At 56.4% G+C, this 115,343-nt stretch carries 83 protein-coding genes and 2 pseudogenes (2 of these 85 running past the window's edge); 36 read left to right on the top strand and 49 right to left on the bottom strand.

Going from position 1 to position 115,343, the window contains the following annotated elements:
• Window positions 1-655, bottom strand: partial view of an MFS transporter gene (locus AC1RAC_RS03795; RefSeq protein ID WP_492616271.1) — the 5' portion only. Its footprint begins 584 nt before the window's first position; the window shows 655 of its 1,239 coding nt (coding positions 1-655); it begins with the start codon at window positions 653-655; the stop codon falls past the left edge of the window.
• Between the two features lie 154 nt (window positions 656-809).
• Between AC1RAC_RS03795 and AC1RAC_RS03790 the strand changes: the two genes are divergently transcribed.
• Entirely contained in the window at window positions 810-1,622 is an 813-nt protein-coding gene (locus AC1RAC_RS03790; RefSeq protein ID WP_057977274.1) for a class I SAM-dependent methyltransferase, read from the top strand.
• A 318-nt stretch (window positions 1,623-1,940) separates the two neighbouring features.
• Here AC1RAC_RS03790 and AC1RAC_RS03785 read toward each other — a convergent pair whose 3' ends face one another.
• Window positions 1,941-2,327, bottom strand: coding sequence for a TIGR03067 domain-containing protein (locus tag AC1RAC_RS03785; protein ID WP_034127350.1), 387 nt, complete (start codon window positions 2,325-2,327; stop codon window positions 1,941-1,943).
• Window positions 2,328-2,667: 340 nt separating this feature from the next.
• Between AC1RAC_RS03785 and AC1RAC_RS03780 the strand changes: the two genes are divergently transcribed.
• The gene (locus AC1RAC_RS03780) at window positions 2,668-3,993 is read left to right on the top strand and encodes a Wzz/FepE/Etk N-terminal domain-containing protein (RefSeq protein WP_492616270.1); all 1,326 of its coding nucleotides are present in this window, start codon (window positions 2,668-2,670) and stop codon (window positions 3,991-3,993) included.
• A 264-nt stretch (window positions 3,994-4,257) separates the two neighbouring features.
• Entirely contained in the window at window positions 4,258-5,157 is a 900-nt protein-coding gene (gene lpxO, locus AC1RAC_RS03775) for a lipid A hydroxylase LpxO (protein ID WP_014718362.1), read from the top strand.
• An 18-nt stretch (window positions 5,158-5,175) separates the two neighbouring features.
• Here lpxO and ligD read toward each other — a convergent pair whose 3' ends face one another.
• Window positions 5,176-7,695 carry a DNA ligase D gene (gene ligD / locus AC1RAC_RS03770; RefSeq protein WP_492616269.1) on the bottom strand — a complete coding sequence of 840 codons (2,520 nt, stop codon included), beginning with the start codon at window positions 7,693-7,695 and terminating at the stop codon, window positions 5,176-5,178.
• Between the two features lie 24 nt (window positions 7,696-7,719).
• Window positions 7,720-8,559, bottom strand: a complete 840-nt coding sequence (ku, locus tag AC1RAC_RS03765) for a non-homologous end joining protein Ku (protein ID WP_034127353.1) — start codon at window positions 8,557-8,559, stop codon at window positions 7,720-7,722.
• 185 nt (window positions 8,560-8,744) lie between these two features.
• Here ku and AC1RAC_RS03760 point away from each other — a divergent pair, with 185 nt between their 5' ends.
• Window positions 8,745-9,053, top strand: a complete 309-nt coding sequence (locus tag AC1RAC_RS03760; RefSeq protein ID WP_294165758.1) for a hypothetical protein — start codon at window positions 8,745-8,747, stop codon at window positions 9,051-9,053.
• Between the two features lie 12 nt (window positions 9,054-9,065).
• Window positions 9,066-10,223: a PQQ-dependent sugar dehydrogenase gene (locus AC1RAC_RS03755; RefSeq protein ID WP_198715210.1), complete on the top strand. Its 1,158-nt coding sequence runs from the start codon at window positions 9,066-9,068 to the stop codon at window positions 10,221-10,223.
• A gap of 172 nt (window positions 10,224-10,395) precedes the next feature.
• On the opposite strand, the gene AC1RAC_RS03750 is transcribed toward AC1RAC_RS03755, so the two are convergent.
• Together AC1RAC_RS03750 and AC1RAC_RS03745 are read right to left on the bottom strand one after the other, a co-directional pair.
• Window positions 10,396-10,875 (bottom strand): nuclear transport factor 2 family protein, encoded by a 480-nt coding sequence (locus tag AC1RAC_RS03750; protein WP_236281522.1) that lies wholly within the window; start codon window positions 10,873-10,875, stop codon window positions 10,396-10,398.
• A 54-nt stretch (window positions 10,876-10,929) separates the two neighbouring features.
• A complete protein-coding gene (locus tag AC1RAC_RS03745) occupies window positions 10,930-11,493 on the bottom strand; it encodes a TetR/AcrR family transcriptional regulator (protein ID WP_492616268.1) in 564 nt (187 codons plus the stop codon).
• Window positions 11,494-11,617: 124 nt separating this feature from the next.
• Here AC1RAC_RS03745 and pssA point away from each other — a divergent pair, with 124 nt between their 5' ends.
• Together pssA and AC1RAC_RS03735 are read left to right on the top strand one after the other, a co-directional pair.
• Window positions 11,618-12,961: a CDP-diacylglycerol--serine O-phosphatidyltransferase gene (gene pssA / locus AC1RAC_RS03740; protein WP_072448600.1), complete on the top strand. Its 1,344-nt coding sequence runs from the start codon at window positions 11,618-11,620 to the stop codon at window positions 12,959-12,961.
• Between the two features lie 120 nt (window positions 12,962-13,081).
• Window positions 13,082-16,513 carry a hypothetical protein gene (locus AC1RAC_RS03735; RefSeq protein ID WP_492616267.1) on the top strand — a complete coding sequence of 1,144 codons (3,432 nt, stop codon included), beginning with the start codon at window positions 13,082-13,084 and terminating at the stop codon, window positions 16,511-16,513.
• A gap of 56 nt (window positions 16,514-16,569) precedes the next feature.
• On the opposite strand, the gene efeO (AC1RAC_RS03730) is transcribed toward AC1RAC_RS03735, so the two are convergent.
• The 4 genes from efeO (AC1RAC_RS03730) to efeU are packed head-to-tail and all read right to left on the bottom strand — an operon-like array spanning window position 16,570 to window position 20,782.
• Window positions 16,570-17,385 (bottom strand): iron uptake system protein EfeO, encoded by an 816-nt coding sequence (gene efeO, locus AC1RAC_RS03730; protein WP_034127360.1) that lies wholly within the window; start codon window positions 17,383-17,385, stop codon window positions 16,570-16,572.
• Window positions 17,386-17,410: 25 nt separating this feature from the next.
• A complete protein-coding gene (efeB, locus tag AC1RAC_RS03725) occupies window positions 17,411-18,709 on the bottom strand; it encodes an iron uptake transporter deferrochelatase/peroxidase subunit (RefSeq protein WP_314543789.1) in 1,299 nt (432 codons plus the stop codon).
• Window positions 18,710-18,723: 14 nt separating this feature from the next.
• Entirely contained in the window at window positions 18,724-19,926 is a 1,203-nt protein-coding gene (gene efeO / locus AC1RAC_RS03720) for an iron uptake system protein EfeO (protein ID WP_057977296.1), read from the bottom strand.
• Between the two features lie 10 nt (window positions 19,927-19,936).
• Window positions 19,937-20,782, bottom strand: a complete 846-nt coding sequence (gene efeU / locus AC1RAC_RS03715; RefSeq protein ID WP_034127362.1) for an iron uptake transporter permease EfeU — start codon at window positions 20,780-20,782, stop codon at window positions 19,937-19,939.
• 168 nt (window positions 20,783-20,950) lie between these two features.
• Between efeU and AC1RAC_RS03710 the strand changes: the two genes are divergently transcribed.
• On the top strand, window positions 20,951-21,964 hold the full coding sequence (locus AC1RAC_RS03710; protein ID WP_054895923.1) for an AraC family transcriptional regulator: 1,014 nt from the start codon (window positions 20,951-20,953) through the stop codon (window positions 21,962-21,964).
• 303 nt (window positions 21,965-22,267) lie between these two features.
• On the top strand, window positions 22,268-25,669 hold the full coding sequence (locus tag AC1RAC_RS03705) for a hypothetical protein (RefSeq protein WP_492616266.1): 3,402 nt from the start codon (window positions 22,268-22,270) through the stop codon (window positions 25,667-25,669).
• Between the two features lie 770 nt (window positions 25,670-26,439).
• On the opposite strand, the gene AC1RAC_RS03700 is transcribed toward AC1RAC_RS03705, so the two are convergent.
• The 5 genes from AC1RAC_RS03700 to AC1RAC_RS03680 all read right to left on the bottom strand — a co-directional run bounded on the left by AC1RAC_RS03700 (window position 26,440) and on the right by AC1RAC_RS03680 (window position 34,145).
• Window positions 26,440-26,964, bottom strand: a complete 525-nt coding sequence (locus AC1RAC_RS03700) for a hypothetical protein (protein WP_072448590.1) — start codon at window positions 26,962-26,964, stop codon at window positions 26,440-26,442.
• A 218-nt stretch (window positions 26,965-27,182) separates the two neighbouring features.
• Entirely contained in the window at window positions 27,183-28,598 is a 1,416-nt protein-coding gene (locus AC1RAC_RS03695) for an efflux transporter outer membrane subunit (protein ID WP_054921910.1), read from the bottom strand.
• Window positions 28,595-31,774 carry an efflux RND transporter permease subunit gene (locus AC1RAC_RS03690; RefSeq protein ID WP_034127367.1) on the bottom strand — a complete coding sequence of 1,060 codons (3,180 nt, stop codon included), beginning with the start codon at window positions 31,772-31,774 and terminating at the stop codon, window positions 28,595-28,597. The genes AC1RAC_RS03695 and AC1RAC_RS03690 overlap by 4 nt, the downstream gene beginning before the upstream one ends.
• Window positions 31,775-31,789: 15 nt before the next feature.
• Window positions 31,790-33,031, bottom strand: a complete 1,242-nt coding sequence (gene mexE, locus AC1RAC_RS03685) for a multidrug efflux RND transporter periplasmic adaptor subunit MexE (protein WP_038452140.1) — start codon at window positions 33,029-33,031, stop codon at window positions 31,790-31,792.
• Between the two features lie 217 nt (window positions 33,032-33,248).
• The gene (locus tag AC1RAC_RS03680; protein WP_054895919.1) at window positions 33,249-34,145 is read right to left on the bottom strand and encodes a LysR substrate-binding domain-containing protein; all 897 of its coding nucleotides are present in this window, start codon (window positions 34,143-34,145) and stop codon (window positions 33,249-33,251) included.
• Between the two features lie 103 nt (window positions 34,146-34,248).
• On the opposite strand from AC1RAC_RS03680, the gene AC1RAC_RS03675 reads away from it, so the two are divergent.
• Entirely contained in the window at window positions 34,249-35,526 is a 1,278-nt protein-coding gene (locus AC1RAC_RS03675; RefSeq protein ID WP_089041617.1) for a DUF2254 domain-containing protein, read from the top strand.
• A gap of 99 nt (window positions 35,527-35,625) precedes the next feature.
• On the opposite strand, the gene AC1RAC_RS03670 is transcribed toward AC1RAC_RS03675, so the two are convergent.
• The 8 genes from AC1RAC_RS03670 to oxdA all read right to left on the bottom strand — a co-directional run bounded on the left by AC1RAC_RS03670 (window position 35,626) and on the right by oxdA (window position 44,215).
• The gene (locus tag AC1RAC_RS03670; RefSeq protein ID WP_034127369.1) at window positions 35,626-36,207 is read right to left on the bottom strand and encodes a TetR/AcrR family transcriptional regulator; all 582 of its coding nucleotides are present in this window, start codon (window positions 36,205-36,207) and stop codon (window positions 35,626-35,628) included.
• The gene (locus tag AC1RAC_RS03665; RefSeq protein ID WP_492616265.1) at window positions 36,204-37,844 is read right to left on the bottom strand and encodes an AMP-binding protein; all 1,641 of its coding nucleotides are present in this window, start codon (window positions 37,842-37,844) and stop codon (window positions 36,204-36,206) included. The genes AC1RAC_RS03670 and AC1RAC_RS03665 overlap by 4 nt, the downstream gene beginning before the upstream one ends.
• A 70-nt stretch (window positions 37,845-37,914) precedes the next feature.
• On the bottom strand, window positions 37,915-39,159 hold the full coding sequence (locus AC1RAC_RS03660) for a GTP-binding protein (protein ID WP_259037857.1): 1,245 nt from the start codon (window positions 39,157-39,159) through the stop codon (window positions 37,915-37,917).
• Window positions 39,156-39,812 (bottom strand): nitrile hydratase subunit beta, encoded by a 657-nt coding sequence (gene nthB, locus AC1RAC_RS03655; RefSeq protein ID WP_096144579.1) that lies wholly within the window; start codon window positions 39,810-39,812, stop codon window positions 39,156-39,158. The genes AC1RAC_RS03660 and nthB overlap by 4 nt, the downstream gene beginning before the upstream one ends.
• A gap of 41 nt (window positions 39,813-39,853) precedes the next feature.
• Window positions 39,854-40,447 (bottom strand): nitrile hydratase subunit alpha, encoded by a 594-nt coding sequence (gene nthA, locus AC1RAC_RS03650; RefSeq protein ID WP_054895913.1) that lies wholly within the window; start codon window positions 40,445-40,447, stop codon window positions 39,854-39,856.
• Window positions 40,448-40,522: 75 nt separating this feature from the next.
• Complete coding sequence (locus tag AC1RAC_RS03645; protein ID WP_034127374.1) at window positions 40,523-42,037, bottom strand: amidase; 1,515 nt, start codon at window positions 42,035-42,037, stop codon at window positions 40,523-40,525.
• 170 nt (window positions 42,038-42,207) lie between these two features.
• A complete protein-coding gene (locus AC1RAC_RS03640; protein ID WP_054895911.1) occupies window positions 42,208-43,074 on the bottom strand; it encodes a transporter in 867 nt (288 codons plus the stop codon).
• A gap of 82 nt (window positions 43,075-43,156) precedes the next feature.
• Window positions 43,157-44,215 carry an aliphatic aldoxime dehydratase gene (oxdA, locus tag AC1RAC_RS03635; RefSeq protein ID WP_054895910.1) on the bottom strand — a complete coding sequence of 353 codons (1,059 nt, stop codon included), beginning with the start codon at window positions 44,213-44,215 and terminating at the stop codon, window positions 43,157-43,159.
• Window positions 44,216-44,801: 586 nt separating this feature from the next.
• Between oxdA and AC1RAC_RS03630 the strand changes: the two genes are divergently transcribed.
• The gene (locus AC1RAC_RS03630; RefSeq protein ID WP_003191111.1) at window positions 44,802-45,737 is read left to right on the top strand and encodes an AraC-like ligand-binding domain-containing protein; all 936 of its coding nucleotides are present in this window, start codon (window positions 44,802-44,804) and stop codon (window positions 45,735-45,737) included.
• Between the two features lie 529 nt (window positions 45,738-46,266).
• Window positions 46,267-47,172 carry a tetratricopeptide repeat protein gene (locus tag AC1RAC_RS03625; protein WP_169918805.1) on the top strand — a complete coding sequence of 302 codons (906 nt, stop codon included), beginning with the start codon at window positions 46,267-46,269 and terminating at the stop codon, window positions 47,170-47,172.
• 430 nt (window positions 47,173-47,602) lie between these two features.
• On the opposite strand, the gene AC1RAC_RS03620 is transcribed toward AC1RAC_RS03625, so the two are convergent.
• The 8 genes and pseudogenes from AC1RAC_RS03620 to AC1RAC_RS03585 all read right to left on the bottom strand — a co-directional run bounded on the left by AC1RAC_RS03620 (window position 47,603) and on the right by AC1RAC_RS03585 (window position 57,424).
• Window positions 47,603-47,977, bottom strand: coding sequence for a hypothetical protein (locus AC1RAC_RS03620; RefSeq protein WP_110175973.1), 375 nt, complete (start codon window positions 47,975-47,977; stop codon window positions 47,603-47,605).
• Between the two features lie 100 nt (window positions 47,978-48,077).
• Window positions 48,078-49,046, bottom strand: coding sequence for a toll/interleukin-1 receptor domain-containing protein (locus AC1RAC_RS03615; RefSeq protein ID WP_110175972.1), 969 nt, complete (start codon window positions 49,044-49,046; stop codon window positions 48,078-48,080).
• Window positions 49,047-50,367: 1,321 nt separating this feature from the next.
• Complete coding sequence (locus AC1RAC_RS03610) at window positions 50,368-52,143, bottom strand: SIR2 family protein (RefSeq protein WP_492616264.1); 1,776 nt, start codon at window positions 52,141-52,143, stop codon at window positions 50,368-50,370.
• 316 nt (window positions 52,144-52,459) lie between these two features.
• Window positions 52,460-53,068, bottom strand: a complete 609-nt coding sequence (gene hxsA, locus AC1RAC_RS03605; RefSeq protein WP_492616263.1) for a His-Xaa-Ser repeat protein HxsA — start codon at window positions 53,066-53,068, stop codon at window positions 52,460-52,462.
• Complete coding sequence (gene hxsC / locus AC1RAC_RS03600; protein WP_492616323.1) at window positions 53,065-54,300, bottom strand: His-Xaa-Ser system radical SAM maturase HxsC; 1,236 nt, start codon at window positions 54,298-54,300, stop codon at window positions 53,065-53,067. Before hxsC ends, hxsA begins: the two co-directional genes overlap by 4 nt.
• Window positions 54,300-54,470 (bottom strand): annotated as a pseudogene (locus AC1RAC_RS03595) (His-Xaa-Ser system radical SAM maturase HxsB); the annotation flags it as partial. The pseudogene AC1RAC_RS03595 and the gene hxsC, both read right to left, overlap by 1 nt.
• Before the next feature lie 778 nt (window positions 54,471-55,248).
• Window positions 55,249-56,217: a fimbrial protein gene (locus AC1RAC_RS03590; protein ID WP_492616262.1), complete on the bottom strand. Its 969-nt coding sequence runs from the start codon at window positions 56,215-56,217 to the stop codon at window positions 55,249-55,251.
• A 46-nt stretch (window positions 56,218-56,263) separates the two neighbouring features.
• Window positions 56,264-57,424, bottom strand: a complete 1,161-nt coding sequence (locus tag AC1RAC_RS03585; RefSeq protein ID WP_492616261.1) for an EAL domain-containing protein — start codon at window positions 57,422-57,424, stop codon at window positions 56,264-56,266.
• A 316-nt stretch (window positions 57,425-57,740) separates the two neighbouring features.
• On the opposite strand from AC1RAC_RS03585, the gene AC1RAC_RS03580 reads away from it, so the two are divergent.
• The 5 genes from AC1RAC_RS03580 (at window position 57,741) to AC1RAC_RS03560 (ending at window position 66,054) form a co-directional block, all read left to right on the top strand.
• Window positions 57,741-58,274, top strand: coding sequence for a fimbrial protein (locus tag AC1RAC_RS03580; protein ID WP_492616260.1), 534 nt, complete (start codon window positions 57,741-57,743; stop codon window positions 58,272-58,274).
• Between the two features lie 62 nt (window positions 58,275-58,336).
• Entirely contained in the window at window positions 58,337-59,074 is a 738-nt protein-coding gene (locus AC1RAC_RS03575) for a fimbrial biogenesis chaperone (RefSeq protein WP_492616259.1), read from the top strand.
• An 80-nt stretch (window positions 59,075-59,154) separates the two neighbouring features.
• On the top strand, window positions 59,155-61,761 hold the full coding sequence (locus tag AC1RAC_RS03570; RefSeq protein ID WP_492616258.1) for a fimbria/pilus outer membrane usher protein: 2,607 nt from the start codon (window positions 59,155-59,157) through the stop codon (window positions 61,759-61,761).
• Between the two features lie 219 nt (window positions 61,762-61,980).
• Window positions 61,981-62,643 carry a response regulator gene (locus AC1RAC_RS03565; RefSeq protein WP_492616257.1) on the top strand — a complete coding sequence of 221 codons (663 nt, stop codon included), beginning with the start codon at window positions 61,981-61,983 and terminating at the stop codon, window positions 62,641-62,643.
• A 15-nt stretch (window positions 62,644-62,658) separates the two neighbouring features.
• Window positions 62,659-66,054: an ATP-binding protein gene (locus AC1RAC_RS03560; RefSeq protein ID WP_492616256.1), complete on the top strand. Its 3,396-nt coding sequence runs from the start codon at window positions 62,659-62,661 to the stop codon at window positions 66,052-66,054.
• Window positions 66,055-67,014: 960 nt separating this feature from the next.
• Here the strand turns inward: AC1RAC_RS03560 and AC1RAC_RS03555 are convergent.
• A complete protein-coding gene (locus tag AC1RAC_RS03555; protein WP_492616255.1) occupies window positions 67,015-67,845 on the bottom strand; it encodes a hypothetical protein in 831 nt (276 codons plus the stop codon).
• A 261-nt stretch (window positions 67,846-68,106) separates the two neighbouring features.
• Here AC1RAC_RS03555 and AC1RAC_RS03550 point away from each other — a divergent pair, with 261 nt between their 5' ends.
• The 4 genes from AC1RAC_RS03550 to AC1RAC_RS03535 all read left to right on the top strand — a co-directional run bounded on the left by AC1RAC_RS03550 (window position 68,107) and on the right by AC1RAC_RS03535 (window position 72,592).
• A complete protein-coding gene (locus tag AC1RAC_RS03550; protein WP_492616254.1) occupies window positions 68,107-69,024 on the top strand; it encodes an ABC transporter ATP-binding protein in 918 nt (305 codons plus the stop codon).
• Between the two features lie 2 nt (window positions 69,025-69,026).
• Entirely contained in the window at window positions 69,027-69,761 is a 735-nt protein-coding gene (locus AC1RAC_RS03545; RefSeq protein ID WP_492616253.1) for a heme exporter protein CcmB, read from the top strand.
• A gap of 4 nt (window positions 69,762-69,765) precedes the next feature.
• Window positions 69,766-71,622 carry a GldG family protein gene (locus AC1RAC_RS03540; RefSeq protein WP_492616252.1) on the top strand — a complete coding sequence of 619 codons (1,857 nt, stop codon included), beginning with the start codon at window positions 69,766-69,768 and terminating at the stop codon, window positions 71,620-71,622.
• 220 nt (window positions 71,623-71,842) lie between these two features.
• On the top strand, window positions 71,843-72,592 hold the full coding sequence (locus tag AC1RAC_RS03535; protein ID WP_492616251.1) for an SDR family NAD(P)-dependent oxidoreductase: 750 nt from the start codon (window positions 71,843-71,845) through the stop codon (window positions 72,590-72,592).
• On the opposite strand, the pseudogene AC1RAC_RS03530 reads toward AC1RAC_RS03535, so the two are convergent.
• A pseudogene (locus AC1RAC_RS03530) lies at window positions 72,589-73,496 on the bottom strand (AraC family transcriptional regulator). The gene AC1RAC_RS03535 and the pseudogene AC1RAC_RS03530 sit on opposite strands and share 4 nt — an antisense overlap.
• Window positions 73,497-73,582: 86 nt before the next feature.
• Here AC1RAC_RS03530 and AC1RAC_RS03525 point away from each other — a divergent pair.
• From AC1RAC_RS03525 to AC1RAC_RS03500, 6 genes are all read left to right on the top strand, one after another.
• Entirely contained in the window at window positions 73,583-75,064 is a 1,482-nt protein-coding gene (locus AC1RAC_RS03525) for an aldehyde dehydrogenase family protein (RefSeq protein WP_492616250.1), read from the top strand.
• 544 nt (window positions 75,065-75,608) lie between these two features.
• Complete coding sequence (locus AC1RAC_RS03520; protein WP_492616249.1) at window positions 75,609-76,199, top strand: fimbrial protein; 591 nt, start codon at window positions 75,609-75,611, stop codon at window positions 76,197-76,199.
• A gap of 54 nt (window positions 76,200-76,253) precedes the next feature.
• A complete protein-coding gene (locus tag AC1RAC_RS03515) occupies window positions 76,254-76,973 on the top strand; it encodes a fimbrial biogenesis chaperone (RefSeq protein ID WP_492616248.1) in 720 nt (239 codons plus the stop codon).
• A gap of 82 nt (window positions 76,974-77,055) precedes the next feature.
• Window positions 77,056-79,557: a fimbria/pilus outer membrane usher protein gene (locus AC1RAC_RS03510; RefSeq protein WP_492616247.1), complete on the top strand. Its 2,502-nt coding sequence runs from the start codon at window positions 77,056-77,058 to the stop codon at window positions 79,555-79,557.
• Window positions 79,558-79,621: 64 nt separating this feature from the next.
• Complete coding sequence (locus tag AC1RAC_RS03505; protein WP_492616246.1) at window positions 79,622-80,623, top strand: fimbrial protein; 1,002 nt, start codon at window positions 79,622-79,624, stop codon at window positions 80,621-80,623.
• Between the two features lie 109 nt (window positions 80,624-80,732).
• Window positions 80,733-81,362: a response regulator gene (locus AC1RAC_RS03500; protein WP_492616245.1), complete on the top strand. Its 630-nt coding sequence runs from the start codon at window positions 80,733-80,735 to the stop codon at window positions 81,360-81,362.
• Between the two features lie 10 nt (window positions 81,363-81,372).
• Here the strand turns inward: AC1RAC_RS03500 and AC1RAC_RS03495 are convergent, their stop codons facing one another.
• Window positions 81,373-85,038 carry an ATP-binding protein gene (locus AC1RAC_RS03495; RefSeq protein WP_492616244.1) on the bottom strand — a complete coding sequence of 1,222 codons (3,666 nt, stop codon included), beginning with the start codon at window positions 85,036-85,038 and terminating at the stop codon, window positions 81,373-81,375.
• A 42-nt stretch (window positions 85,039-85,080) separates the two neighbouring features.
• Window positions 85,081-85,932, bottom strand: coding sequence for an EAL domain-containing protein (locus AC1RAC_RS03490; RefSeq protein ID WP_492616243.1), 852 nt, complete (start codon window positions 85,930-85,932; stop codon window positions 85,081-85,083).
• 192 nt (window positions 85,933-86,124) lie between these two features.
• On the opposite strand from AC1RAC_RS03490, the gene AC1RAC_RS03485 reads away from it, so the two are divergent.
• Window positions 86,125-89,379, top strand: coding sequence for a hybrid sensor histidine kinase/response regulator (locus AC1RAC_RS03485; RefSeq protein ID WP_492616242.1), 3,255 nt, complete (start codon window positions 86,125-86,127; stop codon window positions 89,377-89,379).
• Between the two features lie 32 nt (window positions 89,380-89,411).
• On the opposite strand, the gene AC1RAC_RS03480 is transcribed toward AC1RAC_RS03485, so the two are convergent.
• The 4 genes from AC1RAC_RS03480 to AC1RAC_RS03465 form a co-directional block, all read right to left on the bottom strand.
• Window positions 89,412-90,845, bottom strand: coding sequence for an efflux transporter outer membrane subunit (locus AC1RAC_RS03480; RefSeq protein WP_492616241.1), 1,434 nt, complete (start codon window positions 90,843-90,845; stop codon window positions 89,412-89,414).
• A 10-nt stretch (window positions 90,846-90,855) separates the two neighbouring features.
• Window positions 90,856-93,957, bottom strand: a complete 3,102-nt coding sequence (locus tag AC1RAC_RS03475) for a MexW/MexI family multidrug efflux RND transporter permease subunit (protein WP_492616240.1) — start codon at window positions 93,955-93,957, stop codon at window positions 90,856-90,858.
• A gap of 18 nt (window positions 93,958-93,975) precedes the next feature.
• On the bottom strand, window positions 93,976-95,091 hold the full coding sequence (locus AC1RAC_RS03470; protein ID WP_492616239.1) for an efflux RND transporter periplasmic adaptor subunit: 1,116 nt from the start codon (window positions 95,089-95,091) through the stop codon (window positions 93,976-93,978).
• A 62-nt stretch (window positions 95,092-95,153) separates the two neighbouring features.
• A complete protein-coding gene (locus AC1RAC_RS03465; protein ID WP_492616238.1) occupies window positions 95,154-96,371 on the bottom strand; it encodes an MFS transporter in 1,218 nt (405 codons plus the stop codon).
• A 320-nt stretch (window positions 96,372-96,691) separates the two neighbouring features.
• Here AC1RAC_RS03465 and AC1RAC_RS03460 point away from each other — a divergent pair, with 320 nt between their 5' ends.
• Window positions 96,692-97,441 carry an SDR family NAD(P)-dependent oxidoreductase gene (locus AC1RAC_RS03460; protein ID WP_492616237.1) on the top strand — a complete coding sequence of 250 codons (750 nt, stop codon included), beginning with the start codon at window positions 96,692-96,694 and terminating at the stop codon, window positions 97,439-97,441.
• On the opposite strand, the gene AC1RAC_RS03455 is transcribed toward AC1RAC_RS03460, so the two are convergent.
• Window positions 97,438-98,358, bottom strand: coding sequence for an AraC family transcriptional regulator (locus AC1RAC_RS03455; protein WP_492616236.1), 921 nt, complete (start codon window positions 98,356-98,358; stop codon window positions 97,438-97,440). The two genes, AC1RAC_RS03460 and AC1RAC_RS03455, sit on opposite strands and share 4 nt — an antisense overlap.
• A gap of 236 nt (window positions 98,359-98,594) precedes the next feature.
• Between AC1RAC_RS03455 and AC1RAC_RS03450 the strand changes: the two genes are divergently transcribed.
• Window positions 98,595-99,698: a DmpA family aminopeptidase gene (locus tag AC1RAC_RS03450; protein WP_492616235.1), complete on the top strand. Its 1,104-nt coding sequence runs from the start codon at window positions 98,595-98,597 to the stop codon at window positions 99,696-99,698.
• Window positions 99,699-99,702: 4 nt separating this feature from the next.
• On the opposite strand, the gene AC1RAC_RS03445 is transcribed toward AC1RAC_RS03450, so the two are convergent.
• On the bottom strand, window positions 99,703-100,485 hold the full coding sequence (locus tag AC1RAC_RS03445) for a helix-turn-helix transcriptional regulator (protein WP_492616234.1): 783 nt from the start codon (window positions 100,483-100,485) through the stop codon (window positions 99,703-99,705).
• Window positions 100,486-100,609: 124 nt separating this feature from the next.
• Between AC1RAC_RS03445 and AC1RAC_RS03440 the strand changes: the two genes are divergently transcribed.
• Both AC1RAC_RS03440 and AC1RAC_RS03435 read left to right on the top strand, forming a co-directional pair.
• Entirely contained in the window at window positions 100,610-101,425 is an 816-nt protein-coding gene (locus AC1RAC_RS03440) for a carbon-nitrogen hydrolase family protein (protein WP_492616233.1), read from the top strand.
• A gap of 39 nt (window positions 101,426-101,464) precedes the next feature.
• Window positions 101,465-102,565, top strand: coding sequence for a polyamine ABC transporter substrate-binding protein (locus AC1RAC_RS03435; protein WP_492616232.1), 1,101 nt, complete (start codon window positions 101,465-101,467; stop codon window positions 102,563-102,565).
• A gap of 61 nt (window positions 102,566-102,626) precedes the next feature.
• Here AC1RAC_RS03435 and AC1RAC_RS03430 read toward each other — a convergent pair whose 3' ends face one another.
• From AC1RAC_RS03430 to AC1RAC_RS03400, 7 genes are all read right to left on the bottom strand, one after another.
• On the bottom strand, window positions 102,627-103,739 hold the full coding sequence (locus AC1RAC_RS03430; protein ID WP_492616231.1) for a fimbrial protein: 1,113 nt from the start codon (window positions 103,737-103,739) through the stop codon (window positions 102,627-102,629).
• A gap of 685 nt (window positions 103,740-104,424) precedes the next feature.
• Window positions 104,425-104,781 carry a type II toxin-antitoxin system RelE/ParE family toxin gene (locus tag AC1RAC_RS03425; protein ID WP_046036275.1) on the bottom strand — a complete coding sequence of 119 codons (357 nt, stop codon included), beginning with the start codon at window positions 104,779-104,781 and terminating at the stop codon, window positions 104,425-104,427.
• Window positions 104,782-104,783: 2 nt separating this feature from the next.
• On the bottom strand, window positions 104,784-105,074 hold the full coding sequence (locus AC1RAC_RS03420) for a type II toxin-antitoxin system ParD family antitoxin (protein ID WP_046036276.1): 291 nt from the start codon (window positions 105,072-105,074) through the stop codon (window positions 104,784-104,786).
• Between the two features lie 201 nt (window positions 105,075-105,275).
• Complete coding sequence (locus AC1RAC_RS03415) at window positions 105,276-105,491, bottom strand: death domain-containing protein (RefSeq protein ID WP_046036385.1); 216 nt, start codon at window positions 105,489-105,491, stop codon at window positions 105,276-105,278.
• Between the two features lie 214 nt (window positions 105,492-105,705).
• Complete coding sequence (locus AC1RAC_RS03410; RefSeq protein WP_099548727.1) at window positions 105,706-106,566, bottom strand: SMP-30/gluconolactonase/LRE family protein; 861 nt, start codon at window positions 106,564-106,566, stop codon at window positions 105,706-105,708.
• A 39-nt stretch (window positions 106,567-106,605) separates the two neighbouring features.
• On the bottom strand, window positions 106,606-107,079 hold the full coding sequence (locus AC1RAC_RS03405; RefSeq protein WP_099548728.1) for a DMT family transporter: 474 nt from the start codon (window positions 107,077-107,079) through the stop codon (window positions 106,606-106,608).
• Window positions 107,080-107,090: 11 nt separating this feature from the next.
• Window positions 107,091-108,488, bottom strand: a complete 1,398-nt coding sequence (locus tag AC1RAC_RS03400; protein ID WP_492616230.1) for an amidohydrolase family protein — start codon at window positions 108,486-108,488, stop codon at window positions 107,091-107,093.
• A gap of 145 nt (window positions 108,489-108,633) precedes the next feature.
• Between AC1RAC_RS03400 and AC1RAC_RS03395 the strand changes: the two genes are divergently transcribed.
• Window positions 108,634-109,545, top strand: coding sequence for a LysR family transcriptional regulator (locus AC1RAC_RS03395; RefSeq protein WP_099548730.1), 912 nt, complete (start codon window positions 108,634-108,636; stop codon window positions 109,543-109,545).
• On the opposite strand, the gene AC1RAC_RS03390 is transcribed toward AC1RAC_RS03395, so the two are convergent.
• Window positions 109,458-110,705, bottom strand: coding sequence for an MFS transporter (locus tag AC1RAC_RS03390; RefSeq protein ID WP_169987268.1), 1,248 nt, complete (start codon window positions 110,703-110,705; stop codon window positions 109,458-109,460). The genes AC1RAC_RS03395 and AC1RAC_RS03390 overlap by 88 nt on opposite strands.
• A gap of 88 nt (window positions 110,706-110,793) precedes the next feature.
• On the opposite strand from AC1RAC_RS03390, the gene AC1RAC_RS03385 reads away from it, so the two are divergent.
• From AC1RAC_RS03385 to AC1RAC_RS03375, 3 genes are all read left to right on the top strand, one after another.
• Entirely contained in the window at window positions 110,794-111,588 is a 795-nt protein-coding gene (locus AC1RAC_RS03385; protein ID WP_099548731.1) for an AraC family transcriptional regulator, read from the top strand.
• A 644-nt stretch (window positions 111,589-112,232) separates the two neighbouring features.
• The gene (locus AC1RAC_RS03380; protein ID WP_492616229.1) at window positions 112,233-112,712 is read left to right on the top strand and encodes a hypothetical protein; all 480 of its coding nucleotides are present in this window, start codon (window positions 112,233-112,235) and stop codon (window positions 112,710-112,712) included.
• 275 nt (window positions 112,713-112,987) lie between these two features.
• On the top strand, window positions 112,988-115,343 hold the 5' portion of the coding sequence (locus AC1RAC_RS03375) for a hypothetical protein (RefSeq protein ID WP_492616228.1). The gene runs 290 nt beyond the window's last position; 2,356 of the gene's 2,646 nt are visible here — the first part of the coding sequence; its start codon is at window positions 112,988-112,990; its stop codon lies beyond the right edge, outside the window.

Raw genomic sequence — 115,343 nt, 5'->3', positions numbered from 1 at the left:
GTTGGTTGGTGAGCAGCGCGTTAAGCCCCGAGGGCTGTTCGTGGTCGGTGTGATGGGCCGGATCAAAACCACGGGCGACCTCATGGTCAATCGCCTTTGCCGGCACGCAACTGACCGCAATGACACTGGCGACGGCCATGAACGCCATCAGGTAGAACACCACCACCGGCCCGAACAGGTAGGCCAGCCCGCCGGCCAGCAATGCGGCCACGGCATTGCCGGCATGGTTGAAAGTCTCGTTGCGCCCGGTACGCCGGGTGAAGGCACGCGGCCCGGTGATCCCCAGCGAAATGGCGGAAATTGCCGGAGCAAAGACAGAGGCAGCTACGGCGCTGGCAGCTTGGGTCAGCGCCACCCAGCCAAATGAACTGACGAAGGGCAGCATCAGGCAACTGCCCGTCACCAATAGCGCGGCAATGGCAACCACCGCGCGTTTGCTGCGAGTGCGGTCGATCAGCGCACCCGCGGGGCCTTGGGTCAGCAAGGCAGCGATGCCTGCGAGGGTCATGACCACGCCAATGCTGGCCGGCTCCCATTGATGGACGGCCAACAGATAGATCGCCAGGTACGGTCCGAGACCGTCGCGCACATCGGCAAGAAAGAAGTTCAGGCTGTCCAGGGATAAAGCGATGCGCAGGTCTGAATGACGGGCCACGGTGCGACCTTCAAGAGCGGCGTTCAGGGGCTGAGCGCGCGTTGGGATAATGACCGGTGGGCTGGGCGATAAGTTTCGCGGTGGGCCAGGGTTTCCTCCTGCGCGCATTTAATTTACTTTCCGAAGCCCACTGGAATGAATTTCTGGAGAAGCAATGGACATGCCCTCAGCGCAAGAGGCGATTGCCAGCAATAGAAATGCCTGGGACGAATCCGCCGGGTTGCATAAAGACACCGCGACCTGGGCGGCACTGCTGGACTCGGTAGCCGAGCCTGATTTTTCCTGCCTTGACCCGACCATCACCACCTTGCTGCAAGAGGTCGGCGTGGTGGGCAAGGACGTGGTGCAATTGTGCTGCAACAACGGGCGCGAAAGCCTTTCGTTGTATGGCTTGGGCGCCCGTTCGGTGGTGGGGGTTGATCAATCCCGGGCGTTTCTTGAACAGGCGCGGGAGTTGGCCGAGGCCTCGCCACACAGCCCTGAGTTCATTGAGACCGATATCCACCATTTGCCCGAGCGTTTGCAGGCACGGTTCGATATTGCCCTGGTGACCATCGGCGTGCTGGGCTGGATGCCGGATGTAGCGTTGTTCATGCGCCAGGTTGCCAGTGTGCTGAAGCCCGGCGGTACGTTGGTCATGTACGAAACCCATCCCTTTCTTGAGATGTTTGACCCCTGTGGGGCCAAACCTATGCTGCCTGCCAGTTCTTACTTCCAGCGTGAACCCTTTGTGCTGCAGGAGGCAATTGTCTATGAAGGGAAGGATGAGCGGCCCGGGCCGACCTCCTATTGGTATGTACATACCCTGGGCAGTGTGGTCAGCGGGGCTATCGCAGCGCAGATGCAGATCGCTCATTTGCAGGAATACCCGCATTCCAACCGGGAAGAACTCTACGATCAATATGAGCATCAGGCCGCGCAACTGCCCCTGTGCTTTACCATGACAGCGATCAGGCGTAATGGCTAATCAAGGTTTGCGCACGCAAAAAAAGGCCCGCGAGGAGAGGGCGGGCCAAGTGATTCACTGGAGTAGGTAGGCCTGACCTTATAGGTCGAAAAGTGAAGGCCTTGTGAAAATGCCGTGATCAAATCGGATAGCCACGTCTTATATGTCCACCTGTGGCGAGGGAGCTTGCTCCCGTAACGGCCTGCCAGCCACCGCCTATCTGCCTGACGCCCCGCGTTCCAACATGTGGGAGCTGGCTTGCCTGCGATAGCGGTGTATCAGTGACAGATTAGTTGACTGACCCACTGCTATCGCAGGCAAGCCAGCTCCCACATTTGATCAAGACCGCCGCACAAAGGTGCGCATGGTTTGCCCCGGGCCGGTGCTGAACACGGTGGGCCTGGGCATGCCCTCATCCGCTGCGATAAACACGAAATCATCGCCGTCGAGCCGGTAACTGGCGGGGAGTTGCTTGCCTGCATCTTCGCCGATGGCGTCCGTCCAGGTGATGCTTTTGGGCGTGGTACTGGCGTCCAGCTCGAACCGACCCGCCAGCAATATTTCGCCACTGACCGTGGTCACTTCGAATCGATCCCCCGCAATTGTCGTCGTTGCTCCCGGCGCGCTGTGGGCATCCACGGGGTTGAGCACGCCACTGTCTTCAAGGGCTGTTTGTTCCCAAGTGCCTTGCAGTGCGCGAAAGTCCGAAGCGGAAAGGGGTGACATGCAAACTCCTTATTGCTGTTCAAAAAAATGTTCAATTGTAGTGAGGCTGACACTGTTCCACCTGTAGGCGAAATTTTTTTCTTTATAAGACAGGTATTTGACAGCTTTTTCATGTTGGATTGACTACGCTTGCAGACAGATCAGTCTGACATGGCTGTGTGATTTGGCTTACTCACCGAAATGAAACCGAAATAATCCCTAAGTTTGTGGGATATTTCAGGGGACTGAGTGGTCACATCGCCACTGGTCTGCCGTATCCAGGGCGTTGTCCCTGATTTTTGAAGTCATTCAGACTTCTGAGAATGATGGCCTTTTAGTATTATTTTAAGGTGTTCTTATTTTGAATCGTACTTCCCCGCTTCCGCCTTCCGCAGCGTCTGATGAAATTGATTTATTTGAATTGTTTCACGCCATCTGGCGACAAAAAAAGCTGGTGGTCGGGTGTACGCTTCTGGCCGGGGTATTAGGCGCAGGTTATGCCTTCCTGGCACCCAAGACCTATGAGGTCAGCAGTGTGTTACGGCCTGCGGCTATCAACGAGTTGGACGCCTTGAACCGTTCGGAAGTATATAAGTTGCCGCCTGCCGATGCGCTGCTCAAGGTGGGCGCGCAGTTGGATTCCTATGATGCGCGCCTGGGGTTCTTCAAGGATCATGAGGAGTTGTTCAAGGCGTTCAAGAAACCGGGGCAAACCCTTGAGCAGAGCTTTGAGGCGTTCAACCGCAATTCCGTCAATCTGATTTTGCCTGACCCCAAGAAGTCCGATTCGTTGAGCAGTTATATCCGTCTGGAGCTGCAATACCCGACCGACGTCGATGGTGTGGCGATCCTCAACGGTTTTGTGGATTACGCCATCGCCGCCGAGCGTCAGCAGGTGGGTGCGGACCTGAAGGTTATCGTCAATAACCGCTTGAGCGAGCTCAAGGGCAAGATCGACGCTGCCCGCGCCAATTACGATACCGATAAAGAATCGAAAATCGCCAAGCTGTTGGAAGCTGACCGGCTCAAGCGTGCCCAATTGCAGGACGAGCTCAGCGCTTTGCGCTTGCAAATGAAGATGGAGCGCACCAACCGCTTGGCCGAGTTGGCCGAAGCGATCAGCATTGCCAAGTCCATGGGCATTCGTACACCAACAACGCCGTCCTCTATGGCCGACTCCACCCGCACGGGTTCGAGCCAGGTCATGCGGACCGAGGTGAACAACCAGAAGATCCCGCTGTATTTCATGGGGACCGAGGCGCTGGAAGCCGAACGCGCTGCATTGCAGCAGCGTACCAGCGACGATTTCACCAACCCGCGCATTGCCGAGATCGGCAAAGACTTGCAACTGTTGGAAAGCAACCGCGAGGTTGAGGTACTGCGCAAGCGTGGCAATGAAGACATCTTCTTGCAGGACGTCGAGCCGCTTCGCGCTGAAGTCGCCAGGTTGCGTGGTTTGAATATCGATATGAGCAACCTCAAGCTGGTGACCATTGACCGTCGAGCCCAGGAGCCTCTGTCGCCGATCAAGCCGAAAAAGCCGCTGGTTATCGCGTTGAGCCTTGTCGGAGGTCTGCTGCTGGGCCTGATGATTGCGCTGATCCGCTACTTCGTTCGCAGCCGCACTCAGGCCTTGCCCTATACGGCATTAGGGGATCGCCGCGAGGGTAAAGATTCGCCGCTTTAACCCTTCAAACGCCCTCAAACAGGCAGGCTCAAGGGCCTGCCTGCTCCTACCCCCAGCACACTCAATAGACAGCTTTTCACAATTCTTAGTTAACCTTTGGTTACAAAGTGTGGCTAAATAACTGCCAATGGTCGCACGCAGGCGGTTATCCCGCCGGCCGTGTCACCTGTATGTGAATTGTGATTTCAGGTGCTGCTTATCCATCCTCGGCCGTTGTGGGCCCGCAGGAGCAGCCTGTTCTCTCCCTGACGTGTGACGAATCCCTTGAAACTCATCATTGTTGCTCTCTACGTTGCTTCCATTGCGTATGTACACCTGCGTGGTCGGGTGCGACACAAGCTGGGTCGCCAGCTTAGTGATCACTCGACGTTCCTGGCGCCGATCAACTGTTTCCTGTACCTGTTCTCCAAGCAGCCCAGCCGTCCCTACCTTTCGCCCAGCGACTTTCCAGACCTGAGCCCATTGCAGGAGCACTGGGAAGAGATCCGCGAAGAAGGCCAGAATCTGATGCGGGCGGGTGAGATCAAACGCTCGGAGCAATACAACGACGTAGGGTTCAACTCGTTTTTCAAGACCGGCTGGAAGCGTTTCTACCTCAAGTGGTACGGCGACAGTCACCCCTCGGCGATGAAGCTGTGCCCACGCACCACCGAGCTGGTGCAAAGCATCGGCTCGATCAAGGCCGCGATGTTCGCCGAGCTGCCACCGGGCTCCAAGCTGGTGCGTCACCGCGACCCGTATGCGGGCTCGTACCGCTATCACCTGGGGCTGGATACGCCTAACGATCCAGGCTGCTACATCAACGTGGACGGCGAAAGCTATTACTGGCGCGACGGCGAGCCGGTGATGTTCGACGAGACCTACATTCACTACGCGGAAAACACCACCCAACAGAACCGCATCATACTGTTCTGTGATATCGAACGGCCGATGAAGTACCGCTGGGCGGCTGCGTTCAATCGTTGGTTCAGCCGCAATGTGATGGCGGCCGCAGGTTCGCCCAACGATGAGGGTGACAAGACCGGCGGCCTCAACCGTGCCTTCACCCGGCTGTACAAGATTCGCCTGCGTGGCAAGGAGCTCAAAAAGCGCAACCGCACGCGCTACTACCTGGAAAAGTGGGCGATCTTTGCCGGTCTGGCGCTGATCTTCATTCTTATCTGACCTGGCTCAGGGCGCGGATCACCCAGGGGGTTGCGCGCCCAACTTGTCCCACATTTTTTTGCTGATCTTCTGCCGATTGGCATACCCCACCCACGGGTCGTCCTTCAAGGCCTGCAACCGTTGGTGCAGGTTCGCCACTGTCCACTGTTGGGCGCCGCGCAATCCTTTCAACTCCTCTCGACTCACCGGCACCGACACTGGCAAGCCCGGGCGTGCCCGCACTGAATACGCCGCCACGGTACTGGCGCCGCGGGCGTTACGCAGGTAATCGATAAAGATCTTGCCCACGCGGTTCTTGGGGCCACTGGTGGCGGTAAAGCGTTCGGGCAGTTGGCGGGTCATGAATTGGGCAATGGCTTTGGCGAATGCCTTGACGGTGTCCCAGTTATCGCGCCGGGCCAATGGCACGATCAAGTGCAGGCCCTTGCCGCCGCTGGTTTTGACGAAAGCCTGCAAGCCCAGCTCATCAAGTACCGACAGAGTCAGTTGGGCCGCTTCCAGCATGGCTTTCCAGGGCAAGGTCGGGTCCGGATCGAGATCGAGCACGAACAGGTCGGGCGTTTCAATCTTGTCTGCGGTAGCGCCCCAGGTGTGAAACTCGACCGTACCCATTTGCACCGCGCCGACCAGGGCTTCCACGCTGTCTATTTCCATCAGGCGCGCATGGCCTGGATCCAGCGCCGGGTCCAATTGCTTGATGTGGGGGATTGCCATGCGCTCTGAGTGTTTCTGGAAGAACTGCTCACCTTCGATCCCTTCCGGCGCGCGCAGCAGGGACACGGCACGTGCGCGCAGAAAGGGCAGGATCCATTCGCTGATATCGGTGTAGAACTGTGCCAATTGCTGTTTTTGCGTGCCGCTGTGCTTGTCGATAATGCGCTCGGGGTGAGTGATTTTCACGTTCTTCACCGTTGCCTGCGCTTTACCGGCTTTCGATGCCTGCGGTGCCTTGACCGACTTGGCCGCGCGCGGCTGTTCATGAATGATCTGCGAGGCTGGCTTGTCGGTGCGCAGGCTCACAAACGCGGCCTGGCGCACCACGCCTTCACGGGTCCATTCGGCAAATTGCACTTCGCCTACCAGGCTCGGCTCAACCCAATGCACGCCGCGGGCCTGGGCACTGGTCAATGGCTTTTGCAGTGGCGAGTCCTTGCGCTCGAGCGGCGTCAGCTTGGCATAGATGGTTTTCAGCGCCGCCTGATCAAAGCCCGTGCCCACGCGCCCGGCATAGACCAGGCCGGTGTCATCGTTGACCGCCAGCAGCAGCGCCCCAAAGCCGCTGCGCGAACCTTGGGGGCGGGTGTAGCCGACAATCACGAACTCCTGGCGCAGGCGGCATTTGAGCTTGATCCAGTCGGCACTGCGCCGCGACACGTAGGGGCTGCCGGCGCGCTTGCCGATCACGCCTTCGAGCGACAGGTCACAGGCGCTCTCGAAAATATCGCGCTGGCTGGCGGCAAAGGCTTCGGAGAAGCGCAGCAGTTTGCTTCGGCTGGCGGACAGTGCGGATTTAAGCGCAGCCCGACGCTCCTCGACCGGGTCTTCGCGCTGGTCGCGGCCATTCAAAAAGGGTGCATCGAACAGGTAATAGACGATGTCCAGGCTGCGGCCGATATCGAATGCGTTTTGCAGCGCCTGGAAATCCGGCAGCCCGTCGCCATTGAGGCTGACCACTTCGCCATCCAGCCAACTGTCTTTGAGCTTGAGCGCTTGCAAGGCTTTGCACTGACGCGGCAGGCGCTCGGTCCAGTCGTGGCCGTTGCGGGTGAACAGGCGCACTTCACCGTCGCGAATGCGCGCCATGATGCGGTAGCCGTCGAACTTGATTTCGTAGCGCCAATCACCCTCGGGGGCGCGGTCGACCAAGGTTGCCAGTTGGGGGGCAAACTCGTCAGGCAGCGCAGCGTTGCGCTTGGGCGCTTTGGCTTTTGGCGCGGCCTTGGGTTTGGCCTTGGCCTTGGCTTTTGGCTTGCCCACGACCGCGTCGCTGAGCACGCTGGCGGGCTCGGCCTCGACAATATCGAACTCAGAGGCCGGGCGCGCCTGCTGATCGTTTTCCTTGATCAACAGCCACTGCTCCTTGTCACCGCTGCCCTTGAGGCGGGTACGTACCAGCGCCCAATCACCGGAGAGTTTCTCACCCACCAAGGTGAATTTGAGTTTACCCGCCGCGTAGGCTTTGCGCGGGTCATCGTGGGGTTGCCAGATGCCTCGGTCCCACACGATTACATCCCCCGCACCGTATTGGCCGGTGGGGATACTGCCCTCGAAACTGCCATAGCTCAGTGGGTGGTCTTCAACATGCACCGCCAGGCGTTTCTGGCTCGGGTCCAGGCTTGGGCCCTTGGGCACCGCCCAGCTCAACAGCACGCCATCCAGTTCCAGGCGAAAGTCGTAATGCAGGTTGCGCGCATCATGCTTTTGAATCACAAAGCTCAGGGCCGAAGCGGTACGTTTGCTGGCGGGTGAGCTGCCTGCGGGTTCGGCGGTGATCTTGAAATCGCGCTTGCGGTTGTACTCGCTCAGGGGCTTTGCCATGTCGTTCTCCCGTCAATGGCAGGCTCAAGAGGCCTTGTTATTGGACTTTTTCGCGGCGCTCTTTTTCGCCGCAGGTTTACCCGCCAGGCTGCGTTTGAGCAGTTCCGTCAGGTCGATGACATCCGCGGATTTTCGCTCTTCGCCGCCTTCGGCCGTTTCCACATCTTCGATCTTGCCGGCCTTGGCCTTCTTCGCCACCAGCGCCCTGATCTTGTCCTGGAAGCTGTCACGGTACTCATCGGGCTGCCAATCGGCGCTCATGTCTTCCACCAGGCGCTTGGCCATGTCCAATTCACCTTTGGCCAGGGTCGGCTTTGTCACATCGCTGCCCAACTCCAACTCATCCAGGCTGCGCACTTCGGCGGGCCAGCGCAGCATGACCAGCACCAGCGCCGACTCCAGCGGCATCAACGCAGCCAGATGCTGCTTGGTGTGCAGCACCACATTGGCCAGGGCGACCTTGCCGGTTTTTTTCAGCGCTTCGCGCAGCAATGCATAGACCTTGCCGCCGCGTTTATCCGGGGCGAGAAAGTAGGGCGTGTCGATGTTTTGCAGGGGGATCTGGTCGCTGGCGACGAAGGCGATGATTTCGATGGTCTGGGTGGACTTGGGGTGTGCCGAGCGAATTTCGTCTTCGCTGAGCACCACATAGCGTCCTTTTTCAAAGGCCACGCCCTTGACGATATTGTCTTTGGTGACTTCCTTGCCGGTGGTTTTGTTGATGCGCTTATAGCCCACCGGGTCCATGCTGCGCTTGTCCAGCCAGTCGAAGTCGACGCCTTGTGAAGAGGTCGCCGAGACCAGCGATACCGGGATGTGAACCAAGCCGAAACTGATGGCGCCTTTCCAGATTGCCCGTGGCATAGGTGTTATTCCTCAACGAAGAGCCTGTGTGCTGGTGACTCGCAGAGCACGGCAAAAGTTTCGGCGGATAGATGCTCGGACAGATCGTGTTACACCTGATGAGAAACTATTTAGTGTCACAACGCGAACCCACGGCGTAGCGTGTTATCGAAAGCACGTAGTACTTGGCATAGAGAGGTTTGGCCATGAACCCTTGTGTACGTCATCTTGCAGCACTGGCGCTGGGCCTGGCCCTTGCGCCATTGGCCCAGGCGCAAAACCTGCCAGGGCGTAACGACTACGGCCCTATTCACCGGGCCAACCCCAATAGCATGCAGGGCACCCAGCCCAATACACCGGCGGTACGCAGTATCCAGCCTGTCCCGGCAAACCCGCGGCCGACGCTGGAAAACGGCGGCATCGGCAACCGCTACCCCAAGCAGGAGGCGGCCCCCAGCCCACCGGCCACCGCACCCAAAGCGCCCACCTATGATGCCAACGGCAATCGCCGCTAAGGATCTCGCCTTATGTTTGTACGTAAAACCCTGCTAGCCGCCCTGTGCGCCAGCGCGTTGCTACCGTTGAGCGCGGTGTATGCCGCCGATAGCCAACAGTTCCCCAGTGAGCAAGGCAGCATCACCGCCACGCCGGTTGCCAAGGGCCTTGACCATCCGTGGGCACTGGCATTTTTGCCGGACCAGCAAGGTTTCCTGGTGACTGAGCTGCCTGGAAACCTGCGTTTTGTGAGTCCGGACGGCAAGCTGTCTGCGCCCTTGAAGGGCGTGCCGCAGGTATGGGCCAAAGGGCAGGGTGGGTTGCTGGATGTGGTGCTGTCGCCAGACTTCAAGCAAGACCGCCTGGTTTACCTGTCGTACGCCGAAGGCGGCGGCGAGGGTGGAAAGGCCGGCACAGCCGTAGGGCGTGGGCGTTTGGCGGCCGACTTGAGCGGCTTGGAGGACTTCAAGGTGATACTGCGCCAGGAGCCCAAGCTGTCTACTGGCAACCACTTTGGCTCGCGCTTGGCCTTCGACCGTGATGGCTACCTGTTCGTGACTCTCGGGGAGAACAACGACCGCCCCACGGCCCAGGACCTGGACAAGCTGCAAGGTAAAGTGGTGCGCATCTACCCGGATGGGCGCGTGCCGGACGACAACCCTTTCGTCGGTCAACCCGGCGTGCGTCCGGAGATCTGGTCCTACGGGCAGCGTAACCCTCAGGGGCTGGCCCTGAACCCCTGGAGCGGCACGATCTGGGAACATGAACACGGGCCCCGTGGCGGCGACGAAGTCAATATCATCGAGCGCGGCAAGAACTACGGTTGGCCGTTGGCAACCCATGGCATCAACTATTCCCTGCTGCCGATTCCGGAAGCCAAGGGCAAAACGGCAGAGGGCACAGTGGCGCCCCATCATGTCTGGGAGAAATCGCCGGGCATCAGTGGCATGGCGTTCTACGACGCCGACCGATTCAAGGCATGGCAGCACAACCTGTTTATCGGCGCGCTGGCCAGCCAAGAGCTGATTCGGTTGCAGTTCGAGGGGGACAAGGTGATCCACGAAGAACGCTTGTTGGGCGAATTGAAAGCGCGAATTCGCGATGTGCGGCAGGGGCCGGATGGCTTTCTGTATGTGCTGACCGATGAGGATGACGGCGTGTTGTATCGGGTTGGGCTGAATCAGGACTAAACGTACGTGGGGCTGACAGCAGACGCTGATCCAATTGATGCCCTGCGATCCAAGTGTGGGAGCTGGCTTGCCTGCGAAGGCGGTGTTTCAGGCGCTGAATCTGTTACTGCACCACCGCTTTCTTAGGCAAGCCAGCTCCCACATTGGATCTCATTCGGTCTGCAGAGTGGGGTTATAGCCCCAGCTCTGACAGGCCGGGATGCTCATCCGGGCGCCGCCCCAGCGGCCAATGGAACTTGCGCTCGCTCTCTTTGATCGGCATATCGTTGATGCAGGCAAAGCGGTTGGCCATCAAGCCGTTCTCGTCGAACTCCCAGTTCTCATTGCCGTACGAGCGAAACCAGTTACCCGAATCATCGTGCCATTCATAGGCATAGCGCACGGCGATGCGGTTATCGGTGAAGGCCCACAATTCCTTGATCAGTCGATAATCCAGCTCCTTGGCCCATTTGCGGCTCAGGAACTGCTTGGCTTCTTCGCGGTTATGGGCAAATTCGGCGCGGTTGCGCCAGTTCGTATCCAGGGTGTAGGCCAGAGACACGCGTTGTGGGTCGCGGGAGTTCCAGCCGTCTTCCGCCAGGCGGACTTTTTCGATGGCCGAATCGCGGGTAAACGGCGGCAGGGGTGGACGGACGTCTTCTTGGGCTGACATGGGCGGCTCCTCAAAGTAATTAAGGTTGGGTCGAAAGTTGCCTGGTCTGTGAGTTCAAAGTTGCAGTAAGGTCCGCGCCATGCATTGCGCATTATCGGCAGCTGTTGAATCACCCATGACCAGGGCGACGGTAATGGCACCATCGATCAGGATCAGCAGTTGCGCGGCCTGCTGCTCCGGGTCGGGAATGCCATGTGCTTGGCACAGTTCAAGTGCGTACTTGAACAGTTTGCGTTTATGGGCTTTGGCCAACAGGCGCACCGGGTCTTGGGCGTCGCCGGTTTCACCGCTGGTGTTGATAAAGGCGCAGCCGCGAAAGTCCGCCGAGCCGAACCAGCGCTTGAGCGCGCTGAACAGCTCCAGCAGGCGCTGGCCGCTGTCGTCGCTGCGTTCCACTTCGCTGCGCAGCCACTGCATCCAGCGCTCGTCGCGGCGTTGAAGGGCAGCAATCACCAACTCATCCTTGTTGGCGAAGTAGCGGTAGATACTCTTTCTCGACACCCCGGCGGTTTTCACCAGTAAGTCCATGCCGGTGGCAGCAATGCCGTGGCGATAGATCAATTTTTCGGTGACGTCGAGGATGATGTCGCGGGTTTCATTCTGAGTGATATCGTTCATGTTTCGCACAGTAGAACGATCGTTCTTCATGGTCAACCGGTTTTTTGAATTGCCCACTGCGAGACCTGAGCAGCCTCATGGTGTAAGCTTTGGGCCTCTTCGGATTCGACCCATTGCGAGCCCTATGCCGTCGTTCTTCAAACGCTCCCTGTTGCCCAAGCTGCGCGGTTTCCCGTTGTCCAACGAGGCCATTGAAGTGCTGCCCAGCGCCGACGCCTACCGTCGCTGCTTGTTGGAGAAAATCGCCCAGGCCACGCGGCGTATCTACATCGTTGCCTTGTACTTGCAGCAGGATGAGGCGGGGCAGGAAATCTACGACGCGCTGCATGCCGCCAAGGCCGCACGGCCCGAACTGGACATCGTGGTGATGGTTGATTGGCTGCGTGCCCAGCGCGGGTTGATCGGCGCGGGCAAGCAACCGGGCAACAGCGCCTGGTACCAAGCGATGACTCAGCGCCACGCCACCGAAGTACCGGTGTACGGCGTGCCGGTGCAAACCCGCGAGCTGTTCGGCGTGTTGCACCTCAAGGGTTTCGTGATCGATGACAGCGTGCTGTACAGCGGCGCCAGCCTGAACAATGTGTACCTGCACAAGTTCGATAAATACCGCTTCGACCGTTACCATCTGATCCATAGCCAACCTTTGGCCGATTCGATGCAGCATCTGGTGGAACACGGCCTGGTGGCGTCCAAGGCCGTGCATCGCCTGGACCTGCCGAACCCGCCCACCACTCGCAGCCTGCGCAACGACATCGGCGACCTGCGCAGCCGTCTCAAGCATGCGGCCTACGACACCACGGCCGGCCAGTTTCCCAACGGTCATCTGTCGGTCAGCCCATTGCTGGGCGTCGGCAAGAACAACCCGTTGAGCCGGGTGATCCTCGAATTGATCGCCAGCGCCCAGCAGCAGCTGACTATTTGCACGCCGTATTTCAACCTCCCATTGCCGGTGACCCGTGAGATCAACCGCGCTCTGGCACGCGGTGTGAAGATCGACATCGTGGTGGGCGACAAGACCGCCAACGATTTCTACATTCCGCCCACCGAACCTTTCAAGGTGATTGCGGCGTTGCCGTACCTGTACGAGATCAGCCTGCGACGCTTTGCCAAGCGGCATCAGCCGATGATCAACAGCGGCCAGTTGAACCTGCACTTATGGCGCGACGGCGATAACACCTACCATCTAAAGGGCATGTGGGTGGATGAGCGCTACACCTTGCTCACCGGCAACAACCTCAACCCTCGGGCGTTTCGCCTCGATTTGGAAAACGGCTTGCTGATCGACGATCCACAAGGGCAGTGGCTAGCGCCGCGGCGTACCGAGTTGGCCCAGATCTTCCAGCACGTAACCCGTATCGAGGGCTACCAACAGTTGCAAACGCTGGTGGATTATCCACCCGCGGTGGGCAAGTTCCTGCGCCGGGTCAGTCGAGTGCGCATCGAGCGGTTGCTGTACCGTATTCTGTAGGACTGTTTTCACCGCCTTAGGAGTTTACCTACTCGCATAGCTTGTGTTGGTTGCTACGTTGTTTCTCGACGGTTCTTAGGGACGAGAACTCTGCCCTTGATTGGTTCAGAGGAAACAGACATGTCGAGTATCAGCCCTAGTCGCGACACCCTTGCGTTTACGCCGCCGCTACATTCTGTGAGCCCGGCGGCAAACGCCTTCCCCGACCCCGTTGTTCGCAGCAAGCGCGAAGCAGCCTCAAATCCTGCTGTAGATAGTCCCCGACGATGGACGCTGCAACCTGTGCCCTTGGCGTCGAGCGAGGGTGATCACCGCCTGCGTAACGAGCTGGCGACATCAGCCACGCGCCACGCGTGGGATTCCCTCGTCCAGATCCCCACCGACAGCACTTTCTACGCAGGCTTTGCCGCTTTGCGCAGTGCGTTCAATACTGATGAAGTCAAGGCGTGGATTATGAGCAAAGGCATGGCCCTGGACACCGTGGTGGTAAAACCGGATTCGATCACAGGGCTGGTCTTAAGCGGTCGCGTGGGAACGCGAAAGACGTTCACTCTGAACGACGATTCTGGCTGGTGGCAGGTCGGGGCCCGATTGCGCGCCGCTGCCACGGCGCTGGATAGGGCGGGTAATGGGGTGGCTTATGTGCCGGAACAGTCCGACCGGTTTTCTCGCAATGCTGTCTTGCAGTGGCATGACATCACCCCGCCAACGAATGCCGATGAGTTGGCGTTGGTGCGTGGACATCTGTTGGCGGAGGAATGGTCCGGTTGGTCAACCGAGACAAAAGGCCGGCTGCAGGGCAGCAGCCTTGCGGCAAGAAAAACCATCGACCGGCTGGACGAGCGTCAATACCTGGCAGGTTGCCTGGCTGATCTGGTTCGCAATCGACCCGACGACGAAGAGGTGTCGCTGGCCGATGCGCAGACGCCGATCGGCGCCACGTCGGTGCTTGCCACAGACGGTGCCGACAAGGCCGCCGTGCGTGATGTACTGATTTCTCACGGCTTCCTCGTACCCAAGACCGCGAAGGAAGTGCGCAATGTCATTCGCTGGTTGCAAGCTGCGGTGGCGCCTGCCCCCGCGCTGGGTAATTACGCGCAATTGCTTGCACGACCATGGGTACCGGGCATGTTGTCTGAAAATGACAAACGCTTGATAGCGCAACTCTTGAGCGACGATGCCATCGGTCGCAGCGAACCGAGTCTATTGCGCGCCTTGGATTTTCAAGGCGTACTCGATGAGCACACCCCGCAGGAGGTGCGTGCCAACGCCGACAAGATACTGGAGCGGATACTTGACCAACCGTTAGCTCTGGAATGGGGCAAGGCCGCTGCTCGCAGTCTGTATTTTCAGGGCACGTCCGGTACTTATGACTTATCAACCCTCGAAGCCAAGCAGTGGGAACTCACGGCGGTTCTGCTGCAGATCGACCCCGAGATGCCTCGGCGCCCTGGAAACGTTGCCGGTTATGACATCTATCAGCCCGCCAACAGTGGACGGACGATGGCATCGGTACGCGCTGAAATCGAGACCCAACTGGCTCAGAACACCTTGCTCGATCCAAAGACGGTACCGCTGGCCGCGCATCTGTTGTTGGCCAGTAGCGCGCCCGAGTTTCTGGTCCGGGATATCCCTTCCACGATGCGGATAGGCTCGGTGGAATGGGCCGACTTTCGCCTGGGGGTCACGTTTGCCGAGCGGCAAGGTGGGCCTGGTTGCTCGCGGCGCATGAGCTACACCGAAATTATGGGACTCAGCCGGCTGAGCACCAGTACGCCGGGCGAAGCGGCGGTATTGGATAATTATGGGATCGACGTGTTACTCGATTGGGGCTTGATGCGCGGGCTTTATGAAAAGCCAGTGGATGGCCGCTACACACAGCAGCACCATCTGCAGGCCATCACGGCTTTCAATGAGGAGTGCGAGCAACTCGTTTATGCGTTGGAGCAGTTCAACCTGCCGCTGCCTATACGAGAAGACTCGGCGATCAGGAACTTGCAGACAGTATTTCCAGGCCTGAGCGCGGAACAGTTGAAAGCCATGCGGGTATACATCGCAGACCCGGATGAACGCCGCAACATGAAGCTGTCCGAGCCGAGAACGCGTACGCTGATCGAGGCGTACATGACCGGCGACCTTACAAGGGACCGGTGGATGCTGCTGGCGCCCGGGGAGCAGCCGCCACAACCAGCCCGGCGCACCTCTCCATTTGTCATACCGCGGCTGAGCGCATCCGACCAGGCAGCCGTTGATGCCAACGTGCAAGCGTTGAACGCCAGGATCGCCCATTTACCGGATGTGCAGGCCCAGTTGCCTGGTGAAGTCGATGCCTACCTGGACAAACTCAAGCAGGGTTTGAGCATCGCCACAAGACGCATGATCGCCCAACTGCCGTTGGCTGATCGCCAAGCCTTGGAGTGGGGGGACGTGGACCTGTTTGCCTTGCGCGAGGCAACCGATAGCGTGCCTGAGATAGATGTAACACCGGAGCAGGTGGAGGAGCGCAGAGGGCGAAAGGGCACGCTGATACGCTGTAATTACAACGGGGTAATCAGCTACTTCGAGGTGTTCCCGGACAAGCTGTTGATCGTCAAGCGCGAAGACCTGCCGCGTGATTTGGCCCTCGGAGGGACCTTTCAAACGGTGCCGAAGACGTATGGGCCTTGGGCGGTGTCAGAGCTCCCCATGCGGCTGGGCGCGGTGGAACCATTTGATTTTGCCGCTTACAGCTCCAATGCCTTGCCCAGGCCCGGTGTGACCTCGCCAGGTGTCATTATTGATAAACTGGGCGAGACCCTGCACGCTACGCCGGTCTCTGTACAGGGCGAGGCATCCAACCAGGTGCCTAACAGTTTTTCGTCGCCCCGCACCCAGTCAATTGTCGATCGGATCATGCAGGGCAATTTTATCCATCATCGTGCCAGCGTGCTGAAGGTCGCGCATGGCATGTTGCCGCTGGAACAAAAGCGCGAAATATTGCGACGCAACGACAGTATTTTGTTGAGCATGATCCCGTTTGTCGGGGCCGTCATTGACCTGACCAAAGGCAACATCGTTGAAGGGATGCGCGGGCTGATCATCGACACCGCCGGGGCATTCGCAGGTGGGGCATTTGGAACCTTGAAACCGCTCGTCAAGTCCACAAAAGCTGTGGCTCCCTTCGGCGTCAAGGCGTTTCGCGTACTGGAAAAGGGGGTTGAGGTGGTCAGTGGCTTCTTGAACCCACTGGATGGCGCGGCAGATTTGATGGCCGCTGGAGGGAAAGGGCTCGTCGCGCTGCCTAAAGCGTTAGGCAGGGCATCGAACCCCTCAGTGCTTTTAAAGCTTGGCGTGGTGGAAGAAAAACTGCGCACTTGCCTGGGTGTATCAAACCAGTTGCAGGCGCCGCACAATGTCCAGGAGCAGGCGGTTCAGCCTGGTGCTCATAACGGACACAATCATTCGATACCGGTGTACGCGGTACAGACCGATGGACGTTGGTACGCGACCCATCCAAAGACCGGGTTGCCGACCGGCACGCCGCTGGATGGGTTTGAAGCACTGCCCGCATGACGACCTGAAACACTTCAGGCAGCGCCCTCGCCGTGACGTACGGGGGGCGCTTTCGATCAGTTGAGTCCCAACTTCCCACGCAAAGTGGACAAATCTTCCGCCAGTGTATTGACCGGGCCCACTAAAGCCTTACGGTCGTTTTCCTTGACTTTGTCGTAGGTCTCGAAGCCGCCATCCGAGGTCTTGTATTTGGCCAGGATCTTGTCCACGGCGGCGAAGTTTTTATCGACCTTGGCCAAAAATGCCTTGTCTTGGTGGTCGATCTGGCCACGGAACAGGTCGACGATTTTCTTTGCACCGTCGATGTTGCCTTGAAAGTCGTACAGGTCGGTATGGCTGTAGCGGTCTTCCTCACCGGAAATCTTGGTGGCGGCGACTTCCTCAAGCAGCGCTGCGGCGCCGCCGACGACTTTTTCAGGCGGGAAGGTCAGGCCGTCAACCCGGGTTTTCAGGTCCAGCACGTCCTTGTTGAGTTTATCGGCCAGGGCGGCGAGACCCTGGGTGGTGTTCTCGGAGAACAGGCTGTACTCGATGCGGTGGAAACCGGTGAAGTCTTCGGCCTTGACGCCTTTCTCGTGATCGTCGACGCGTGAGTCGATGGACGCGTCGAGGTCGCTGAACAGCTCGGCGATCGGCTCGATGGACTCATAGTGCACGCGAGTCGGCGCGTAGAGCTTCTTGGCGGTGGCCAGGTCGCCTTTATTGATGGCGTCAGTAAACGCCTGGGTCTGGGTGACCAGCTCAGCGATTTCTTCGGTGACGTAGATTTTGTAATCCGACACCGGGCCCACCAGGTCCAACGGCGCAGTAGCGGCGAAGCTTGCCAGTGGCGAAAGGCTGAGTAACAACAACGCGATAGACGACTTCTTCATGGGATGCATTCCGCTGTGGGGTGTTTTAGGTCTTGGCAGGGGGGTGAGGGTGCGTTGCGGCGAGCAGCGTGCGTCCGATGAAATCCTTGGGCCCGGTGACACCCGGCAAGGTAAAGAAATACCCGCCACCCACTGGCTTGAGGTACTCCTCCAGCGGTTCGCCGTTGAGCCGGGTTTGCACGCTGATAAAGCCTTTCTCCAGGTCAGCCTGGTAGCAGATGAACAACAAGCCCATGTCCAGTTGACCGTTTTTGTTGACGCCGTTGGAGTAGTTGAACGGCCGCCGCAGGATCAGGTTGGCCTGGGTCTGCGGGGTGCGCGGGTTGGCCAGGCGGATGTGAGCATCAAGCTTGGTCAACTTGCCTTGCGGGTCCTTGCGGTAGTCCGGGACCTGGGTTTCGTGCTGGCCGTCCATGGGCGCGCCCGTGGGTTTGATACGGCCGATGATGCTTTCCTGTTCTTGCAGCGGGGTGCGATCCCAGCGCTCGACAAAGTTACGGATGATGCGCACGGCCTGGTAACTGCCATGAGCGGCCCAGGCCGGCTCGTCGCTGGTGGGCTGTACCCAGACGATCTGGTCCATGGCCTTGTCATCGTTGGAGTTGGGGTTGGCCGAGCCATCGCGAAAGCCCAGGAAGTTGCGCGCACTCTGTGCCGGTTCGCCGGGCTTGGCCGGTGCCTGGGGCGGCACGCTGCCTTCTTGCTTCCAGCGCACCAGCAGCAGGTCGGGCAGGTTTTTGACGATGTCGCGCAGCGCGTGGATATTGGTGTCTGGGGTGTTGGAGCTGAACTGCAGGCTCAGGTCGCCGTGACACTGCGCCGGTTCCAGTGCATCGTTGGGAAAGCCGACCATGCGACTCAGGCGCTTGGGCTTGGCGGCGGCAAGGCCGAAGCGTCCGTCGAACAACGACTCACCGACCGATACTGTAATGGTCAGGTTATCCGGTGTGACCACAGGGCCAAGGATGCCGGAATCGGTGGGCGGCAATTTCGGGTCGACCTGGGGCACGGTGCCGCCGGTCATCAGAAATGCGATGCGCTCGTTGAGGGTGCGGAACAGACGTTCCAGGTCTTGGCGGTCGCTGGCCAGTACATCGAACGCCACGACCATGCCGCAGGCCGGGCGCGGGGTGACGATGCCGCTTTGGTGCTTGCCGAAAAACGCCTGGTGGTCCTGGGTCTTGTCACTGCGTGGTGCGGTGGTGACTTGCTCAGCCGCCATCGCCGGGCAGGTCAGGCTGCTGCCGGCAATCGCAGCGCCGGTGGCCGCCATGCCCAACAGGACGCGGCGACGTTGGAGGTCAAACTGTTCTGTATCACTCATGTATGCGGTCGTCTTCACTGCAGGCCGGAAAGGCCAAGGGCGGGGTCGATTCCATCGAGTGCAACGGCCAGTGCCTTGGCCTTGTCGCCGATCTGCTTGCGCTGATCGGCTGTAACCTTGTCGTAGCTGGGGTAGCGGTCATTCACCTTGAGCCCGTCGAGTTCGCTGTCGAAGGCGTTGAGCGCGCTGTCGATAGCGGGCAACAGGTCGGCGGCGGACTTGACCAGCAACGGGCGCATCAGGTCGACCACCTTGCGCGCGACCTGCAGATTGGCGGCAAAGCCGTTCAAGTCGATGTGGCTGTAGCGTTCCTCTTCACCGCTCGCCGCCCGCACGTCCGCCAGGCTGTTGAGGTTGCGGACCACGATGCTCACCAGTTGCTCCGGGGGCAGGGACTGGGCCAGTAATTGCTGCTTGAGCGTGGTGACGTCGGTAACCAGGCGTTGGGCGACCGGCGCGAGGCCATCAAGGCTGTGTTGCTGGAACAGGCTGTATTCGAGGCGGTGGAAGCCGCTGAAGGCAGGGTCCTGCTCGCGCTGTTCAAAATAATCTGCGCGGGCATTGATCGCGTTATCCAATTCGGCCAGACGCTGAGACGCCGGCGCCAGGCGCTGATACGCCTCGCGCGCCGGTACATACAGCGCCTGGGCCTGGGCCAGGTCGCCGGCGGCGATGGCCTGTTGCAGGACCGTTACGGCCTTGACCAGCGCACCGCCTTGGCTGCTCAGGTACACGCGAAACTCCGACAACGGGCCGATAAAGGCCACCATCGACGGCTTGGCCTTGGCCTGGGCGTCAGACTCTGCCGTGGGCGTGACATGCAAGGTGCCGCGAGGGTTGCTCAGCAGGCCACAGGTAATGGCGTAGTCGCCGGGCAGCAGGTTGGCGTTGATCACTTGGCTCAGGCCTGGGGCGATGTTTTCCCGCTCTTCGACCACCAGCACGCCGTCGAGGATTTCCCACTCCACCGCGCGGTCGGAGCGGTTGATGATGCGAAAGCTGGCATGTCCTGCTGGTACCGTCAGGGCGTTGGGTTCGCAGGCGTGGCCGTGGATGGTCACCGCGATTTCATTGTGGTTGGTCTGGCGCTTGCCGGCGGCCAATTGCGAGGCGTAGTAGAACAGGCCTCCGGCGGCGATCATCACCACCACCGAGCCGGCCACGCCCCAGCGCAGGGCGCGGGACGGCGGGGCCGATTGAGGGGTTGGGTTGGACAAGAGACGGTCCTTACTGGCTGGAAACTGAAGAGGTATTGGCAACGGGCTGGGTAGGGGCCGCGGGCAGGAAGAACATCACCAGGGCCACCACCAGGTAAATCAGATAGGCGCCCAGGGTGCTCACGGTCGGCGCCTCCTGGTAACCGAACATACCGGCCAGTACCGAACCGAGCGGGCTGTCCATGGGCAACGCAGCGCTGAAGTCGAATAGCACGGTCTGCCAGTGATTCCACACGCCGGCTTCATGCAGGGCTTGCACCGAATTGGCGAGAATGCCGGCCGCGACCACCAGGATGAACAGGCCGGTCCAGCGGAAAAACGCACTGAGGTTCAGGCGCATGCTGCCGGAATAAATCAGCAAACCCACAACAATGGCCAGCGCCAGGCCAAGCAGGGCGCCCACCGGAGCGCCCGGACCTTCGCTTTGCTGGAACACGGCCAACAGGAAGAACACCGTCTCCAGCCCTTCGCGGGCCACGGCGAAGAACACCATGGCGATCAAGGCGAACACCTGATGCCTGGAGCCGGCCAGCGCATGATCGAGGGATTCATGCAGCGAGTGTTTAATCGAGCGCGCCACTTTGCGCATCCAGAACACCATGGAACTGAGGATGCCCACGGCCACCAGACCGACGACACCTTCAAACAATTCCTGCTGCTTTTGCGGGAATTCCGCACTGACCAACTCCAGGCCGCCGCCCACCAGCAGCGCCAGCGCTGCCGCCAGGAACACGCCGATCCACACTGCAGGCATCCACTGGCCACGCCCGGTCTGTTGCAGGTAACTGGCGATAATGCCAACGATTAATGCCGCTTCAATGCCTTCGCGCAGCATGATTAAAAAAGGAACGAGCATCGGGCACCCGGGCACAACTAGTTAGGGAGCTAAGTTGTAACATAATGATACTCATTGCTAAACAAGAAATATTGACCTTTGCTGAACGTGGGCTGAACGGTGGTGGCGAAGCGCAACCGCCTTTATGATGCAGACCACCCAGACTGCAGCCGGACAGTTCAACGCCCCATGTCGGAAAAAGACACTATCTCCATCCACCTTGTGCGCGAAGCGCTGTTGCACAGTTGCGCGCCGGGAGCGGCCACCGTTGAGGCATTGAGCAAAGTCGGGATTGACCCGGCGTTGCTTGAGCAGCCCGACGCTCGCGTGGCGGCCACGGCCTATGCACGTCTGTGGCGCTTGCTGGCGCGGCGCAGGGACGATGAGTTTTTTGGCATGGACCCACGCACACTCAAGTCCGGTAGCCTGGCGTTCCTGTGTCGCGCCTCCATGGCGCAACCCAGCCTGGCGGCCGGCCTGGAAACCGGCTTGGGGTTTCTCTCGTTGATGCTTGAGCATCTTCCGGCCCAACTGGTTCGCCAACAGAGTCTGGCGGAGATCGTCCTGCTGGAACCTGATGAGCCAAAACGCGCTTTTACCTATTTCACCTATTGGATGATCGTCCACGGCGTCGCCTGCTGGCTGGCGGGGCGGCGCATCCCGATCCTCGCCATTGAACTGCGTTGCGCGCAGCCGGACTTCTGTGACGATTACCGGGTGATGTTTTCTGACAACCTGCGCTTTGACCGACCACGCACACGCATGATTTTTTCAGCCGATTGTCTCGACCTGCCGATCAAGCGCAGTCCGGAAGAACTCAAGCGCTTCCTTGCCCGTGCGCCGGCCAACATCCTGGTCAAATACCGCGATCCCGAAAGCCTCGCCACCCGCATCAAGCACGACCTGCGCCAGATGCCGCCCCATACCTGGCCTGAAACCGAGGGCCTTGCGGCCAGCTTGTGCATTTCCGCTTCCACCCTGCGCCGCCGCCTGGCAGAGGAGGGGCAGACTTATCAGGGGCTCAAAGACGGTGTACGCAAGGAGCTGGCGATTGTGTGGCTGGCTGAACCGCAGATCAGTTTTGCCGAGATTGCGTCGCGGTTGGGGTTTGCCGATACCAGTTCGTTCTACAAGGCGTTCCGCAAGTGGTCCGGGTCCAATCCGGGGCACTTGCGCAGCCTGATTCTGCGCGACGCGAGTTGAGTCGGCGGCATTTAGCGTAGCGAAAGGTCTGGCTTGCGCCTCGTCTTTTTCCTATGGAGCCAGCGCAGACCTTCTCTCAGTCTGGAAACCCTTATTGAACGCTGGGTCATGGACGTGTTATCAAAAGTTCCTGCAGCAATACCTCTTCTCTCTTCAGCGCGTTTCGGTCCCCCACCTTTTGTTACCCCCCCTGAGGTCTCGTCATCGTGGGTTGCCGGGTCGGATCCCGCGCAACACAGATTCACTCAAGGCGAGGCGGACGCGATTGACCGGCAAGCCTGGTTGACCGTCTTGGAGCGCAGTGTGCTCGATAAGGCTGACTATGCCTTCGTCGACCTGGCGAACCTGCGGTTTAACCTGGCACCCCGTCCTGGCGCCGTCGACAAAGACACCACCGCGCTGGCGTTTCTGCAACAACGTTTTCCAGGGCTGAGTGGTGAAAACCTGCCGCGAACGGCCGCGCAGGTGCGTAACCTGATCAATTGGCAGCGTCTTGGGCTACCATCGAGCCCTGCCTTGGGCAACTACACCTGGGCATCTGCGCAGGCACCCGAGCCAGGCCACCCAAGCCTGAGCCTTGACGAACGCCAACGCTTGGTCGAGGCGTTAAGAACCTATGTCGGCGACGGCATCCTCACCAGCATGAACGTGACCACGCAAAACATGGATGATCAGATCACTCGGCATCTGAGTAGCCATGCACCGCTCAATCGCTATCGGCAGAACACATTGCTGGCTGCGATTGGGCGTGATCCTGCCGGGTTTTCAAACGACCAGCGCAACCAATTGCTGCTGACTGCCCTGATGTTGAGCATTGACCCCGAGCTGGGGCAGCGTAGAAACCATATCGCAGGTTATGACCTGTACTCACCGGCTAACGCCGGGCGTACCCTGGCAGAAGTCAAGGGCGACTTGAAGGCGCATCTGGTGCGCAATGGGCGCGTGCGGCCCGAGGCGGTGGATGCCACTGTGCATATCATGCTGGCCAGTGTCGCTCCAGAGTTTGTGCTGCCAGACACGCCGGATACGTTGCGCATCGGCTCTCCTGCCTGGGTGGTACTCAGGAAAACTGTCGCGTTGCTGGAGGAGTCAGCAGAGGGCTCCAGCCGCACCCTCACCTATGACCAGGTGCTGGAGCGCGCCATCCTCCAGGCCCAGACGCCGGAGCAAGTGGTGTTGTTTCATGCCATCGAAACAGAACCGCTGCTTGATTGGGCAACGATGCACGGGGTCATTGCTCGGCGAGCGGACGATCAGTACACCGCCCAAGACCTGCAAGTCGCGGCGACAAAATACAACGACTATATCGAGAGCTCTCATCAGGCGCTTATAACACTGAGCACCCCGATAAAAGACCGGCGAGCGCGAGCGCAGGCTGACCTCGAACGCGTGCTTCCGGGGCACGATCTGAACGAACCGATGCATACCGTGGCGTACCGGTTTCCCCAGTTGCTGTCTAATATGGTGCCCGGGTTACCCTGGTTGCAGCGCAGTCTCGGCTTTAAGGAAAGCCTGGTTGACCTGCACATGAGCGGCAATCTCAAGTACGGTGAATTTGCCTCGACCAGGCTTGTGGATATGACTGGCGCCACGTTGTTCAAAGATGAATATGACCCCAGGCTGGCTTCCCTGCGGGTGCACTTCACGAGGTTGAAACATTCCGGGCAGTCCCTTGCCGAGGCTGTCAAGGGTGATACCGAGCGTTTTCAAAAGGCCGTCTCCACGGGCCTGAAAGACATTCTCAGCAAAATGCCCTACGCGGACCGGCAGGCACTGGCCACTCAGGAACTGACCTTTTATCGAGTCGAGGCCGAGTCCATTAATGGCGCAGGTACTTCCATAACAGATGCCGATGAGCAACTCCAGGCGGTGAGGGGGCGCTATGGCTTCCTGATCGGCGTCGGGCAGGGCAAAGATGCCAAGTGTTATGAGTTTTTTCCCATGAGCGGGACCTATGTCGAACGGCACGACTTCAAGGCGATGCTGGACAAAGGCGAGGCAATCGTCCCGCGGTTGTGGGTGACCCGTATGAAGTCCCACGTGGACGGTCCACGGGCGGGGGCATCCGAGGTGCAGATCAGGGCATTGCGCGAAACACTGCCGGCGGCGACATCTTCACAAACGCTGGCACCGCTTGGTTTTTTTTCGGAGCGGGCCAATGCGATTGCTGACTACGTAGCCCAACGCAATCTGGTGCTGGATCCCGAACAACTCCTCACTACCGCAATGGGGCAAACGGCCTCGGAGCGTTTCCAGGATCGGGTCAAACGGGTCAGTAAAACACTTGTAAATACATTGATTCCCTTCAAGGCTTGCTACGACGACATTGTCTCCGGGCACGTCAAAAAAGATCTGAGAGCGTTGACAGGGTGCGCCACCGACGTTGCGGTAGCCATTACTGTCGTCGCAGGAGGTGCAGCGGAGGGGGCTGCAGCGTTCGATAAGGCGCAAACCGGCTTTTCCAGGCTGGCGGCGGCTACCCGGGCGGTGGGGACAGTCACCAACGGTTTGCTCAATCCATTCGCCGGCCTCTCTGAACCTCTGCTCAAAGCCGCCAAGTGGGTAGGAAGCCGCCTGTATCGGCTTGGAGAGAAGTCCCAGAGCGTGGTGCGCGCCGCTTGGAAAGCGCAACTCGAAGAACAACGGGTCGGGCGCGTTCGGCAAATGCGCCGCGACTCGCTAAAAAGCACAGAAAAGCCGCAGGAAGAGCGCCCGGTGGAGACGCAACCGAACGAAGGCAAGGTCAAGCCAGGGCCGAGAGCCACACGCGCGGAGGTCAAGGAACTCATCGAGCGTTCGCAGCCGCTGATGGTGTCCAAGGTGGACGATGCACTTAAAGCGCTAGCAGACCCTGCGCTGACTGAAGACGTGGACTTTGTGCTCAAGAGCTTCCAGGGCATTAGACCTGATCACGCACGAAAACTGATGACCTCTCGCCTTACACGGCTCAAGACCAACGCTCAAGCGCTGACCACCAGAAACATAAAGTTCATGCGCTCCCGGGACCAACGATGGGTGGCGCAGGTCATCCCGGAAGATTTCAAGGTCGATAAGACGGGGAAATTCATGGAGGTCAACATCGATGGTGCCAAGCGCTATTACCAGCATTTCGGCTCCCACGAAGGCGCTATGAGCAACGCGTTGATTCATGAATTGGACCACCTGCCAGGCCCTGTGAGCCGAGGTACGCTTGATCTCGCCTACCTCACGCGGTTGAGAACAGATGAAGAAAATGCGGCAGGTTTGCTCAACCTGGCCAACGGGCATACCGACCCTGCAGTGTTGGTCCTGCCAGGTGAAGATGCACCAGTCCTTGTGGGCAAGACGGGCGTCAACATGTATGGCTCCCGCGCCGGCAATCTCAACGCGGAGTCCACGATGACCAGTGTTGCCCTGCTGTCTCAGCTCAAGACAGACCCCAACTTGTTCAAGCAGAACCGCGCGATAATTGAAGCCGCGCAGGCGGCTTTTGGGGAATTACCGATCACCGATCAGGTACCCATAAGAATCGTCAGCAAACGCTCTGCGCGCGCCCCCGCGCCAGGGTTGATCTACGCGATGGACCAGGGCTCCAGGAAGCTGATCGGAGTTTACCGATTAATGCAGCAGCCTCCCGGTACAGTGCTTCCCGAGCGCCCGCTCACGCATCAGCCGGCACGTGACCAGGCGTTCAAGGCCTATGTGCAAGAGCACTTGGTATTTTAAAAAAGGTTCTTTTTAGAATGGGCCGCCAGGACGGCACCTGACTTGCTTGAAAGTGGCGTTACAGGCGGGATCAGGAAATAACTGACAGCGCCCTTCGCTTGAGTATGACAGACCCTGCCTTATTGTTTTTAGGAAGTGGCTGGCATATCCGAAGCAAAAAATCGTGCACAGTTTTAATGGTGATCCTACGCGGCCGCTACAGAGGCTTTTGGGTAGAGGGGTCACAGTACTTAACTGTGAGGGCGTTGCTATAGCTGAATGAGCACGTGGTGTGATGACCTTCATGCGTTAAGTTTTCAATCCATAATGTGATGGTGAACTTATGAAGCGTTTAATTGCGTTACCCTTTAGTGCGTTGATGGTGGCGTCTGTTCAGGTGTCTGCGCTTTGCTTGAATATTTCAGAGAGCTTCACCGGGATAATCGGGCCTGGAGGTGATAGTGTCGCCCATGGTCCCTTCACGATAAGTGGTGCGAACGGTTGCTCCGGCGCAAATATAAATGCCATGGTTTCCGCTGGCGGTGCAGGGAGAAGTCCTCAGATTTATATTGATCAAGAGGTCGGCAGTTCCTGGAAAGCCGTCGCCGGTAACGCGCTTTCAGCCAATACTTCCAGGGTAGGAACCTTAGGTACCTATCGAGTGAGGCTTCACAACCCGGATGGGGAATCAAAGTCCTATTCGGGTACCGTTAGATACGGCCGCTGACCCATAGATAAATAAGGTGTGCCAGAGGTTCTGGCACACTTCGATTTGGGTTTCTGCGTCGGGATCAAGCATGCTCTTCGACTGACAGATCATTTTTCGAAGAGTTCGAGAAGTACGCCAACGCATTAATAGCGCGATTAGCATCCACCATCCCTTTTATGTATTCAGGAATGCCTTGCGATCGCCCCACGCTTGGGTTGCTTTTAACAAAGTCAAGGTAATCATCCAGCTTTTCGTTGAATAGGGCGATTGCGTTGAATTTTACCTGTGTGTTTGTTTGTTTTCCGTTGGCATCAAATGCACCATCTCCAAATGTGAATACGCCGAAAGCGTTTGCATCAATGATATTGCTCTCGTACAACCGCCTTCCGACCACTTTTAGCTCGTCAGTGCTAATAGATGTCATGTCATAGCTCTTTAAAAACTGCTTCAGGTCAGCAAGATGCGTTTGCTGCCACACTCGCAGTTCATCAACGGCTTTGGACTCTTCAGTAAAAGTAAACGTGTTCGTCGTTTTCTCTGGGTTTTTGATGACAAAAGCATCTGCCTGCTTAGAAAGCGCATTGGGCATTACCACTCTCATATCCATGCTCGTCTCCTTATAGGATGAAAGGTTCACCCTGCTATCGACCCCTTGCGACAGATATTTAACCTGTTTGAATATTTGGGAAACTTCTTTCAGATAAGTATTACACGTAGGCCAAATTGATTGATCCGCTAATGCCAGGCTAAAAAAAAGCCCCGCGACCGAATGGATCGCAGGGCTAAAAATTGGCTGGATGCGACCAACCAAAGGAGCTCTTTACATCACTTGCTGCTAGCCACCACTGTATCCGGCTGCCAACCACCCCCAAGGGCCTTGTAGATTGCGACGATGCCGCGATACAGGTCGACTTCGGCCTGGGCCTGGGCGTCTTCGGCGGCCAGGCGTTCGCGCTGGGCGTCGAGCAGGACCAGGAAGTCCACGGTGCCTTCGCGGTAGCGGATCGCCGCAAGGTCGGCGGCGGCGCGGCTGGATTCGCTTTGGCGGATCAGCGAGACCAAACGTTGCTGGCGCTTGCCGTAGTCGCTGAAGGCGTTTTCAGACTCTTCCAATGCCAGCAACACTTGCTGTTCATAGGTCGCCAGTGCGCCATCGGCTTCGGCATTCGCGCCACGCAAACGCGCGCGTACGCTGCCCAGGTCAAACGCGGCCCAAGTGATGCTCGGCCCTAGAGACCAGGCATTCGCGGCGGCCGAGCCGATCTGCGAACCGCGCCCGGCGGTGAAGCCGAGGAAACCGCTGAGGCTCACCCGTGGGAACAGGTCGGCCTTGGCCACGCCGATACGTGCGGTGGCGGCGGCCAGTTTGCGTTCGGCGCTGAGGATGTCCGGGCGCCGTTGCAGCAGTTGCCCTGGGTCGCCAATCGGCAACGCCTTGGCAATCGCTGGCAAGTCTTTCGGGCTCAGGTCCACGCTCAGCTTGTCGGGGCGCTGGCCGAGGAGGGTGGCGATGCGGTTGCGCTCGCGCACTTGTTCAGCCTGCAGTTGCGGCACGCTGGCTTCCACCGCCGCCAGGCGCGCATCGGCACGTTCCACGTCGAGCTGATCACCGACGCCAGCATCACGCAGGCTGACGGTGATGGCACGCGACTCCTGCTGGTTCTTCAGGTTGTCCAGGGCAATACGTTCGCGCAGTTGCGCACCGCGCAGTTGGCCGTAGGCATCCACCAGCTCGGCAATCATGGTGACTTGCAGCTGGTACAGGTCGGCTTCGGCCACCTGTTGGTCGGCGTCACTGGCTTCCAGGTTGCGGCGGATACGTCCGAACAAATCCACTTCCCAGGCCATGTCCAGGCCCAGGTCGTAGCGCTCGCTGTTGACGCGTTTGGTGGTCTGGCCGGGAATCTGGCCCTTGCCCACATCGCTGCTGGCGCGGGAGGTGACCACCGGCATGATGTCGTTGGCCGCATCATCACGGATGGCCCGTGCCGCCCGCAGACGGGCGAAGGCCACGCGCAGGTCGCGGTTGCCGCTCAGGGACTGGGTCACCAACTGGTTGAGGGTCGGGTCGTCGAACTGCTGCCACCAGATGCCTTCGTATTTGGCGTGGTCGTAGCTCTTGGTGTCGGCGGCGGCCGTGATATTGGCCGCCTCCAGTGGCTGGGTCTTGTAGTCCGGGCCTACGGCACAGGCGGCGAGCGCCAGCACCAACAGGCTCGGCAGGAATACTTTCACACTCATTGCTGTGTCTCCAGCTTCAAGGCCTTGGCCGCTTTGCGCGCTTCACTGCGTTCGACATAGCGGCGGATCAGTACGTAGAACACTGGTGTCAGCAACAGACCGAAGAAGGTCACACCGATCATCCCGGAGAACACCGCCACGCCCATGGCATGGCGCATCTCGGCGCCGGCACCGCTGGAGAGCACCAACGGCACCACACCCATGATGAACGCGAACGAGGTCATCAGGATCGGCCGCAGACGCAGGCGGCAGGCTTCCAGTACCGCGGCGAGCGGATCGAGGCCTTCCTGCTGTTTATCCTTGGCAAATTCGACGATCAGAATCGCGTTCTTGCACGCCAGGCCCACCAGTACGATCAGGCCGATCTGGGTGAAGATGTTGTTGTCGCCGCCCGAGATGATTACCCCGGTAATGGCCGACAGCAGCGTCATCGGTACGATCAGGATCACCGCCAGCGGCAGGCTCCAGCTTTCGTATTGGGCGGCCAGTACCAGGAACGCCAGCAGCACACAGAGCGGGAACACGAACAGCGCGGTATTGCCCGAGAGGATTTGCTGATAGGTCAGGTCGGTCCACTCGTAGGTCATGCCGTTGGGCAGTTCATCTTTGAGCAGTTTTTCAATCGCGGCCTGGGCCTGGCCGGAGCTGTAGCCCGGCGCGGCGTTGCCGTTGATTTCTGCGGTGATGAAACCGTTGTAGTGCATCACGCGGTCCGGCCCCGAGGTGTCGCTGACCTTGATAAAGGTCGCCAGCGGGATCATCTCGCCTTTGTTGTTACGCACTTTCAGTTGGCCGATCTGGTCGGAGTCCTGACGGAACTGTTGCTCGGCCTGCACGTTGACCTGGTAGGTACGCCCAAAGCGGTTGAAGTCGTTGGCATACAGCGAACCCAAGTAGACCTGCAGCGTGTCGAAGATGTCGCTGATCGCCACGCCGTGGGTCTTGGCCTTTTCGCGGTCGATGGCGGCGTCGACTTGCGGCACGTTTACGGTGTAGCTGGTGAACAGGCCGAACAGTTCAGGCACGCCGTGGCTCTTGGCAATCACGTTCTGCACTTCTTTGTACAGCTCGTCATAGCCGAGGTTGCCACGGTCTTCGATCTGCAGGCGGAACCCGCCGATGGTGCCCAGGCCTTGTACCGGCGGCGGCGGGAAGATCGCCATGTAGGCTTCTTCGATATTGGCGTATTGGCCGTTCAGTGCACCGGCAATCGCACCGGCAGACATGCTTGGGTCTTTGCGCTCATCAAAGGGCTTCAAGGTCACGAACACGATGCCGCTGTTCGGGCTGTTGGTGAACCCGTTGATCGACAGGCCCGGGAAGGCAATCGCAGCTTCCACGCCGGGTTGTTTAAGGGCGATCTCCGACATGCGCTTCATCACGTTTTCGGTGCGGTCCAGGCTCGCCGCGTCGGGCAGTTGGGCGAAGGCCACCAGGTATTGCTTGTCCTGCGCCGGTACGAAACCCGTCGGTGTGTGGGCAAAGCCGAAGAACGTCAGCACCATCAAACCCGCGTAGACGAACAAGGCAATGCCGCTGCCGCGAATCACACGGCGCACGGTGCCTACATAGCCATGGCTGGCCTTTTCGAAAAAGCGGTTGAAGGGACGGAACAGCCAGCCACCGAAGACCTTGTCGAGGAACTTGGAGAAACGATCTTTGGGTGCGTCGTGACCGCGCAGCAACACGGCGGCCAGGGCAGGGGACAGCGTCAACGAGTTGAACGCCGAGATCACCGTCGAGATCGCAATGGTCAAAGCGAACTGTTTGTAGAACTGCCCCGTCAAGCCACTGATGAAGGCGGCCGGGATAAACACCGCACACAGCACCAGCGCCGTGGCGATGATCGGGCCGGTAACCTCGCTCATGGCTTTTTCGGTCGCCGGGAACGGCTCCAGGCCCAGTTCGATATTACGCTCGACGTTCTCCACCACCACGATGGCGTCGTCCACCACGATACCGATGGCCAGCACCAGGCCGAACAATGACAGGGCGTTGAGTGAGAACCCGAACAGGTGCATCACCGCAAAGGTACCGATCAAGGATACCGGCACCGCCACCAATGGAATGATCGAGGCGCGCCAGGTCTGCAGGAACAGAATCACCACCAGCACCACGAGGATCAGTGCTTCAAACAGGGTATGCACCACCGCTTCGATGGAGCCGCGTACAAAGATGGTCGGGTCATAGGCAATGCGATAATCCATGCCCGCCGGGAAGCTCTTTTTCAGCTCGGCCATCTTGCTGCGCACATCGTTGGAGATGTCGATGGCATTGGAGCCGGGACGCTGGAAAATCGGAATCGCAACGGCCGGCTGGTTATCGATCAACGAGCGCAGCGCGTATTGGCTGGAGCCCAGTTCGACCCTGGCGATGTCCTTGAGGCGCGTGATTTCACCGTTGGCGCCGGCGCGAATCACGATGTTCTCGAACTCTTCTTCAGTGACCAGACGGCCCTGGGTATTGACCGACAACTGGAAGCTGGTGTCACTCGGCGCGGGTTGGGCGCCCAGGGCACCGGCTGCCACCTGGCGGTTCTGCTCGCGGATCGCCGTGACCACATCGGTGGCGGTCAGGTTGCGCGAAGCGGTTTTGTTCGGGTCCAGCCACACGCGCAGGGAGTAGTCGCCCATGCCGAACAACTGCACGTCACCGACGCCGCCCAGGCGGGCCAGTTCATCCTTGATATTGAGGATCGCGTAGTTGGACAGGTACAACATGTCATAACGCTGATCCGGGGAGGTCAAGTGCACCACCATGGTCAGGTCGGGGGAGGCCTTGTCCACGGTAATGCCGATGCGCGTCACTTCCTCCGGCAGCTTGGGCTGCGTGCGCGTCACACGGTTTTGCACCTGCACCTGCGCATTGTCCAGGTCGGTGCCTAGGGCGAAGGTGATGGTCAGGGTCAGCTTGCCGTCAGCGGTGGACTGCGAGGACATGTACAGCATGTTCTCGACACCAGTGATGGCTTGCTCCAACGGCGCGGCCACGGTTTCACCGATGACTTTGGGGTTGGCACCCGGGAAGTTGGCGCGCACTACCACGGTCGGCGGCACCACCTCCGGGTATTCGCTGATCGGCAGTTGGAACAGCGAGATTGCACCGGCGATCAGGATCAACAGCGACAGCACCGCTGCGAAGATCGGCCGTGAAATGAAGAACTTGGAAAAATTCATCTTGAGTCGTATCCCTTAACCGCGTGGAGTCGCGACGCTTGCGAGCTTGGGCGCGGGTTTTTCCGGCGCCACTTGCTCCAGGTTGCTGGCTTCAAGCGCTTGTCGTTGTTGGGCCAAGGCGGCGAGGGTTTCCTTGCTGGCCATCGGGATGGTTTCGGGTGCGACCGGCGAGCCTGGGCGTACACGCTGCAGGCCCTTGACGATCACGGTGTCGTCCTTGGTCAGGCCGCTGCGCACGATGCGCAAGCCTTCGATTTTCGGCCCCAGTTCCACCGCGCGATAAGCCGGCTTGTCGCCGTCCATCACCAGTACGAATTTCTTGCCCAGGTCGGTGCCGACGGCTTCGTCATTGATCAACACCGCCGAATAGGTGCCGCTGCCGACCAGCTTCAAGCGCGCATACAGGCCAGGGGTGTATTCGCCCTTGCTGTTGTCGAACACCGCACGGCCACGAATGGTGCCGGTGGCCGGGTTGACCTGGTTGTCGACGAAGTTCATCTGGCCCAGGTGCGGGTTGCCGGTTTCGTTGGACAGGCCCAGGTACACAGGGGTGGTTGCGCCGCGCCGGCCTTCACGGGCCAGTTCGGTGTACTTGAGGAACACGCGCTCATCGGCATCGAAGTAGGCATAGACCTTGTCGGTGGAGACCACACTGGTGAGCGCAGTGGTATCGGCGGTTACCAGGTTGCCGGCGGTGATTTCGGCACGGCTGACGCGGCCACTGATGGGCGAGGTCACGCGGGTGAAGCTCAGGTTCAGCTTGGCCAGGTCCAACTGCGCCTGGATCCCGGCCATCGCGGCACGGGCTTCCTGGGCGGCGGTGGTGCGCGAGTCGGCCAGTTCGGCGGAGATCGCATTGCTCTGGCGCAGGCGTTCGCCGCGTTGCGCTTCGTTTTCGCTGCGGGTGGCGGCGGCTTTGGTCTGAGCCAGTTGGGCCTCCAGGCGGCGTACTTCGGCCTGGAACGGGCGCGGGTCGATCTGGAACAGCAGGTCGCCTTTCTTGACCAAAGCGCCTTCAGTAAAAGCGACTTGGTCAATCTGGCCGGACACCCGAGGACGAATCTGCACGGTTTCCGGCGCTTCAAGGCGCCCGGTGAACTCGTCCCACTCGTTGACCGGCTGTTCCAGCACCTTGGCCACGCTGACCTTGGCAGGAGGCATGGCGGCCGCTTGTTCCGGGGACTTGCCGCATGCGCTCATCACCACCACGGCCAAGATCGCCAAGGGGAAGCGCAAAAGTTTGAGTGACTGTTCCATGAGGTGCATCCGCCAATGTATTTGAGATGGGCGGATCATGCGCGGGGAGGTGCTAGGTCACGAATCGAATGAAGCAAAGGTAACTATCATTCGGAATGATATAAGCGCGGAGTCAGCCCTCTAGCATGGGGGTTTTGTTAGGGAGCTATCAATGTGATTGATGACAAAAGACTGTTGCTGAGGGTGCAAGGAACTTTCCCAGCAATCCGTGGGAGCATCACGGCGCCTCAAACGCGTCGCCCAGAAAGTCGATCAAGGACCGCACCGACGGCATCAGCCCACGCCTGGAGGGGAACACGGCGGTGATCACGCCTTCAGCGGGTTGCCATTCAGGCAATACGGCAATCAAGCGGCCATCGGCCAGTTCGTCTTTCACGACTACCTGCGGCAGGTTGGCGATGCCCACGCCCGCCAGTGCTGCGTTTTTCAGGGTCGACATATCATCACTGACCAGGCGTGGCGTGTGCGCGACCTGGGCCGTCGCGCCGTCCGGCCCGGTCAGGTCCCACAGGTACGCAAGCAACGGGTTGCCCCAATGGATCGTCGCCAGCCCGGCAAGGTCAGCCGGTAGCGAGGGCAGGGGAGCGTCCTGCAGAAAAGTCGCGCTCGCCACCAGTACCTGAGGACTTTTAGCCAGTACCTTCATGACCAGCTCACTGCTTTCCAGCGGCGGGAAACACAGGTTCAAGGCCATGTCATAGCCTTCGCTGATGATGTCGACCTTGCGGTTGAAGCTTTTCACGTTCAGTTCGACGCTGGCGCATTGGGCCATGAATTGGGCAAGCATCGGCGCCACCCAGTAGTTGAGCAGCGCAGTGGTGCAACTCAAGCGGATCACGCCCCGCGGCTCTGATTTGTTGAAGGCAATCACATCTTCGGCCGACTCGGCTTCGGCAATCATCGCCACGCAATGGCGGTAATAGGCCTGGCCGATATCGGTGACCTGGAACTGGCGCGTCGAACGCTGTATCAGCCGCGCCCCCAGCCTGGCTTCAAGCTGGCTGACTCTGCGGCTCAAGGTCGATTTGGGCAGGTTCAGCGCACGGCCCGCCGCCGCAAAGCCGCCGTGCTCGACCACCTTGGCGTAGAGGAAGAGTTCGTTGAGGTCGAACATGGGCAGTGTTCCATTTTTGAGATGGCCAAGATTAATTCAACTTAGCCAGTATCGACGGCCATGTACACTCCGTTCAAATCAACGCAGTCACCGAGGGCACCACATGATCGACCGTTTGCGCTGGGCAACCCATCGTCTCACCAAGCGATTGTGGTTCAGAGCCTCCTTGTTCTCGCTTCTAGGGGTCGCTACGGCACTGCTTGCCGTTGTGTTCAAAGACTTCGTTCCCGAGTCCCTGCCCACGCGCATCGGTGCAGATGCGGTGGACAAGATTCTGGGCATCATTGCGTCCAGCATGCTGGCCGTCACGACCTTTTCGTTGAGCACGATGGTCACCGCGTACGGTGCCGCAAGTAGTGGTGTGACCCCGCGAGCCACCACTTTGGTGATGGAAGACACTACGACGCAAAACGCCCTCGCTACGTTTATTGGCTCATTTCTTTTCAGCCTGGTAGGCATCATTGCCCTGAGCACCGGCGCCTACGGCGCGCAGGGTCGCGTGCTGCTGTTCGCGGTGACCATCGCCGTGGTTGTACTGGTGGTCTACACCCTGCTGCGGTGGATCGACCATTTATCCAAGCTCGGCAGGGTAGGAGAAACCATCGACCGCGTCGAAAAAGCGGCCATGGCGGCCATCAGCCAACGCGCCCAATGGCCCTGCCTCGGCGCTGCAGCCTACCCGACCGATCACGCTCTGGCCCCCGGCGCAATGACCATCGAAAGTGAGCAGACGGGCTATGTGCAGCATATCGACGTGTTGGCCTTGGGCGCTATCGCGCAGCACGACTGCACGCATATTTACCTGGAGGTGGTGCCGGGAACCTTCGTACACGAAGGCATGCCACTGTTGCACGTGGTCAGCCTGGGCACCTGGCAAGACGATGGCACACAGGCCACCAGGGAAAAGATCTTGTCTACGCTGACCATCGGTAACCGTCGCACATTCGAACACGATCCCCGTTTCGGGCTCTGCGTCCTCTCTGAAATCGCTTCGCGCGCGTTGTCACCTGCCGTCAACGATCCAGGTACCGCTATTGATGTGATTGGTCGGGGAGTGAGAACGTTGACATGCTGGGGTAAGCCCGGCGGGTCTGGCCGGCAGACAGATCAGCAGTGTGAGCAGGTATTTGTTCGAGGGCTGAACGTCGATGATCTGTTTGAGGATTTCTTCGCCCCGATCAGCAGAGACGGTGCAGGTGTGTTCGAAGTGGATGCTCGCCTGTTGAAAGCCCTTATCAGCCTTGCCGAAATAAACCCTGTTCTGTTCAAAACGGCGTGCCTTAGGCAGGCGGACCAACTCATCACACGCGCGCATGCAACACTGACACTGCAGCATGAGAAGGAGCGACTAAGCGCCTTGGCCAAGGCGATAGGCGTGTAGGAGGCTATTGGGCCTGCAAGGGCCGTTTAGAGGCTATATGGATCCCCAAAATACCTGGCTTTGCATTGCTGTTGCCATTTCAGAGCTGGGCAGCGGCACTCAAGGTAGGGAATTAATGGCCTTTATGACCGCATCGGCGATGGTCTTTGTAATAAGCCGACGCTGACAGTTATCAATCGTCGGGCTCAGCCATGTGGGCAGGCTGTTCAGTACGGGCAAAATCGCCGTGAGCGCGCCCTCACGCAACGGCCCGCCGGGCTGATGGCCCTGCTGGCCGATCACCTTCATGAGTTGCGACTCATAGGCTCGCCTCAATCGCTCAACGCTCGCCTGCATCGGAGCGCCCAGGCAATTGGCGTCCATGACCGCTAACTTGAAGTGCCCGGTCATCTGTTCATGCAATTGAAGATGGCCTTCGATCAGTGTTGTCAGACGTTGTGCCGGCGTCAATCTACGGGTGTTGATCCGGTCGACGTGCGACAAGAGCGCCTGATATAGCTCTATCAGCCACTCATACAACATGGCTTCCTTGCTCTCTACATGGTGATAAATCGCTCCCGGGCTGATGCCAACATGCGCTGCCAATTCGCGCATGCTGACCTGGCTGAAACTACGCTCCTTGAACAGCTCCAGGGCTCTGCGCTGAAACTCCGAGCGGCTGAGCGCGAGAGCCGTCCTCATGTGTCGAGTGCCTGCTGCTTGGCAATTTCCTGGTTGCGCAGAATGAACCGCTGCAACTTACCACTGGGGGGCTTGGGCAGTTGCTCGACGAACTCGATTTCCCGTGGGTACGCATGCGCAGCCAGGCGCTGTCGGACATGCAGGCGCAAGACTTCTGCCAATTCGACACTGGGCAGGTACTCACGATTGAGCACGACAAACGCCTTGATCAGTTCGGTGCGTTGCGGGTCGGGCTTGCCGATCACCGCGGTTTCGACGACTGCCGGATGTTCAACGAGCGCGCTCTCCACATCGAAAGGCCCCACGCGGTAGCCGGACGTGGTGATCACATCGTCGTTACGGCCGACAAAGCTGATACTGGCGTCCTCATTGAGCTCCACGATATCGCCGCTCAAGTAGTAACGGCCCACAAACGCCTTGGTGGGCATGTGAAGGTAGCCATTGAACCAGCACAGGGGCGAGCGCTCGCGATCCACCGCCAGTACGCCCGGCTGGCCTGTCGGCAACTCCCTTTGCGCATCGTCCAGCACGACAATCCGGTACCCCGGCACCGCATAACCGGCAGAACCCTCGCGGACCCGATGGCGTAACCCATGGTGATTGCACAGCACCATGCCGATTTCGGTTTGGCCGTAATGATCGTGAATGACCACGCCGAGCTGTTCGGCGAACCAACGGATGACTTGTGGGTTGAGCGGTTCGCCAGCGCTGCTGACGACACGCAGTTGGCCACGTACGGCGTCGGCGAACTCGGCCCCGGCGTCAATCAGCAGGCGAAAGGCCGTAGGCGAGCCGGCCAGGTTGTTGATCCCGTACTTGGCGATAATCCGGCTGGTGCTTTGCGTGGTGAAAGGGCCGTCATGGAACAGCGTGGCCCGGCCGCACGCCAGTGGCCCGGTCACTGCGTAATACAAGCCATAGGCCCAGCCGGGGTCGGCGAGGTTCCAGAAACGGTCGTCTTCGCGCAGGTCGATTGAATCGCGCATATAACTTTTGAAGGCAAGGATGGCGCTCAAAGGCACCTCCAGCGGCTTGGCCGGCCCTGTGGTGCCCGAGGTGCACATCAGCAGGAACGACGCACGGGCGTCCAGCAGCTCAGGTGTGCAGTCGGGTTGTTGATGTTCCAGCACATCCCAAAACGCGTAGTCGCTGGGACGCCGTGAGGTGGCGTCGGTCACGATGACGTGGGGGCAGTCGAAGAGCTCGTCCAGCTTGGGACGATTGTGGGCGTCGGTCACGATCCAGCGCGCCTTGGAACAGTCCAGTCGCTGTTCAATGGCCTTGGGGCCGAACGCGGTAAAGAGTGGTTGGTAGACCGCCCCGATGCGCCAGGTTCCCAAGATGGCAATCACCAGTTCAACCGTGCGTGGCATCAGGCCGGCAACCCGATCCCCCGGCTGCACGCCATGGGCTCGCAGGAAGTTGCCGAAGCGCGCCGCGTGCGCCTGCAGTTCGCTGAAGGTGTGCTGCGTGGCGTGGCCATCGCGCGTTTCACAATACAACGCCACGCCATTGCCATGGGCATGCCGGTCGCAGCATTCAATGCAGGCATTCAAGGCGCCGGGTTCGCCGTGCAAGTCCCGGGCAGCCAGCTGTAGATAATCGAAGGATGAGACTGCTGAGTCGTAATCGCGCATAACGTACCTGGTTATTATTGTTGGAATATGTGCTTTGCCCACGCGGGCTGCGCGGCCACCTCTACCTCGGTCAAATGGGGTCAGCCTGCAAGGACGGCGTCGGCGCCGATAAGGCCAGGGAGTCAAAGGTTGTCGCCCCCGGCAGGGCTTGCCAGGCCGAGGGGCCAGCGGCGATTTCCTGAGCGCTCAGCAGGCAATTGTCGAGTGCGTGCTGCAGTGCCTGGGTGTCCAGGCCCTGGCCGATAAAGACCAGCTCTTGCCGGCAATCGCCGACAATGCTGTCCCACTTGGCCATGATGTTCTGCAACCGATATTCATCCAGCGGCCATTGCGCCTGCTCGATGAAGTTCCACCAGTGCGCGACGTAGTCCCACTGGAATTGCCTGCCGCTTTGCACCAGCAGGCCGGTTTCCAAGTGCCTGCTGGCGAGCCAGAAGTAACCTTTGCTGCGCAACAGTCGCCCGTTTCGCCAGGGCTGCTGGAGAAAATCGAGTAATCGCTGTGGGTGAAAAGGGGCACGCTCGCGGTACACCCAGGAGGTCACGCCATAGGTGTCCGATTCAGAGGCCGGTGCGTCGTCGGCCTGCATTTTTTTCATCCAGCCGGGCGAGGCCACAAGGCTGGGCAAATCAAACAGGTGAGTACCGAGGATGGCGGATAACTCCACGTTACCCTGAGTCATCGGTATGATCCGCGCGCTCGGGTTAAGGCCGGCGAGGATCGCATGCACGGCCTGGTAGCCGGGCTCGTCGATCAGGTCCAGTTTGTTGACGAGAATGACGTTGGCGTATTCCACTTGCTCGATCAGCAGGTCGGTCAGGTGGCGCGTGGGTGCGTCGTCGCGGTCCACGATGTCCGGCGATTCGAGCAATGCCTCAAAGCGACTGCCATCGACCACCGTCACCAAAGTATCGAGCCGCGCCAGTTCGCTTAGGCTGAAGCCCTGCGCGTCGAGGAAGGCGAACGTCTCGGCAACCGGCATCGGCTCGGAAATCCCCGTGGACTCGATCAGCAAGTGGTCGAAACGTTGCTGGCGTGCCAGGGCGCTGATCTGCTCGAGCAAATCGGCGCGCAGCGTGCAGCAGATGCAGCCATTGCTCATCTCGATCAACTCATCGCGGCCCCTGTGCAGCGCTACGTCGCGCCGCACCTGCTCGGCATCGATGTTGACCTCGCTCATATCATTGACGATGACCGCTACGCGCAGGCCGTCGCGATTGCGCAGGATATGGTTGAGGAGGGTGGTTTTGCCGGCGCCGAGGAAGCCGGAAAGCACCGTCACCGGCAGTCGGCCTGCCAAGGCACCGTCCATCATGCGTTCACCGTGCCATCGGCGTGGTCCAGGTAGCTTTCGAACAGGTCGACCACCACGAACCCCTCATCTGCTGCATCGCCCCAGAGATCTTTCACGCGAAACTCGACGTGGTAGGTCGGCTGATGCGCCGCGCTCAGATCGCCGTGGCCGATAGCGTCAGGGAAGGGCCACTTTTGCGCGGTGCGGTGCACAACCACGCCTTCTTTGCCGCGCACGTAGGCCGGCATGCGGGTATGCCCGGCCACATACTCGTTGCGCACCACCACCCGGTCGCCCACTTCAAAGGGCGGGCGGCCGCTGATCGCCGGGCGCCCGCTGGCATGCGCGGGGTTCGCCAGCTTGAAGTGCGAACCCAGGGCCTGGTCGAGTTCCGCCTGGGTGATCACACCGGTTTCGACCAACAGGGTGGCGGTCGCGATGACATAGCGTTCGTAGTATTGGGTGCCGACATGTTGGCGCACGTCGAGGCGCTCCACGGCATGGCGAACTTCGTCCACGCTGAACTTTTTCAAGTGATCGGCACCGACAAACATCAGGCTGTAGGCCAGGTGTTCCCAGTCCTGCTTGAACACGGGTTGGTAGCTCAGGCTGTTGATGGTGTGAGGGATTTTGCCAAAGCCTTGAAACCCACCGAGATCGTGAAAGCCATCCATTGTGAATACCTCTGAAAAATGCAAAAAACAAAGGGCACCGTTTACGCCACGTAAGGCAGCGCCACGCCGATAAGGACATCCTTGGTGATCAGTTTTCGCAGGGCCTCTTCATCCATGGATTCGCTGCCCTTGGGCCGTACAGGCAGCACCAGATAGCGGGTTTCGGCGCTGGTGTCCCATACCTTGACGATGACGTCGGCCGGCAGCTCGGTGCCCAGCTCCCGCAGGACGGTGCGCCCTTCGCGCACCAGTCGGGCGCGGAACTCGAAGCCCTTGTACCACTCCGGCGGCAAACCCAGGACAGGCCAGTTGGTGCAGGAGCACAGGCTGCACACAATCACGTTTTTCACGCTGGGCGTGTCTGGCAGCGCAACAATGTATTCACCCTGCGGGCCGGTATAGCCAAATTGGGCGCACGCCGCGGTGCCGTCTTTGAGCAGCAGTTCGCGAAACTGCGGGTCCACCCAGGCTCTGGCGACCACTTGAGCCCCGTTCTCCGGGCTCCATTGGTGTGCCATCAGCTGTGTCATGTGGTCGATGTAACCGTCGGGGATCAGATCCTTCTGTTTGAGCACTTGCAGTAGCGCTTGCGCGCGTTCTCCCGGTGTTGATGTGGTTGCTTCATGTGCGCTCATAAGTTGACTCCTCATCGTTGAGCTTCTGGGCAGCGCCTGGCGGCTTGTTCTTTTTGCGCTGCGCGGGATTACCGGCTAACAGTTTTTCCAGTCAACCGACGCCTCGAACGCTGCGCCAGCCTGGTAAATCGTGCCTTCGGCATAGTGCTTGCTGACCAGCATCATCCCGACAGGTAAACCGTCTACCAGACCACAGGGAATCGACATGGCCGGATGCCCGGTGATGTCCTGGGCAGAGGCATTGCCGATCATTTCCAGTGCACGGGCCACGTACTCGGTAATCGAGCAACCCGGCTGCGGGTGGGGTTGGGCGATGATCGGGACGGTGGGCATCACCAGCAGGTCATACCGCGCCAACGCGGCGTCATACCCGGCACGTGCCACGCGCCTGAGGTTTTGTGCCTTGGCGTAGAAACGTCCGTTGTAGCGTTCCAGACCGTATTGCCCGACGAACATGCACAGCTTGAGAGAGGCGGACAGGTCATTGGCCTGATCGCGCCATCCGGCTTGCTGGTCCAGCAACCCGAGGTCATACAGCCCTTGCCAGTTAAAACCGGCCCCATTGCCGTGCATCATCTGCATCATCAAGCCTTCACAGCCGATGGGGTGCCATAGCGAACCGGCAATGCTGTGCTCAGGCACCGACACCTCCTCGACCTGCGCGCCCAGCCGCGAAAACGCTGCAATGGCTTGACGTACGCAAGAGGCCACACGTGGGTCCTGGTTGGCCAGTTCAAAACCTTCGCGCAGGATGCCGATCCTCAGCCCGCTGACACCGCGTTCCAGGTAATCGCTGTAAGCGTCGACCTGCGGCGCGGCTTGTCGCGGATCGAGCCCATCGGCGCCGGCCATCACTTCCAGCATCAAGGCGTTGTCGCGCACGTTTGCGGTAATGGGGCCGGCGTGATCGATAGTCGCTTCGATGGCCATGATGCCGGTGTAGGGCACCAGTCCGTGGGTCGGCTTCATGCCGTAAGTGCCGCAGAAGGCGGAAGGGATGCGGATTGACCCGCCCTGGTCACCGCCAACTGCCAGGTCGACCTCGCCGGCGGCAACCAGTGCTGCGCTGCCGGAAGACGAGCCTCCCGAGGCAAAGCCCTGGCGAAAGGGGTTGTGCACCGGTGCAGGATCGGAGGTGTGGCTGCCGCCGGACAGGCAGTAGTGTTCGCACGTTGCCTTGCCGAGGATGGTCGCGCCGGCATCCAGCAAGCGCGTGACAACCGTGGCATCGAAGGCGGGAACGAAGCCTTCAAGCGGCTTGGCACCATTCATCATGGGGACACCAGCCAGTGAAATATTGTCCTTGAGGGCGACCGTTTTACCCGCCAGCTTGCCTTCGCGCGCACCGTTGACTTCGGTGCGGAAGTACCAGGCGTTGAGCGGGTTGTGTGCGGCCGAGGGACGATAGCCCGAGCTGCGTTCATAACGGACCGGCGGGATGAAGTCCGGCAGCTCGTCAACCAGGTCATATGCGTCGAAGCTTGCCTGCATAAGCGCCAGGTATTCATCGGCTTGCTTTGCACTGAGTTGCATGTGCAGGCTGCTCGAAATATCCAATAGCTGTTCAAGGGTGGGGCGAGCGATTGCCATGGTTGGGCTGTCCTTATCGTAAGTGGCCGAAGAGCACTGCGTGCTCAATATCAGCGAGCCTGGGGCTCAAGATAGTCCGCGCATCCAGCCGGCGGCTTGGTTGAGAAAGACATCGACTTGGTTGAGCCGGACACCCAGGCGCCAAGGGCGCGCGGTCGCAGTTTCTGGCGTTAAAAAATGTGCGCGTAGCGCAGGTTCATGCGGAAGTCTTCGCGGGTGCCGTTGTCCACCGAGAGGTCTTTGCCCAATTGCAGTTGCACCTGGTCGGTGGGGGTGACGAATTTGGTGGCGGTAAGGCGCACGTTGGTGGTGCCCAACTCGTTGTCCTGATTGACATGCTCGATGTTTGTCTCGCCTCCCCAGGTACGCCCCAAGCCGATACCAAAGGTGGTGGTGGCGTCCGGCATGTAACGCCCCATGATCTGCGCTGCGTAGGACACGTCCTGCTTCAGGCGGTCGGCATTGGCACCGTAATCGGTGTTGTCGCCATACCAGGTCGCGCCGCCGACCAGGTCCATCGCCCATTTCTCTGTGAAGTGCTTGACGTAGGCGCTCTGCAGTTCGAATTTCCAGCGGTTCTCCCCTAGGTTAAGCGCGTCGTCCTTGTCATACGTCCCCGAAGGCACATACACATAGGGGGCGATACTGAGGGTGTCGCGGGCTTCGTTGAACCGCCATTTCACCGGCGCGGTGAGGATCAAGTCGCCCACGCCTCGAGTACTGCCCAGTGCTGAGGCGTCACCTGCGCCGGAGACGTGCCCGAAAGGCAAGAGGAATTGCGGGTCGATAGTGACTGTGTCGCTGAGCGCATACACATGGAGCAGACGCAGGATGCCAACGTCGGAGGTCACCCTGAAGTCAGAGCTGACCTTGTGTCCGTTGGCGTAAGCCGAGTCCGTAGTGGCGTGCTGATAATAAATCGCACCGATAGTGGCGCCGACCGGATATTGCTCGTAATCGCCAGGCGCGACTTCACCCGCGTTGGCGTGGAGGGCGGGCAACAGGGTTGAGAGAGTCAGCAGGTGGATCTTGTTCATTGTTTATTCCTCGCACAGGGGACCGGGCCACCCGTGAAGGGTGGCAGGCGGTAGAAGCCGGGTTGTTAAACGCCGCGGGCGCTCAGGCTGTGGGCGGCAAGGCGTCGCGCAACATGCCGGTTTGCGAGTGACAGTTGATGTACTCGAAGACCTGGCTCTTGGCGTCGGACACGGACACCTCGTGGTACAGCCTCAACTTCTTCAAACCCGCGGCCACGCGAAAGAACGTCACGAAAATACGCAGGTGGGTAGGGTGGGATTCAGCCCAGCGTTCGAGTTTCTCCACCGAGCGCCAGTGACCGATGTTGTAGCTCAGGTCGAGAACATTGCCGTCCAGGTCAATATTGCGCACGAACCTGTTGCTGTAGCAGCCCAGCGGCTGACCGTTGTCACGCAGGAAGTCCATGCCGTCCTGCAACGTCGGTAAAATTTCGTCGAGGTAGAGGGAGCGCTCGTCTGCCTCGGCATCCGCCCAGTCCTGGCCTGAACGAATCAGTGTGAGGTTGTCGTGCCCCAGCACCACGACGCGTCCGCCCTTGGCGGGGTCGCCCGCGACCACTTGCAGCTCGCTCGTGGGCTTCATCCAGTCGGTCTGGGAGATCGGGAAACGGTCGCGCATCGAGCCCCAATAGCCGTGCTCTTCGATCTCGCCACTGGTGGCATCCATGACTGCGCCGACACCGGGCAGGTTTTCCTGGAAGGCGTATAGCGTCTCGAACTGCTCGGCGCGTGGCGCGGTGATTTCGCGGAAGTAACCCAGGCCTTCACGCAGGCGATCCGGTGAACTCCACCAGTCATTCACCTGGGGTGAGCGCAACCAGCGGCAATGGGCGGCAGGGTCTTTCCAGTACCCGACCACAATCAGATTATCAAAGCCGCTGCTGTCGGTGTGCTGGGTCAAATCGTAGTTCTGCGGGCCCTCTGCCAGGCTGAAACTGCCGACGATGTGGCGCATAGCCTGCAAGGCCGCCTCGCGCTGGGCATCTCCTTGATATTGCACGCCCAGATAAGCCATCACCACTTGTTGCAGTTGCTCATCGGCGCGCGCCACCCACATCGGGAACGGCGGTTGATACTCTTCGGGTACACGGCGGGACAGGGTACGTGGGCATTTCAGATGTGTGTCGATTGCAGATTCCATCTTGAGCTCCTCGTTATTTTCGTTCAGGCCTACGGGTGGGCGTCATCGCGTCGGCGGCAGGGGGCGCTTGGCGACCTGCCGTCGGTGCAGTAGCTGCATGGCCCCCCACTCAATCAACCAATAAGCCGACTCCTCAGGCGCGAGGTCGCGCCGTTGCAGAAGCCAGGAGGAATCAGCCAGTCGTGGTGCAGAGTGTCGATGCATGGCGTGCCTCATCAGCGGGGTATGAGCTGCTGCGAGGTGGAAATTAGGCCGGCAGAGAAGGCCGCGCTTTGTTAGGCGAGACAACCGCTTGGTTGGCAAAGACAGTCCTGCTACGGAGGTTCACCTGTGGTCTGCGCTGGTGCACACGGGCTGATGGCGTGATGTGATGTGCCCTTAAACGGGCATAGACGCGAGACCTGTGGCGAGGGAGCTTGCTCCCGTGACGGCCTGACAGCCGCCTCCCTCTATCTGACACCCGTCGGTGCAAATGTGGAAGCTGGCTTGCCACTGCATTTGGCGTGTTAATTGCTTCGATGGCTGACAATCGGCCGCACGTTACAACTTCTCGAGCGCCTATTGCATCGTTGTCGAGGTCAGCGTCATGAACCCGAACACTCAGTATTCGACCCTTGCCGTCCCTGCAACACGTCGGTTTGATTATTGGAAAGAAGTGGTCTGTCGTCATTGCCTGGCGGCCGATAGCAAACCCTTGTCCCAGAGCCGCTTTGATGGCTCGCTCACCCTTAATACAGTCGGCGCGCTGGACATCTGTACGCTGTCTTCGCCGCTGCATTACTGGGAGCGTTCCGAGCAGCACCTGCGCAGCGGTCCGGCCGAAGATTTATGGTTGGGTTTCGCTCGAAAGGGCCATGGGCAAATCGAACAAGGCTCAAGAAAAGCCAACCTGGCGACGGGCAACTTGTTTCTTTATGACGCAACCCAGGCGTTTCGCTTCAGCCTGGGTGGTACCGAAAACCACTTGATCCGTATTCCCAGAGCGTTGCTCACCGAACGCCTGCCGCGTATTGCCGAGTACACCGCGATGGTCCTCGACGACCGGCGCCCAGGCGTCGTGCCCTTGCGTGAAATGCTGCACCAGGCCGCGAGCACGCCTGCGTCGCTGCAGGATGAGCGCATCTCGAATCGTTACTCAAGTGCTGTGCTTGATCTGCTTGTAATCAGCCTGGAACTCCAGGACCTGAAAACCAGCCATCAGGAAATGGACCTCTACGGCCGCATCATGCAGTACATCCAACGCCACCTGACCGAGCCGGACCTGTCGATTGAAGCCATCGCCAAAGCCCACAATGTGTCTACCCGCACCGTTACACGGGCCTTCGCACGCTACCAGAAAACCCCCGTTGCAGAGATCTGGAAAGAGCGCCTGAATGCCAGCCGAGAAGCAATCGAGCGTGGCCAGGTACGCAGTGTGTCCGAAGCGGCGCTGGACTTTGGGTTTTCTGATTTCTCGCATTTCAGCCATGCGTTTCGCAAGGCGTTTGGCGTGGCACCGAATACGCTTTTACGCCGCGATTGAATTGCAAGAAGGAGCGCTTGTGCCGGGTAGCGAGCCTCTGAAAAGCCAGGAATGAAAGAGGCTATCCGGATCCCCGCAAAGCATTTTGATTGGGCTCCAGGACAATGTTTTCAGGTTGATAACGCTTTTGTTTGCCCTCATTCGCATCGAGTGTGCGATTGATCGCCAATGGCGATTTCCGAAGGACTCCAGTCTGGCAGGCGCTGGTACTCAGTGTTTTTCTCTCGCAGGGATCGTTTTTGTGGTTTGGCCGAGATTCTTGAGCTTATCGGTCAGCATCATTCGTTCAGTGCAGCACCGAGTGCAGCCAGCGCTACGGCATTGCGATTCGATATAGCGGGACGAGGTTGCTTCGGCGTGATCGCCAACGTGAGCGCCCCTTCTACGGCAGCTGTAACCGCGTGCGCCTGAGTGCCAGTGGGTGGTTGCACGGGTGTCTTTCCTCCAGCAAAAGCCACTATTTGGGCGATATCCTCTGCTCAAAGGCTGGCATAATGCCTTGCTTTTACCGCAAGGACGCATGGACGCCATGTTAAAACCAGCCTACCTTCTTTTGTTTTTCTTCACCCTCGCGGGCTGTCAAAGCCTGCTTCGACCTGCTGATTACGATTCCCTCCACGTTGGTTTTCGCTGCATGGGCCTTGCCGGTATAGAGCCCTTCAACCGAGACAACTTGCGTTATATCGAACGCTTCGCCGGTTACGGCAACGCCACCTGCATGGCCATGCTGGGCAAGCTGTATCAGGAAGGCGGGCACGGCGTCGATCAGGATTTTCGCAAGGCCCGTGCCTTGTTCGTAGAGTCCGCCAAGATTAAACCGGCCACCAATGTGCTGTTGGGTCAGATGGCCGAACGCGGCGAGGGTGAGCCCGTGGACTATGCCAAGGCGCGCCAGTTCTATCGCCTGTCTGGCAACAATGCCGTGCTGGCGCTGGGGCGTTTAATGGAGGAAGGCAAGGGTGGCCCGCAGGATTTGCCTGGCGCCTTGGCACTCTATCTGGGCGCAATCCGTTACTGTGGCGACGAAGAGTGGCAAGCCATGAATCGTCTGCGTCTGGCAGGACAACCGCTGACTGAAGACCAAATGAAACGTTATCAGCAAATCTGGCTGACGAGTTTTCTCAAACTGCAGACTCGGCGGCTGGCTGTCCGGGAAGTGTTTGAAGCGGTCAATGCCACGGGCGAGAAGAAGAGCGTGCGGCTGTCCTATCGCTTCACGTCAGACAGCGGTACGCCGAAAGTAACGATGCTCACAGGTTCGGGCGACGCGAATGTCGACGCATGGGTCATGAAGGCCGCGTCGCAAATCACAATGGGCAACGCCGCGCCGCTGACCGACAGTTCGGGCGTGCGGGAGATCGTGGCGCCGCTGGTCTTCGTGCCTCAAGACACCCAGCGCATGATGGGGTTGTGCGGGAGAAAGCCCTGCGGTTGACGGGTTTCTCGCGATTTGTAGCGCTCATGAATATCTGCACGCTGAGAGTCCAACATGGAGAAGGCCAGGACGCGGTCAACTGCTTCCAAGAGGTCTCGGTGCACCGCGTCGTCGAATGGAGTGGATGAGTTTCCCAGGGATGAGAAGGGGCAGAAATGATCAGCTAAACAGCCTGCCACATGGTCCCTATAAACTTTCGGGATCGCCAAAAAACATTTTGACTGGGCTCTAGAACAGTAGTTTCAGATTGAAAAACTCGAATTATGCCCCCAGTTATGCCACCAATTGCTCCGAGTGTCCGAGCGATCTCGAATGGCGATTTCTGACGCGGACCTAGGTGGCCGTGGCTGGTATTCAGTGCGCCTCCGTATACTGGATGATCAACCCGAATCCGGCAAATCCTTGGTGGTTCGATGAGTCGATATGCGAACTACTTAGCCCGCCGAGATGAGACATATGGTGTGACGTCTCTGTCTTCTACCGCCTGAAGCTCGAAGTACTGCCCTTTGGCTTTCAGCGCATGGATGATGCGACATTGGGCGTAAGCGGTGCCGTATGAGGTGCTCGGGCCTTGGATGTTGAGTACCAATTCCCCTCCGTAGCTTCGCTCGTACCTCAATTCTCTCAAGGCTCCCGCCGCTTCACCATTTGCCTCGGCGATCTCGATCACCAATTCCCTTAAGGCCGATTGGTCGGTGTCTGGTAGCTCAGCGGAAAACTTGACCTGGCGTTGGCTTTGAAAGCCTCCGCCACTGGCCGAGCCTATTCGGTTAAATGTGATGTGGGCGAGCAGGACTACTTCCATGGTTTGAACCTTCTATGTGAGTCTTACTTCTTTGTCGTAGGGGGCAGCGTCAAGGCCGAGTGCCCCCCTGGGTTCTTTCTAATTCGCACCCAGCAATGATTTACCGATTGCGTTGTAGCGGTGCGATGAGAAGGCCCCAAAGCGTCTCGGCACCGCCTTCTTGGGAAAGCTTCTGGTCTTGCCGAGTGTGGAACGCCATGCCGAAGGTCTTCAGGTACATGGATTGGTCGTCCGTATTTACGGTGAGCGCCTCGTTGTAAGAGCCGCCGCCAAACGAGTCTCCATGGCTGTAGTAGATACCGGCGCCCATCTGGCCGCCGGTGAACACTGCCGCTTTTGCAACGTCGTGGCCGTCCTTGTAGATATTCGCAGAAAAGCGATTTGCATCTACCCGACGGAACACCCCTTCATACCCTGAGTTGCGCGCTTGGAGCTCCAGCAGCGAGTTCTCAAAATAGCGGGCGATGTACTCGAAGCTGTCGAGCAAGAAGCGGTCTTTGTCCAGCTGGGTGAAGCTCTTAGTCATTCGAAGGTTACTCGACCTAGGGCCAGCCGGGGCGATAAGGGAGGGCGCTGAACCTCCATTGAAATCGTTGCGTTCGGCTCGCGGAGCAGTGTTCGGTTGGCCACGGCTGCGTCGCTCAGCGGCCTTCCGAACCTCCTTCGCAACCTGTAAGAATGCTTCGTCCCGATCAGGCCAAAGGGTCACTGGCTTACCATCTTGGGGCGTACCAAGCAGCTTGCCGAAGGGGGCATGATGCCAATCGCATGGGCGAAGAATCACAGGAATGACAGTCGCTTCTTTAGCGGCATGGCGCTCCATCGCGCGAGCCATCTCGATGTTGTAGCAATAGTCGGAAGCGATGAAATCCGGGCTTACCAGCAACAGGATAATTTCGTCGCTGTTGATGTGATCATCAATGGCAGCATCGATCTCTTGGCCTGCTCCGATTCTGCGGTCGTGCCAAGTCTCAATGACGCCTTGGCGCTTGAGCATCGAAAGCTGCTTTTCCAACTGGTCGCGCAGCGCCTCGTCAGCATGGCAATAAGAAAAGAACACGTTCGGCAAAAGGGTCACTCCTACTCGGATAGGTGCGATGTCGATCTTACGGGCAGCTTGGCTGCGAAGTACAGCCGTGGTCTGGCTTGACTGCTGATTGGATGCCCTTCAGTTGAACCAGTCAGCCAAAAAACAACGGTGCTCGAGTCGTGACATGGTGGTAGATCATTTGGGCTCGCTCGTAATGAATGATGTGCTTGCCGTGAGGCGTTGGCCACACGAACTGACGGATCTCAAGTGGCGCAAATGTAAAGGAAGGTGGAAGGCCTAGGCGTCTCTTAACCGCGCCGTCAGCACTGTTGCATTGCTCGCAGATGATGACGGGAGCAAATGTGGTGATCCGATGAGGTTCTCCAAGAAGCGGTTTTCGTACGTAAAGGTCGGTTCCATGGTCATGGTGAGTATGGAGACCTACAGCCCAGCCTTCTCGCCTATGCGATTTGTTCGGGTAAAGCATCGTCCAACGTAGCAATTGGTATCGTGTCCGTTCGCAGCACGGGCATCGCCAATGATCATCAAGCTTCGCCCATAGCTGGTGGCAATGGGCGCCATCAAAGCTCAGATATTCCTCCCAGCTAGGAATGCGCCGGAGCAGATTGCTATTCAGCGTTTTCTCTCTGTTAGCATTCTTGATTTTGGTACCCTCGCAGGCCAAACAGTAGCCATTGGCCGAAAACTCGGGCTTACAGGGACAGAGGTTTTTGGTCATCAGAGCGTCTCAGTCTGTCGTTGGGTTAACCCCGTGATGAACGCGCGCCAGGCATTTGTGCCGGAGTTACTGGCAGCCACCATCATTTGTAGCTGCTAACGGTATGCGGGTCTCTGAGGGGCTCATCTGTCCACGCAAGGCCAATGCAGAACTTCAGGGTCAAGGAGGCGTAGCTGATCACTGCATGTACTCCTCCTGCACTCACGTCATCAACTGCTCGGTATCACCATACAAGCAGATCACCAATCATCGCCCCCAACGCAGCCCTACAGGCAGTCAGCAAGCTACCTCCTACGTTGATGAAGAACGTGTGCACTTCCCGCGACCTTCCAATGAGGTGAAAGGATCGAAACGTCACCCTAAGCGTGAAGATGCTGACGATAGCGAATGCTATGAGCAGGTACACGTAGTAAGCCATGAGCTCGGGGGGCAGTAGCGCGGTCACCAAAACGCTCACCTCTTCTGGTGAGGTGGTCAGGAGTGGCAGTGACCCGATGAAGAACGCATAAATCACCCTCCCTCGATGCCCGCTGCCAGAATCCAAACTTGTTCTAGGTTTTCAGCAGCAAACGCATGTACCCCATTTGAATCGTATTTGCATTAATTGGAATGCGTGAGGCGTCAGTACCTGGACAGCCGCTTCAGTCCTTCAAGCATTTGCTCCAGGTAGCTTTGCGACCCAAGTGCGAACCCTGCTGCCAGCAGCGGGGCCCTGTACTCTTCGGCCGCATATTCGTGAGCGAAGCGGTTGATGGTCTCTGAATGCCAGGAAAGCCGGCCCAATGCGATTCTCTTGAAATCGTGGTTTTTCACCGCATCCGCGAGCGATTCTTCACTGACTCCGCGTTGCTCGCAGAAGAACAGGAAACTGAAAAACTCAAACCGTTCGTAAAGCAGCCCGTGATCCTGCAGACCTGCGAAGTCAGGCGCCCACCGAGGCGCAAGACGGTCATGGAGTCGGTTGCACAAGGGGGTAAGAGCTCTACTTTGGTCTTCGAAGCTCCTCCATAATTCAAGCAGGCCATTGGCTCCCTCAACGTAGAACGGTGATAGATCAACTCCCACAGGGAAAGGCATTTCGCGCCGGTTGATAAGGGTCGTGTTAAACAGCTCGTTTAGCTCGCTCAGGCGATTGGCCCGTACAAGTCCCATGCCATACGCATAGGTAACAAGTGCTATCGGGTAACTCTTCAATGCAAGTCCAGCTACCCAGCCTGACTGCTCGACCTGAGACGCAGCGTGCAGGCCCTTGATCGCATCCAAAACGATCGAATGCTCAACACCTGCACCCCATCGCCCTAACACTGCACAAAGGCGTGCTAGTGGCTCGATGGCCGCTTCGTATATCTCAACCAGATCGGTAAAGTCCTTGGACGTGCTGCCCTGAGGTCGTTCTGTGAATAGAGGAGCCAGATGGCTGATCGCTTGATGAGCCTGGCTTGTCACTAAATCATCGAGCTGAATCCTGTGTTCGGGTCTGGCCATAAAGCGTTTGGCCATAGCGAGAGTCAGCTCGATGCCGGCTGGGTTCTGCAGGCGGGATTGCTGGATGGTTTCCAGTTTGAGGTTCAGCCCATCGAAGAAGGTGTCGGCATCCAGGCCCGTCACGACGTTGGCGCGCCGCTGAGTGATGAGCTCTTGGCCACGCTCGCTCAATTTTCCTCGCGAAAGCCAGTAGGTCGGGTAGCGACGGGAGGGCGCCCTCAAAAACGCCGCCCTCAGCGCATGATCCCACTCACCTGACCAGCCCGCGACGATCAGCCCAAACTCATCGATGATGCGGTCAAGCAACGTATTGAACGCTGGCGGATACTTGCCCAGCTCCCCATCGGTATTGAGGATCCTGGCATCCTTGTAATCACCATGGATCTTCAGGATGTAGCAGGACGCATGAGTGAGTGGCTCCGCTCCTCCGAGGGTGTCTTCTGAGCTGACGACAGTTGGCTCAACGCCGACATCGCGCAGTGCATTTTCCATGAGTCGGTCGAAGTTCGTCGTGATGATCACGCGCACATAACCCGCTTTGACCATCGCAGCGATCGCTCGATGTGCTGGGGTAGGCAGTTTAAGGCCATCCTCTAACTCGTCTTCGCTAGGTTCCAGAAAACCTTGAATGATCGCTCGCCGTTCAGTCTGGGTTGTCGCCAGGCGTTCGAGCAACGTGGAGTAATTGGGCTGCTCTCCTGTTTGACCTACGTACCACGCGAGCCAATCTTCCTGTTCGCCGGCACCAGACGCTATGCCCCATCGTTTCACCAGCTCCATGGTGATTTCCCAGCCGGTCGGTATTCCCGCCGAGCGTGATACCCCCGAGCCAAGAAGCACTGCGTAGACGCCTTTGTTTTCAAACATTGAAAACGCGATTTGAGCTGTTGAATCACTGATGGCAGCAGTCATGCACATTCCTAGATTTCAGCGGGGAGGTGAGGTTTCTGCGCGAGCATCGGCTTATCTAAGAGTAGTCAGATCCGTGTCGGTTGGTGGCAGCGACGGTGGCTGGTGACGACTTGCTGCATCTCCAGCCAATCGACCTATTTGCGGTGCAAGATAAGCCCATGATTGTCGGCGCTGATGCGATTTTGACCCAGGTTGCTGATTTTGACTGACCCACACGCAGCCTCCGAAATCACCCGCAAGGTAATCATTTCTTGAGTACTCGGGTGGGTCAATGAATTCCGGTAGCCTGCGTCAAAATCGCATCAGCGCCAACAACTTATGGAATCTTGATACCCAACGCATTCAGCGATGCCGTATCCATCCGGCCATTCACGGTCAGCCCGCTGTCCATCTGAAAAGCCATCAACGCACCACGTGTCGCCTTGCCCATCACACCATCAATGGTGCCTTGGTAATACTGGCGCACCATCAGTGCGGTCTGCACACGGGTGACCAGGTTGCTTTTCTGCTCATTGGTCGCGCGGTTCTTTGAAGTGCTCGAACTTATCCCGCTGGTAGTGCCAGACGACTGATAAAGGCTGTTGCTGCTTGAGGTGCTGCTCGAAGAGCTCGGCGCGCTGTAGCTTCGGGTACTGGCAGCGGGTGGTCTGTAGTAGCGAGGTGCGCTATAGCCACCCGAGCCGCTGTAGTGAGAACTATGCGAGCTGTGGGACCGGTGTGAACTGTGCGAGCGATGTGCCGCATAGATGTTGACGGTGTCTGACGCATTGAGCGTATCGGCAAATACCGGGGGCTGTAGCTTGTCGTTGGGTTGCCAGTTCGCATCGGCGAGCGACAGATGGCCCGCCTGTGCCAGGGTGGTACCTGCCATTGGCAGCAAGCTGATCCCACTGATCAGGACTTTCCAGCGGTCGAGCAATTTCACTGTGCGCTCCCTGCATAGGCGCTAAAGGCCTCGGTCGATAGTAGTTGTACGCCGCGGCTCTGCCAGCGGTCGGTTTGGGATTTGAAGAAGCCAGAGCAATGTTTGACGGCAGCGCATTGTTGGCAGGTATCGATGAACAGATTCTTCCAGTCCGAGATGCTCTGGCGGGCGAAACGCGAGAGGTGGGCCGGGATCAGGCACAGGGGCAAGTTGTAGATCGAAACCGGCACTCCGCGGTTAAAAAGGAAATACACGGCCTGGCTCAACGACTCTTGATAGTCCAGCGGGTCAACCCATAGTTCTTCGTAGTTCTTCCTGGCGAGGCCGGTACTTTCGATACCCATTAGCGCAACATGCCGCACGAAGGGCAAGTTCCTGAACACGTAGTGGGCGAGCTCGGGCAAGCGTGGCGTGGTCAGGCGATTGAGCACCACGCGTATCTCGATGATCTGGTTGGCCCGCGCCAGGTTGTAAAGACCTTGCAGGGTTTCGCTGAACGCGCCTGGAGCCTGCACCACATGGTCATGGTCTTCGGCATTGTCAGCATACAGCGGGATGCCCCAGCTCAACTGAGGGTGGCCGATGGCAGAGAGCGCTGCGATCCAGCTCGGGTCTTGGAACAGACGCCCGTTGCTGAGCACATGAATAGATTTCTGCGGCAAAACGGCTCTGCACTTGGCCAGGATTTCGAGCAGACCGTCGCGATAAAGCGTTGGTTCTCCGCCGCTGATTCCCAGATTTTCCTCGCCCGGGTCCATCAGGTCGATCAGCCGTAGGTTCTCCTCGATGTGCCAACGGTCATCGATATCTTTGGGCGGCTGCGAGCACATCAGACAGAGGCTGTTGCAACGATCGGTCATGAACAGCAGCTTGCTGTCTGAGCTTCGTCGATAGAGCACTCGCACCATCGCGTTGCCTGGTGTGATGGCAATGACATCGCCGGGCTGCACGACATTCGCATCTTTAGGGGTGTGCAGGTGTGGCCGCGCGCTGTCGAAGTCGCCGATCAATGGCTCCGGGATCAGGAATCCACCCACTGGCAATGAGAGCAGATGCGGGCTCCGTAGCCGTTGTTCGTTTGGCAGCAAAAGCACCGGGTCACCGAACTCAGCGCTTCCGGCACAAACAGCCAGGCCTTGTTCGATGAACTCATCCAGAGTGATGACCTTGAGCAGTTTCGGTTCATTCAGGTGATGGATTTCGAAGTGGGTATCTTTGCGCAGCATCGCCATCAGCCCCTGTAACCCGGGAACCGGACATCGTTGTAAGAGCGCCTGTTCAACCAAGACAGCAGCACCCTCTGCACGTTGTCGTCGCCATCGCAAAGTAGGCCGAAAAGATGCTTCAGCAGCCCCATGTTCTTCTTGCAGAAGCTGCTGAACACTCGGTGTCCGATCGGGTCCCCGACTACTGACGGTCGCAGTCCAAAAGGAGATGGATGCTGGTTTTCAAAAAAACATCTTTTGGGATCTGGTTGGAAATCGGGAAGAACCTGGCAGGCTCAGAATTGAGCAGCCTGGTTTGTCCTGGAGCTGGTTGCTCATGACACCCAGCAATAGTCTCAAGCGTGAGGTTCGAAGGTCTCTATGGAAGCAGGGCGTGCTCACCTATCAGAGCTACCTTAGCGGTCTGATGTGTAGGGAGATGTGCTTATCGAACCATATCTTGAGCAGTGTCGTTATTAAGCAAGCTCCCTAACCAGCATCCATAAATATGCAGGAGGGACGGGGTAGGGGACTTGCATTGACCGGCCGGTAGTGATTATTGAGTATTGAACTGCGCGAGGACAGCCTGAATCATCGTAGTGATTGTGCTCAACCAATGGTCGCTCAATCGATTCTCTGCTACATAATATTTGTAGTGACTATGAAAAAGATGATCAATCGATGAAACACCTCGGGCACTACTATAGAACACTATAAAGTGGACGGACGGCCTGCTGAGAACGACGGTATCAGAAACGTAGTTGTCAGAGCGGATGGAATTTATATTTTCGTCAATGATCAACAGGTCCACGGGGCAACCAGGGACTTGCGATAATTTAATCACGTCATCCAGGGACGATAAAGGTACAACACGATAGCAGCCGTTACGCGCCAAGCTCTTTTCGATACTTGTCCGATCGCTTAAGAGCGAGCTTGCGATGATGATCCGAAGTGGAGTCATACGGGAAACCCTCATCAGTTTACCAGTAGCGTCAACATAAACGACGCATTGACAGTGCCAGCGGAGGGTTTGTTCTCAAGCTGGTAATACGCGGCGTAGAGATCAATGCTTCTATTAGAGCCAGAACCAATGACTGGGTAGTTGGTACCAAACTCTAAAGTCTTAAGGCCAGGGTTAAGTATTTGTATACCGATACCCTTGGCAGTTGAGTCAGGTGACGGCCCTGAAACGCCCTGCCCGAAAGAGGTATGCATAGGGTCTACACGGTAGGACAGATTGTAGCTCCCGACGGTTGTAGCACATTTGCTGATACCGATGCTGAAGGATTGCGGCGCAAGTCGCGTGCTGGCGCCTTTAAATTCACTGAGTAAGGCATTGCGTAGAGTGACCTGAGTTATGTTATTGTCAAGTCTGCACATAACATCCCTGAAAGTTGCTCTGCCAAAAGTACTTATCGAGATACTGGCCAACGGGTTTACGGGGTCGTCCGATCCATAAATTCTTACGTTGCCAATAGTATAATGCGCCATCGAAACGGATCCTGACGCAATGGGGCCGTATTGCATGATCTGCATATTAACCGTGTCGTAACGAATGCCGTCACCAAGTTCTTGCCTTCCTGAGAACGTTCGACCATCTATGATCAGTCTAACGCCAACTCCGGGTTCGCCAGTTGGCAAAATATCATTAATGATCGGGCCTTTATTACTCTCTGTGACGGCATAAAGTGTTATCCCGGGGGGACATTCCAGGTCTATAGTATTTTGAAGTGTATTTTCGACCTCGAGTAGCGTCTTGTCAGTGCCGGAAGTACTGGAGTAATGAAAGGTTGAATTAAATAAGTGGCCTACGCCCATCCTCAAATGACCTGTGCCGCATTTGGACTGCGCAAAGGCCGATTGGGCAAGAAATAGATTGCTCGCCAGACAGGCGATTAAAAAGAAAAAACGAAGTAAGTGGTGCTTGAGTTTTGCACGGCACATAAGAATATCTCAAAGATACTGAGTTAGATTTTAAGAGAGTCAACTATTAGGCCGCGTCTCTACCAAATAAATCTGCATAGACCAAAAATTCAGCAGCAGAAACAGGTTTGCTATAGTAATAACCTTGCACAAAGTCACATCCCAATCGCTTAATTCGAGTGAGGTCCTCGTCGTTTTCAACACCTTCTGCGACGACCTGTAGACCAAGATCTCGCGCGAGTTGGATGGTACTTTTCAGGATGGTTTCAGTTCGCACACTCGCGCGTGCATCCGTAATAAACTGCCTATCAAGTTTCAGCAGGCTGAACGGAATACGCGCCAAGCGTTGCAACGAAGAAAAGCCCGTGCCGAAATCGTCGATAGCGCATTTGATGCCGCGCAGGTGCAATTGGCTGATGCAACCGGCCAAGCCGCTGTCGAACTTATCACCCTCTTGTTCTGTAATTTCAATCAACAGGCGGGCCGGGTTGATCTTTTCCTCGGAAAGTTGCTGCGCGACATTTTCAGCCCACTCAACAGAACTCGCAACATCACTTGTAACGTTGACGCCAATGCAGATGTCTTGTGCGTTTGAAGGCAGTGACTTGAGCATCGCCAGGCTTTGATCAAACATCCTATGCCACAGCAACAGGCGTGACTCACGGGTTTGCAGCAGCGGAAGGACGCGTTCTGGGCCCCAAATGCTTTCCTCCGCGGTGATCCAGCGCATCAGCGCTTCACCACCATGTAAATTCCCAGTAGTTGGGCAATGTATTGGCTGAAAGTACGCGACGATATGTTGAGCGAACAATGATTGTAATCGCTGAGTATTTTGGAGCTGCATGGACTCGTCCTTGGCACGCGCCATTAGGCAACCTAAATCACTGAGTAATAACAGAGGGTGGTGAGCGATTTTCACATTCACACCTTTGTGATCAGCATAGGCATTGATTGACAAGTCAAGCGTCGGGCAACGCGTGCTGCGCAGCAAGACATTAGTATCACGGCCCTTTGTCGCAATTACGTTGATCAGTTGCAAACCTGTGACTTCCAACATATCCAGATCAGTAATCAGCAGGTGCCAATGTTCATGATCTAATGTCGAGAGCGCATATTTTCCACTGACAGATCGGCATCGATAGTGTGAGTGGTATTCTTCAAGCGTGCTTCTAGCCTGTTTCCGGCGCTGAGCATCATTAGATATGATTAGAGCTTTTTGCATGTTCATGGCTTTATTTAGAGCGTCAAGGTTTGGAGCACTCAAAGCGCTCGAGAGCAATCATTCTGCTCTGCTTTAGATGCAAAAAAAATAACACTTTGTCCTATATGGAAATAGGAATAGTCCTACCAGCAAGGAGTTAAAATTATTGCCGCGCAGCGAGTAGGAATATTCCTACTCGTGAATAGGATTGGAGTGGCTTTGCTAATAAGAATTCTGGCAATTTCTAGTTGACCCGATTTCTTTCATAGTGTGCACCGCAAAGGAGTTGGCCTGCTGACGGACATTGCGAAACATACACCTCATTAATTCGGAAAGAGTAGTTATGAATAAGAAAGTTATCGGTTTCACCCTGAGTGTTTTTTCCGGCCTGATCGGCGGTACTGCATTTGCCGCAGATGGCACCATCGCTGTGTCGGGATTTGTAGTTGCCAATACCTGTAAGGTAGAGGCGGGTGGTACGGCTGGCGGAAACACTACCGTGGTGCTGGATAAGGTCAGCACGGCGGCGCTGGCTACTGCGGGCAGTACTGCAGGTTTCAAAGGATTCAGCATTAAGCTGAGCGGCTGTGAAGCAGCAATTACCGGTCAGGTAAAGGCCGGCTTTGAAGTGGGCGCCACTACCGATGTCGCTTCCGGTCGCCTCACTACCCAAGGCGCGGCACAGAACGTGCAGTTGGAGCTGCGCAATGAAGACAATTCAGTAATCAAAGTAGGTGATAGCAGCACTGTTAAAGGCGCGACATTGGTATCGGGCGGCGCAACGCTGAACTACCTGGTTGGCTACTATGCCGCCCGCGCTGGCGTAACGGCGGGTGCCTTGAATAGCTCTGTAACCTACAGCGTTATTTACCCTTAATGCTTACGCCGGGGAAAGTCTGTGGACTTTTTTCCGGCGATTATTACAGGCTTGACGGTAATATGAATACTTTTGCAAAAGCTTCCAACTTATGGGGCGTGTGCGCGGTTTGTTTGTTTTTCTCACTCAGCGTACAGGCTTCTATTGTGATAGATGGCAGCCGAGTTATCTATAATCAAAAAGAGAAGGATGTCACAGTAAGAATAACCAATGAAGGGCGTCTTCCTTCGGTTGTTCAGTCATGGATTGACGCTGGCAATATTTCAACAAACCCAAGCCTGATTAAGGTGCCATTTCTGTTGACGCCACCCATGGCGAGAATTGATCCGGCAAAGAGCCAGGTTTTGCGTCTGATCTACACCGGCGAAAAACTGCCGGAAGACCGTGAGTCAGTCTTTTTTCTGAATGTACTGGACATACGCCCGAAACCGGATAATGCGCAATCTTTGAGCACTATTCAGTTGGCGATCCGAACCCGAATAAAGTTATTTTTCCGGCCTCAACACCTAACCGGCGACGTCGCTAAAGCTCCAGCTAACTTGAAATGGAGTGTCGTCAACTCGAGCGGAGGTTGGAAGTTGAAAGGTGAGAACCCCAGCGCCTTTCATATTTCCATGGTCAACATTGTTTTAGCTGCGGGGCAGACCAGCGCCTCCATTGGTGAAGGCATGGTGGCTCCCTTTGAAAAAATTGAGTTCGCGTTGGCGGTGGCTCCTGCTCTCGATACGCAAGTAAAGTTTTCGTCCATTGATGACTATGGTGCAGCGCGCGAATTCGTCGCCGTATTGAGTCGGCAATAATTTGTCAGCTGTTTAACTGTAGTGACTGGTCGAGCCCTGTTTAAGGCTTAATCTGCTGTCGCCTCAATGATGACCCTATTATGAATTTTTTTTTGAGCTCCGAGTTGCCCAAGCGTCATGAAAGCTGGCTCGCATTCAGCTCCGCGACGTGCCTGTTTGTGGGATCATTGTTCGTCGTGCACGGAAGTGCGCATGGCACAGAGTTGGAGTTCGATCCAATTTTCCTGCAAGGCGGTGTGAAGCATTCTGATTTGGAAAAAGTTGCTCATGCAGATTACGTTGCGCCCGGCGTCTACCAACTTGATTTCGAAGTTAACGGGGTAATCACTGCTCGTGAGGAGCTCAGATTTATCACACCAGTGGCTGGTAAGAGCGCTGAACCCTGTTTGACGGTCGATCTGCTGGATCGCTTGGGTGTCGATCTGTTCAAATTGACGGTTGTCGATAAACTCAATAAACAAGCATGTGTTGCGTTGCTGGCTAACATCGCGGACGCCAGTGTGGTCCCCGACATGGGTGATCAGCGCATAAGCATCAGCATTCCTCAGGCATACTTGCGGCGAACGGCACAAGGCTATGTTGATCCGTCACAATGGGATACGGGCGTTACGGCCGGTATGCTCAATTACGATTTCAATCATTTCTACAGTTCCGCGCAGAGCCGTGGCGCCCAGCAGTATCTTGGGTTGCAGGCCGGCTTGAACTTTGCGGACTGGCGCTTGCGCTCGGACTCATCGTTGAGGGGCGATAATGACGGCCACTCATGGCAAATGCGCTCCCTTTATGTGCAGCGAGAAATCCGCCCTTTGAGCTCACAGCTCACGCTGGGTGACTCTTCCACCACCGGTAGTCTGTTCGACTCGTTCACTGTGCGTGGGCTCCAGTTGGGCAGCGATGAGCGCATGCTGCCGGACTCACAAAGCGGATATGCACCTGTGGTCCGGGGGATTGCCAATACCAATGCCAAGGTCACGATTCGCCAGAATGGCTATGTCATTTATGAGACGACTGTGGCGCCGGGCTCTTTTGAAATCAGCGACCTTTATCCTTCGGGTTATGGAGGGGATCTGCAGGTGGTAGTGGCTGAGGCAGACGGTAATACGCGCCGATTCTCCGTTCCGTACGCGGCCGTTGCTCGGATGTTGCGCCCCGGGGCGCAGCGCTACAACATCGCTTTCGGGCAATATCGCGACGGGTATTCAAATAAGGGTGAGGAGTGGGTAGGGCAACTGACTTACGAGCGCGGTTTGAATAATCTGTTTACCGGCTACACCGGTGTGTTGGCCGCTCAAGGCTACCTCTCGCCAATGATCGGCGCCGCGATGAACACGCCGGTCGGCGCGTTCGGGCTCGACCTCACCCAAGCAACAACTAGAACGCCGCACGAGGTGGGCGCCGGCACAGTCTCTGGGCAAAGCCTTCGCTTGTCCTACAGTAAATCCGTTCCTGACTGGGGTAGCACGGTGTCGGTGGCGGCTTACCGCTACTCCAGTAGTGGTTACTACAGCTTGCGGGATGTGATGAGCATGAAAGTCGATGCTAATCGCGCAAAAAATGACGCGCAGCGCTATTTAGATTATGTGGATAACGATTACTTCAATGGCGATTTCAGTCGCGAGTTCGAGCGGCGATCGTACTTGACCCAATCTCATCGTCAACGCAGCTCGATGCAGGTCACGTTGAACCAAGCCATCGGGACAGGCTCCTTGTACTTGACCGGTTCCTCCAGGGCTTACTGGCAGCGGAGCGGGGCAACCACGGATTACCAAGTGGGTTATAGAAACAGCACGCGGCATTTCACTTACAGTGTCTCGGCGATGCGGTCCCAGAACGACTATGGTGGGTCAAATCAAGTGAGTGCTACGATTTCCGTGCCCCTGGGAAACCGTGTAAGCGCTTCGTCGGCCATCAGCTTCTCGAACCGTGGTGTTGATACTCAAGCGGGGGTCTTCGGCACATCCGGGGACCGCGACCAGTACTCATGGTCGGCCAATGCCAATATCGATGAAGAGCGCTCCAAGTCCACTTCCCTCAGCGGCGGCTATACAGGTTCGTCGGGTATGTTGAGCGTTTCGGCCACCGCAGGGCGTGGTTACCATCAAGGATCGCTTGGCGCGTCCGGCTCTGTGGTTGCCCATCCAGGCGGAATAAGTTTTGGCCAGCGCGTCAGTGATACGTTCGCCATCGTCGAGGCTCCAGGGGCAGCAGGGGCCGCGATCACCTCTCAGGTAGGTGTCAGCGTAGGTGGTGACGGTTACGCGGTAGTGCCCTACTTGACGCCTTATCGGCGTAATCACCTGGATATCGACCCGGCAGGCATAACGACAGATGTCGAACTCAAGTCAACCAGCGAACAGCTTATCCCTGCAGCAGGAGCTGTGTTGATGGCCAAGTTTGAAACGGTCAAGGGGCGCACGACTATCATTGATCTGCAAATTGCCGAAGGGCTCATCATTCCCTTTGGTACCGAGGTTATCAATGAGACAGGGATAGGGACCGGCATTGTCGCCCAAGGGGGGCGAATACTGGCTCGGGGCTTGGACGAGAAAGGCACCTTGCTGGTCAAATGGGGCGACAGCGAATCTGAGCAGTGCAGGGTAAGGTACTCGCTGGTGACTGAGCAGGGCGTGAGGTCGGCAACCGGGCTTGAGCGCATCAGCGCGGTGTGCGCTCAGGCAAAGGGCTAGCTAGCGTTACGGCGCCTTGAGTGCTGCCGACGTTCACCAAACCGAAAAATTGACGATAGTGTGATAGAGCTTGCGTAGTCTTGGCAGGCAATCTAAAGGCATCAGAAAATCTGAGCTATTCTAGCCAGAGGCAAAGGTTCGGATTCATTACCCGTCGGCCCTTAATGTTCATTGTGTGAGAGCCCAGAGATTATCTAAAGGCCATAAAAAGAAGGGTCTATGTTTAATAGTAAAAGTGCCATAAATGTAATAGTGGCTGATGATCATCCCGTGGTGGTGTTGGGCATTTCCAAGATGGTGGCGGGCGTGAGTGATCTAAACCTGGTTGCCACGGCAACCAACATCTCCGGACTGTTTCAGCACTTGCACACATCTGAGTGCGATGTATTGATTTGTGATTACTCGTTTGAGGACGACGACGAGCCGGACGGTATGTTGTTACTCGAACGGATTTGCCGCCTTTATCCATTGCTCAATATCATTTTACTTACATCACACGATGAATTGATGATCGTACAGCGGGCAATGCAGCTTGGGGTGGCGGGCTTCTTGAGTAAAGTCAGCGAGGAGCTGTCTATATTGCCGGACATCATCCGTCGTGTGCACAAGGGTGAACGGTATCTGGATGCTAATACTTCGAAGCTAATGATCGATAATATGATTGCAAATCAAACTTCTCGTCATGCGCGCGTGTCAACCGAACTCACCAGTCGTGAGCTTGAAGTGCTGAGACTGTTCTGCCGGGGCATGTCGGTGACAGAAATATCCCACTATACTTCTCGCAGCGTCAAGACAATCAGCACGCAGAAAAAGAGAGCCATGCTAAAACTAGGTGCGAACAATGACATTGAGTTAGTCAATGTGTTCAGCAAGCTTTACTAGCGAGGAGTTCTGATCATGCTGGGATCGCTGTGCAGACGGTTATTTCTACGTTTGGGAATTTCAATTCGTAGTGATCTCGGAACTTCGGAGCTCACAGATCGTTACTATCGCCGTTTGCTGGTCGGTGGTGGCGTGATTGTAAGTTTTGCTGTGTTTTTAGCAGCGATTACTATTGCTATTTTGCTCAGTTGGCGTTTTTTTTACGGCGCAGGTCTTATCTTTCAAAGCGTGCAAGGGCAGGTGCAGGAAAAAGTCAACGGTATCCAGTTACGGTCCAATGAACGCAGTCAAGCCGATGAGGTACTGTGGACACTGCATGAAGGAGACCGTAGCCAAATTCCTGTCCAGCTATATTGGGATAGGTTGGTGAATAATCAAGGTTTGGTGCCTACCGGGCCAGACGTAACACTGGTTCCCTTTACCCTGCTGGCGAACACTGATGTGGACTATGAGCCGGAGTATTTTGCGGAGGTCTTTCGCATTGCGAGAAACGCTTCAGCCAACTCTCTGATCTTCTCCAGCACACTGGGTTTTCCAGCGCAGATGTACGTTTATTCTGTTGACCACAGTTCTTTGATTCTCTGGCCCCCCCTTAAGGATGACGAGGTGGGCGAGGTCAAAATAGAAGGATCCCGAGCGTTTATAGAGCGGTTTATCAATTCCGTAGATCGGGTTGTTAAGGGTATTATTACAACTTCCCCTGGGCAACAGCGAGGCATTTGGGTGCATGGGGATAATGCAAAAGATATTGGGAGCTTTGCAACGACTGTTTCTCACAACGGGGAAGTGGTAGCCATTAGGGTAATAAGATATTCAAGTGATTTTTTCAATTCTATTTTTAACTCTTCCGAAAACTATCATGGTTATTATGTAGCCTCCAAGGAATTGGATGTTATTTATAATGGCAATAATGTGCCATCGCATGTTACTGGTATCGCAGAATCCGCATTGAAAAAACTTTCGGATGCTCCGCATCTGGATCATAATTTTGTGCATTATAGCAACGGTGTTTTTTATTATCATGCGAACATTGTCGGGCCTGAGTGGGTGGTCATACGTACCTTCACGTGGGCGGAGTTTTTCGGCCAATTAAAATACTCCTTCTTGGTTGTTGCATTTGTGACATTATTTGTACTGTTTGCGTTATGGATGTTTATTTTGTTTTTGGCCAAAATGGTACTTACCCCTCTACGTGATGATGCAAGGAAAGTGTATGAGAGTGAAGCGTTCAACCGGACAATATTGACGACGTTACCCATTGGCGTGACGGTTTTCGATTCATCGGACCATACAACGTTACTGCAAAACGATAAAGCTCGGGCGTTACTGGGGTTCTCTTCGCAAGAAGATCAGTTTTATCTCAATCTTCTGGAAAAACACGCATGCGGGGCGGAGCAGGTCGGCGCTCCGTGCTCAGGTGTCAAGGAAGGTCACACCGTTGATACTTCGATTAGTACGGACAATGGTGAGAAACGCGAATTGTCTGTCACGTTTATTCAAACACGGTATATGCGCAGGGAGGTGGTGTTGTTTGGACTGGTCGATGTGACTGAGCAGCGGGCCGCCGTCGCATTGTTGGAAGAGGCGAAAGAGGCGGCCAATCAGGCGAATATTGCGAAAAGCCTATTTCTCGCAATGATGAGTCATGAGATTCGTACGCCTTTACATGGCGCGCTGGGCAATCTTGAATTGCTCGCCTTGGAACGTCTTACACATCGCCAGCAGCTGAGGGTGGCGACTATTCGCAAGGCCTTCGACTCGTTACTTGCGATCATTAATGATGTCCTTGATTTGTCCAAGCTCGAAGCAAAAAAAATGCGCCTGAGCCCCGAGCCCTTTCAACTTGATGAGTTAATGGAGCGGTGTGCCCAAACATTTGCGCCGATCATTCTGGAAAAAAACGTAAATTTCGTTTGTCTGATTGATCCAGAGTTATCCGGTTATTGGATGGGTGATGGTCACCGGATCCACCAGATCTTGATGAACTTGTTGAGTAACGCACGGAAGTTTACTGACGCGGGCACTATTACGCTGCGTGCGACGCAAGGTGAAGCGGCTAAAGGCAAGGTCTGGGTCCGGCTATTGGTTGCTGACACAGGTATCGGTATCCCCCTTAAGCAACAGCAGTACATTTTCGAGCCTTTTGCTCAAGCTGACGGATCTGTGAGCAAGCATGTTGGTGGTACCGGATTAGGCCTTACGTTATGCAAGCGAGTCGTTGAGTTGGCCGGGGGCATTATAACCGTGGACAGCGAGCCTGGGACGGGCTCCTTATTCACCGTCCATATTCCTCTCACCCGCGATATCGATAGACCCCCCTCAAGTGGACCTTCAGATCACGCGTTCGACCGCGTCTTTATCATTTGCGATTCGCTGCTCTGGCAACACAACTTGATCAAGCAATTACAGTTGTGGTTTCCTAATGTCGAGGTGATAGCTAGCAGTTCAGGTGAAGCGCCGTATGGCGGAAACAACCAGACGGTCTTACTTTTGGTCGGTGTTAGTGATTTATCAGCTACTTCCTGGAAGGCGCATGCATCATCTTATCTTGATACATTGGTGGTAACGGCCGGCGGCCCTTTGTACCCCGAGCGTCAAGGCAATGAGCTGCACGTGACTTCTTTCTCAAACGCCATGTTGGAGTTAGCGTTGAAAGCTTGTGGCAACCGCGATGAAGTCTTTGCAAAAGAGGCCTTAATCCAGGCGTTGGAGCATATGGTGCACTCAGCGACTCGTGTGCTGGTGGTTGAGGATGACCCGCTCAACAGGACTCTCCTTGAGCATCAACTGGAAACGCTTGGTTATTGCACTGTAGACAGTGCTTCGAACGGCAAAGAGGGGCTGGATCTCTGCCTCTCACAAAAGTATGACGTTATTATCACCGACCTCGGTATGCCGATCATGGATGGCAGATCGCTGTTGTCGGCGCTACGAGAGCTCGACATCATGACGCCTGTTGTCCTGAGTACCGCCGAGACGGAGGGCGATTCTCTACGAAAGGACTCTGGTTTCGCCGGGGTCATGAGTAAACCTGTCACGATTGAAGGGGTCAGGGCCGTACTAGACCTCGTGCTGGGTCGCCGCCAAGACGCTTCCGTGAGTGGGGGAGCAATGTCTTTCCAGCGCTGGCAGATGGAAGACATGCAAGCTGCTTTTTTGGCCGGATGGGTGGCTGATGAGAAAGCCTTGCGTACCGCGCTGGAGGCTCAGGACACCAAGCGTTTCTTGGGACGATTGCATCGTCTCAAAGGAGCACTGTTGGTACTGGATCAAGCAGCATCCGTCAGAACTTGTGACCAGTTGAAAGATGCAATTATTTTACGAGGGCTTCACAACGCAGTAACGCTGGCGGATGACTTACTGTGCGAGTTAGATCAAATGAGGCGAAGTTGGAGTTGTGAGGGGGATTGATATGAATCGCCCTTGGTTTCGGAGACAGCTCCAAGCTGAATGGCTGGATGCTAAATAGACGCGACGCAGTTCCAGGGCCGCAGTTCGCAATACTCTCCTGAGATCGTGTCGCACGCCCACATCGTCAGAACTGCTTCCGGACACGTCTTCGTTGTGAAACGGTGCCCCTCAGCTCGACCACATCGAAGCCGCGTAGCGCAGCGTCCAGCGCTTGCGGCCCCGCACTCATCGTCCGAATTTGGGCCTTTGCGCCGCTATTCGTGATGTGGTGTAAGCGTTGGCGAACTCGGACTGCTCAATCGTGCTCCTCGTTAGGCTCTCATTGAGCTCGGTATAGATTCTCAACCCTTCGCCAGCCGCTACGGATTCCAACTGAGCACATTTCGTACCTAACGACTCAATAGCCACCCTCTCAAGGCGCTCATCCTTGCGATCACCTTGATGATTCTCGACCAAAAGCCTGTAAACCGCTCAGAGTCCTTTAGCGCTGGCCTTTGGCAAATGTCCCTGAGTGCGGCGGCGATGGTTTTATGGGATTTAGTGGAATTTCATTACAGACTATTGGGGTCCCCTGCTAACAACGAGGGTACCGCGAGCAACTCGGTGGTCTGAGTTGAAATCAAATCAATCAGTGGCCTGTAACTGTCAGCGCAGAGTTGAGTATATCAGCTGTATTTATTAGGGAAAAATCGTGATCAGTGTGCTGTCGAGCCTCAGGCTGGCGGCATCCTTTTCAAACCATTCCCTCAGATATGCCCCCAATGTAGCAATCCGCCGGAAGTGAATCGACCTCCATGGCTTGGCGAAAGGCAGAAATGATCAGCCTTAACGCTTCACCGCCCCTGGCGAGCTTGTGTCGTGTGAGCATGGCAACCTTTTCCCGCTGCGTCAGATATCGTGCTCAATGCTCGGTCTGTTTTTTCAAAAACTTAATATAAACGACCGTAGTGCGGTACACGACTAATATTCGATCATGCTCCGGAGTTGCTTTTCAGCTGTCTTTAACGCTTCAATACTGATGAGCAGATCTTCTTCGCGTTTGACTACTGCCATTTCGCGGGCTAATAATAACTCCTCTTTATGTTTTAAAAGAGTTTGTTGCTCGTCAAGTTTTACATATTTACCCAGTAGTGTCTCTTTGTGGTTGGCGAAACTGGAAATCAGTGATTTGAGGTTTTCTTGAATTGTTTCAGATTTGCTTGGTTCGTCAATGTGGTGAGCGGATTCATATTTTATATCCGAATGGTCGCGCGTGGCGGGTGTTGCCGGCGCAACGCTTTCATATGACGCTATGATACTAGTCTTGCATGTTTCCGAAATGATTTCGTTAAGTGGAGATGGGAGCGCAGGTTGGTACTCATCTTTATTTTGTGGCGTGCCGCCAGCGGTTGAATGCGCGCTTGGGCATGTTAGTGGATTGTATGCTAAGAGGCTCATCAGCCATTGCTCGCTGATCTTTAAGCTGTAATGGCTGCTTACTTGGGTGCATCGCACCTCTGACTCGGTCAGATCGAGCAATACATACGTGGAGTCGCTCTGCCGGGAGGGCAATGCACACGCATCACGAATAATATTTTTGAGCACTTGTACTGCTGTTGTGAGTATTTCATGTGGAGCGTCGTACATGCTCAGTATTTTTTCGTCGCCTTCAACGGAAGAGAGGTAGATTTTGACTAAATCATCGCTTCCTTTCTCGTTAAGGCTATACGCCAAAAATGTCTTTTTTATACTGCTGACTGTGAAGCAGCACAGGGCGACGGCATTAAGTGATTGCCTGCTGGCGTCAGGCACTTCGATTGTTCGTAATAGCATGACTGGTCTGGCTCGATAGGCTGAGTAGGGGAATATCCCGTATTCAGAGTAGCCAGTCGAACCTGACGAGGTTGTCAGATAATCCTTACGCAGCCATAGATAATTCGACAGCTCTCAAGGAAGAATCGGATTCACTGTCGACGATGTTTCATGAACTACACGCTGTGGTTAAGGTGCTTCGAGAAATGAAGTGCGTATTCGCACGTGCTTCGAGCCGCTGCTCTAGGTGATTCGACGGTCATGATTGATATAACCCATTTAACCAAGCGATTCGGCAATGCCGTTGCAGTAAACAATGTGTCTTTCAAGGCAGTAGCGGGAGAGGTCCTTGGAGTTCTGGGACCCAATGGCGCAGGCAAGTCAACAAAGCTCCGTATGCTCGCCGGTTTCGTGTCACCCAGTTCCGGTACCGCCACTTTATGTGGTTTTGATATCCGCCGTCAGTCCCGCCAGGCGCAGGGGCTGATCGGTTACGTACCGGAGAAATGCGCTTGCTACAGCGAGATGTCCGTGATTGGTTTCTTGACGTTCATCGCTGAGGTAAGAGGCTTGCGTGGCCGCGAAAAGAAAATGCGGGTCATGGCCACGCTCGAGCAACTCGATTTGCTTGAAGTACGGGGCCAGACGATCAACCTTCTCTCCAAAGGGTTTCAACGACGCGTTGGCCTGGCCCAGGCACTCCTCCATGATCCCAGAATATTGATCTTGGATGAGCCCACCGATGGCCTTGATCCGAATCAGAAATACCGACTGCGTGAGCAAATCAAGACGTTGGCCCGCAATAAAATTGTGATTATTTCTACGCATATTCTGGAGGAGGTAACTGCATTGTGCAGTCGTGTACTCGTCATGGACAAAGGTTGCCTACTTGCGGACGGCAGCCCCAGCGAACTGGAAAGCCGTTCACGATATCACCAGGCGGTGACGTTGTACTCTACACGGCCATTGGACGTGATGACGCTGGCAATGCTGCCCGGCGTTGCGGGGATCGAAGCCGGGCCTGAGCGCCATAGTGTGAAGGTACTGGCGCGCGCGGGTTCGGTCATCGTGCCGGCGATCAATCGGCTTATCTTGAGCCGAGGCTGGGAGGTGCCCCGCCAAGAGGTAGAGCGTGGCTCATTAGGCGAAGTTTTCCGCCGGTTGACCCGGGAGGGCTGACCATGAGCACTTTATGGCCGCTGTTCAAGCGCGAGATGTACAGCCATTTCATCACCTCGACTGCCTACATATTCGTTATGTTACTGTTGGTGCTGAGCGGTGTAAGCACGTTTTATCTTGGCAGCTTTTACGAGCGCAATCAGGCTGACTTGGCGCCGTTCTTCGATTACCTTCCCTGGCTGTTCGTCGTGCTGTTACCGACACTGGCTATGCGCATGTGGTCTACAGAACGACAGACTGGTTCGATTGAGCTGTTGATGTGCCTTGGGGTCAGTACCTCCAGCGCCGTATCCGCGAAGTTCCTGGCAGCCTGGCTGCTCTGCGGGCTTGGACTGGCGTTGACATTTCCGCTGTTGGTAACCGTCAACTATCTGGGAGAGCCGGATAACGGTGTCATTCTCTGCGGTTATCTGGCCAGTTGGTTGCTGGCGGGTGCTTGCCTGGCAATCGGCGGGTGCATGTCGGCCCTCACTACAAACCCACTGATTGCCTTTCTCGCTACTCTGGCGATGTGCCTGGCTTTTGTGGCCTGTGGCTTTTCAGTGGTCATGGATCTTTTCCGCTCCTGGGTCGCATTGCCATGGCTCGATGGCATTGCTTCTCTTAGTTTTCTTACGCATTTCGAGGGGCTTTGCCAGGGCGTCGTCGATCCACGGGACCTGCTGTACTTCTGCAGTCAAATAATTGTTTGGCTCGCTGCGACCGTCATTGCGGTTGAATTGAAAAAGGCGGTGTGAGGCCATGTCTTTCAAATCAACGAAACGTTCATGCTTGCGCCTGGCCGCTATCATTGTCGGGTTCGTGGTTGTCAACTTTGAATTGGCGCCGCGCCTTGCGCCGATGCGGCTGGATCTGACTGAACAGCAGCTCTACACCCTGAGCCCTGGCACCCGCCAGATTCTTCAGGCTGTCACCGAACCCACGGATCTGTATTTCTATTTTTCCAGCCAGGCTGCCAAAGACCTGATGGTCATGCGCAGCTATGCGGTTCGTGTCGAGTTATTGTTGCGTGAGTACGAGCGCGCGTCGAACGGTAGGCTGCGGGTGCATATCGTTGACCCGCAGCCATTTTCTGCAGACGAAACGCGGGCACTTGAACTTGGGCTGCGGGCAGCACCCATCGGCCAGGGAGGCGCGCCGGTTTACTTTGGCTTGGCCATCACTGATGCCTCGGGCCATCACGCCAGCATCGGATTCTTCGAGCTTGAACAGCAGGCGTTTCTTGAGTATGACATCAGCCGTACGCTGCAGGTGTTATCTCGTACTGCGCGACCCGTGATCGGCCTGATGTCCTCGCTGCCACTGTCGGGCGGCTTCGATCCGCAGTCGGGGCTCACCCGGCGGTCCTGGCGCATCATGCCCGAGATCGCCAGCGCATTTGAGGTGCGTGAACTGGCGCAGGACCTGGCTACCCTGCCAAGCGACCTTAGTGTGTTGATGTTGGTGCATCCGAAACGCCTTTCCAACACGACACTTCGTGGCATTGACCAGTTTGTTCTGCGTGGCGGTCGATTGCTGGTGTTTGTCGATCCATACAGTGAGCGGGACGTGGGCGACAATTATTTTGGGATCCCCAGTAAAGACAAGTCATCCAGTCTGGCACCGTTGTTCAAGGCATGGGGTGTCAAACTTTTGCCCGATAGCGTATTGGGCGATGGGCAATACGGGCAATTTGTGTCCCTGGGGCAACGTGCCGAGCCAGACTGGCAGCCGACGGCCCTGGGGTTGCCGATGGCAGCAATGAATTCTGAGGATGTGATCACGGCAGGTCTCGGCCGTATCAACCTCACGACCGCCGGGATCTTGAGCGCAGTGGCGGGTGCAACTACGACTCTCACACCCTTGCTTCACAGTTCGCAGCAAGCGATGCCCTTCAAGACGGCACGGTTGGATCATCTGGAAAACCCGGGTGAACTAGCGAAGTCTTTCCACCCTACGGGTGAACGCTACTTGATAGCGGTGCGCCTTCAAGGCCCGGCGCATTCGGCTTTTGCCAACCCGTCCGAAGCGGTTAGTCCGACGGAGCAGATAAACGTTGTGGTAGTGGCCGACACCGATATGTTGAGTGACAACCTGTGGGCTGATGTTCAGGGCCACGGGGATCGACAGGTCACAGTCCCCTGGGCCGACAACAGTATGTTCGTGCTCAACGCGCTGGATAGCCTGTCCGGGTCGGATGCCTTGATCGGCTTGCGTTCTCGGGGCCGCTTCAGCCGAACGTTTACTGTGGTCGGAGCCTTACAGAAGCTGGCTCGCGAGCGCCATCGTGACATGAGCCGGGACCTGCGAGGCAAACTCGACGAGGCTGAAAACAAACTAGCCGTTTTGGCGCAAAGGCACAGCAGCGATACGCCGCTGACGGCAGAGCAGAAAGCCACTCTTGACCAATTCAGTGCTCAGAAAGTTGCGATCGAGAAAGACATGCGCCATGTGGCTCGCCAACTCAATGTTGAAGTCGAGCAATTGGGGGAGCAGGTGAAGTTAATCAATATTGTGCTGATGCCTTTTCTTCTAACCTGCATAGGGCTGTGTGTCGTTCTTTGGCGAAAGCGTAGTCGACGCTTTACTCAAGGCTCACGTCCATTCTCCTACGCATGAAAAGAGCAGTAAAAAACATCCGTTATACAAAAGCCGTGGACAATGGCGCAGCATGTCTTCGGGGGTAAACAATCTAGATGCGCTACCGTTGATAAGTTGAATTCAAGGTCAATCGTCTGGACGATCACGAAGCTTTTATGGAGGACTGACTATTAACCGTTTGCAACGTAGCTTTTAAGCTGGATTCACTCATTTGAGTTCGTGAAAGAAGGTAAAGAGCATGAAAAGGTTGCGCAAAAAAGTCGCTCTCGTAACCGGTGCCTCCAAGGGTATTGGTGCAGCGATTGCCAAGCAATTGGCCAAGGATGGTGCCACCGTGATTATAAATTATGCCAATAGCCGCGAGGACGCCGACCGGGTCGTCTCGGAGATTTTGCAGACCGGTGAGCGTGCCTACGCTGTGCAGGCCGATGTCTCCAACAGTGTTGATCTCAATGCGCTGTTCAAGACCATTGTGCACGAACACGGCCACCTCGATATTTTGGTCAACAATGCCGGTGTCTACGCAACCAACCCATTGGCCGACATCACTGAGCAGGAGTTTCATCGCCAGTTCAACCTGAATGTCCTGGGGTTGATCCAGTGTACCCAGGCGGCGGTGGCGGTGTTTAACCCGGCCGGTGGCAGCATCGTAAACATCAGCTCAAGCGTCACGTCATTCACGCCGGCCAATTCCACCGTCTATACGGCTTCCAAGGGTGCTGTAGATGCGATTACTCGAACCCTGGCCAATGAACTGGGGCCGAGGAATATCCGTGTCAATTCGGTGAACCCTGGCCTGGTTGTGACCGAAGGTGTGCACGCCAGTGGCTTTTTCGAAGATGCGTTTCGCCAGAAAATCGAAGTTATTACACCGTTGGGTCGCATTGGCCAGCCTGAAGATATCGCTCCGGCAGTGGCCTTCCTGGCTTCGGCGGATGCAAGTTGGATAACGGGGGAGGTTCTGATTATCAGCGGCGGTCTGCACTAAGCCTGAGCATCATGCTCGCGTAAATAGTGGCGGGCGACTGTGACATGACACGCTTGAAGGCCGTACTGAACGTACTTTCCGACTCATAACCCAAGGAGAACGTGATGGTGGACACCGAGTCATCGGAGTTTTTCAAGCGGTCACTAGCGAGCAACATGCGCCAATAGGTCAGATACTCCATCGGCGCGGTGCCGACCACCTGTTTGAAACGCAACGCGAACGCCGAGCGCGACATGGTGGCCCGCTGCGCCAGTTCCTGCACGCTCCAGCGGTGGGAAGGTTCGCCATGCATTGCGCTCAACGCGAGGCTGAGGTGGCGGTCAGCCAGGCCAAAAAACCAACCGATGCCTATGCTGTCCAGCGTCGCCAAATGCGCGCGCAGCACTTCGACCAACATGATGTGCGCTAGGTGTTCATTCATCAACGATCGGCCGGCGCGTTTCTGCTGCAGTTTCGAGGTGAATCGCTCAAGGGCCCAGCGCAGGATCGAAGCCTGTGGTTCCTTGCTCTGCACGTGCACCAGCGTGGGCAAGAGCTGGGTGGGAAGGCCTGTAAAGTCAAAGCGGCCGCCCACCAATTGAGTGTCATCGCCGCCGTAGCTCGGGTCGAGTTCATCCGCTGCCAGCGTTTGAAAGTGACCGTCCGAATCCATGACCGGTTGGGACATATCACTGTAGAGGGTGAACGGCATGCCCCGGGTCATGAGAAAGCAGTCACCTTGATCAAGGCGTTGGGGGTGTTGTTCGCCGTCCACTTGCAACCAACAACTGCCCTTGACGACAGCGGTGAATTTGATGCCCTCGCGCTTGGGGAAGTTGAATGCCCAGTCGCCCCCAAGAGTGAGCGTGGCGGAATGATAATTACGAATTCTCAATAATGATAAGACGTCGGACAGAGGATCTATGTACCACCTTTTTGGACGGAAAATAATTTAATTGGCATTTTACACCAGAGTTAATCCAATAATCACACGTAAATATGAGGTTCAGCATGCAAGTTTCTCTCGATAACTTTTATGGCCCGTTGATAAACGGCCAATTTGAAAATGGCGATAAAGAACGTGCATTTGCCGCCGTTGATCCTGCGACAGGTAGGCATTTGGCTTATATCCGTTATTGCGAGGCGGCCGATGTCGATCGTGCGGTCCAGGCAGCCCAGACCGCCTTTCCGGCATGGCGTGCGCTGGGACAACAAATGCGCGCTCGCCTGGTCAATCGGCTGGCGGATGAAATAGAGCACCATAGCGAACGCCTTGCTCGCATCGATGCCCATGACGTGGGGCGCTGCATCAGCGAAGTACGTAGGGACTACCTCACCGCCGTTCGTCATTACCGGTATTTCGCCTCAGTCATCATGGCTCATGAAGACATCGGGCGCGAAATTGAAGGGGGCTATTCGATCGGCAGGCGTGAGCCTCTGGGCGTCTGCGGGCAGATTATCCCGTGGAATGCGCCAGCAATCATGGCCGCGTTCAAGCTCGCTCCAGCGTTGGTGGCGGGAAATACTGTGGTATTGAAACCCGATGAAAATGCCTCATTGTCGACACTTGAATTGGGCAAACTGATTAATGGCATTTTTCCCGCCGGTGTGGTGAACCTAGTGACCGGATTGGGAGAGATCGCGGGTGCGGCGCTAAGCGAGCATCCACTGGTGAGAAAACTGTCGTTCACCGGCAGCACTGAAGTGGGCCGGATAGTCGCAGGTGTTGCCGCAAAGCGGCTCGTGCCTTCAACTCTCGAGTTGGGCGGAAAGAGCGCCAACATCGTGTTCCCTGATATCGATGACATTGACGCGGTGGTCGACAACGCGACGTTTGCCGCGATTCATAACAATGGCCAATCCTGCCTGGCCGGTACGCGATTGTTTGTACATACGGACATTGCTGAGGTGTTTAAGCAAAAATTGATCGCGTCTTTCAAGCGGACTACGGTGGGCTCACCGCTGGAGGAAGGCACTAGTGTCAGTTGCCTGATCAATGCGCGCCAGGGCAAGCGTGTACTGGAATACATCAATCTGGGCATTCAGGAAGGTGCTGAACTGCTGGCGGGAGGATCCAGGGCCGATGTTCCCGGTTGTGAACACGGTTACTTCATACAGCCAACGTTGCTGCTCGCGCGCAACGACATGCGCATCTGCCAGGAAGAGATCTTCGGCCCAGTATTGTCATTGATTTTCTGGGATGACTATGAAGCGATGATCGCCCAAGCCAACGATACCGAATATGGCCTGGCATCAGGTATCTATACCAGCAATCTTAAATACGCCATGGAGACAGCAGAGCGCCTGGAGGCGGGATCGGTGTGGATCAATCGCTACTCAAACATAACAGACGGTACGGGGTTTGGGGGGTATAAAAATAGTGGAATCGGTAGAGAATTTTGCCGAGAAACATTGAATGCGTATACCCAGATCAAAACCGTGACCGTGCAAACCGACGTACCCACGCCTTGGTTCTCCAATGCGGCAGTATAGGTCTGACGAATAGATATGCTGTATTCGTTTTAGGAATATTGCCTCCCTTCTGCGTGTTTTCTGTGCCTCAGCGTGCAAGCACAGATTGGCGTAGAGGGGCATTTGGTCAAGATAAGCTGGAATTTATCTGGACTAAGTATGGCGCGATTGCTTATAGGCCTGATTACTCTATAAGTTACTTGTTGGGGTGGATTCAAGACGCCTCCGTGACGCCTTCCAAGACAGCTTCCCTGATGTGAAGCGCAAAAGATAAAGACTCTGAACTTCGCAACGGAGCTCTTCATTTCATACGCACCCACCTTCCTTAAAAACAGCCCATAACGACGATGAACTGCTGTTCTGCCCAATAGCGTGCGCCTTCAATTGCATTGTGTAGATTGGTTGTCGTGGTGTAAGTAAAATCCTACAGCAAGTATGGATTTCTCTGTTGGTGCAGATGGATTTCTGCGGTAGGTAGGATTTGCAGAGTGTGTAAAATTCTCGAACTCTTATAAAAAGGGTGAAGTTAATTAATTGTCATTGCTAATTTTGAGGTCCTATAACTATGTCTATTCCGATCCGGCTTATTCTAGCGTCATCTCTCGTCGGCCTGTTTGCAAGCTCGGCCATGGCGGCGGATGGCACCATTAAGTTTACGGGTGAAATCACTGCCGCATCCTGCACTGCATCACAAGGGGCTGGTACCGCTGTTACCGGCGGTAAAGGTAAGCAAGTAATTGATGTAAAACTGGGGAAGGTTACTATGGACTCCCTGGGGGGAAGTCCTACCGGGATCGTCGCGGGTACGGCGATTAACATCAATCTTGACTGTGGCAATACTGCTGCTGGCCTGACCACAGTAAAGGTGCAGTTTGACCCGAATTCCGGTTCGGGCGTCGACTTGAAAAATAATAATTTGCTGAGAACTACAGGTGTTGCCACCGGTGTGGGCATCGGCATTTATGACAGCAGCAATAACCTGATTAATTTGGCTGGTAACGGTACATTCAATGCCGCGCTGGTAAAGACGGGTACCGATCCTGATTTTAAATACTCCGCTAATCTGAACATGCGCGCAGCGTATGTCGCTAATGGCGCAGCCATGACACCCGGTACCGCAAATGGCGAATTGCCATTTACCCTAACTTACGAATAAGTTGGTAACTAGAGAAGTACGAAGGTACTTCTCTGGTTTTTCACAGGAAATAATATGAACTCGATTTCCAGATGCGTCCTGGCAGGATTCGCGTTGCTGTTCACTGGCGTGGCCAGTGCAGGTATTACTTTGGGTGGGACGCGGATTATTTATCCTGAAACACTCAAGGAAACGTCCATCATGGTCAAGAATGATGGTGAAAAAGACATCATGGTTCAATCTTGGATAGACCCGGACCCCGCTTTTCCGGAGCAAGACGTTCCTTTTGCATTGACCCCGACTCTTAGCCGTTTGGGCGCTCAAAAACAGCAAAGCCTGCGCATTTTTTACTCAGGCAAGGGATTGCCCGCCGATAAAGAGTCGGTGTTCTGGTTAAGCGTTCAGGAAATCCCTCAGAAGTCGGAAGACGATAACACTCTGCAGATTGCGATCCGCCAACGTATCAAATTGTTCTATCGGCCGACTGGGCTCAAGGGGTCCGAAGTGGAATCTGCCAAACAGTTGAAATGGAAGTTAATCAATGAAACAGGTAAGTCGTGGCTCGTCGCTAGCAATGCATCACCGTTTTATATTTCCTTTGGGGAAGTCAATTTAAAACATGACGGTAAGCGCTATGCCGTTCAGTCGAAAATGATTGGGCCGGGGCAGACTTTAAAGTTCGCCATTGATGGAGTCGGTGTGCTGTCGGCGCGCAGTAACATTAGCGTCGAATACAAAGCAATTAATGATTATGGTGCCCCCCAACCTTTTGTCAGTGATGTGGCGGCGGGTTGATATTTTCCGAGTGCCCGCGAGTGCACGGTCAATAGAGTAATTGCCGAAAGCAGTTAACAGTTCAGATGTAAGGCGGAAGTTTATGTGGGCATTTCGTTCAGGGAGTCAGCGCGCAATCACGTTGTTCGGGAGTCTGAGTTCGTCGGGTTTGGTTGTGCTCGGCGCATCGGTACCTAGTGTGGCGTACGCCGTGGAGTTCAACGGCGCCTTTCTAAGCAAGCAAGGTGCACCCGTTGAACTTAAGTATTTCGAGCAGGGCAGCTCAGTAGCCCCTGGTCGTTATAATGTCGACATTTACTTAAATCAGCAATTAACACTGCGCCAAAGCATCGAGTTTTTAGTCGATCAGAAAGAGGGGGAGGTAAAGCCTGTTATTCCTCTGGGCGTTCTAAAATCGATCGGTGTCAATGTTGCTCGCCTGGAGCAAGAAAAACTTATCGCTGCCAAGAGCGATGATAAAACACCCGTTAATGTCGGATCTCTCGTGGCAGGCGCCGATGTTGAGTTTGATGTGACTGCGTTGGCGCTGCAGATCAGCATGCCTCAGGCGTATGTACAGCGTCAGTCCCGAGGTTACGTTGACCCCTCGCTATGGGATCACGGGATTACAGCGTTTTATTCCAACTATCAGACAAACTTCAGCCGCAATATCAACCAGGGGTACACCAACGATTACCGCTATGTCGGCTTGCGCAATGGCTTCAATATTGGCGTCTGGCGTCTGCGCAACGAGTCGTCGATATCCGGCTCCACCGGTCAGCGCGAAAAGTTCTCCAGCAACCGCACCTACGCTGAACGCGACATTGTTAGCTTAAAGGGCAAGCTCTCGGCGGGGGAGCTCTATAGCCAAGGCGAAATTTTTGACAGCGTGCGGTTTCGCGGTGCGCAATTGTCTTCGGAACTGGGGATGTTGACAGATGATGAGGTTGGATTCGCCCCTGTGGTGCGTGGTATTGCTGAAACGAATGCAACGGTCGAGATCAGCCAGAATAATTACGTGATTTACTCGACCACGGTACCTGCGGGCGCGTTTGAAATCAGTGATATTTACCCCAGTGGTTCAAACGGCGATCTCAGTATCAAGATCATCGAAGCCGACGGACGCGAGCGCCAGTACTCCCAGGCATACTCCTACTTGCCGGTGATGACTCGCCGTGGCAACACGCGTTATAGCCTGGCGGCCGGTGAATACAAGACCCAAGGTCAGGCCGCGCCAAAATTTACTCAGGGCACTCTGGTATATGGCGTCACCGACAACTTTACCGGTTATGGGGGAGTGATTGCTGCACAGGCCTATAAGGCCCTCAACCTGGGGGTAGGGGTCAACTCTCCCTGGGGTGGATTATCCTTCGATGTGACCAATAGCAGCTCCCAGGAACGTTCCGGGCGTAAGAATATGGGTCAGAGTGCCCGGTTTCTGTATTCCAAGACGTTGAGCCAAACCGATACGACCTTCACCATGGTCGGTTACCGTTATTCCACTGAGTCCTATCGCACGTTCAGCCAGCATGTTGAAGGGCAGGAACAGGTTGCAACACCCTACTATGGTCGGCAGAAAAGTCGATTTGACATGAACGTCAACCAGTCACTGGCAAGCCGCGGCTCGGTGTTCTTGAGTGTGGGAGAAACCAGCTACTGGAATCGACAGGGCAGTAACCGACGCTGGCAGTTTGGGTATAACGGCAGCTATTCGGATATCAGCTACAGCTTCGCGGTATCCCGTACCGAGGGGCAGGGCGGAAACCAGCGTGCAGATAACCAAATGACGGCCTCGTTCAGTATTCCGTTTGGCGATGTTCGCCGCTCACAGCGGCTGTACACCAGCGTAACGACCTCGAACCAAGGCGATTCGGCGATTCAGACGGGCATATCCGGTAACTTGAATGATCAGAACACCCTCAATTATTCGGCGCAGGGCAGCCACAGTAGGACAGCGGGCAGTTCTGCCAACCTGGGTTTGAGCTGGGATGCTCCCACCGCAAAAGTCAGCGGTAACTACGGGCAGGGTCGAGACAGTAAGCATTTGGACGTTGGCGCCTCGGGTTCTGTGGTGGTGCACCGCGACGGCGTTACTTTGGGACAGCCCGTCGGCGAAACATTCGCTTTGGTCGAGGTGCCGAATATCAAAGGAATTGGTGTGGATTCTTCCAATGCTGTTCGTACGGACAGTAGTGGGTATGCGGTTGTACCGTATGCTCAGCCGTACCGTTATAACTGGATCAACTTGGAAACGGCTACTTTCAACAGCAGTGTCGAAATCGCAGAAACTTCACGGCAAGTCGTTCCGACGCGTGGCGCGGTAGTCAAGACGAAATTTGAAGCTGAATCCGGGCGCCGGATTCAGTTCGCGTTGCGTACAAATAATGGTCAGAAGCTTCCGTTTGGTGCGCAAGCGGTTGGTGAAGGTGGCAGGATATTAGGGACCCTTGATAACTTGTCGAAGTTGCTGGTATTTGGCGTTAAGGATAAAGGCGACTTTGAAGTTCGCTGGAGTGATGGCAGTTGCCATGTCACCTACGACGTGCCTGCGGTTAATCGGGATCTGATGTACGAAAAATATGATGCGGTGTGTGTGGGTAAATAGTATTTCATAGGGGACAGCGGCCAGCTGTTGATATTAAAATATACTTTAATGAGCGGATATTCGTATGAGATGGTTTTTTTTGTTATTGATACTTCATTCAAGTTGCTATGCGGCGATCGTTTGTTCGCCCGTATCTACAGCATTAAGAATATCATTACCTAACCAATTTGATTGGCAGAACGAAAGCCACGCTGACGGCATGATCTCTAGTGACTGGCATACTGCACTGAACACAAAAGTATCGGTGTGCGATGGGAGTGGTATATATTCATTTATTCATAATGCCTCTGGGGCGAGCTTAGGTAATTATTCTTATGGTTCAAAAAACTATGCGCTATATGCCACGCCGATAGAAGGTGTTGGTTATATTATGGAAATACGAACCGTTAGTGGCGTTTGGTATCCAGTGTCGGCGCCGGGGTTCGTTTCTTGGACTACGAATGGTACCGTTGTCTGGTTAAAACAACAGCCGGTGGCACTTGGTGTCCGAATCAGGCTTGTGGCCAGTCGTAAAACATTAAACTCTGGCTCGTATAGCATTCCGTCGTTTAATGTAGTGAGCTCGTACTTTAACACTAATACTCAAGACATTTTCATGGGGAGAACTACCACTTCTGGTGCGACTCTAGTTGCAAAGTCGAAGTCCTGCACTTTGTCCTCTCCCAGTTTGGTAAAGCTGCCAGAATCAAACTTTTCAAAATTTCAATCTGTCGGTGATACTTCTGGCGATACGAGCTTCAAACTTACTCTTAAGTGTGCCGATGCGTTTGTAGGCTATACCGTGGAGTTTTACATGACGGACGCCTATAGCTGGAGCAATTCGGGGTTAACGCTTTCCGGTCAGGGGGCCGTCCGTGGAATAGCCATTCAAATCGTGGATGGTCCTCGCCCCATACGTTTTGGTTCGTCACCCACCACTTTAAATACTCAGACTATCGGTTACGTGAGTGGGGCGGGGGTAAGCACACTCGTTAAACAACTCACTGCGCGATACGTGCGCATCGGCAGCAAAATGTCTCCAGGCCTGTTAACGTCAGGTGTTACTGTCACCTTTATGTATGACTGATCAGCGCAGCCGAATTGGGGGGGCAAGCGATGTTGAGCTTGGGCGCTAGGTTTTATTGCCCTCACAGTGCATCATTCATCGTTCCAAAGATCCGGAGTGGCATTTCAAAATGGGCAATATAGTCATCGTCGACGATCATCCATTAATGCGCATGGCTGTGCGCGTGATGCTTGAGCAGGAAGGGCACGCGATTGTTGCCGAAGTCGACAATGGCGTGGATGCAGTCGACGTCATCCGTAAATTACTCCCGGACTTGATCGTGTTGGACCTGAGCATCCCGAAAATGGATGGCCTCTCGGTCATTGCTCACCTGAAAGCCATCGGCATTTCTACTCGCGTATTGATCCTCACCTCCGGGGACACCCGAAACTTCGCCATGCGCTCCTTGCAGGCCGGAGCGTCGGGTTTTGTCTGTAAGGACGATAACCTGGACGAGCTGAAAGGGGCTGTGAAAGCCGTGTTGTCGGGCTACAGCTATTTCCCTGCGAACACTATTCATCAATTGCGCGATAACACCCAGGCGGCCAGTGAAGAAAGCTTGCTGATCGCCCAGCTGTCTGACCGCGAGATCACGGTGTTGAAGCTGTTGGCGCGGGGCATGACCAACCAGGCCATTGCCGATGAGTTGATGATCAACCACAAAACGGTCAGCACTTACAAAATACGCCTGCAACGCAAGTTGAGTGTCGAAAATTTGATCGCGCTTGGAGAGTTGGCCAAGCGCAACGGTCTGGTGTGAATAACAGGTGTCAATCCTCCTCCAGCGTACGTTGAATTCGCATCAGTTCCTCTTCTATACGGCGGGTCTGTACCAGTACTGCATCAATCTCATCCTCGCAGTAGCGCTCCAGCTCACTGCACAGTTCGCACAGATACTGGTTGTGCATCAGCGCAGCGCTGCCGCGCATTCTGTGGGATAGCGTCGCCAGAGCCGCCATATCCTGTGTGGTGTTCAAATGGCGCAACTCGTCCAGATCCCGCTGATTGCTGCGCTTAAGTTCGCCCTTCAGTTGTTCGATAATCAGCGGGTTGCCGCCTGTGATAGGGGAGAGCTTATCCATATTGAACGCCGGCCGTGTTGCTGCGGCTCGTTCTGCGCCTGCAGGTGTCGGCAAGGCGGTCAGCCGCTGTTCCAGGATCGCCAGGCTCACGGGCTTGATGAGGCAATCACCCATCCCAGCATTCAGGCAACGGTCCATTTCCTCCTGTTGAGCGTCAGCTGTCAGGCCCAAAATCGTCAAGTGCCCATTGCGCGATTGTTCTTCCTGACGAATGGCCAGCGTCAGCTCGACACCGTCCATAACCGGCATATGGTAATCGGTGATCAGCCAGTCAAATGGGTACATACGCCAGGCCTCCAGAGCTTGCAAGCCATTGGTGGTTTCGGTGACCGCGCAGCCGAGGTATTCCAATTGAGCCTTTAACATCTGCCGGTTGAGGGTGTTGTCGTCAGCGATCAGTACACGTACGGCCCAGCCGGGGAGGGTTTCACGGGGGGCAGGCGTGGGCATAGAGACTTCAGGCAATATAGGCAACAACTTCAGCTTGAGGGTGACATTGACGGTCGTACCTCGCCCTGGCGTACTGACCAGCTCCATGCGGCCACCCATCATTTCACATAGTGAGCGAGATACCACCAACCCCAGTCCACTGCCCCCGTGCACCGACAGATCGGCTTGAGTCACTTGTGCGAAGGGGCGGAACAGAAGCTTGCGATCTTCCTCGCTAATACCAATCCCGCTGTCCTGTACTTGCAGATGCATATTTAGCGTCTGTGGGGGCTCCACGTGACAGATCAGGCGAATGGTCACCCTGCCGCGCTCGGTGAACTTGATCGCATTGCTCACGAGGTTGGAGAGTATTTGCTTGAAACGCAGTGGGTCGATGGACACATCCAGGGTGGTGCCAGCGTCTATTTCCAGGATGAGTGCCAGGTTTTTCTTGTGCGCGAGCCCCTCGAATACGCGGGCTACCATTTCCACCAGACTTTTGAGGTTGGCTCTGCGTGGCGAAAAGCTCAAGCGGCCTGACTCGATACGTACGATGTCCAGGGTGTTGCCCAACAACTCCAACAGATTTTTGGCAGAGGTGTAGGCGATGTCGATGTTCTGTCGATCGAGCACTCCATGATCCGCGCGTTTGAGTGCCAGTTCCAGGGTGCCGATTACCGCGCTCATGGGCGTGCGTATTTCGTGGCTCATGGTCGCCAGGAACTGGGTTTTTGCTCGGCTTGCTTCGTCCGCCTGGTCCTTGGCCTGTTGCAATTGCTCGATGAGTTGATAGTGCTGCGAAACGTCCTGCCAGCCACATATCACACCGGCAATGGTGCCCGTGGAGTCGCGAAAGGGCTGGATCCAGTGTTCGATGACATGAGGCTGCCCTGCAACGGTAATCTCCAGTTGTTGTTCGACTGCTACGCCGTCTTCCATCGCTTGCAAATAACTGAGGTGAAGCGAAGGCGCCAGTTCGACATTTTCATGGTGGATCTGCAGGGCTGTTTTACCCTGCACTTGCGATTGGCAAAGCTGCATGACCTGCTCGTAGCTACGACTGCACGACAACAGGTGCCCTTCCCGATCCCGCACATACACCGGTACCGGCATGACATGGTTGAGGGTCTGCAGGAATTCCAGTTGGTCATTCAGCGCTTTTTCAGCCGCGACCCGGCGTCGGATCTGACGTCGCAGTTGGATGATTCTGAGCACCGAAATCAACAGGATCAACAAGGCGCAGCACACGATTTCCAGGATCACACGCTTATAGTCGCGCCAGGTCTGGCCACTCATTGCGGCGTTGGCTCGCCAGCGGATGGTGATCGCATTGAGCTCGTCGGGGGGGATGCTCAGCAGGGCCTTGTCGATGATCGACTGCAACTCCGTTTCGCCACGGCGCATCGCGAAGTTGGCCGTCGCCGGTCGGATATCGACAATGCCGGCCACGCGTAATTCCTTTTCGTACAGGCGAGCGGTGTAGTAACGCGCCATGGACAAGGTCATCAGCACCGCGTCGGCCTGTCCCTTGGCCACCAGGCTCATGGCATCGAGGTTGTTTTCCGTCGGCAGCAGTTGGATATCCGGGAAGTCATGCCGGAGGATATCGATCAACACATGCCCCTTGGTAATTGCGAGTCGCTGACCTGTGAGGGCTCCCAGGCTTGAGCGCTCGCGTCCTGATATCCCCGTGGGGATCACCAGTGCGAACGAGCTGGTTGCAAACGGATGACTGAAGCGAAAGTTACCCAGTCGATCTGGACTGGGCGTCAGCACGGCGAGGTCGGTATTACCGTCGCGCAAGGCCTGCTGGATACCTTCAAAACTGTCCGTACGCTGGATTTCAAACTGCAGCCCGGTGCGTTGCGTGATGATTTCAAACAGATCGGCGATCACGCCATTGAAATGGCCGCTTGCGCCGAAAAACGCGGAAGGCGCCATGTCATCGTTGATCATGAAACGTGCAACGGGGTGATTGGTAAGCCAGCGCTTTTCCTGCTGTGACAGTTGCACGTTATCGTCTGGCATAACCGCGCCCCCCCCCGTCCAACGCTTGATCACGTAGCTCATTCTTAATGGGCCAAAAGAATTGAGGGACGCATTCAAAATTCCCAGCAAGCGCTGATCGTCGTCCCGCAATAGAAAGCCATAGCCCCCCGAATCCATTTTTATGAAACGGGCGAACTTTAGGTAACCGAAGAAGCTGTGATTGACCAAGTAATGGCTGGAGATGGAGTCTCCCAGAAAAACGTCTACGTTTTGGAAGGCTACGGCCGCCATAGCCTGAGCCGTGTTGCTGTAGGTGAAAAATTGAGCGTGTGGGTAGCGCTCAATCAAATCCGCATAAGGTAGATAGTCTTTCGCGACGGCGACCGTGAGGTCTTTGAGGTCAAGGGGGATCGGGCGGTCATCGTCCTGGCGGCGGTAGAGCGACGGCGCGTTAGCAGCGTAGGGTGCTGTCAGGGCTGTATCGGACGACTCTCGATCGTACTCGCTTGCGCGGCTGACGAGGTCAATCGCGCCCGCCCGCAGTGCCGCCAAAGCGTCGGTGCGGTTTTTGTACGCAATCACCTTTATCGTTAAACCCAGCTGCTGTCGGATCATCGCCATCACATCGGCGCTGATGCCTTCGTAGTCGCCCTTGCTGTAAATCATGTCAAATGGCAAGGCAAACGGCGCTACCACCCCAAGGGTCAAGGATTGTCGTTGACGCAGCCAGGCCCAGTCGCGATCGGGGAGTTCCAGCTTCTGTGGCTGCTCATTCATCTGGCTGAGCAAGTACAGTGGCTGTAAGGGGATCGATTGTTGGGGCGGTGCTGCCAAAGTCACAGTCGACACCAGGAGAATGAAGAAAACATAAAGGGTATGTGCGCTGAACATGATGGTTGCCTGGCGGTAAAAGACGCGTACGCCAAGACCGGCCACTTGTGTGACCAGTTGGCTGAAAATCAGACGGGGGAAGGGGGCTTATACGGAGGTCAGCGTGACTCTGGAGCTGGCGATGTATTCAAGAATACAAGGCAGCAACGCGTTACCTGGCATGGGGGGGGCGATGGCATAACCCTGCACGACCGAGCAACCCATGGCTTTGAGCCGCTTGAGTTGCGCAAGGCTCTCAACGCCTTCGATCACCAACGAAAGCCCCAATGCATCCGCGAGGCTGATGGTGTGAGCGACAATCGTGGCACAGGCTGAGTGCGTGTCGAGTTTGTGCACAAAGCTGGCATCCAATTTTAGCTCACTGAAGGGCAGGTCGCAAAGGCGTTCCAGCGAAGAAAAGCCTGTGCCGAAATCGTCCATGGACAAGCCACACCCCAGCCGTTTGAGTTGTAGCAGGTTGCTGGTGGCGGCATTGGAAAGATTGAGTGTGCCAGTTTCAGTAATTTCAAAGGTAATAGCTTTGGCAGGGCATCGATGCGCATGCAAAAGCACTTTGATTGCATCCTTCAACAAAGGATTGCTCAATTGAGATGGCTGCAAGTTGAAGGACATCATCAAGGGTACATTCAGACTCGCCAACTGCTCACGCAGGACCAGCCCTTGCTCGAACAGACGTAAAAACATTTCATCCAGCAGATGGTGGCGTTCGATGGCATCCAGAAAAAAATGGGGTGTCAAAAGCCCTTTATGAGAATGCTTCCAGCGTGCGAGCACTTCCACTGCAGTAATGGTTCCCCCCTTCAGCGACAGCTGAGGTTGATAGAAAGCAATAAACTCGTCGTCCCACAGGCCTTGGCGCAACTCCGCCGCGTCAGGCTCTTGGACCGTTAAAGGTGAAGTCTGAATGGGGCGAATTGATAGCGACGCTGAGGTTTTCATATGATGCCCTCCAGGGATGACCATGGGTCAATTTTGAGGGATGCGCTTTACTAGATACGTCAGCGTTTTCTAGGTGCTACGTAGGAGTAATCTTACCGTGAGTAAAAAACCTATAGACTCATTGATAGGTGCTTAACCCCGAGAACCGCCCTGCACAATTTAAGGTCCTGATATCTCCAATGAACCGAGCAGATGGCATCGCTTATGCGCTATAGGCAGTCGACCGTTGGCAAGCTGGAAAAAGTCTCGGTACGGCTGAGTTTCGGATTACTCGTCACGTTGCTTTTACTGGTGTTTTTCGCGGTGACCGGATACTGGGTCACATACAAAGTCATTCGCGGGGAAGTGCTCAAGGTCGACTATCACTTCATGCGATTGGTCAACCGCGCCTACGATCATGAAATCTTCCTGCTTCGGGTAATCAAGGCGAGTGGGCAGCAAGAATATAAGCCAGTATTCAATGCGGTCGGTTATGTCCTCAAGCAAGTGCCCGAGGGCAATCTGCGTATCTACGAAGGGCAATCCTCTCAGTTCGCCACCTTGTTCTCGGCGGCACTTCCTATAGCAGTGGCGGATGCTGGTAAGGGGGTGTTGGACCAACAATTGCAACTGGGTATTGCGTTGGCCAATGTGTATGGCGATTTCTGGAGTGGCACGACCTTCACACCGCCGCAAATGTTTTTGTTTGACCTGGCGAGTGATTTCGACATCGCCGTACCTGCTATTGCGGCCGACGTCACCGCGGCGAATTTGGAACACGCGAATTTTTCTCGGGTATTGGCTCAGATCAAACAGGCGACAAGGCAACTGCCTGCGCGAAGCAGTGACTTGATTGTGCGTTGGCGACCCAGTCGTCATTTCATGGGCGACAAAGACAGGCAGCAGATCCTCGGTTATGTTTCGGCGCGTGTGGAAGCTCGGGACTGGCAATCTGAAGGGCCATCCCGAGAGCTTGTTGCGGCCACGCTGCTCAACTGGGATGAATTCGATACCCGGAGCGTGAGAATCGAAAAACAGTATTTTGATCTGCCACTGTTCGACGAAATAGACATTATTGCGCCTGATGGCACTCGTGTGGTGGGTGAACGCTCAACGCAACTCTTCCAGTATGAAAATGGTTTTCACCTGACCGGCTCGGGGTTGCTAATCAAACGTAGCGCAGGCGAATTCGGCACTTGGCAGGCCTTGTATCGTATCAGCTATAGGCAACTGCTTCTGGACGCCCGCTGGCAGTTGTTCTGGTTGGTAGGGTTGCTGGCGTTGTGCGCAAGCTGTGGCTGGTCAATTAGCCGCTGGTATCGACGGTTTATTGTTGTGCCGGCGAGCACTGACTTTCGTGAATTGCTGGACAATCACGATTTCAACCACTCATTGTTGCAAACCGTGCCGTTGGCCTTGTGTGTTGTTAAAGGACCGCAGATCGAGCCTGTGACGCAAAATACCCTGTATCTGCAATGGCTGGGCGAACCGCATGACTTCGAGCAGCTTATGGCGTTGTGGCCGCTTTTTGAGCAAGGGCTGCCGATAGCAGGAGAAGGGTGTTTGATCTTGGGCGCCCGCGCCATGCATGTGCGCTATACCCCGACCGAGTATCTGGGCGAAAGCGTTTTGCTGTGCACCTTCACTGATATTTCGTCCCACCGCGATGCGGCCGCGTCACTGCTTGGCGCGCGCCAGGCGGCAGACGCGGCAAATGCTCAGAAGAGCAAGTTTGTTGCCACCCTCAGCCATGAATTACGCACACCGTTGTATGGGGTGCTCGGAACACTCGAGCTATTGGGCATGACCTCTTTGGATGAGCGGCAAAGCGCCTATATACGCACCATCGACAGTTCTTCGGCGGTGCTGCTGCATCTGATCAACGATGTGCTGGATCTGTCCAAGATCGAAGCCGGGCAGTTGGTGCTGGAGTCAGTGGCGTTTTCGCCACAAGACATGCTTGAAGACGTCGTGCGAGGTTTCTGCGCAATGGCGCAAGCCAAGGGCTTGGCGTTGTATTGTTGCGTTGATCCGCGTGTACCGGCCCTGGTGCAGGGGGATCGCCTGCGTATCCAACAGATCGTCGGCAACCTGCTCAATAACGCTATCAAGTTCACCCGCGCGGGGCATGTCGGTGTGTCCCTGATACCGGTCAGCTCTACCTCCGGCGAGGTGACGTTGCAATGGTCTGTGGTCGATACCGGGCCCGGTATGTCCGAAGCGGTTCAAGCTCGATTGTTCGAGCGTTTTTACCAGGCCGACAGTGCATCGCATACCATTGCGGGTGCCGGATTAGGGCTGTCAATCTGCGCACATCTCAGCCAATTGATGGGGGGAGCGTTGACGGTCGCCAGTGTGCCGGATGAAGGCAGCTGCTTTGTATTTAAACTGACCCTTGACTCGCTGGACGCCGCCCGGCAATCGATCCCAGGGCTTGCCGGCAAGTGCATTGATGTTCACACACCCTGTGCGGCGCTGACGGATAATCTTTGCAGCTGGCTTGAGCATTATGGCGCCCAGACGTGCGTCTTGGGTGACGATGCTTTCGCCAAGCCTGACGCCGTATTGCAGGTGATGCCTCGACACATGGACAAGGCTCGCTCGGAGTCTGCCCACGTATTCGCCGAGCATGATTTCAGCTGCGTGCCCCAATTCATCGGCCGGGATGTGGTGGTGAACCAAAACTGCGTGTCGGCCATCTGCCAGGCTTTGGTGATGGCAATCACCGGGGAGTCCATGTCGAGCGTGGAAGAGGCAGCACCGGCCAATATGCGCGTTCAACTGGGCCTTCGTGTGCTGGTAGCCGAAGATAATCCTGTCAATCAGGCGCTGATGAAGGAGCAGCTGGAGCGAATCGGCTGTTCGGTCGATGTGGTGTCAAATGGCGTTCAAGCCCTGCATCAGTTGGACCTCAAGGCCTACGATGTGCTGCTCACCGACGTGAATATGCCGGTGATGGATGGTTACGTGCTGGCGCAGACATTGCGCCAGCAGGACGTGGATATTCCCATTATCGGCGTAACCGCCAATGCAATGCGCGAGGAGGGTGAACACTGTGTACGTGTGGGCATGAACAGCTGGTTATCCAAACCGATGGATATTCAGGGGCTTTACTTGTGTTTGCGCAGCGTACTGGGTTCTGGTGCGTCTCAAGCCAGCGCGGCGTCTGCGCCCGACACTCATCGTATCGATGCAGTGCAGATTCCGGAACGTATGCTCGAACTGTTCCTCAAGACCATCGCACATGATTTGGCCGAGCTCAAAGCACGGGAGAGTGAGCGCGACAGCCAGGAAGTTGTGAGGTTGCTGCATCGCATTCGTGGGGCATTGGCCGTCGGCAGGGCGAAAACGCTTATTAAGATGTGTCGGGAGTTGGAAATGGCGGTTGCTCGGGAGGGCGCGGTAAGTGTTGACGTAGAGATCAACGTTTTTATCCAAAGGGTTGAGGATACTATTGCTGATTTATAAAGCCGCCACCTAAGCGGTGGCGGCGGGTAGAGTCAGTTCGATACGCTGGATTCAGCGTATCGCCAGCCGCCACCCAGGGCTTTGTAGAGTTGCACCACATCCATGTACGAAGCCGTTTCGGCCTGAGCCAGTGCATCCTCAGCATCCAATTGCGTACGCTGAGCATCTAGCTCTACTAGATAAGTCGCGCCGCCCGCCTCATACCGTGCATGTGCCAACCGCGCTGCGCGTTCACTCTGTGCTGCGGCTTCAGCCAAGCTGCGCACCCGCTGCTGCGACAGGCTATAGGTCGTCAGCGCTCCCTCGGTTTCCTCAATCGCATTCAGTACCACTTGCTCATAACGCGCCCGGCTGCCCACTTCGCGCGCCTGGGCTTCGCGCTGCCGGGCCTTGACGCTGGCTAGGTGCAGGGCGGGCCAACTGACCGAGGGCATTACGCTGAACGCGCGGCTGCCACTCTCACCCAAATCCCCACCGCGCAAGGCCACGAAGCCGAGAAAACCACCGAGGTCGACCCTTGGGTAAAGCTCGGCGGTCACAGCACCAATGTCAGCGTTTGAGGCCGCCAGTGTGCGTTCTGCGCTGGCAACATCGGGGCGCTGGCGCAGCAAGTCGCTGATCTGGCCAATCGGCAAGCGTGTGACCAGTGCCGGCAAGGCTTTCAGGTCGGTCAGCGCTTGCAGGTCAATGGGCCTCGAGCCCGTCAATACGGCGAGTCGATAACGGCTGAGGGCTTGACGGGTTTCTAGGCCAGGCAATGTGGCCTGCACCCGTGCGCGCTCGGCGAGGGCGCTGACCAGTTCGTCGGCGGTGCCGCGTCCGGCATCGACCCGGCCCTGGACCAATTCGACGGTCTTTTCCTGATTGCGCAGGTTGGCGCGGGCCACCGCCAGTTGGCGTTGTGCGCCACGCATCTCGAAGTAGTGACGCGCCACTTCGGCAGTCACCACGATACGTGTCTGTGCCAAGTCTGCCGCGACCGCCTCGGCGCGTGCCGAAGACGATTCCGACAAGCGCTGCAGCCGGCCGAACAAGTCCAGCTCCCACTGGGCATCCAGGCCGGCCTGATAGGTCTTGGCCAAATTGCGCTCACCGCTGGGGCCGGGGTTGGCCTGGGACAGACTGCGGGAGTAAGCCCCGCTGGCGGTCACTGTGGGCAGTTGGTCTAGCTGACGCTGGTCCAGCACCGCACGTGCCTCCAGCAACCGGGCCTGGGCGATGCGCAGGTCATGGTTGCGTGACAACGCTTGATCAATCAACGCATCCAGCTGCGGGTCCTGGAACTGCCGCCACCAGTCCTGTTGCAGGCGTGTGTTGCTATACAGCGCCGCGTCGGGGCTTTGAGTCAGTTGTACCGCGGGCTCTTGACTGGCGTGGTAGTCCGGGCCAACGGTGCAGCCCGCCATCCAGGCCGAGCAGGCCAGCAGCACCAGCGGGCGAAGCACGAAGGTCTTGAAGGAATGCATGTGTCTCTCCTTACACAGGATGGGCCGCGGCGGCGTCGGCTGCATCGGCAGCGGCCAGCGCGCGGGCGCGAGGGGTGTTGGCCGCCGTACGATGGTCGACGGCAATGAACGAATACATGGTCGGCAAAACCAGCAAGGTGAACAGCGTGCCCACCAACATGCCCACGACGATGACCAGGCCCAGGTCATAGCGGCTATGGGCGCCAGCGCCGGACGCGAACAGCAGCGGAATCAAACCCGCCACCATCGCCGCCGTGGTCATCAGGATCGGCCGCAAACGCATCTTCGCCGAGTGCAGAATCGCGTCGCGACGATCCAGGCCCTGCTTGACCTGCATTTCATTGGCGAACTCCACCATCAGGATCCCGTGTTTGCTGATCAGGCCGATCAGGGTCACCAGGCCGATCTGCGTGTAGATATTGATGGTAGCCATGCCCAGGGCCAACGGAATCAAGGCACCGCAAATCGACATCGGCACGCTGATCAGGATGATCAACGGGTCACGCAGGCTTTCATACTGCGCGGCAAGTACCAGGTAGATCACGATGATCGCGAACAGGAACGCCATGACCAGCGCGCCGCTTTCCTGATGGTATTGGCGGGCGTCCGAAAGCCAGTCGTAGGTGAACCCAGGCGGCAGCAGTTTGGCTCGCGCTTCGAGGAACTTCACCGCGTCGCCCATGGCCACGCCAGGGGCAGGAATCGCCTGGAAGATCGCCGAATTGAGCTGGTCGAACTGGGTCAGTTGATTGGGCTCGACCCCGGTGGAGACGCTGACCAGGTTGGACAGCGGTACTTGCCCACCGGTGGCGCTGGTCACATAAAAGCGTGACAGCGCTTCGGGCGTCAGCCGCTCACCACGCAGGCTCTGCGGGATCACATCATAGGAACGACCGTCCATGGCAAAGCGGTTGACATAGTTTTCGCCCACCAGCACCGCCAAAGTGTCACCCAGATCCTTCATGGTCACGCCCAGGCTGTTGGCCTTGGTGCGGTCGACTTTGATCTTGATCACCGAATTGTTGTAGTCCAGGTCGCTGTCCACCACCATGAACAAGCCGCTCTCGCGTGCGGCGTGCTTGAGTGCTTCCATCGCCTCAAAGACCACGCTGTAGTCACCGGCGCTCTTGATCACCATCTGCACCGGCAAGCCACCGGTAGAGCCGGGTAACGAAGGCAACTGGAAGGCAAAAACGTTGCTGCCCTCGATAGTGTTGGCGCGGTTTTGCATATCGCCCTGGATCTGGTCGGCATTGCGCGTGCGCTGTTCCCAGTCGACGAAGTTGACCCCGCCAATGCTGTTGGATACGCCGTTGCTGCCATTGATCAGCCACAGGTTGCTCTGCTCCGGCAAGGTCACCATGACGTCGTTCCATTGCTTGCCGAACTTCTCGACGTAATCGATGTTGGCGTTCTGAGGTGACTTGATGGCCGTCAGGACGGTGGACTGGTCTTCCGTCGGCGCCAGTTCGGTCTGGGCGCGGCTGTACAGCCACGGCACGCTGATCAGCACGATGATCGCAATCGTGAACGTGACCCAGCGGTGATGCAGCGACAGATCCAACACCCGGCCATAGGCGCTGCCCAGCCGATGAAAAAAGCCCTCGGCCTTGCGTGCCATCCAGCCTTCGTTTATTTGGCTGTTGAGCAGCAGCGAACTCATGACCGGCGACAGCGTCAGCGCGATGATGCCCGACACCACCACCGATCCGGCCAGGGTGAAGGCAAATTCCTTGAACAGCGAGCCAGTCAGCCCGCCCATCAAGCCGATGGGCGCGTACACCGCCGCCAATGTCAGGGTCATCGCAATCACGGGCGCCGCGACTTCACGCGCACCCAAGAGCGCGGCGTGGGTGGGTGACTTGCCTTCTTCGATATGACGGTGGACGTTCTCCACCACAATGATCGCGTCATCCACCACCAAGCCGATGGCCAATACCATGGCTAACAGGGTCAGCAAGTTGATGCTGAACCCGAACATCGACATGAACGCGGCCGCGCCCAGCATTGAAAGGGGAATGGTCACCACCGGAATAATCACCGCCCGCGCCGAACCCAGGCTTAAGAAAATCACCAGCACGACGATGGCGATGGCTTCGCCCAGGGTGCCCACCACTTCATCAATCGAGGCGCTGATAAAGCGCGCGAGCTCAAACGGCACGGCGACTTTTACGTCCGGCGGCAGGTTGGCGCGGATCCCCGGCAGCAGCTCGTTGAGCTTTTTGACGATCACCAGCGGGTTGGCATTGGGCGCGGCATTCAAGCCGAAAAACACTGCCTGCACGCCATCCATAGTGGCGCTGGTGTCGGTGGACGCCGCGCCCAGTTCCACGGTGGCGATATCACTGAGGTGAACCACACCGGCCGTGCTGGATTTGACCACCAACTGCCGAAACTCGGCGACATCGACCAGGTCGGTGTTGATCTGTATATCGGACACCACATACAAACCCTTGGCCTGACCTGGCGCAGCCTGCACGTTGTTATTCAACAGTGCCTGGGCCACGTCGCTGCCGGAAATGCCATGGGCAGCCATACGATTGGCGTCGAGCCAGATACGCATGGCCATTTTCTGCCCGCCGTTGAGGTCGATGCTGCCAACCCCTTCAATGGACGACAACTGTGGTTGAACCACGCGCTGCAAGTAGTCCGAGAGGGCCGCCGTGGAAAGGGTTGGGCTGGAAAACCCAACATAAGCCACCGCCGTGGCTTCGCCGGACGACTTCACGATGACGGGGTCATAGGCCTGCTCCGGCAAGCGATATTTGACCTCGTTAACCTTGGCCATCACCTGGGTCATGGCCTTGTTGGAGTCGGCATTGAGCTTCATGCGCACAGTGATCACGCTTTTGCCCTGGGTCGATGTCGAGCTCATGTAGTCGACGTCTTCCACCGTGGCGACAGATTGCGCGATGGCCTGGGTGACGAAGCCTTGCATCAGTTGCGGCGAAGCACCGGGGTATTGCGTAGTGATCGTCAGCGTCGAGCTTTCCGTCAGGGGGTACTGACGAATCGGCAGGTTGTTTATGGCCAGCAGCCCCATCAACAAAATCAGGGTGCTGACCACCAGCGCCAACACCGGGCGCCGTACGAACAAGTCGGTAAATTTCATTTTTAGATCCTTGGTGTCTCAGCGGCTCGAGGTCTGATCGAGCCCGACGGTGTCCTTGAGCGCGATGCGTACCGAGGCGCCGCTGCTCAAGCGCAACTGGCCGGAGGTAACCACGCGATCACCAGCCTTTACGCCGTCAAGCAACACGACCCGGCCTTCCGTGTGTTCACCGGTCTTCACGTAGACCTGGCGGACGGTGTTGATCAGTTGCGTATCAGCGCCCTCGACCACGTAGACAAAGTCGCCGTAGGCGCTGTAGCTCACGGCCGTTTCGGGCACGCTGATCACGTCTTTTTTGGCTGGCAAATGCACTTCGCCCTGGGCGTACATACCTGGCGTCAGCAGGTTATCCGGGTTCGGCACCGTGGCTTGGACCAGCACAGTGCGGGTGCCCGGGTCGATGCGCGGTTCGAGGGTGCTGACGCGGCCCTTGAACGGGCGTTGCGGGTAGGCATCGACGCTGATGCTCATCTCCTGGCCGGTTTTCAGTTGTGCCAGCGCGCGTTCGGGCAAGGTGATGTTGGCGTACAGCGTCTGCGCGTCGGTCAGCGACACCATGGCGTCGCCGGCCTGCGCGAACTGGCCCAGGTTGACCTTGCGTACACCCAGCACGCCGGTGAAGGGCGCCTTGATGCGTTTTTGATCGATCAGCGCCTTGATCCGTACGATATCGGCCAACACCTGGGAGTAGGTGGACTGCGCCTGATCCAGTTCCTCTTGCGTCGCCGCTTGTTGAGGCAGCAAACGCTGGGTCCGTTGCAACTGGGCCTTTGCATTGGCGGCTTGGGCCTGGAGCCTGGCCAGCTCGCCTTGTTCCGGCGCGTCATTGAGTTGCACAAGGGTTTGCCCGGCTTTCACCCGCTCGCCCGGTTGGAACGCAATGGCACGTACCAGGCCGCCATTTTCGGCGGTGACCATGACTTGGCGGGTGGCTTCAAGTTCGCCGATACCTGCCACGGTGTTGGGCATATCGGCTTGCGTTGCTGTGGCGACGGCCACCTGGATCGCAGGCGCCGGTGCGGCATTCGTCGCATCGGCGGGGCGAGCGGAGGTGGACTGCCGGTACAAGCCGACGGCGCCGCCAATGGCGAGCACTGCGGCAATCGTGACGCACACTGTGAGTTTTTTATTCATGATTCCGGTACTGACGTAAGACAACAAATTAAGAGCCCGAGGGGCTCAACGGTGACAAGCATTCAACGAGCTTGTTGATGCGCGTGAGGCAGTCGGGCCCGTGTGGCGAGAACCGCCAACACGGCACCGAGCCCCAGAAAAAACATCAAGGCGGCGAGAACGCTCGGGGCCAGCCCAATCGAGTCCACCAGCAGCCCAAGCGGAATGGGCACTGCATTGAACAGGTAGATGGTCATATAGAAATACGCCACCAACTTGGCATGGCAGTTGGCGGGTGCCAGTTGATTGATCAGCCGCGCACTGCCGACAAAGATGGCGCCATAGGCATAGCCGCCGATCACCAGAGCCAGCGCAGCGAGCGTCAGCGAATGAATCGAGAAAGCCGTCAGCAAGAGCAGGAAGGCTGCACACTGGGCGAGCAGCCCTGAACGCAGCGCACGGGCCGCCTCCAGGCGTTTGCAATACAGCTGGCTGGCACCGGCAATCAGCAGGTAAACGGCCATGCTGTAGCCAAACACTCCGCGATCACTCAGGCCCAGCTGCTGTTCGGCGGCGCCGGGGCCGATCACGAAGACGCAGGCCGTGAACGACCAGCTGAAAAACACTGACCAAGCACACAAGTGGAAAGGCCGACCAATACCCCGCAAGCCTTCGCGTAACGACGACTGTTCGTGGTGCACAAGGGTGTTAGCCTGGATCGCGTGGCGCGGCCAGAGCAGCAATACGCCGACGGCGGCCGCAGTCACCAATGCCATGATCAACCAGAAGGGCAGGCTGGCCGGGTACAGGTTCAGTTGCAACGCGGCGCCGCTGAGCACCGGGCCGAGGGCCAGTCCCATGATCATCGCTAACGTGGCCAGCGTCGCCGCCAGCTTGCCGTTGTCGAGCGGGCCGAACCTGACCAGCGTCACGTTCACAGCGGTGGTCATGATTCCCGCACCCAGCCCAGAAATAACACGCGCGGCACATAGGGCCCACAGCGAATCACATGCAGCACACAGCCAGGCGCCGATCAGCACCAGCGCAATGGCTGGAAGCAGCAGAAAACGCTGGTCTTTGACATGCCCGGCGATGCGCGCCAGGGTCATCAAAGCCAGCAAAACACCGGCACCGTAGGCGCCGAATATATACGTCAAGTCCACGGCATTGAGCCGCAGATGGTCTTGGTAAAACGGGTACAGCGGCGTGGGTGCGCTGCTGTTCATGAGCGCTGCAGTCAGCGACAGAGCAAGAAAAAACAACAGGCCTTTTGAGCTGTGTTTAGTGATATCGACGGACATGAGTCTCCCAGCCCAGCGCTCAGGGCTTTTGCCGAGTGAATGTTTGCAAGAGGGATGTGGATGGGTTTTCGAGGGCTTGGCCCATTGGCAAATGATACGGGCCAGGGCGAGAGGCACCCATGCCCGAAACCCCAGGCTTTATTCGTCATCGTCCAGGGATGAGGGTAAGCGGCTCGGGCGAGATGAATGGGTGCAAGTAATCTGTACGTTGTCGGCTGGACGATCGCTAAGCTTTTTTGGAGGACTGGCTATTAACCCGCATGGGGGTTGCTCCTAAGCTGAGTTGACTGATTTTCAGCCAGTAACAGAAGGGTGTGAACATGAAAAAGCTGCATAAGAAAGTCGCGCTGGTGACCGGCGCGTCCAAGGGCATTGGCGCGGCCATTGCTAAGCAATTGGCCCAGGATGGCGCCACTGTGATCGTGAACTACGCCAGCAGTCGTGAGGATGCCGACCGCGTGGTCGAACAGATTTTGCAGACCGGCGCCAGGGCCTACGCAGTGCAGGCCGATGTCTCTAACAGCGCCGACCTTAAGGCGCTATTCAAAACCATCGTGCATGAGCATGGTCACCTCGACATTCTGGTCAACAACGCTGGCGTCTATTCGACCAGCGCGTTGGCCGACATCTCCGAGGCGGAGTTTCATCGCCAGTTCAACCTCAACGTCCTGGCGCTGATCCAATGTACGCAGGCAGCCGTTGAAGTGTTCAATCCCAAGGGCGGCAGCATCGTCAACATCAGCTCCAGCGTTACCTCGTTTACACCGGCCAACTCGACGGTATACACCGCCTCCAAGGCGGCGGTCGACGCGATTACCCGCACCCTGGCCAATGAGTTGGGGCCCAGGAATATTCGCGTCAACTCGGTCAATCCAGGGTTGGTGGTCACCGAGGGCGTGCATGCCAGCGGTTTTTTCGAAGAGGCGTTCCGCCAGAAGATCGAAGCCATTACGCCGCTGGGTCGCATCGGTCAGCCCGAGGATATTGCACCCGCCGTCGCGTTTCTGGCGTCGTCGGATGCAAGCTGGATTACCGGTGAAACCCTGATAATCGGCGGCGGCCTGCATTAAGCCTGGGCGGTGTGCTCGCGCACATAGTGGCGGGGCGACTGCGACATGACGCGCTTGAACGCCGTGCTGAAGGCGCTCTCGGACTCATAGCCCAATGAAAACGCGATGGTGGAAACGGCGTCATCGGAGTTTTTCAAGCGGTCGCTGGCCAGCAGCATGCGCCAGTGCGTCAGGTACTCCATCGGTGCCGCACCGACTACTTGCTTGAAGCGCAACGCGAATGCCGAGCGCGACATGGTTGCCAGTTGCGCCAGTTCCTGGACGCTCCAGCGATGGGCCGGGTCGGCATGGATCGCGCTCAGGGCAGCGCTGAGGTTGCGGTCGGCCAAGCCGTAAAACCAACCGATGCCAGTGCTGTCCAGGGTCGCCAGGTGGGTCCGCAGGACTTCGACCAGCATCAGGTGCGCCAAATGCTCATTCATCAGCGACCGGCCGGGGCGCTTCTGTTGCAGCTCCGACGTGAACCGCTCCAGCGCCCAGCGCAGGAGCGATGCCTGCGGATCATTGGCCTGCACGTGAACCAGAGAGGGTAGGCTGCTGAGCAGCAACTGGGTGGGGACACCACTGAAGTCAAAGCGGCCACCGACCAACTGGATGTCATCGCCGCCGTAATGCAGGGCCAATTCGTCCGCCGCGAGGGTTTGAAAGTAACCGTCGGAGTTCATCACCGGTTGGGACATATCGCTGTACAGAGAAAAAGGCATGCCGCGCGTCATGAGAAAACAATCGCCCTGTTGCAGGCGCTGCGGCTGCTGTTCGCCATCCACTTGCAGCCAGCAACTGCCCTTGACCACAGCCGTGAACTTGATGCCTTCGCGCTCAGGAAAGGTGAAGGCCCAATCGCCGCCCAAGGAGAGTGTGGCGGAGTGGTAATTACGGATTCTCAACAATGAGAGGACGTCGGACAGCGGATCCATACAGCACCTGGTTGGACGGAAAATAAAGTAATTGGCAGCTTATAACAGAGCTAATCCAGATTTCACGCTTAAATATGCGGTTTACCGCTGCCAGCGGTATTCGGCACCAGGAGTCACTCGCCATCGTCGTGGTGATGGCTAACGCCCCAGGGGTAACAACAGGGGGTTATCGCCAACGGCCAGCCCCCAACCTAGACTTCCAGCACGTTCTTCACTCGACTATTGAGAGTTAAAACATGCGCTTACGAGACCTTGGCATTGCAATCGGTTCAGGCACACCTGGGGCATTCAACGCCATCACCGATGTGCCTGGCGTACGCGTCGGCCATCACACCCTCAATGCTGAAAGCGCTGATGGCTCGATGCATACCGGTGTGACCATTATCGAGCCGCGTCCGGTTGCGGCACATTTGGCGCCGTGTTTTGCGGGCGTCCACGTACTGAACGGCAACGGTGACGCCACCGGCCTGGAATGGATTCGCGAGGCGGGGTTGCTGACCACGCCGATCGCCTACACCAACACTCACAGCGTCGGCGTGGTGCGTGATGCGCTGGTGGCTGCCGAGCGTGAGATGGGCAAGCAGCACACCTACTGGTGCATGCCGGTGGTGCTGGAAACCTACGACGGCATCCTCAGCGATATCTGGGACCAACACGTCAGCGCCGAACATGTTCTGGCCGCCCTGGCCGATGCCCGCAGCGGCCCGGTACAGGAAGGTTGCGTCGGCGGCGGCACGGGTATGATCTGCCATGAGTTCAAAGGCGGCATTGGCACCTCATCGCGGGTACTGAGCAGCGAGGCGGGCGGTTGGACGGTCGGTGCATTGGTGCAGGCCAACTATGGTGTACGCGACGCATTGCGCGTTGCGGGTTACCCCGTGGGCAGTGTGTTGAAAGACATTCCGTCGCCTTACGACGGCCCGCTGAACGTCGGCGTGCCTGGCATGGGTTCCATCGTGATCACCATCGCTACGGATGCGCCATTGCTGCCTCACCAGTGCACGCGCCTGGCCCAGCGAGCGAGCATCGGTTTGGCGCGGGTTGGCGGCGGTACGGAAGACGACAGTGGGGATATTTTTATCGCGTTCTCGGTAGGCAATAGCGGCCTGCCGGTTGCCAATCTGGGGCATCCAGGCCCGGCGACGACGCCACTGCACATGGTCAACAACGATTACATATCGGCCTTGTTCGTGGCCGCAGCGGATGCTGTCGAGGAGGCCATCCTCAACGCGATGTTGGCCGCCGACGACGTGCAAGGTCGCGGCAGAAAAGCCCTGGCGCTCAAGCCTGACCAGCTGTTGGCGGCGATGGCGAAAGTCGGTTGGAAAGCAGCGTCTTGAGGGCCTAGTCCTGAGCCTGAAGAAACAACAGGAATAGCTCAGATTGGGACTTGATCCCCAGCTTGTTGTACATGTGCCGGCGATGCACCTTCACGGTCTCGGCCGAGATCGCCAGCTTGCGTGCGATCTCTTTATTCGAGCAGCCACTGAGCATTAACTGAGCGACTTCTGCTTCGCGGGTCGACAACGCGGCGCTGATTTGCAGCGCGGGTGATTGCAGGCGCTCCTGCCAGTCCGGCGCCGGCTCCGGTGTGCGCTTGAGTTCCTGTTCAAACACACATCGCTGGCGCATCAAACCGGCCACCCACGGCTGGATCAGCCGCAGTAAGGCGATTTGTTCTTGGCTGAAGCGGCAATGGCTACCCAGTGAAAGGCTCAGGGTCTGATCAGGGTCCAGTTGTACGTTTATATGGATCTCGTCGGCTACCACGTTCAGGCGAAAGTAGCGTTGGTAATAATCGGTCTGCTCAAAACATTCGGGAGCAACATCATCGAGCTGGAACAGTCCACTTTTCGGCGATTCCCGATTGGCCAGGTAAAAGGGGTCGAGCAGGTAGAGGCCCTTGAGGTAGTCCTGGAACAGCGAATCGCTGCTGCCATCCTCATCTTGGGATTCAGCCAGAACCTGGGGCCTGCCGGCACCGAAAATCAGCACCACCCAGTTGTCCATCGGCACATATCTGCCGAGCAGGCGCGCCATTGAGCGCCAGAAGTGCGGGCGGTCCAGGGTCTCGATCAACCGGCCGACCGAGTCATGCCAAGCCACATCCTGCAACGTCAGATTCATCTCACTACCCATTCGGGGGTACCCCATCGAAGTGATTTTTTGCCACATGGGTACAGCCCATACTCGTTTCAGGCCTGCGTACACACGGTGTCAGCACGGCCTCAACTATACGCAAGGATCAGCCATGAAGATTGAACTCATGCAGTTAGACGGTCGCAATGGCGATACCGCCTATAACCTCAGGCGCGCCTTGGAAGCCATCGCCCATTGTGACGTGGACACCGACCTGTTGGTGTTTCCTGAAACCCATTTAATGGGCTTCGTCGCCGGTGATCAGTTGGTACAGGTTGCAGAAACCCTTGAAGGCCCGACGCTGCAAGCTGTGCATCAGGCAGTCCGCGAACGGGGTGTTTCGGTGGTCATCGGCCTGGTCGAGAACGCCGCGGGTGTCTTCTACAACACTTCCGTATTGATCACGCCTGAAGGGCTTTCATTGGCTTACCGCAAGACCCACCTGTGGTCTTCAGAGCGGGGCGACATCACGCCCGGCGACCGTTTCGGCACTGTTGTTTTCAAAGGTGTGCGTATCGGCATTCTGATTTGCTACGACATCGAACTGCCGGAAACAGCACGCGCACTCGCCCAATTGGGCGCCGAATTAATCATCGTCACCAACGGCAACATGGACCCTTACGGCCCGGTGCACCGCACTGCGATCATGGCTCGGGCCCAGGAAAACCAGGTGTTCACGGTCATGGTCAATCGCGCGGGGCAGGGCGATGACGGCCTGGTGTTTGCCGGCGGCAGCGCCGTGATCGACCCGTTCGGCCGTGTGCTATTGGAGGCTGGGCGCGACGAAACACGACAGAGCATCAGCCTTGACCTGACGCACGTCCAAGCCGCCCGCGTGGATTATCACTACCTCAATGACCGCCGCCTGACGCTCCCCGGTGAGACCGTGGAACACGCCGACGGCCGCCGTGAATGGCTGATTCGCTGATCGCGCTTTAACCCCTCATAACAATAATCGGGAGTTCTCATGATCGTCATTCGATGCATGCAATGGAGTTTGGCTGTGCTTTTCAGCAGCGTGGTGCTGTGTACTCAGGCCGCCGAACCGAAGGTTAATATCTACAATTGGTACGACTTTATTGCCCCGGACACACTGAAGAATTTCCAGGCGCAGACCGGTACCCAGGCCGCGTATGACGTGTTCGATAACAGCGAGGTCATGCAGAGCAAACTCATGGCCGGGCGCAGCGGTTATGACGTGGTAGTGGCTACCGGCGACCTGTTGCCGAACCTGATCAAGGCGGGTGTACTCAAGGAGCTGGACCGCGCGCAACTGGCTAACCTGTCCCACCTTGACCCGGATATTCTGGCAAAGGTGCAAACCAACGACCCCGGCAATCGTTACGCCGTGCCTTACCTGTGGGGTACCACGGGCATTGGCTACGACGTGGATAGAGTCCGGGCAATTCTGGGCGCCGAAGCACCGGTGAACTCCTGGGATCTGATTTTTAAGGAAGAGAGCCTCGCCAGATTAGGCGAATGCGGCGTAGCCATGCTGGATGCACCAGGCGAGATCATCCCCATCGCCTTGCATTACCTGGGCTTGCCCTATAACAGCCAAAACCCCGATGACTATGTGAAAGCCCAGGCGTTGCTGCTCAAGCTGCGCCCGCACATTCGCTACTTCGATTCTTCACGGTTTATTACGGATCTGGCCAACGGCAATATCTGCGCCGTAGTGGGATGGGCCGGTGGGGTAATGGACGCCCAGAAAGCGGCCGACGCCGCTGGCAATGGCCGGAAGATTCAGTACAGCATCCCCAAAGAAGGCGCGCCGGTCTGGGTCGAAAGCCTGGTGCTACTCAGCGACGCGCCGAACCCTCAGCAAGGGCTTGCATTCATCGACTACATGCTACGCCCGGAAGTGATTGCGCAGTCCTCCAACTATCTCAGTTACGCCAACGCCAACAAGGATGCCCGCAGCCTGGTAGATGAAAAGGTCAGGGACAATCCCGGTGTCTATCCTTCGAAAGCGGTGCTGGATACGCTGTTTCCTTTGGAGCCGTTGCCACTGAAGTCGGAGCGGGTACGTACGCGTATTTGGAGTAAAGTTAAAAGCGGAACTTGAAGTGTCTGGTCGTTATGCATGCCGAATACTTTCAGAGTCCACCGTGCCTAAAATTCGTTGCTTATTGATATGACAGTGTAATAGTCATCGCCGCATTCACCTTACCTGGTATCAAAGGCGAGCTTGTTCGGAGGTAACGCACAGTAAAAGGCTTGCTGAGTCTACCGACTGTATTGGTCAGTTTGCCAAAATCTCTCTGGTTTATCGCGCCGGCCGCTGATGAGTCAGAACCAAAATTAATGGGCGAGCCACCTTCCAGAACTTGAATCGCTAAGCCAGCAGCTGTACTTGACGCTTTCGTAAGGCCTAAGGCCGAAGTCGTGTTGGTTGGAGAGGAGCTATCAGTGAGCGTGTATCTCACATTGACGTCTGTCGCGGTGGTTGCGCATTCAAGACTAATCAAAAACGGAGTATCTCCTGCGGTTACGCCTGGCTCCTCCAAATATCGTGTCTCTATAGTGGGCAGTTTTATGGTGGCTGGCAGTTTGAGTTGGCAGGCGGGGTACTTCACGTTGATCGTTGTGCTTTTAGTTGTTATCGCACCCCAACCGAAATAACCCGTTCCGATGAACATTCCGTGTCGCATAACCTGAACCGATGGTATGTTTAGGAAGCCTGCTGGCAGCTTTTCCGTTGCAACAAAACGCACTCGATATTTGCTGCCGGCGACAGGTGCGACCACTGAAGTACTGGACCCCCACATTTTAATTTCCGTGGCTGTAAATGGTTTATAAACATCATTGATGTCTCCAGCGGACATGATAATTCCCACACCTCTTATACCTGAGTTGTAAATCGCGAAGCTCTCGCCGTCGACGATAATGCGTTGGCTCGATAGGGAGACGACGTTGTTAGCCAGTGAGTAAAAATTGACATTCTCAAAGCCCTTGCATGATGCCAGCATGCTGCTGACCTCGTGCCAGTTTTTTGAGATCAAGAACGGTAGTGCAGCATCCTGTGCGGACAATGAAAGCGCCGGGGTCGGGATTTGACCGTCGGTAAATGTGCATGTGCCTGCCCACAGATTACCGCCGAAAAATGCGAGTATTAAAAAACATAAAGATTTTATTTTCATTGAAATTAGTTCGCGTGACTGAGTAAGCATGCGCTTAGCCTGATTGATTTCGCTGTATTTTCGGGGCTGGAGCGGAGGTTTTCTGTAGGAGCTATCCATGGCGTCTGTAGGACTATTCGGCTGTCTTTAAGGTGCAATCGGCAGGTATCTCAGAGATTGTCAGGCTTGCCAAAAAACATTTTGACTGGGCTCTAGCACGGTAGTCGCAGCCTGAAAAAAACGAATTATGCCCCCAGTTATCCCCCCAGTTGCGCGTAGTGTTCGAGCGATCGCGAATGGCGATTTCTGGCACGGACTTGGGTGGCTTTGGCTGGTATTCAGTGCGCCTCCGTATACTGGATTAGCAACCCGTATCTGGCAAACCCTTGCTCGTCCGGAAGAGGATATGGGTAATGAGTCGATATCCTTAAATGGTGTTGTTGGGTCTTTCTCTCTGCACCTATCCTGAAATTGACTCCAGAGATGCTCGTGCTCTGCGTGATGTTGCCAGGGCTCTGGATGCTAGGGACGTTGATCCGCATGTCCATCGGCAGTTGCAGCGTAATGCGAGGCGCCTAGGCACGGAAAACGCCTACGAAGCGGTTGTTCAGCATTGAAAGCGATGGGCAAAATTGAACATCGTGTTTCTTGTCGTGGATCTCGATATTCCGGTCGGGGCCAGAGCATCGTGCTTCAATTGGCCGCCGAATCGGCTGGCAGCGGGGGAGGGGCTCAGGTTGCGATGTAGAGGGGGCGCCTACCTTTGCTGTTCATGGCCGGTTAAACTGTTGTGCCCGGTCGGTGATCAGTCGTTCGGCAAGTGCAACTGCACTTCCATGGCGTCATGAAGGAGTCGGACGACCTCGATCAGGGCGTCATTTGCCACACGATAGAACACGATATGGCGTGGGCTTTTGACCCTCCCATGGGGGTGTTTGACCTGCTGGCGTGAATAGGTGAGGTGATAGCTGCGAAGGCCCGGTGCAAGCTCATCACGGTCGTGGCTGCCAATGCAATAAGGAGTGCTGGCAAGAGCTTGCAACGCCGTGAGTATCAGCGCCTGGTAGCGCTGCCGTGCTTGATCGCCGAACTGCGTCTGGGAGAGCCTGAGGATGTCGACAATGTCGGCGCGCGCCGCGTTGGAAATCCGATACTGCGGCATGCTCAGTGTTTCTCGCTCGCGAGAGTGGTGGCCTCCAGGCTCAAGCCCTCTAGGTAAAGCTCCAGATGCCCTTCGTTCAATTGAGTAAAGCGCCCGTGTTCAAGATCCATGATGCCGATCGAGGTCGCCAGACGCAGCGCCTCAATTTTGGCAGTGTCTTCGGCGACGCGCTGCTCCAGTAAACGCAAACCTTCTCGCATCACTTCGCTGGCATTTTGATAACGGCCGGACTGGACCAGGTCTTGGATAACCTGTTCTTGGTGAGGGGTGAGCACAACGTTTCGCGTCGCCATCATTAGCTCCAACTCTGGGCAAACATATTGTTTCGATCGTTGGCATATTATGCCATTTTACATAAACTCAGGGAGTTTGGGATTTGTATCTGACGAACTGTAAAGTGTGGGGTCATCCTTTGCGCCGAACAGATGGCCCGGACTGTATGCGCACAAAGTCCAAGCAAGGCTGTCGCATGCGGGACGTCGTGGACAGCTTAATTAGTGTGGGCCTCGGGCCTTCAGTTTTGCCAAGCCTTGTTTGATGTGTCCGGCGTTCTCTCCAATCGTTTGTAGCGCGCCGCGGATATTGTCGCCTGTGTCCGTCGTACCCTTGCGCTCAATCCACAACGTCAACTCCATCACCGCCGCCTCTAAGGCGAACTGGTTTTGGTACAGACGCTCAAGGACATCAGGCAGTGAATATTCAGTGGGTATTGTTTCGACTCCAATGAAGGAGCCGAAAGCGTAGCAGCGGGGGAGGCGGATGTCCCGAGCCACCCGTGAGTTAAGTGAATGAAACGGTTTAGAGTGAGGGTCAGCATTCGCCAAAAACTGCCGTTGCGACAGGCAGCAGACGGCCAGAACCGGTCATTCATACGCGTCTACCAAGTTGGCATTCAGAACGGCGCGACAGGCTAGAACCTACTATTCAGTGCAGTCGTCCTGTAAATCGCTCTTCAGGGGATCCGGCAGCTAAAACGGCTTCGGCTTTTATCAGCGTGCTATCGAAATCTGCCGGCTTATCCAGCCCTATCCGTGCGCTGGTGCAGTAAAGCGTTTTATAACCAGGTCCCGCTAACACCGGGCAAGTTGTCTGAATACACGGGGAGTCGATCACGCTGTCAACTTTGCCGTCAGTCGCGTAACGCACGACTCTGCTACCGCCCCATTCCGCATTCCAGAGAAAGCCCTGCGCATCAATACAAGAACCGTCTGGAGCACCCTGACCGTTGACTGTAGTGAATACACGCTGGTTTTCTAGCGACGGGTAATCGCAGCAGAAAATGCATTCTTGCAGGGAGTCCGCGTAGTACATGGTGGAACCGTCCGGGCTAAAACAGATGCTGTTCGGGATCGCCACTTCGGGAAGGTCCAGCGTTTCAGTCTTGAGCGTCGCGGCATTGAACCGGTGAAATCGCCCTATAGTTTGCACCGGCTCACCGGCATCCATAGTGCTAAACACAAAGTTGCCCATACGGTCGCAGCGGCCATCATTGATCCGGGTTCCTGCCACGCCAGGGGTGGCTGTGATTTTGCTGAAACGACCAGTGCTCAGGTTGTAGTAGCCCAGGCAGGATGCCAGTCCCATCAGCAATATGTCTTCGTCTGCCGTGAGGGCAAATGACCCTAGCGGCTCTGGCAGGGACCAACGCTGCACTTCGCCGTTTTCGGGGTCCAGAGCACGCAACTCGCAACCGGAGATGTCGGTCCAGAACAGGCGTTCGGTTCTTTCACACCAGATAGGGCACTCGCCAAGAAGACTTGTGGTGCCGGTTAGGGTTTTAAACATGGTTGCGTCCTACGAAACAGGATGGGGCAAACAAGGCAGTCAGTTGGAGAAAAGCGCTGACCACCTATCACCGAACAAGGCGATTGCCAGGCCTGCGAGCATCACCATCGCCCCGGCCAACTTGACGAGAGACACCGGCCTTTCCGATGCCCCCATCAATCCGAAATGATCGATAACCAGTGAAGAGATAATCTGACCTGCGATAGCGAGGCCCAGCAGGGCTGACAGACCGATTTTTGGCGCAAGCACCACATAACTAAGCAAGGCACCGGCACCCAGCAGACCGCCCAACAGGCTCCACCAGGGCTGGGCAGGTATAGCCGCCAGTGAGGCCACTATCCCGCCGCGCATCAATGAAAAGAAGCCCAGGCATACCGCACCTGCAGTAAATGAGAACAGCGCCGCCGCTACGGAATCTCCACCCACACCTTTAGCGAGTTGACCATTCAGCGTGGTCTGCAGGGTAATGCCAAGCCCCGCGGCGATGGCCAGCAGGTAGTAAGCTGCGTTCATCTCGCGCCCCCTTACTTGGCTGACTCAAGCGGCATGAATGTCTCGGCAAAAATATCGGGCTGGTAGCCTGCGGCAGCAAACAGATGCTCACGGGACTCGTCGATTGCTGCACGCAGCCTTGCGCTGTCCACGCCCAGCACCTTGCCGCCGCGTTTGACGATGCACCCGCCAATCATGACTGTGTCGACATTGCTGCGTTCGGCCGCGTGTACCACGGTGCCGAATGCGTTGCCTGACGGGTAAAGGTTGATGTCCTGCGTGTTTATAAGGAGAAAGTCGGCCTGTTTGCCGGGGGCCAGGCTGCCGACTTTCTCCTGCAATCCGGCGCAGGCAGCGCCGTCGAGAGTGGCGGCTTTGAGCAGGCCATGAGCAGGCAGGGTCACCGGATGATGTTCTGCGCCGCAGCAGCGCTGCTGATGCATGCCCATGACGCGCTGCAGGTAGAAAGCCACCCTCATCTCCATGAACATGTCACCGCTGTAGGAGGTTTCGTTATCGACACTCAGCCCCGGGCTGATGCCGTGGCGCTGGGCCGACTGCATGGCGAACATTCCATCTTCAATGCCGTAGTGGGCATCTGAACGCGGGCATACGTTGACCCGCACGCCAGCCTCGCTAAGGATTTTCCAGCCGGCGTCCGGTAGCGAGGTGCAGTGGTTGAAGATGTTATCGGGACGCAGCAGGCCCTCGCGATGCAAACCCTCCAACTCAGCTGCCATGTCCCCGCCAAAAAATTCGGTGATGATCGGCAGCCCCAGACGCCTGGCCTCAGCCCACAGCTCAGGTTCAAGCTGTGCCATCACCGCCAGCGAGAGCAGCGGGTTGTCACCGTTATTGACGTATTTTTCCTGGAGACGCTCCAGGTTGCCGGGCCAGTGGGCTTTGTCCCACTCACCGGAAACTGGCGCACCGGAGGCGTGTACAGATCGGATACCAGCATCAAGCAGCGCCTCTACCGCAGCATCGGAGTGCGCGCCGGTACGGCTGTTGTGCGAGTTATCGACCACGGTCGTGATGCCCGCATCGATGCAGCCCAATGCAGTCAGCAGGTTGCCGATATACATGTCAGCCGGGCGATAGTATTTGGCGAACGAGAAGTGCGTGGCGTTGCAGTAGTCTTCCAGGGTTTCGGCATTCGGATTGATTCGACGCAGTTGGCCCTCCCATGAGTGACGATGCGTATCGACCATGCCAGGCATGGCAATCATACCGGATGCCTCGATAACAACGGCGTCGCCAGCCTCGATGTTTTCACCTATGGCCGTGATGGTGCTGCCTTCGATAAGGATATCGCCGCGCGCCAGATTGCCAATATCGCCATCCATGCTCAGCACAGTGGCGCCGCGGATAAGGGTGCGGGCGGCCGGAGCGGCCGGGGCCTGCACAATGCTGCGGTTATATTCAGCCATTTTCTGTACACCTCTTCAAATTTCGTTGGAAGCAATGTACGCAATGCGGTACCGCGGGAAAAAGATGGTTAAACTGTTTTTATTATTCAATATTTACGAATAATAACGACTTCCCCCGATCACTGCTTTGAGGCTGCTAACAGTCATGGACCGTATTCAAGCGATGCAGGTTTTCGTACGTGTGGCTGAAGCAGGAAGCTTTATCCAGGCGGCGCAGACGCTCTCACTGCCGGCCTCGACAGTTACCAGCAGCGTTAAAAGTCTTGAGAAGTACTTGCAGGTACGCCTGCTGAACAGAACAACGCGGCGTGTCAGCCTGACCTCTGAGGGCGCACAATATTTGGCGCAATGCCGGGAAATATTGGAGCTGATCGAACACACAGAGACCAGCCTGACGGATTCCGTAAAACGGCCACAGGGGCGTTTGCGTGTCGATATGCCGGGTGGCATTGCACACTTCATCGTCATGCCAAACCTGCAAGACTTCTACAGGCGCTACCCAGATATCTACCTGATGATAGGCGTCAACGATCGGCAGGTTGATCTGGTTCAAGAGGGTGTCGATTGCGTTATTCGTACAGGCGAGCTCGATGACTCAACGCTCGTTGCGCGCCCACTCGGTCGGTTTCGCTGGGTAACCTGTGCGTCTGCCGCCTATCTCGAAGAGAACGGCACTCCGCAAAATCCGCAAGATTTGTCTCACCACCGGGCCATCCATTACTTCTCGGGCCGCGCAAGGCAAGCAGGTGAAATGCGTTTTGCCCGTGGTACCGAAAAAATCTCAGTCCCGGTGAACGGCACAGCGGCCGTCAACGAGACTGGGCTTTACATCAAAATGTGCCTTGAAGGCTTCGGGCTGGTGCAGCTCGCTGAGAATGTGGTCAGCGAGCATCTGCGAGAAGGGCGACTGGTCGAAGTGCTTGCTGACTGGCAGCCCGCATCGGTTCCTGTGCACCTGCTATACCCGCATCAGCGCTTTTTATCGCCAACTGTGAGCGCATTCGCTGACTGGATTGCTGGGCTTGTTCGCGACGATGATTCAGCAGATTCAAGTTGAACGTTGCGCCCGGCCAGCATGCCGGTGAATGCGCCGGCTACGGAGATTGCGGCTGTGATCAGCAGCGGTGCTGTCCAGCCACCGGTCCAGTCGTGCAGTTGGCCCAGCAGCAAGGGGCCTGCGGCTGCCATCAGGTAGCCGACGCACTGCGCCATTCCTGAAAGTGCCGCCGTGTCACCGGCATTTTTTGTGCGCAAGCCGATGAAGGTCAGGCCGAGCATCATGCTGGCACCAGAGCCGAAGCCCAGGACCGCGGCCCACAACATGGCGTAGTCTGGCGCGTAAATGAGCCCGATCAGGGATGAGGCGGTTAACAGGCTGACGGTAGCGGCTGCCAGTTTCTGGTCTTTGAGACGACGAAGCGTGGCCGCCAGAATCAAGCCGGGAATGGCCGTGGTCAGTTGAAGCGTGCCGTGTACCGTGCCTGCTTGCTCCGGGGATATGCCATGGTCCATCAGAATGGTCGGCAGCCAGCCGACGGCGACATAAAAAGGCATCGCGTTCAGCCCCATGAACAGCGTGACCTGCCATGCCAGCGGCGAACGCCAGACGGCCACGGTTGGCGCTTGTTTCGGACCGGACAGATTTACGTGTTCGTGTTTTTTCAACTGCGGAAGCCACACCACCATCGCCAACAGAGGGGCTGCGACCAACAAACTCAGGGCAATCGGCCATTCCCATGATTGGGTCAGCGGAATTATCACAGCTGAACCGACAGCGCCTGCTGCGCCCATTGTGATGGAGTAAGCGCCGGTCATGGACGCCATTTTTGTTGAAAAGTCGCGTTTGATCAGGCCGGGCAGCAGCACGTTGCCCAGGGCGATCCCGGTGCCTATCAATACCGCACCGGCGTACAACGCCCAGGCACTGCCTGCGGAGCGGAGCAGGATGCCCGCTGAAATGACCAACAGTGCACCGAAAAGCGTGCGCTCGATGCCGAACCTGCGGGCGACCGATGCGCTGAGCGGGGAGAAGGCTGCAAAGGCAAGTAATGGCAGTGAAGTAAGCAGGCCTAGAGCTGAGGCGCTCAAGCCAAAATCATTCTGGATCAGCGGCAAAACGGGCGCGATGCTGGTAAAGGGAACGCGCAGGTTCACGGCGATAAGCAGAATGCCTGCGACGAGCGCGATGGCATGCCACTTGTTTTTTGTATCTGACATATTCTTTATCTGTCCTCTTAAAAGAAGACAAATGTAGAGAACTTCAGAATCGTCTAATATAGATATCAAGACACCTGATATCTAAATTATGCCAAGCTCAAAAAATGTCGTTTCCTCGCCGGAAGATTTCGATTCAGACCTTTTCGCCCAGGCAGCGATTGCGCTCAAGGTTGCGCCTGACCTCAATGGTTCGGGTGCCCGTCCGCATGATCATCGCAAAGGCCAGCTGATCCTGTCTTTGCATGGCGCAGTGAGCTGTGAGGTGCAAAATGCACTCTGGCTTGTCCCTCCCCAGCACGCCGTATGGATCCCGGGCGGCACGCCGCACAGTTGCCGAGTGACCGAAAACGCCCGGACCTGCTTTCTGTTCGTTGAGCCCGGTGCGGCAGCCATGCCTGAAGAATGCTGCACGGTTGCCATTACGCCCCTTGTTCGGGAGATGATCCTGCATCTCGCTGAACAGGAACCTGCTTACGATTCCGAGGGCAAGACAGCGCGGCTGGTTGCAGTGCTGCTTGAGCAGCTTTCCGATGCTCCGCTGAAAGAGCTGCATTTGCCGATATCAGACCACCCCAAGATCAAACAAATCGCGGATATGCTCTTCTCCGATCCAGGCGACCGAACCACGTTGCGCGAGTGGGCCACTCGGCTTGCAACCAGTGAGCGAACGCTGGCCAGGCTTGTAGAAAGCACGACCGGGCTGAGCTTCGGACGCTGGCGTCAACAATTGCATTTGATGATCGCACTGAGTCATTTGGCGGAGGGGGTATCCGTGCAACGTGTGGCGGGCATCCTGGGATATGACTCTGTTAATGCATTCATCACTATGTTCAAGAAAGCACTGGGTAAACCGCCTACTCAGTATTTTTCCTCTCTGCGCTAGTGCTCTGCTGGCTGATACAAAGCGCCGAGGCTGTAGAACGATCTGTCTGCTATTGGCCGAGAGCTGTCAGTCATAACTGCTCCATGTTGACAGAGCTTCCAAAGAACATTTTGACTTGGCTCTAGAATGGTAGTTACAGCCTGACAAACTCCAATTATGCCCCCAGTTTTGCCCCCATTCATACCGGATGTGCGAGCGATCGCGAATGGCGATTTCTGACGCGGACCTGGGTGGCCGTGGCTGGTATTCAGAGCGCCTCCGTACACTGGATGACCAACCCGAAGCCGAAGTAAGCGCCTTCGCTGTTTCTCGTGCCGTCTCTCAATGAAAGATTGCGACATTTCAAGAGCGGTTGAGCTATCTCAAGCCAACATACAGATCGAGATGCATATTGAGAAATGGACCCAATTACTTCCCCTTTTTTGGTGGTTGCATGTACAGTGATAGCATTGTGCGTGGAGCGGTTGCGGCTTTCTCTCTTGGTACTACATGTTGTGTTTATTGTTTTTTATATTAGCATATGTTGTGTTTTTGATCTGGTGATGGCATATTTTGTCGAAAGCTAACTGATCTTTGCCGCCAGGCACATGAGCTGAAGAGTCCTGGTTAGTTTCCATGAACTTGGCAGGTAGTAGGGGTGGTATGTGTCGGTACCTCTTGATGCGATGTATGACCAACAGCTACGTGCCGCGCTTGAGGCATGGCAGTACTCTTCGACCAGTCGTGTGGTTCTGGTAACGGAAGCCGGTGGCTGGAGGTTTGCTTTTTTTCGGTTCGACGCAACCACCTCTGATCCGCAAGAAGCCATCACCGGGGATTTCGGAGTTTTATCCAGAGACCTGGTCTTGCAATGGGCAGGCGACAAACAACTCGTCGCCAAGCTCGAATATGCGGTAATGGACGACGTACCACATGTATCTGTTAACACTGAGTTGTTCGCGGCTCTACTGCTTGCATCTCTGCCCGCTAAGGCAACAAAGAAAGCTGTCCAAGCATTTCTGAAGCAGCGCGACGCTCTGCTGGAAGACATGAAGCGCCCCAACCTGCCGGGCGAAGTTATGATGCGGTTGAGTGGGCTATCACCAATCATCTGGAAAGGCTCGGGGGAGAGTATAACAAGGTAAATTACGAAAGCGCGGCTCGGATTACCAAGCATGAGAATGAAGGGCAAAAAATACTTCGAAATAAATACGTCGATAATCAAGTTCTAACCCGGGTCGTAGTATCTACAACTCGCCCCGTTCCCTTTGCACGAACGCTTCCGAATATTAGGTCGAATGGGCGGGATTTGCGAATTGGCGACACTAGAAATCGAGAAAATGAGTATTTTCGTCGTGTGATCCTGGGCCAAGATGAGATTGATAGATTTCTCAGAGAGGCAAAACCGCAGGAGCGCTATGTGAAATTCATGGAGAGTTTTGGTGGTGAAACCGAGATTGCCCGTAAAGAGTTGACTGCGCTTATAGTTGATAACAACGCTGAACTGAGTACGCTTGACAAACAGCGCGAGAAACTCATCGAAGAGCTAGATCAGCCAGTTGATCTTTCTATATTTGAGCATTTCAATGCAGAAGCATCGAAGCTTAATTTCGCTGGTGAAAGCATCACGCTAGCGGATGAAAATTTTTCCTCTGAGAGTGAGCACGCGCTTAATTCGAGCCTGGTCTCGAGGCTGCATGAGTTAACTGTAAAGTATGAGTCAGATGCTCGGACGGTAGAAACACTCGCAGAAAGGCTTGCCAAAGTTTCCGAAGTTGAGCTTCATAGAAAATTTCTTGCAGAGCAGAAAGGCAACTTTACGCGGCTTTCGCAAGGAATAATTGATGCCGATAATTATCAATCTCTGCTAGATCGATATAAGATGTGTGGAGTCGATCTTCAGCAAGCTAATGAGCGCCTTGGATATATTGTTGAGGTCGCTGAGCATACAAACGCATTTTTAGATACTGAGTCGCGTCTCCGGGAGATTTCCACGAAGCAGAAGGCGTTAAGTGAGACACGCTTAGGTAATTCTACTCAGTTATCAGGGCTAGTTAAGACTGGTGACGATCTAAAAAATGAGTTAAAAGAGGCTGATGACAGAACTTTACTGCTTAGAAATTCCATTGATAATGCAGGTCCAGTTTATTCTGAGCTGTCGATCCATCGCGCACGGATCGAAACTCTAGGGCAGCATATAGCGGAAAAAGAAATTGCGATTCGCCTAGACAAATCAAAGCTTAATGGTCTCGACGGCGAGTTAAAAAAAGTTTCTGCGTTAAAAATTACCTCAGATTTTCTTTTGTCTGGGGCTGTGGGTTCTACGCTCTTAGATCAGGAGAAAATTGATCGGTTGGCGCGATGCATCAATGAAGTCGACTCTATTGAGACGCATGATCAAGCTGTGCATGCGACTCAGAAAGCTTTGACTGATCAGATGGGAGTGCACGAACGTTTAATATCCACAGGGCTTGAATACCTCAGTGCATGGCCTTCCCATGTTTGCCCTTTGTGCAGCGCATCTCACGACTCCGCTAGTGATCTGAGAGAAAAAGTCAAAGCACAGAACTTGTTGTCTCAGTTGAGTCAAGAAAACTCTGAAAAACTTGTACTGTCTGAATTACGTCGGAGCCAGTTACGCGATGAAGTCCTGGCTATCACTCGCGCAGCAGAAGAAGTGCAACTGCAGCAAATTGCAAATCTTCGTGAGAAGTTCTTGGAGTTGAGCGAAAGATTTGCTCGGACTGATGGCGAAAAGTCTAATCTTGAAACGGAAAAAAAAGCTTTAGAGCATAGAATTAGCGAGCTGGAGAAGGCTGTTTGGAGTCTCTCAAAAGATGAGCTGTTGTCTCGTGCTGAAGGAGAAATTCGTCAGCTTTTGCAAAAGCGTTTGGATCTGGTGCTCCGTCAGGCCGAATGGACTGAGAAAATTGATCTGCTCAATCAAAAAATATCAGCGCATGAGACAGAGTTGCAGATATTGGCTTCTGAATCTGCAGCTAAAAGTACTCAGCATCCTTATCTTCTTGTCTATAAATATCTTGCTGACCATGCGCTGAGTTCTGTGGGGCTCAGAGGCCATTGCGAGGCAAAAATGGCCGAGATTAAAGCTGAGGTGGAGCAGCATAGGGTTGCAGGTGAGGCCTTAGTTGCTCAATGCAATGTTCTGCAGCAGAAGATGCTATCTGATGGCACATGGATGATTTTTTCTCAGCTCAAATCCCAAAAAGAAAGTCTGAGTTTAGAACTTGTTCGGTCTCAATCGGCAATAGATGCATTTCATGAGGGGCTTTCCAATCTGGTCGCCACTCACCCAGAAGATGGTTTTGAAAAAATCAGCGCGCTGATAGCCGATGAAATGAAACGTCTTCGTTTGCGTATTGAAGGTCTTGAGCAGACGATAAATAGCTTTAAGCTGCTACTCGAGCTGATGGCTTCATTCAAGCCTTACATTAAGCGACTTTCGCTTCAGGATGATTTGGCTGATCTTGAATTGAAACTGGATCGGCGAAATAAAGTTTATGCCGTTTTAACTGCGGAAAGGGACGCTGTGGTTGAACAGCTGAAAGCTTTGATCAATAATTTCTTCTATGAGGATCTTATTAACTCTATATATCGGAAAATTGATCCGCATCCTTCATTTAAAAAAGTAGAGTTTAAAGCGGACTTTGATGCTGATAGGCCCGGTTTGAATATAGTAGTTAGCGATGAGGCTGGCGTTTTGATTTCACCGATCCTCTACTTCAGTGCTGCTCAATCTAATATTCTAAGCTTGA

This window comes from Pseudomonas sp. GW823-FHT02F05 (assembly GCF_058797315.1).
The sequence above is the reverse complement of the archived record's forward strand: the minus strand, read 5'-3'. Positions and strand labels throughout refer to the sequence as shown.

Excerpts from the sequence above, each read along its gene's own strand:
- AC1RAC_RS03400 (WP_492616230.1), bottom strand. The coding sequence starts at position 108,488 with ATGGCTGAATATAACCGCAGCATTGTGCAGGCCCCGGCCGCTCCGGCC.
- AC1RAC_RS03425 (WP_046036275.1), bottom strand. The coding sequence starts at position 104,781 with ATGCCGCAGTATCGGATTTCCAACGCGGCGCGCGCCGACATTGTCGAC.
- AC1RAC_RS03565 (WP_492616257.1), top strand. The coding sequence starts at position 61,981 with ATGTTTAATAGTAAAAGTGCCATAAATGTAATAGTGGCTGATGATCAT.
- AC1RAC_RS03580 (WP_492616260.1), top strand. The coding sequence starts at position 57,741 with ATGAATAAGAAAGTTATCGGTTTCACCCTGAGTGTTTTTTCCGGCCTG.
- AC1RAC_RS03410 (WP_099548727.1), bottom strand. The coding sequence starts at position 106,566 with ATGTTTAAAACCCTAACCGGCACCACAAGTCTTCTTGGCGAGTGCCCT.
- nthB (WP_096144579.1), bottom strand. The coding sequence starts at position 39,812 with ATGGATGGCTTTCACGATCTCGGTGGGTTTCAAGGCTTTGGCAAAATC.
- oxdA (WP_054895910.1), bottom strand. The coding sequence starts at position 44,215 with ATGGAATCTGCAATCGACACACATCTGAAATGCCCACGTACCCTGTCC.
- AC1RAC_RS03550 (WP_492616254.1), top strand. The coding sequence starts at position 68,107 with ATGATTGATATAACCCATTTAACCAAGCGATTCGGCAATGCCGTTGCA.
- AC1RAC_RS03590 (WP_492616262.1), bottom strand. The coding sequence starts at position 56,217 with ATGTGCCGTGCAAAACTCAAGCACCACTTACTTCGTTTTTTCTTTTTA.
- AC1RAC_RS03455 (WP_492616236.1), bottom strand. The coding sequence starts at position 98,358 with ATGGATCCGCTGTCCGACGTCCTCTCATTGTTGAGAATCCGTAATTAC.
- AC1RAC_RS03785 (WP_034127350.1), bottom strand. The coding sequence starts at position 2,327 with ATGTCACCCCTTTCCGCTTCGGACTTTCGCGCACTGCAAGGCACTTGG.
- AC1RAC_RS03695 (WP_054921910.1), bottom strand. The coding sequence starts at position 28,598 with ATGAGTGTGAAAGTATTCCTGCCGAGCCTGTTGGTGCTGGCGCTCGCC.
- AC1RAC_RS03485 (WP_492616242.1), top strand. The coding sequence starts at position 86,125 with ATGGCATCGCTTATGCGCTATAGGCAGTCGACCGTTGGCAAGCTGGAA.
- AC1RAC_RS03680 (WP_054895919.1), bottom strand. The coding sequence starts at position 34,145 with ATGTTCGACCTCAACGAACTCTTCCTCTACGCCAAGGTGGTCGAGCAC.
- AC1RAC_RS03790 (WP_057977274.1), top strand. The coding sequence starts at position 810 with ATGGACATGCCCTCAGCGCAAGAGGCGATTGCCAGCAATAGAAATGCC.
- AC1RAC_RS03755 (WP_198715210.1), top strand. The coding sequence starts at position 9,066 with ATGTTTGTACGTAAAACCCTGCTAGCCGCCCTGTGCGCCAGCGCGTTG.
- AC1RAC_RS03520 (WP_492616249.1), top strand. The coding sequence starts at position 75,609 with ATGTCTATTCCGATCCGGCTTATTCTAGCGTCATCTCTCGTCGGCCTG.
- AC1RAC_RS03420 (WP_046036276.1), bottom strand. The coding sequence starts at position 105,074 with ATGGCGACGCGAAACGTTGTGCTCACCCCTCACCAAGAACAGGTTATC.
- AC1RAC_RS03450 (WP_492616235.1), top strand. The coding sequence starts at position 98,595 with ATGCGCTTACGAGACCTTGGCATTGCAATCGGTTCAGGCACACCTGGG.
- AC1RAC_RS03735 (WP_492616267.1), top strand. The coding sequence starts at position 13,082 with ATGTCGAGTATCAGCCCTAGTCGCGACACCCTTGCGTTTACGCCGCCG.
- nthA (WP_054895913.1), bottom strand. The coding sequence starts at position 40,447 with ATGAGCGCACATGAAGCAACCACATCAACACCGGGAGAACGCGCGCAA.
- AC1RAC_RS03505 (WP_492616246.1), top strand. The coding sequence starts at position 79,622 with ATGAGATGGTTTTTTTTGTTATTGATACTTCATTCAAGTTGCTATGCG.
- AC1RAC_RS03440 (WP_492616233.1), top strand. The coding sequence starts at position 100,610 with ATGAAGATTGAACTCATGCAGTTAGACGGTCGCAATGGCGATACCGCC.
- AC1RAC_RS03645 (WP_034127374.1), bottom strand. The coding sequence starts at position 42,037 with ATGGCAATCGCTCGCCCCACCCTTGAACAGCTATTGGATATTTCGAGC.
- AC1RAC_RS03390 (WP_169987268.1), bottom strand. The coding sequence starts at position 110,705 with ATGTCAGATACAAAAAACAAGTGGCATGCCATCGCGCTCGTCGCAGGC.
- AC1RAC_RS03575 (WP_492616259.1), top strand. The coding sequence starts at position 58,337 with ATGAATACTTTTGCAAAAGCTTCCAACTTATGGGGCGTGTGCGCGGTT.
- AC1RAC_RS03700 (WP_072448590.1), bottom strand. The coding sequence starts at position 26,964 with ATGGATATGAGAGTGGTAATGCCCAATGCGCTTTCTAAGCAGGCAGAT.
- AC1RAC_RS03630 (WP_003191111.1), top strand. The coding sequence starts at position 44,802 with ATGAACCCGAACACTCAGTATTCGACCCTTGCCGTCCCTGCAACACGT.
- AC1RAC_RS03560 (WP_492616256.1), top strand. The coding sequence starts at position 62,659 with ATGCTGGGATCGCTGTGCAGACGGTTATTTCTACGTTTGGGAATTTCA.
- AC1RAC_RS03470 (WP_492616239.1), bottom strand. The coding sequence starts at position 95,091 with ATGAATAAAAAACTCACAGTGTGCGTCACGATTGCCGCAGTGCTCGCC.
- AC1RAC_RS03515 (WP_492616248.1), top strand. The coding sequence starts at position 76,254 with ATGAACTCGATTTCCAGATGCGTCCTGGCAGGATTCGCGTTGCTGTTC.
- AC1RAC_RS03540 (WP_492616252.1), top strand. The coding sequence starts at position 69,766 with ATGTCTTTCAAATCAACGAAACGTTCATGCTTGCGCCTGGCCGCTATC.
- AC1RAC_RS03660 (WP_259037857.1), bottom strand. The coding sequence starts at position 39,159 with ATGATGGACGGTGCCTTGGCAGGCCGACTGCCGGTGACGGTGCTTTCC.
- AC1RAC_RS03500 (WP_492616245.1), top strand. The coding sequence starts at position 80,733 with ATGGGCAATATAGTCATCGTCGACGATCATCCATTAATGCGCATGGCT.
- ligD (WP_492616269.1), bottom strand. The coding sequence starts at position 7,695 with ATGGCAAAGCCCCTGAGCGAGTACAACCGCAAGCGCGATTTCAAGATC.
- AC1RAC_RS03465 (WP_492616238.1), bottom strand. The coding sequence starts at position 96,371 with ATGTCCGTCGATATCACTAAACACAGCTCAAAAGGCCTGTTGTTTTTT.
- AC1RAC_RS03675 (WP_089041617.1), top strand. The coding sequence starts at position 34,249 with ATGATCGACCGTTTGCGCTGGGCAACCCATCGTCTCACCAAGCGATTG.
- AC1RAC_RS03510 (WP_492616247.1), top strand. The coding sequence starts at position 77,056 with ATGTGGGCATTTCGTTCAGGGAGTCAGCGCGCAATCACGTTGTTCGGG.
- AC1RAC_RS03525 (WP_492616250.1), top strand. The coding sequence starts at position 73,583 with ATGCAAGTTTCTCTCGATAACTTTTATGGCCCGTTGATAAACGGCCAA.
- AC1RAC_RS03620 (WP_110175973.1), bottom strand. The coding sequence starts at position 47,977 with ATGGAAGTAGTCCTGCTCGCCCACATCACATTTAACCGAATAGGCTCG.
- AC1RAC_RS03670 (WP_034127369.1), bottom strand. The coding sequence starts at position 36,207 with ATGAGGACGGCTCTCGCGCTCAGCCGCTCGGAGTTTCAGCGCAGAGCC.
- AC1RAC_RS03460 (WP_492616237.1), top strand. The coding sequence starts at position 96,692 with ATGAAAAAGCTGCATAAGAAAGTCGCGCTGGTGACCGGCGCGTCCAAG.
- AC1RAC_RS03545 (WP_492616253.1), top strand. The coding sequence starts at position 69,027 with ATGAGCACTTTATGGCCGCTGTTCAAGCGCGAGATGTACAGCCATTTC.
- AC1RAC_RS03535 (WP_492616251.1), top strand. The coding sequence starts at position 71,843 with ATGAAAAGGTTGCGCAAAAAAGTCGCTCTCGTAACCGGTGCCTCCAAG.
- AC1RAC_RS03665 (WP_492616265.1), bottom strand. The coding sequence starts at position 37,844 with ATGCGCGATTACGACTCAGCAGTCTCATCCTTCGATTATCTACAGCTG.
- AC1RAC_RS03625 (WP_169918805.1), top strand. The coding sequence starts at position 46,267 with ATGTTAAAACCAGCCTACCTTCTTTTGTTTTTCTTCACCCTCGCGGGC.
- AC1RAC_RS03430 (WP_492616231.1), bottom strand. The coding sequence starts at position 103,739 with ATGGATAGCTCCTACAGAAAACCTCCGCTCCAGCCCCGAAAATACAGC.
- hxsC (WP_492616323.1), bottom strand. The coding sequence starts at position 54,300 with ATGGCGATGCTGCGCAAAGATACCCACTTCGAAATCCATCACCTGAAT.
- AC1RAC_RS03760 (WP_294165758.1), top strand. The coding sequence starts at position 8,745 with ATGAACCCTTGTGTACGTCATCTTGCAGCACTGGCGCTGGGCCTGGCC.
- AC1RAC_RS03750 (WP_236281522.1), bottom strand. The coding sequence starts at position 10,875 with ATGTCAGCCCAAGAAGACGTCCGTCCACCCCTGCCGCCGTTTACCCGC.
- efeU (WP_034127362.1), bottom strand. The coding sequence starts at position 20,782 with ATGCTCGTTCCTTTTTTAATCATGCTGCGCGAAGGCATTGAAGCGGCA.
- AC1RAC_RS03395 (WP_099548730.1), top strand. The coding sequence starts at position 108,634 with ATGGACCGTATTCAAGCGATGCAGGTTTTCGTACGTGTGGCTGAAGCA.
- AC1RAC_RS03435 (WP_492616232.1), top strand. The coding sequence starts at position 101,465 with ATGATCGTCATTCGATGCATGCAATGGAGTTTGGCTGTGCTTTTCAGC.
- mexE (WP_038452140.1), bottom strand. The coding sequence starts at position 33,031 with ATGGAACAGTCACTCAAACTTTTGCGCTTCCCCTTGGCGATCTTGGCC.
- AC1RAC_RS03475 (WP_492616240.1), bottom strand. The coding sequence starts at position 93,957 with ATGAAATTTACCGACTTGTTCGTACGGCGCCCGGTGTTGGCGCTGGTG.
- AC1RAC_RS03445 (WP_492616234.1), bottom strand. The coding sequence starts at position 100,485 with ATGAATCTGACGTTGCAGGATGTGGCTTGGCATGACTCGGTCGGCCGG.
- AC1RAC_RS03640 (WP_054895911.1), bottom strand. The coding sequence starts at position 43,074 with ATGAACAAGATCCACCTGCTGACTCTCTCAACCCTGTTGCCCGCCCTC.
- ku (WP_034127353.1), bottom strand. The coding sequence starts at position 8,559 with ATGCCACGGGCAATCTGGAAAGGCGCCATCAGTTTCGGCTTGGTTCAC.
- AC1RAC_RS03690 (WP_034127367.1), bottom strand. The coding sequence starts at position 31,774 with ATGAATTTTTCCAAGTTCTTCATTTCACGGCCGATCTTCGCAGCGGTG.
- efeO (WP_034127360.1), bottom strand. The coding sequence starts at position 17,385 with ATGAAGAAGTCGTCTATCGCGTTGTTGTTACTCAGCCTTTCGCCACTG.
- AC1RAC_RS03385 (WP_099548731.1), top strand. The coding sequence starts at position 110,794 with ATGCCAAGCTCAAAAAATGTCGTTTCCTCGCCGGAAGATTTCGATTCA.
- efeB (WP_314543789.1), bottom strand. The coding sequence starts at position 18,709 with ATGAGTGATACAGAACAGTTTGACCTCCAACGTCGCCGCGTCCTGTTG.
- AC1RAC_RS03585 (WP_492616261.1), bottom strand. The coding sequence starts at position 57,424 with ATGAACATGCAAAAAGCTCTAATCATATCTAATGATGCTCAGCGCCGG.
- AC1RAC_RS03405 (WP_099548728.1), bottom strand. The coding sequence starts at position 107,079 with ATGAACGCAGCTTACTACCTGCTGGCCATCGCCGCGGGGCTTGGCATT.
- AC1RAC_RS03745 (WP_492616268.1), bottom strand. The coding sequence starts at position 11,493 with ATGAACGATATCACTCAGAATGAAACCCGCGACATCATCCTCGACGTC.
- AC1RAC_RS03610 (WP_492616264.1), bottom strand. The coding sequence starts at position 52,143 with ATGACTGCTGCCATCAGTGATTCAACAGCTCAAATCGCGTTTTCAATG.
- AC1RAC_RS03570 (WP_492616258.1), top strand. The coding sequence starts at position 59,155 with ATGAATTTTTTTTTGAGCTCCGAGTTGCCCAAGCGTCATGAAAGCTGG.
- AC1RAC_RS03710 (WP_054895923.1), top strand. The coding sequence starts at position 20,951 with ATGTCGGAAAAAGACACTATCTCCATCCACCTTGTGCGCGAAGCGCTG.
- AC1RAC_RS03480 (WP_492616241.1), bottom strand. The coding sequence starts at position 90,845 with ATGCATTCCTTCAAGACCTTCGTGCTTCGCCCGCTGGTGCTGCTGGCC.
- pssA (WP_072448600.1), top strand. The coding sequence starts at position 11,618 with ATGCCGTCGTTCTTCAAACGCTCCCTGTTGCCCAAGCTGCGCGGTTTC.
- AC1RAC_RS03490 (WP_492616243.1), bottom strand. The coding sequence starts at position 85,932 with ATGAAAACCTCAGCGTCGCTATCAATTCGCCCCATTCAGACTTCACCT.